Annotated in this window: 92 protein-coding genes and 3 tRNA genes (1 of these 95 running past the window's edge); 58 read left to right on the top strand and 37 right to left on the bottom strand. The window is 60.5% G+C overall.

Going from position 1 to position 115,343, the window contains the following annotated elements; translation table 11 throughout:
- Nucleotides 1–30, bottom strand: the 5' end (the start) of a protein-coding gene (locus LGH70_RS03790; RefSeq protein WP_226182861.1) for a 3-oxoacyl-ACP synthase III family protein. It extends 1,041 nt beyond the left edge of the window; the window shows 30 of its 1,071 coding nt (coding positions 1–30); its start codon is at nucleotides 28–30; the stop codon falls past the left edge of the window.
- Between the two features lie 328 nt (nucleotides 31–358).
- Entirely contained in the window at nucleotides 359–3,736 is a 3,378-nt protein-coding gene (locus LGH70_RS03785; RefSeq protein ID WP_226182859.1) for a PAS domain-containing protein, read from the bottom strand.
- A gap of 178 nt (nucleotides 3,737–3,914) precedes the next feature.
- Here LGH70_RS03785 and LGH70_RS03780 point away from each other — a divergent pair, with 178 nt between their 5' ends.
- Together LGH70_RS03780 and LGH70_RS03775 are read left to right on the top strand one after the other, a co-directional pair.
- Nucleotides 3,915–4,535, top strand: a complete 621-nt coding sequence (locus tag LGH70_RS03780) for a DNA-3-methyladenine glycosylase I (RefSeq protein ID WP_226182857.1) — start codon at nucleotides 3,915–3,917, stop codon at nucleotides 4,533–4,535.
- A 68-nt stretch (nucleotides 4,536–4,603) separates the two neighbouring features.
- The gene (locus tag LGH70_RS03775) at nucleotides 4,604–6,043 is read left to right on the top strand and encodes a DNA/RNA non-specific endonuclease (protein WP_226182855.1); all 1,440 of its coding nucleotides are present in this window, start codon (nucleotides 4,604–4,606) and stop codon (nucleotides 6,041–6,043) included.
- A 550-nt stretch (nucleotides 6,044–6,593) separates the two neighbouring features.
- Here LGH70_RS03775 and LGH70_RS03770 read toward each other — a convergent pair.
- Both LGH70_RS03770 and LGH70_RS03765 read right to left on the bottom strand, forming a co-directional pair.
- Complete coding sequence (locus tag LGH70_RS03770) at nucleotides 6,594–7,595, bottom strand: glycoside hydrolase family 43 protein (protein WP_226182853.1); 1,002 nt, start codon at nucleotides 7,593–7,595, stop codon at nucleotides 6,594–6,596.
- A gap of 262 nt (nucleotides 7,596–7,857) precedes the next feature.
- On the bottom strand, nucleotides 7,858–8,703 hold the full coding sequence (locus LGH70_RS03765) for a phytanoyl-CoA dioxygenase family protein (protein ID WP_226182851.1): 846 nt from the start codon (nucleotides 8,701–8,703) through the stop codon (nucleotides 7,858–7,860).
- A 251-nt stretch (nucleotides 8,704–8,954) separates the two neighbouring features.
- On the opposite strand from LGH70_RS03765, the gene LGH70_RS03760 reads away from it, so the two are divergent.
- Nucleotides 8,955–9,494, top strand: a complete 540-nt coding sequence (locus LGH70_RS03760; protein ID WP_226182849.1) for a nuclear transport factor 2 family protein — start codon at nucleotides 8,955–8,957, stop codon at nucleotides 9,492–9,494.
- 17 nt (nucleotides 9,495–9,511) lie between these two features.
- Here LGH70_RS03760 and LGH70_RS03755 read toward each other — a convergent pair whose 3' ends face one another.
- Nucleotides 9,512–10,705, bottom strand: coding sequence for a lactonase family protein (locus LGH70_RS03755; RefSeq protein WP_226182844.1), 1,194 nt, complete (start codon nucleotides 10,703–10,705; stop codon nucleotides 9,512–9,514).
- Between the two features lie 326 nt (nucleotides 10,706–11,031).
- On the opposite strand from LGH70_RS03755, the gene LGH70_RS03750 reads away from it, so the two are divergent.
- From LGH70_RS03750 to LGH70_RS03730, 5 genes are all read left to right on the top strand, one after another.
- Nucleotides 11,032–11,385, top strand: coding sequence for a DUF5713 family protein (locus tag LGH70_RS03750; protein ID WP_226182842.1), 354 nt, complete (start codon nucleotides 11,032–11,034; stop codon nucleotides 11,383–11,385).
- A gap of 111 nt (nucleotides 11,386–11,496) precedes the next feature.
- A complete protein-coding gene (locus tag LGH70_RS03745) occupies nucleotides 11,497–11,943 on the top strand; it encodes a hypothetical protein (RefSeq protein WP_226182840.1) in 447 nt (148 codons plus the stop codon).
- Between the two features lie 710 nt (nucleotides 11,944–12,653).
- Complete coding sequence (locus LGH70_RS03740; RefSeq protein ID WP_226182838.1) at nucleotides 12,654–14,951, top strand: GH92 family glycosyl hydrolase; 2,298 nt, start codon at nucleotides 12,654–12,656, stop codon at nucleotides 14,949–14,951.
- 489 nt (nucleotides 14,952–15,440) lie between these two features.
- Nucleotides 15,441–15,911: a hypothetical protein gene (locus LGH70_RS03735; protein ID WP_226182836.1), complete on the top strand. Its 471-nt coding sequence runs from the start codon at nucleotides 15,441–15,443 to the stop codon at nucleotides 15,909–15,911.
- Between the two features lie 33 nt (nucleotides 15,912–15,944).
- On the top strand, nucleotides 15,945–16,568 hold the full coding sequence (locus LGH70_RS03730) for a class I SAM-dependent methyltransferase (RefSeq protein ID WP_226182834.1): 624 nt from the start codon (nucleotides 15,945–15,947) through the stop codon (nucleotides 16,566–16,568).
- Between the two features lie 132 nt (nucleotides 16,569–16,700).
- On the opposite strand, the gene LGH70_RS03725 is transcribed toward LGH70_RS03730, so the two are convergent.
- Nucleotides 16,701–16,937 (bottom strand): hypothetical protein, encoded by a 237-nt coding sequence (locus LGH70_RS03725; protein WP_226182832.1) that lies wholly within the window; start codon nucleotides 16,935–16,937, stop codon nucleotides 16,701–16,703.
- 183 nt (nucleotides 16,938–17,120) lie between these two features.
- Here LGH70_RS03725 and LGH70_RS03720 point away from each other — a divergent pair, with 183 nt between their 5' ends.
- Genes LGH70_RS03720 through LGH70_RS03705 form a run of 4 tightly spaced genes read left to right on the top strand, consistent with a single transcriptional unit; the run spans nucleotide 17,121 to nucleotide 19,792 of the window.
- The gene (locus LGH70_RS03720) at nucleotides 17,121–18,395 is read left to right on the top strand and encodes a glycoside hydrolase family 2 TIM barrel-domain containing protein (RefSeq protein WP_226182830.1); all 1,275 of its coding nucleotides are present in this window, start codon (nucleotides 17,121–17,123) and stop codon (nucleotides 18,393–18,395) included.
- A 19-nt stretch (nucleotides 18,396–18,414) separates the two neighbouring features.
- Complete coding sequence (locus LGH70_RS03715) at nucleotides 18,415–18,753, top strand: hypothetical protein (RefSeq protein ID WP_226182828.1); 339 nt, start codon at nucleotides 18,415–18,417, stop codon at nucleotides 18,751–18,753.
- A 6-nt stretch (nucleotides 18,754–18,759) separates the two neighbouring features.
- A complete protein-coding gene (locus LGH70_RS03710) occupies nucleotides 18,760–19,263 on the top strand; it encodes a GNAT family N-acetyltransferase (RefSeq protein WP_226182826.1) in 504 nt (167 codons plus the stop codon).
- Nucleotides 19,256–19,792 carry a GNAT family N-acetyltransferase gene (locus LGH70_RS03705; protein ID WP_226182824.1) on the top strand — a complete coding sequence of 179 codons (537 nt, stop codon included), beginning with the start codon at nucleotides 19,256–19,258 and terminating at the stop codon, nucleotides 19,790–19,792. Before LGH70_RS03710 ends, LGH70_RS03705 begins: the two co-directional genes overlap by 8 nt.
- A 277-nt stretch (nucleotides 19,793–20,069) precedes the next feature.
- Here the strand turns inward: LGH70_RS03705 and LGH70_RS23775 are convergent, their stop codons facing one another.
- The 4 genes from LGH70_RS23775 to rsmA all read right to left on the bottom strand — a co-directional run bounded on the left by LGH70_RS23775 (nucleotide 20,070) and on the right by rsmA (nucleotide 23,579).
- Entirely contained in the window at nucleotides 20,070–20,942 is an 873-nt protein-coding gene (locus tag LGH70_RS23775; RefSeq protein ID WP_348533734.1) for a nuclease A inhibitor family protein, read from the bottom strand.
- Nucleotides 20,943–21,097: 155 nt separating this feature from the next.
- Nucleotides 21,098–21,571 carry a transcription elongation factor GreA gene (greA, locus tag LGH70_RS03690; protein WP_226182822.1) on the bottom strand — a complete coding sequence of 158 codons (474 nt, stop codon included), beginning with the start codon at nucleotides 21,569–21,571 and terminating at the stop codon, nucleotides 21,098–21,100.
- A 102-nt stretch (nucleotides 21,572–21,673) separates the two neighbouring features.
- Nucleotides 21,674–22,687, bottom strand: coding sequence for an NAD(P)-dependent oxidoreductase (locus LGH70_RS03685; protein ID WP_226182820.1), 1,014 nt, complete (start codon nucleotides 22,685–22,687; stop codon nucleotides 21,674–21,676).
- Nucleotides 22,688–22,715: 28 nt separating this feature from the next.
- Nucleotides 22,716–23,579 (bottom strand): 16S rRNA (adenine(1518)-N(6)/adenine(1519)-N(6))-dimethyltransferase RsmA, encoded by an 864-nt coding sequence (rsmA, locus tag LGH70_RS03680; protein WP_226182818.1) that lies wholly within the window; start codon nucleotides 23,577–23,579, stop codon nucleotides 22,716–22,718.
- Nucleotides 23,580–23,735: 156 nt separating this feature from the next.
- Between rsmA and LGH70_RS03675 the strand changes: the two genes are divergently transcribed.
- The 14 genes from LGH70_RS03675 to LGH70_RS03610 all read left to right on the top strand — a co-directional run bounded on the left by LGH70_RS03675 (nucleotide 23,736) and on the right by LGH70_RS03610 (nucleotide 36,889).
- Nucleotides 23,736–25,190 (top strand): leucyl aminopeptidase family protein, encoded by a 1,455-nt coding sequence (locus tag LGH70_RS03675; protein ID WP_226182816.1) that lies wholly within the window; start codon nucleotides 23,736–23,738, stop codon nucleotides 25,188–25,190.
- Nucleotides 25,191–25,353: 163 nt separating this feature from the next.
- Nucleotides 25,354–26,415: a 4-hydroxythreonine-4-phosphate dehydrogenase PdxA gene (gene pdxA, locus LGH70_RS03670; RefSeq protein ID WP_226182814.1), complete on the top strand. Its 1,062-nt coding sequence runs from the start codon at nucleotides 25,354–25,356 to the stop codon at nucleotides 26,413–26,415.
- 126 nt (nucleotides 26,416–26,541) lie between these two features.
- Nucleotides 26,542–26,910, top strand: a complete 369-nt coding sequence (locus LGH70_RS03665) for a helix-turn-helix domain-containing protein (protein ID WP_226182812.1) — start codon at nucleotides 26,542–26,544, stop codon at nucleotides 26,908–26,910.
- Between the two features lie 75 nt (nucleotides 26,911–26,985).
- Complete coding sequence (locus LGH70_RS03660) at nucleotides 26,986–27,519, top strand: YceD family protein (RefSeq protein ID WP_226182810.1); 534 nt, start codon at nucleotides 26,986–26,988, stop codon at nucleotides 27,517–27,519.
- Between the two features lie 55 nt (nucleotides 27,520–27,574).
- Nucleotides 27,575–27,796, top strand: coding sequence for a 50S ribosomal protein L32 (rpmF, locus tag LGH70_RS03655; RefSeq protein ID WP_226182808.1), 222 nt, complete (start codon nucleotides 27,575–27,577; stop codon nucleotides 27,794–27,796).
- A gap of 63 nt (nucleotides 27,797–27,859) precedes the next feature.
- A complete protein-coding gene (plsX, locus tag LGH70_RS03650; protein ID WP_226182806.1) occupies nucleotides 27,860–28,801 on the top strand; it encodes a phosphate acyltransferase PlsX in 942 nt (313 codons plus the stop codon).
- A 56-nt stretch (nucleotides 28,802–28,857) separates the two neighbouring features.
- Complete coding sequence (locus tag LGH70_RS03645) at nucleotides 28,858–29,871, top strand: beta-ketoacyl-ACP synthase III (protein WP_226182804.1); 1,014 nt, start codon at nucleotides 28,858–28,860, stop codon at nucleotides 29,869–29,871.
- Nucleotides 29,872–30,059: 188 nt separating this feature from the next.
- Entirely contained in the window at nucleotides 30,060–30,623 is a 564-nt protein-coding gene (efp, locus tag LGH70_RS03640) for an elongation factor P (protein WP_226182802.1), read from the top strand.
- 28 nt (nucleotides 30,624–30,651) lie between these two features.
- The gene (gene accB / locus LGH70_RS03635) at nucleotides 30,652–31,131 is read left to right on the top strand and encodes an acetyl-CoA carboxylase biotin carboxyl carrier protein (protein WP_226182800.1); all 480 of its coding nucleotides are present in this window, start codon (nucleotides 30,652–30,654) and stop codon (nucleotides 31,129–31,131) included.
- A gap of 105 nt (nucleotides 31,132–31,236) precedes the next feature.
- Nucleotides 31,237–32,583, top strand: coding sequence for an acetyl-CoA carboxylase biotin carboxylase subunit (gene accC, locus LGH70_RS03630; protein ID WP_226182798.1), 1,347 nt, complete (start codon nucleotides 31,237–31,239; stop codon nucleotides 32,581–32,583).
- Nucleotides 32,584–32,747: 164 nt separating this feature from the next.
- A complete protein-coding gene (locus tag LGH70_RS03625; protein WP_226182796.1) occupies nucleotides 32,748–33,074 on the top strand; it encodes a hypothetical protein in 327 nt (108 codons plus the stop codon).
- 33 nt (nucleotides 33,075–33,107) lie between these two features.
- Nucleotides 33,108–34,052, top strand: coding sequence for an ADP-ribosylglycohydrolase family protein (locus LGH70_RS03620; protein WP_226182794.1), 945 nt, complete (start codon nucleotides 33,108–33,110; stop codon nucleotides 34,050–34,052).
- A gap of 316 nt (nucleotides 34,053–34,368) precedes the next feature.
- The gene (locus tag LGH70_RS03615) at nucleotides 34,369–36,174 is read left to right on the top strand and encodes an alpha-amylase (RefSeq protein ID WP_226182792.1); all 1,806 of its coding nucleotides are present in this window, start codon (nucleotides 34,369–34,371) and stop codon (nucleotides 36,172–36,174) included.
- 292 nt (nucleotides 36,175–36,466) lie between these two features.
- Nucleotides 36,467–36,889, top strand: a complete 423-nt coding sequence (locus LGH70_RS03610; protein WP_226182791.1) for a hypothetical protein — start codon at nucleotides 36,467–36,469, stop codon at nucleotides 36,887–36,889.
- Between the two features lie 701 nt (nucleotides 36,890–37,590).
- Here LGH70_RS03610 and LGH70_RS03605 read toward each other — a convergent pair.
- On the bottom strand, nucleotides 37,591–38,172 hold the full coding sequence (locus tag LGH70_RS03605) for a DUF3109 family protein (RefSeq protein WP_135392948.1): 582 nt from the start codon (nucleotides 38,170–38,172) through the stop codon (nucleotides 37,591–37,593).
- A gap of 146 nt (nucleotides 38,173–38,318) precedes the next feature.
- On the opposite strand from LGH70_RS03605, the gene LGH70_RS03600 reads away from it, so the two are divergent.
- The 4 genes from LGH70_RS03600 (at nucleotide 38,319) to LGH70_RS03585 (ending at nucleotide 43,846) form a co-directional block, all read left to right on the top strand.
- Complete coding sequence (locus tag LGH70_RS03600; RefSeq protein ID WP_226182789.1) at nucleotides 38,319–40,565, top strand: ATP-dependent helicase; 2,247 nt, start codon at nucleotides 38,319–38,321, stop codon at nucleotides 40,563–40,565.
- Nucleotides 40,566–40,701: 136 nt separating this feature from the next.
- The gene (locus LGH70_RS03595) at nucleotides 40,702–41,448 is read left to right on the top strand and encodes a DUF4290 domain-containing protein (RefSeq protein ID WP_226182787.1); all 747 of its coding nucleotides are present in this window, start codon (nucleotides 40,702–40,704) and stop codon (nucleotides 41,446–41,448) included.
- Nucleotides 41,449–41,575: 127 nt separating this feature from the next.
- Nucleotides 41,576–42,880 carry a UDP-N-acetylglucosamine 1-carboxyvinyltransferase gene (gene murA / locus LGH70_RS03590; RefSeq protein WP_226182785.1) on the top strand — a complete coding sequence of 435 codons (1,305 nt, stop codon included), beginning with the start codon at nucleotides 41,576–41,578 and terminating at the stop codon, nucleotides 42,878–42,880.
- A 150-nt stretch (nucleotides 42,881–43,030) separates the two neighbouring features.
- A complete protein-coding gene (locus LGH70_RS03585; RefSeq protein ID WP_226182783.1) occupies nucleotides 43,031–43,846 on the top strand; it encodes a DUF4349 domain-containing protein in 816 nt (271 codons plus the stop codon).
- Nucleotides 43,847–43,916: 70 nt separating this feature from the next.
- Here the strand turns inward: LGH70_RS03585 and LGH70_RS03580 are convergent, their stop codons facing one another.
- The 8 genes from LGH70_RS03580 to LGH70_RS03545 form a co-directional block, all read right to left on the bottom strand.
- Nucleotides 43,917–44,252, bottom strand: coding sequence for a phage holin family protein (locus LGH70_RS03580; RefSeq protein WP_226182781.1), 336 nt, complete (start codon nucleotides 44,250–44,252; stop codon nucleotides 43,917–43,919).
- A gap of 94 nt (nucleotides 44,253–44,346) precedes the next feature.
- A complete protein-coding gene (locus LGH70_RS03575; protein ID WP_348533733.1) occupies nucleotides 44,347–45,417 on the bottom strand; it encodes an agmatinase family protein in 1,071 nt (356 codons plus the stop codon).
- A 157-nt stretch (nucleotides 45,418–45,574) separates the two neighbouring features.
- Nucleotides 45,575–46,201 (bottom strand): chemotaxis protein CheC, encoded by a 627-nt coding sequence (locus tag LGH70_RS03570; RefSeq protein WP_226182777.1) that lies wholly within the window; start codon nucleotides 46,199–46,201, stop codon nucleotides 45,575–45,577.
- A 69-nt stretch (nucleotides 46,202–46,270) separates the two neighbouring features.
- Nucleotides 46,271–47,905, bottom strand: coding sequence for a chemotaxis protein CheA (locus LGH70_RS03565; protein WP_226182775.1), 1,635 nt, complete (start codon nucleotides 47,903–47,905; stop codon nucleotides 46,271–46,273).
- Nucleotides 47,902–48,975 (bottom strand): chemotaxis protein CheB, encoded by a 1,074-nt coding sequence (locus tag LGH70_RS23770; RefSeq protein WP_226182773.1) that lies wholly within the window; start codon nucleotides 48,973–48,975, stop codon nucleotides 47,902–47,904. The genes LGH70_RS03565 and LGH70_RS23770 overlap by 4 nt, the downstream gene beginning before the upstream one ends.
- 78 nt (nucleotides 48,976–49,053) lie before the next feature.
- On the bottom strand, nucleotides 49,054–49,443 hold the full coding sequence (locus LGH70_RS03555) for a response regulator (protein WP_226182771.1): 390 nt from the start codon (nucleotides 49,441–49,443) through the stop codon (nucleotides 49,054–49,056).
- 86 nt (nucleotides 49,444–49,529) lie between these two features.
- Complete coding sequence (locus LGH70_RS03550) at nucleotides 49,530–50,036, bottom strand: chemotaxis protein CheW (protein WP_226182769.1); 507 nt, start codon at nucleotides 50,034–50,036, stop codon at nucleotides 49,530–49,532.
- Nucleotides 50,037–50,105: 69 nt separating this feature from the next.
- Nucleotides 50,106–54,500, bottom strand: a complete 4,395-nt coding sequence (locus LGH70_RS03545; RefSeq protein ID WP_226182767.1) for a HAMP domain-containing protein — start codon at nucleotides 54,498–54,500, stop codon at nucleotides 50,106–50,108.
- Between the two features lie 355 nt (nucleotides 54,501–54,855).
- Between LGH70_RS03545 and topA the strand changes: the two genes are divergently transcribed.
- The 6 genes from topA to LGH70_RS03515 all read left to right on the top strand — a co-directional run bounded on the left by topA (nucleotide 54,856) and on the right by LGH70_RS03515 (nucleotide 64,541).
- A complete protein-coding gene (topA, locus tag LGH70_RS03540) occupies nucleotides 54,856–57,327 on the top strand; it encodes a type I DNA topoisomerase (RefSeq protein ID WP_226182765.1) in 2,472 nt (823 codons plus the stop codon).
- Nucleotides 57,328–57,472: 145 nt separating this feature from the next.
- The gene (locus tag LGH70_RS03535) at nucleotides 57,473–58,288 is read left to right on the top strand and encodes a DUF4846 domain-containing protein (protein WP_226182763.1); all 816 of its coding nucleotides are present in this window, start codon (nucleotides 57,473–57,475) and stop codon (nucleotides 58,286–58,288) included.
- Between the two features lie 19 nt (nucleotides 58,289–58,307).
- Nucleotides 58,308–59,000, top strand: a complete 693-nt coding sequence (locus LGH70_RS03530; RefSeq protein ID WP_226182761.1) for an SIR2 family NAD-dependent protein deacylase — start codon at nucleotides 58,308–58,310, stop codon at nucleotides 58,998–59,000.
- Nucleotides 59,001–59,023: 23 nt separating this feature from the next.
- On the top strand, nucleotides 59,024–59,575 hold the full coding sequence (locus LGH70_RS03525; protein WP_226182759.1) for a metal-dependent hydrolase: 552 nt from the start codon (nucleotides 59,024–59,026) through the stop codon (nucleotides 59,573–59,575).
- 191 nt (nucleotides 59,576–59,766) lie between these two features.
- The gene (locus tag LGH70_RS03520) at nucleotides 59,767–63,381 is read left to right on the top strand and encodes an outer membrane protein assembly factor (RefSeq protein ID WP_226182758.1); all 3,615 of its coding nucleotides are present in this window, start codon (nucleotides 59,767–59,769) and stop codon (nucleotides 63,379–63,381) included.
- Between the two features lie 173 nt (nucleotides 63,382–63,554).
- Complete coding sequence (locus tag LGH70_RS03515) at nucleotides 63,555–64,541, top strand: Ppx/GppA phosphatase family protein (protein ID WP_226182757.1); 987 nt, start codon at nucleotides 63,555–63,557, stop codon at nucleotides 64,539–64,541.
- Between the two features lie 59 nt (nucleotides 64,542–64,600).
- Here the strand turns inward: LGH70_RS03515 and ppk1 are convergent, their stop codons facing one another.
- The 7 genes from ppk1 to LGH70_RS03480 form a co-directional block, all read right to left on the bottom strand.
- Entirely contained in the window at nucleotides 64,601–66,928 is a 2,328-nt protein-coding gene (ppk1, locus tag LGH70_RS03510; protein WP_226182756.1) for a polyphosphate kinase 1, read from the bottom strand.
- A 60-nt stretch (nucleotides 66,929–66,988) separates the two neighbouring features.
- Entirely contained in the window at nucleotides 66,989–67,366 is a 378-nt protein-coding gene (locus LGH70_RS03505; protein WP_226182754.1) for a RidA family protein, read from the bottom strand.
- Between the two features lie 128 nt (nucleotides 67,367–67,494).
- Nucleotides 67,495–69,471, bottom strand: a complete 1,977-nt coding sequence (gene gyrB, locus LGH70_RS03500; protein WP_226182752.1) for a DNA topoisomerase (ATP-hydrolyzing) subunit B — start codon at nucleotides 69,469–69,471, stop codon at nucleotides 67,495–67,497.
- 270 nt (nucleotides 69,472–69,741) lie between these two features.
- Nucleotides 69,742–70,992, bottom strand: coding sequence for a T9SS type A sorting domain-containing protein (locus tag LGH70_RS03495; protein WP_226182750.1), 1,251 nt, complete (start codon nucleotides 70,990–70,992; stop codon nucleotides 69,742–69,744).
- A gap of 720 nt (nucleotides 70,993–71,712) precedes the next feature.
- A tRNA-Arg gene (locus LGH70_RS03490) sits at nucleotides 71,713–71,786 on the bottom strand.
- Nucleotides 71,787–71,887: 101 nt separating this feature from the next.
- A tRNA-Pro gene (locus LGH70_RS03485) sits at nucleotides 71,888–71,961 on the bottom strand.
- A gap of 88 nt (nucleotides 71,962–72,049) precedes the next feature.
- Nucleotides 72,050–72,140 (bottom strand) — tRNA-Ser (locus LGH70_RS03480).
- A 193-nt stretch (nucleotides 72,141–72,333) separates the two neighbouring features.
- Between LGH70_RS03480 and LGH70_RS03475 the strand changes: the two genes are divergently transcribed.
- From LGH70_RS03475 to LGH70_RS03425, 11 genes are all read left to right on the top strand, one after another.
- Complete coding sequence (locus LGH70_RS03475; protein WP_226182748.1) at nucleotides 72,334–73,311, top strand: VWA domain-containing protein; 978 nt, start codon at nucleotides 72,334–72,336, stop codon at nucleotides 73,309–73,311.
- On the top strand, nucleotides 73,308–74,279 hold the full coding sequence (locus LGH70_RS03470; protein ID WP_226182746.1) for a tetratricopeptide repeat protein: 972 nt from the start codon (nucleotides 73,308–73,310) through the stop codon (nucleotides 74,277–74,279). Before LGH70_RS03475 ends, LGH70_RS03470 begins: the two co-directional genes overlap by 4 nt.
- Before the next feature lie 172 nt (nucleotides 74,280–74,451).
- Nucleotides 74,452–75,633 carry an acetyl-CoA C-acyltransferase gene (locus LGH70_RS03465; RefSeq protein ID WP_262905223.1) on the top strand — a complete coding sequence of 394 codons (1,182 nt, stop codon included), beginning with the start codon at nucleotides 74,452–74,454 and terminating at the stop codon, nucleotides 75,631–75,633.
- Nucleotides 75,634–75,828: 195 nt separating this feature from the next.
- Nucleotides 75,829–77,250: a toxin-antitoxin system YwqK family antitoxin gene (locus tag LGH70_RS03460; protein WP_226182744.1), complete on the top strand. Its 1,422-nt coding sequence runs from the start codon at nucleotides 75,829–75,831 to the stop codon at nucleotides 77,248–77,250.
- A gap of 581 nt (nucleotides 77,251–77,831) precedes the next feature.
- Nucleotides 77,832–78,221 carry a carboxypeptidase regulatory-like domain-containing protein gene (locus LGH70_RS03455; protein WP_226182742.1) on the top strand — a complete coding sequence of 130 codons (390 nt, stop codon included), beginning with the start codon at nucleotides 77,832–77,834 and terminating at the stop codon, nucleotides 78,219–78,221.
- 102 nt (nucleotides 78,222–78,323) lie between these two features.
- Entirely contained in the window at nucleotides 78,324–78,701 is a 378-nt protein-coding gene (locus tag LGH70_RS03450) for a hypothetical protein (protein ID WP_226182740.1), read from the top strand.
- Between the two features lie 508 nt (nucleotides 78,702–79,209).
- A complete protein-coding gene (locus LGH70_RS03445; RefSeq protein WP_226182738.1) occupies nucleotides 79,210–81,669 on the top strand; it encodes a TonB-dependent receptor in 2,460 nt (819 codons plus the stop codon).
- Nucleotides 81,670–81,776: 107 nt separating this feature from the next.
- Nucleotides 81,777–83,282, top strand: a complete 1,506-nt coding sequence (locus LGH70_RS03440) for a serine hydrolase domain-containing protein (protein ID WP_226182736.1) — start codon at nucleotides 81,777–81,779, stop codon at nucleotides 83,280–83,282.
- A 26-nt stretch (nucleotides 83,283–83,308) separates the two neighbouring features.
- Nucleotides 83,309–84,508, top strand: a complete 1,200-nt coding sequence (locus LGH70_RS03435; RefSeq protein WP_226182734.1) for a hypothetical protein — start codon at nucleotides 83,309–83,311, stop codon at nucleotides 84,506–84,508.
- 132 nt (nucleotides 84,509–84,640) lie between these two features.
- Nucleotides 84,641–85,309: a TIGR02117 family protein gene (locus LGH70_RS03430; protein ID WP_226182732.1), complete on the top strand. Its 669-nt coding sequence runs from the start codon at nucleotides 84,641–84,643 to the stop codon at nucleotides 85,307–85,309.
- Between the two features lie 120 nt (nucleotides 85,310–85,429).
- Entirely contained in the window at nucleotides 85,430–85,792 is a 363-nt protein-coding gene (locus tag LGH70_RS03425) for an STAS domain-containing protein (protein WP_226182730.1), read from the top strand.
- A gap of 58 nt (nucleotides 85,793–85,850) precedes the next feature.
- Here LGH70_RS03425 and LGH70_RS03420 read toward each other — a convergent pair whose 3' ends face one another.
- The 3 genes from LGH70_RS03420 to LGH70_RS03410 form a co-directional block, all read right to left on the bottom strand.
- Entirely contained in the window at nucleotides 85,851–86,231 is a 381-nt protein-coding gene (locus LGH70_RS03420) for a hypothetical protein (RefSeq protein ID WP_226182728.1), read from the bottom strand.
- Nucleotides 86,232–86,346: 115 nt separating this feature from the next.
- Complete coding sequence (locus LGH70_RS03415) at nucleotides 86,347–86,724, bottom strand: hypothetical protein (protein WP_226182726.1); 378 nt, start codon at nucleotides 86,722–86,724, stop codon at nucleotides 86,347–86,349.
- A gap of 161 nt (nucleotides 86,725–86,885) precedes the next feature.
- Nucleotides 86,886–87,707, bottom strand: a complete 822-nt coding sequence (locus tag LGH70_RS03410; RefSeq protein ID WP_226182725.1) for a helix-turn-helix domain-containing protein — start codon at nucleotides 87,705–87,707, stop codon at nucleotides 86,886–86,888.
- Nucleotides 87,708–87,897: 190 nt separating this feature from the next.
- Between LGH70_RS03410 and hisS the strand changes: the two genes are divergently transcribed.
- The 3 genes from hisS to LGH70_RS23765 all read left to right on the top strand — a co-directional run bounded on the left by hisS (nucleotide 87,898) and on the right by LGH70_RS23765 (nucleotide 93,427).
- The gene (hisS, locus tag LGH70_RS03405; protein ID WP_226182723.1) at nucleotides 87,898–89,316 is read left to right on the top strand and encodes a histidine--tRNA ligase; all 1,419 of its coding nucleotides are present in this window, start codon (nucleotides 87,898–87,900) and stop codon (nucleotides 89,314–89,316) included.
- Between the two features lie 390 nt (nucleotides 89,317–89,706).
- Complete coding sequence (hutH, locus tag LGH70_RS03400; protein WP_226182721.1) at nucleotides 89,707–91,206, top strand: histidine ammonia-lyase; 1,500 nt, start codon at nucleotides 89,707–89,709, stop codon at nucleotides 91,204–91,206.
- Nucleotides 91,207–91,456: 250 nt separating this feature from the next.
- Entirely contained in the window at nucleotides 91,457–93,427 is a 1,971-nt protein-coding gene (locus LGH70_RS23765; RefSeq protein WP_226182719.1) for a T9SS type B sorting domain-containing protein, read from the top strand.
- Nucleotides 93,428–93,698: 271 nt separating this feature from the next.
- On the opposite strand, the gene LGH70_RS03390 is transcribed toward LGH70_RS23765, so the two are convergent.
- On the bottom strand, nucleotides 93,699–94,292 hold the full coding sequence (locus LGH70_RS03390) for a hypothetical protein (protein ID WP_226182717.1): 594 nt from the start codon (nucleotides 94,290–94,292) through the stop codon (nucleotides 93,699–93,701).
- A gap of 354 nt (nucleotides 94,293–94,646) precedes the next feature.
- On the bottom strand, nucleotides 94,647–95,798 hold the full coding sequence (gene rhaT / locus LGH70_RS03385; protein ID WP_226182715.1) for an L-rhamnose/proton symporter RhaT: 1,152 nt from the start codon (nucleotides 95,796–95,798) through the stop codon (nucleotides 94,647–94,649).
- Between the two features lie 243 nt (nucleotides 95,799–96,041).
- On the opposite strand from rhaT, the gene LGH70_RS03380 reads away from it, so the two are divergent.
- The 8 genes from LGH70_RS03380 to LGH70_RS03345 all read left to right on the top strand — a co-directional run bounded on the left by LGH70_RS03380 (nucleotide 96,042) and on the right by LGH70_RS03345 (nucleotide 106,043).
- Nucleotides 96,042–98,150 carry a bifunctional aldolase/short-chain dehydrogenase gene (locus LGH70_RS03380; protein WP_226182713.1) on the top strand — a complete coding sequence of 703 codons (2,109 nt, stop codon included), beginning with the start codon at nucleotides 96,042–96,044 and terminating at the stop codon, nucleotides 98,148–98,150.
- Nucleotides 98,151–98,504: 354 nt separating this feature from the next.
- A complete protein-coding gene (locus LGH70_RS03375) occupies nucleotides 98,505–99,515 on the top strand; it encodes a GntR family transcriptional regulator (protein ID WP_226182711.1) in 1,011 nt (336 codons plus the stop codon).
- Between the two features lie 129 nt (nucleotides 99,516–99,644).
- Nucleotides 99,645–100,070, top strand: a complete 426-nt coding sequence (locus LGH70_RS03370) for an Imm7 family immunity protein (protein WP_226182709.1) — start codon at nucleotides 99,645–99,647, stop codon at nucleotides 100,068–100,070.
- Between the two features lie 169 nt (nucleotides 100,071–100,239).
- Nucleotides 100,240–101,520: a sugar isomerase gene (locus LGH70_RS03365; RefSeq protein WP_226182707.1), complete on the top strand. Its 1,281-nt coding sequence runs from the start codon at nucleotides 100,240–100,242 to the stop codon at nucleotides 101,518–101,520.
- Complete coding sequence (locus LGH70_RS03360; RefSeq protein WP_226182705.1) at nucleotides 101,517–102,857, top strand: FGGY-family carbohydrate kinase; 1,341 nt, start codon at nucleotides 101,517–101,519, stop codon at nucleotides 102,855–102,857. Before LGH70_RS03365 ends, LGH70_RS03360 begins: the two co-directional genes overlap by 4 nt.
- Nucleotides 102,858–103,020: 163 nt before the next feature.
- Nucleotides 103,021–103,764, top strand: a complete 744-nt coding sequence (locus tag LGH70_RS03355) for a (Fe-S)-binding protein (RefSeq protein ID WP_226182703.1) — start codon at nucleotides 103,021–103,023, stop codon at nucleotides 103,762–103,764.
- Between the two features lie 84 nt (nucleotides 103,765–103,848).
- Nucleotides 103,849–105,216, top strand: a complete 1,368-nt coding sequence (locus LGH70_RS03350; protein ID WP_226182701.1) for a lactate utilization protein B — start codon at nucleotides 103,849–103,851, stop codon at nucleotides 105,214–105,216.
- 260 nt (nucleotides 105,217–105,476) lie between these two features.
- Complete coding sequence (locus tag LGH70_RS03345) at nucleotides 105,477–106,043, top strand: LutC/YkgG family protein (RefSeq protein WP_226182699.1); 567 nt, start codon at nucleotides 105,477–105,479, stop codon at nucleotides 106,041–106,043.
- 2 nt (nucleotides 106,044–106,045) lie between these two features.
- Here LGH70_RS03345 and LGH70_RS03340 read toward each other — a convergent pair whose 3' ends face one another.
- From LGH70_RS03340 to LGH70_RS03315, 6 genes are all read right to left on the bottom strand, one after another.
- On the bottom strand, nucleotides 106,046–106,528 hold the full coding sequence (locus LGH70_RS03340; protein WP_226182697.1) for a hypothetical protein: 483 nt from the start codon (nucleotides 106,526–106,528) through the stop codon (nucleotides 106,046–106,048).
- 396 nt (nucleotides 106,529–106,924) lie between these two features.
- Nucleotides 106,925–108,466 carry a sialate O-acetylesterase gene (locus tag LGH70_RS03335; protein WP_226182695.1) on the bottom strand — a complete coding sequence of 514 codons (1,542 nt, stop codon included), beginning with the start codon at nucleotides 108,464–108,466 and terminating at the stop codon, nucleotides 106,925–106,927.
- Between the two features lie 389 nt (nucleotides 108,467–108,855).
- A complete protein-coding gene (locus LGH70_RS03330; RefSeq protein WP_226182693.1) occupies nucleotides 108,856–109,329 on the bottom strand; it encodes a carboxypeptidase-like regulatory domain-containing protein in 474 nt (157 codons plus the stop codon).
- Between the two features lie 270 nt (nucleotides 109,330–109,599).
- Nucleotides 109,600–110,814 carry an acetate/propionate family kinase gene (locus tag LGH70_RS03325; protein WP_226182691.1) on the bottom strand — a complete coding sequence of 405 codons (1,215 nt, stop codon included), beginning with the start codon at nucleotides 110,812–110,814 and terminating at the stop codon, nucleotides 109,600–109,602.
- A 274-nt stretch (nucleotides 110,815–111,088) separates the two neighbouring features.
- Nucleotides 111,089–113,182, bottom strand: coding sequence for a phosphate acetyltransferase (gene pta / locus LGH70_RS03320; RefSeq protein ID WP_226182688.1), 2,094 nt, complete (start codon nucleotides 113,180–113,182; stop codon nucleotides 111,089–111,091).
- Nucleotides 113,183–113,259: 77 nt separating this feature from the next.
- Nucleotides 113,260–114,951: an OmpA family protein gene (locus tag LGH70_RS03315; protein ID WP_226182686.1), complete on the bottom strand. Its 1,692-nt coding sequence runs from the start codon at nucleotides 114,949–114,951 to the stop codon at nucleotides 113,260–113,262.
- Nucleotides 114,952–115,343: the final 392 nt, after the last annotated feature.

Genomic DNA, 115,343 nt, shown 5'->3' with positions numbered 1-115,343 from the left:
ACCGGTTGCCGTGATGATGGACTGGATCATATGGAAAGCAGATAGCACAGGCTGCTATCAGAATGGTCAGACTCTGGTAAAAAGGGCAAGGTAGCTCCCAACCGGCATACTCGACGGTATTAATTTCCCCGGCCTGCCCCGGCTACCGGGCCCGCACCCGGCTAAAGTAGCGGCAGACTGACTCCAATCCGGCTTTTTGCGGCCAGGAAGAAAAGCTACTTCGGGACTTCACCTGCTCTTGCGGGAAACAGAGTTTCAGTCCCCGGCCGGGTTTTCCAACCGGCCGGGGGCGTACGCACGAAGCTGGCTACGGGCAATTGCGCAAGGAAGCCAGCCGCTGTGGGCGGCGCGGTCCGGCTCAGTGAGGGAAATACGCGGAAAAGGTGGTGCCCTCCCCTACCTGACTGCGCACGGTGATTCTGCCGCCCGCGTTTTCCATGATGCGTTTTACCATGTAGAGCCCGATGCCGGAGCCCTCGACGTGGGTGTGCAGGCGCTGAAACATGGCAAACAGCTGGTCTTTCCGCTCCAGGTCGAGGCCCAGGCCGTTGTCGTGCACGTGCAGCACCACAAAGGCGCCGTCTACCTCGGTGCGTACCCGCACGAGCGGCGGGCGCTCCGGGTGGTGGTACTTCAGGGCGTTGCTGAGCAGGTTATACACCACCGAGCGCAGGTTTTTCTCCGAAAACAGCAGCGGCGGGCACTGGCGCACGTCCACGTCGAGGGTGCCGCTGGTTTGGCGCAGCAGCGGGGCCAGGTCCAGGCGCACGTTGTCGATAACGGCGGCCAGCTGCACCTGGGCCACGGGCTGGTCGTGCTCCTTCTGCAACCGGGATACGGTGGTGAGGTGCTCAATGGTGCGCTTGAAGCGGTCCACGGAGTTGTGCATCAGGTCCAGGATGTGGGCCACTTCGCCGGCCATGGCGCCCGGGGGCAGCTCGTGGCGCAGCATGTCGAGCAGGCCTTCAATGTTGGTGATGGGCGCCTTCAGGTCGTGGCTGGCCGTGTAGATGAAGTTGTCCAGGTCCACGTTGGTACGCGTGAGCTGCTCGTTGGTCTGGTGCAGCTCACCGGCCAGCTCCAGGGCCTGCTGGGCGCTGGCCTCAGCCCGCTGCCGGGCCTCCACCTGCTCGGTCACATCCGACACCAGGGTGTAGAATCCCACCACCGCGCCCTGGCGCACATCGGGCACGTAGCTGGTCCGGATGTGCTTGGTAAAACCTTCACGGTAGGGCATGCGGGCCTCAAAGTCGAGCCGCTCACCGGCCAAGGCGCGCTCCATATAGGGCCAGGCGTTGGCAAAAGCCTGCTCACCGACCACCTCGCGCACCGGCCGGCCCAGCAGCTCCTCGGGGTTTTGATTGAACCAGGCCTTGTAGGCATGGTTGGCAAAGCGGTATTTCAGCTCGTGGTCGAGGTAGCCGATGAGCACGGGCAGGGAGTCGGTGAGCAGGCGTAGCTGCTGGGCACTGGCCTCGCTGGCTTGGCGGGCCCGCACCTGCTCGGTTACTTCGAAGGCAAAGACCAGCACGCCATCAATGCGGCCCTGTTCGTCGCGGCGGGCCTGCTGGATGTAGTTGAAGTAGCGGTCCTCCAGTACCCCATCAGGGCGGGTCAGGGGCACGAGCATTGCCGACTCTTCGTGCGTGACGCCAGTTTCGTAGATCTGCCGGAAGATGCTCATCACTGAGTGCTGGGCCAGTTCGGGCACAGCTTCCAGAAACGTCTTGCCCAGCAAGGGCCGGTCTGGCAGCAGCCGCTGATACTGCGGATTCACCAGCTCGAAGACCAGCTCGGGGCCGGCCAGGATACAGATGGCGGCGGGAGCTTCCATAAACAGGCGCTGCAGCCGCTCCCGCTCGGCCTCGCGCTGCCGCCGGGCCAGCACTTGCCCGGTTACATCGTAGGCAAACACGGAAATACCGGCTATCTGCCCGTTTTCGCGGAAGGCCTGGTAGGTAAAATTGAAGTAACTGGCCTGTGCCGACGGGTTCTCGCCGGAAGTCCAGGTCAGCGGAACTTCCGCCCCGACGTAGGTTTCACCGGTTGCGTATACATGGTCCAGCAGGCTAATAAAGCCCTGCTCCTGGGCCTCGGGCAGCGCTTCGGCCAGGTCCCGGCCCACCATGGTCCGCCCCGAAAATAAGCGCTGGTAAGCCGGATTCACATACTCGACGCGGTGCTGCGGGGCGCGCAGCAGCTGAATCAGGGCCGGCGTTTGCTCGAATATCTGATAGAAGGTTTCGCGCTGCTGCGCCTGCTGCTGGGAGGCCAGCAGCACCTTACTCTGCAGCATCTCCGCCTCCTGCCGGGCCAGCACCTTATCCGTTACATCAACGATGAAGGCCAGAATGCCCTGGGTCTGGTTCCGCTCGTCGAACAACGGCTGGTACACAAAATCCACGTAGTGCAGCTCGGGCTGGCCCGTGGCCGCGGGCAGTAGCCGGATGGGCTTATCCGTACCTGAAAAGGCCCGGCCGGTGGCGTATACCTGGTCGAGCAGGCCGATGATACCCTGCTCCCCGAATTCGGGCAGGGCCTGGGCCACGGAGAGCCCCAGGTGAGCGCGCCCCCCGGTCAGCGCCAGGTAGGCGTCGTTGAAAAAGGTGTAGCGGTGGTCAGGGCCGTCGAGGGTGGCAATAAAGGCCGGGACCTGCCCCAGAATCTGCTGGAGCCGCCCCTGCTCCAGCTGCAGCCGGGTGCGCTGCTGCTCGGTTTCGCTCAGGGCCACGTGCAGCTGCTTGGTGCGGTCGCGCACCCGGGCTTCCAGCTCCTGGTTTAACTGCTGAAGCAGAAACTGAGTGTGGGTCAGCTCGGCATTGTTGGCCAGAAACTCCTCATTGGAAGCCTGAATTTCCTCGTTGGTAGTGGCCAGCTCCTCGTTTAGCTCCTGCACGTGCAGGCGGGCCAGCACGTGCTGGGTGACGTCGGTAGCTACTACCAGCACCCCCGTCGTAGCTCCGGCCGCATTGTGCTGGGGCTGGTACACGAAGTTGAAGTAAATCGTTTCGAGCTGCCCGTGGCGCTGCAGCTGCACGGGCAGCTCGGTGCCCGTGTAGGGCTGGCCCGAGTGCAGCACGCCGTTCAGCAGCGCGTCGATGCCCTGGCCCTGCAGCTCGGGCAAGGCCAGCAGCAAGGGCCGCCCCAGGAGCTGCGACTGGGTGCGCGCCCAGATTTCGCACACCGCCGGGTTGGCCAGCGTAATGCGGTATTCGGGGCCTTCGAGCAGGGCAATGGCCACCGGCGCCTGCTGCAGCACGTCCTGCAGCTGCTGGCGCTGGGCTTCGGCGGCGGCGCGGGCCGTGTGCAGCTCGGCCTGGGCCCGGCGCAGCTCCTCTTCGACGGCCGTGCGGGGCTGGTCGCCGGTGTCGGTGAAGCTGACCAGCAGCTGGTCGCCGCTGCGCCGGGCGGCGAGGCGGAAGTAGTTATCGAGGCCGTCGTGCTGGTAGTTGACGTTGTAGTGGCCAGCCTCACCCGTAAGAAAGGTGTCGCGGTAGAAAGCGAAAATACCCGTTTCCCGCGCGTTGGGATACAGCGTCAGGAAGGTGGCGGCCGGGCGCTCGGGCAGTTGCAGCATCCGCTGGGCGGCCGGGTTCAGGTGCTCGTAAGCCAAGTCGACGATGGTGGCCGCGTCGTCGGGGGCCCCATACACGGGCCGAAACAGGATGATGCCCGTCAGGGACAGGTCCAGAACACTCTGAAGCAGGCGGTCGGCGGGGTCGGCGGTGAAATTCATGCGGGGCGGGCAGCAGCGGAAACGTAGGAACCGTAACTACGGGCAGCTGAACGGCACGCAACTATCGGCAAACAGGATGGAGTAGAAACGCGGAAAGCCCGTAGGGGTTATAGCTACGCAAAGCTACAAGCTCCGCGCCAGCCCCAGCCGTTCGCCCTCATTTTCCGCAGCAACACGTATGAGCCTGTTCACTTACGCCACCCTGGGTTCGTCGGGCCGCTGCCCCTGGGCCGACCAAAACGAGTTGCTCAGCTCATTTCACGACCATGAGTGGGGCGAGCTGGTGGCCGAAGCCGGCATCCTGTTCGAGTACCTGGTGCTGCACACTTTCCAGCTGGGGTTCGACTTTCCGGTGGTGCTGAAGCGGCGCGAAGGGTTTCGGGAGCTGCTGGCCAACTTCGAGCCCGAGCGTATTGTCCGCTTCGGGGAAGAGGAAATAGCCGAGCTGCTGCTCAACCCGCGGATTCTGCGCAACCGCCGTAAGCTGGAAGCTACCGTGCAGAACGCCCGGGCTTGGCTGCGCCTGCGCCAGGAAGTAGGCGGCGAGGCCGGGCTGCTCCCGTTTTTCTACCAGTACGTGGGCGGCCGGCCCGTCGACAACCGCCGCAGCGCGGCCAACCCCGTGCCCGTATCGACGCCCCAGAGCGAGGCCATGAGCAAGGACCTGAAGCAGCGCGGCTTCGTGATGACCGGCCCGATGACGTGCTACAACCTTCTGCAAACGGCGGGGCTGGTCAACGACCACCTGCTGGGCTGCCCCCGGCACGCGGAGTGCGTGGACCTGGCCGCCCAGGTTTGAGAGGATGGGCGCACAGGCGGTGGCCAGCGGCGTAAAAACTGACTGCCGATATCTGCTACCTTCGCGCCATGCCACGCCTCCTGTTTTTCCTGCCCATCGTCCTGCTGGCCTGCTCCCAGCAGCAGCCCGAAACCGCCCGTACTCCCCTGCCCGAAGGTCCGCCGGCCATTCCGGTGCAGTCGGGCCCGCCGACGCAGGCGGCGGGCCGCTTGCTCGAAACCTTCGAGGCGGGCAGCAAAGGAGCATACTCTACGGCCGATGAAACCCTGGAAACCGGCCCCTGGCACTTCGAGGATGCCCTGATTGGCGCGGCCGACCAGGACCATAAAAACGGCCAGCACGCGGCCCGCCTGCGCAACTTGGGCCGCCTGCGCATGAACTTCGACGCCCCGGCTCCGGTGCGCAGCATCCGCATCAGCGCCGCAGCCTACGGCGACGACCCGGCCAGCACCTGGGAGCTGTGGGGCAGCGTCGACGGGGGCCGCACGTTTCGCCGCATCGGTCAGCCGGTGCGCACCCAGGGCCCGCGCCTGGCCGTGAATACCTTCAGCGGGGGCACCACGGGGCGGCTGCGGCTGGAAATCCGCAAAATCGGGGGCAGCGGCCGGCTCAACATCGACGACATTCAGCTGGAAACCACGGCAGCAGGCAGCGCGGTAGCCGGCAGCCCTGCCGGTGCTGCTACGGGCGCTCCGGCCGGCACCTCCCTGCCCCCGGCCACCACGGGCCAGGCCACGGCCGTCGTCACGAGCCGCGACGACAACATGGCCCTGGGCAACCCCAGCGGCGCCAGCAGCAGCGCCAGCAGCCTCAACAACTACCTCATCAGCAAGCCCCAGTTCAGCCTGGGCTACCACGCGGGCCGCGGCACGCCGATTTGGGTGAGCTGGCACCTGAACCGCGCCTGGATAGGTGAGGCGCCCCGCCAGGACGACTTCCGCCCCGACCCGGCCCTGCCCCGCGGCGCCTACGCCGTGACGCCCCGCAGCTACTCCGGCTCGGGCTTCGATAAAGGCCACAACTGCCCTTCGGCCGACCGCACCAGTGACCTGGACGACAACTCGGCCACCTTCCTGATGACCAACATGATTCCGCAGGCGCCCAACAACAACCAGCGCACCTGGAGCAGCCTCGAAGAATGGGGCCGCACGCAGGTAGGCCGGGGCCAGGAAATCTACGTCATAATGGGCAGCTACGGCAAGGGCGGCACTGGGGCCAAGGGCTTCATGACGACGCTGGACGGCGGCCGAGTAACCGTGCCGGCCCGCGTCTGGAAGGTGTTGGTGCTGCTGCCCGAAGGCTCCGACGACCTGCGGCGCATCCCGACCCAGGCCCGTGTGCTGGCCGTGGATACGCCCAACGACAACGCCGTAAGCGCCGACTGGAGCCAGTACCGCGTCTCGGTCGACGCCATCGAAAACGCTACGGGTCTGGATTTGCTCAGCCAGCTGCCCGTGGAGGTGCAGGCCCGCCTCGAAGCCCAGGTAGACAAGGGCCCGACGCGGTAGAAGCGGATGCAGAAGCACATAGCCAGCTATTTTGCACTGGTTTTTCTTCTCGTAGGCTGCTCAAGCCCGTCGACGGTTTATTGCTCTGATATCTTAGAAAAGATAAAAAAGTGAGGGCACAACTTGAGAGTAGAAAACATATATAAAAATGGCAGATCTACTTTCTTTCAAGGAACTTCACTCAATAAAGGCAGTAGCGTACTAGACAACATCTTACACACAGACGGCTCTTATTTTGCTGAGGTAAGAAACAGATGTGCCATAGGTGACACGTTGTATAAAAAGCGGGGCAGCTTGTCAACAATCATAAAAAAGAAAGACAGCAATATTGAGTTGGTGTACCAATGCAATGATACTACCTACTTCGCTCCACCAATTATTCTAACATTTAGTAAAACAGCTAATTAACCCCGGCGCGGCAAGCCGGATGCTGAAGTACTACAGTTGCCTGGCTGTCATCCCCATGTGCTATACCCCCGAGCAACTGCTAAGGATGCTGCGGGAGTATCGGGAGGTAGGCATTAAGAAGCCTTACCCCAATACCAACTGGCTACAGCGGCTCCCCGAAATCCGGGGAGCCGTCGGGTTTCCAGCCGAAGGGCTTGTAGCGAATCTGGCGGGCCCAGCCGGCCTGGCTGCGGCGCGCGGCGTGGTAGATGATGTAGTCCTGGCCGTGGAGCTGCACAAAGGAGGCGTGGCCGGGGCCGAAAATGGTGGCCGTTTTGGCGAAAACCGGCGCGGGCTCCTTGCGCCACGAAGCGGGGTGCAGCGGGTCACCACCCAGGTAGGTGAGCTGGCCCAGGCAATAGTCGTCGGTCCAGCTGCCGCTGGCGGAGTAGATGATGAAGGTGCGCCCGGCGTGCTGTAGCACCTGCGGGCCTTCGTTCACGTGCGGGTAGCCCTGCATTTCCCACGCGTATTCGGGCCGGGAAATGCACACCCGGTCCGAGCTGATGGTCCAGGGGTTGCTCATGCGGGCCAAGTAGATGTTCTGGCTGACGTTGGTGAAACCCTCCCACCCCGACCAGACAAAGTACAGCTCCCCGTTCTCGGTACGCAGCACCGTCCCGTCGATGGCCCACCGGTCGGTAGGCACGGCGAGCTGGCCTTTGAACTCGTAGGCGCCCTGCGCATCAGCGGACGTGGCCTGCAGCGTATACAGCCGCTCGGCACCGTTTTGGGCGTTATACAAAGCGAAGTAAATACACCACTGCCCCTCAATCAGCTGCAATTCCGGCGCCCAGATTTCCAGGTATCCCGGCGGTGCGGCAGACGCATTGGGCCACACCGGCACCAGCTCGGCCGCGGCCATTTCTTCGAGCCGGGAAAAGCGCGCCACCAGGATTTGCCGCTTCTGCCTGTCAACAGTGCAGTAGTAGAGCTGGCCTTCGTGGGCAATAACCCAGGGGTCTTCGCCAGCGCCGACCAACACGTGGGTCTGGTCGGCGCTGGGCGGCAGGGCCCGGGCCGCGGCCGTCAGCTCGTTGATGCGGGCCACGGTCATGGGCATTAGCTGCGCCTGCTGATCGGGATGGTCGTCGGGTATGGGCATGGCAACTATGGAGCAGGATTAGAAACTAGTTCCCCTCCTTTTTCAAGGAGGGGTCAGGGGTGGTTGCCAGGGCTAGAAAGTTAAGGCTAGTTATCCTCCCTCCTTTTCATCTCGCGCAGCAAGCGGCGTGCGGGTTAAGGTGTTAGGCGAACCAGATTCTGTTCAACGATTGAACCACCCCGCCCTGCGGGCACCCACGCCGCTTGCTGCGCGGAATTTGAAAAAAGGAGGGAAAATTGGTTTACTCACTTTTCCTTACGCATCAGGCCTCGCCCATCATCAGGCCCTCAATGGTATGGGCCTGCACGATGGGCTCCAGGGTATCGACCACGCGGCAGGTCAGGTGCTGCTTCAGGCGCTCGGGCAGGGCGGCGTAGTAGGCGCGGGTAAACTGCAGGTCGTGGCGCTCGGCGTTGGTGGCCGTGGGGGCATCCACGCCCAGTACCAGGGCAGGCCGCGACTTATCGGAGTGGTTGGCCGTACCGCGGTGGATGGTCAGGGCCGAGCGGGCCGAGATGTCGCCCATCTGGGGCAGCTTGCGCTGGGCCCGAGCGGCGTAGCGCGCACTGTTGCTTTTGGGCGGAAACATGCCGTGCTCGAAGCTCTCGGGCAAGTCCCACTGGGTGCCGGGCGCAATTTCAAACGGACCCATATCTTCCGTCACGTCCACCGTGGTCAGGTTGAAAGCCAGGGAGTTGAGCCGCCGGCCGATAATCGTGTCGTCGGGGGCGGGAAAGTCGCGGTGCCAGGGCTGATTCATGGCGCCGGGGTTGGGCACGTCGAAGCCGATTTCCACGATTTTGTAGTCGGGGCCCAGCACGGCCTCGCACACGGTCGTGACCCAGGGGTGCGTGGCCAACTCCACGAAGCCGCGGATGTTCTCGGGGTGAATCTCGACGTAGTGCCGCTTCGGGCCCCGCCCCAGCGCGCCGCCGGGCCGCTGCAAGGCGTCGTGGTAGAGCCAGGCAATGTCTTCGCCCAGCTGCCGGGCCCATTCGCGGCTGAAAGCGCCTTTGAGGCCAATAATGCCGTCGCCGTAGAGGCCGCCCATAATCTGCGCCAGGTCGTAGGGGGCCGTCACCGGGTTGTTTACTTCCACTGTTTCCATCCTGCTCTGAGGTTAGTATTCGTAGATCTGCATCCGGAGCACCGGCAGCGCAAGCGCAAGTATGACGCGTGGGAGCGGGCCGGGCCGTAGTTGCCTAACGCATCCGGGCCGGGTTTGGTGGCAATAGTGCCGCTCCCAGCCGTAGAATCGGCTTTACGGCGCAGCTTGGTGACCTTGCTAGGCAACGGGCTTTCTTCTTACATTCATTCCCATTCTGGCTACTTCCCACTACCCTGTTCCCGGCTTACGTAATGCTTACCGCCTTGCTCACCTCCGTTGCTTCTTCCCGGCCGCCCTGGCCAAGTCATCAGCTGGCCCTGCTTGGCGTTGGGCTCCTCGTGGGGGCCTGCTCCGGTACCCGGCCGGCTTCTTTACCGACTGCCACCCGCCCCGCGCCCGTCGATAAAGCCCTCTATGCTACCATTGCCCGGCAAGACAGCCTCCTGTTTGTGGCCTTCAACCGCCACGACCTGGCCCAGCTCCAAACCTTCTTCGCCGAAGACCTGGAGTTCTACCACGACAAGGGCGGGCTGGCAAACTACGAGCAAAACCTGGCGGGCTTCCGGCGGCTGTTCGAGCAAAACAAAACCACCGGCCTCAACCGCCAGCTTGTGCCCGGCACCCTGGAAGTCTACCCCGTCAAGGGCTACGGGGCGGTGGAAACCTACGAGCACCGCTTCTGCCACCAGGAAAACGGCCAGGCTGACTGCGGCACCTTCAAAAACATGATGATCTGGCGCCTCCAAGATGGCCAGTGGAAGGTAACCCGGGTCGTCAGCTACGGCCACTGAGCCCCAACCCACCCTGCTTAGCGCCGCGTAAAATCCGGCAGCAGGCGCAGGCATACCGGCGCCGGCACCTGGGCCGAATGGCCCGTGGGCGTCAGTTGCCCGGTTTTGGCCGCGACGTGAAAGGAGAAAATCGTGTTGGAATTCTGGTTGGCCACCAGCAGCAGGCGGCCGTCGGGCGAGAGGGTGAAGTTGCGCGGCGTCTGGCCTTGGGTACTGACGTGTTGCACCAGCGTGAGTTTTCCGCTATCCGCCGCCACAGCCAATACCACAATACTGTCGTGCCCGCGGTTGGAGGCATATACAAAGCGGCCGTCGGGCGAAACGTGAATGTCGGCGCAGGCATTGGCTCCGGTGAAGCCTGCCGGCAGCGTGGGCACGGTGTGCAGGTCAGCAAATGTGCCCTGGGTTGCATCATAGCTCAGGGCCGTAACGGTGGCGTTCAGCTCGTTGACCAGATACGCCCAGCGGCCATTCGGGTGAAAACCCAGGTGGCGTGGGCCCGCGCCCGGCTGCCCGGCAAAGGCCGTTTTGCCCGGCAGCTGCGGCAGGCCCGAATCCGGGTTCAGGGCATAGCGCAGAATCTGGTCGTTGCCCAAATCTACGGCCAGCACGTAGCGGCCGGCCGGGTCGGGCAGGATGCAGTGGGCGTGGGCGCGGTCCTGGTTTTTGTGGGGCCCCGCGCCTTGGTGCTGGTCGACCATCGTGGCCGGGGCCAGCTGCCCACCGGCCAGCACCGGCAGGGCACTGACGGTACCGCCGAAGTAGTTGGCCACCAACAGGCCGCGCCCGTTGGGCGTCAGACTCACGTAGCAGGGCCCCGCGCCGTCTGACGGCTGCTCATTGAGCAAGGTCAGCCCGCCGCTGGGCTGGTCGAGGGCAAAGGCGCGCACCGAGCCCGTGCCGCGCCCCTGAAACTCCAGTGTGGCATTGACGGCGTAGAGGAAGCGGTGGTCCGTGGAAACGGTCAGGAAACCGGGCTTCGTGCCGCCCCGAAAGCCGGCCACACGGGTAAGCGCGCCGGTGCCGGGGTGCAGGCGGTAGAGAAAAATATTGTCCTGCTCGGCCGGGCCGTAAGTGCCGATGTAGAGCAGGTATTCCCGGCCGGCGCGGCTGGGGCGGCCCGCCACGCAGGCGGCCAGCAAAGGGCCGGCAGCCGCCAGGGCAGCGCGCTGGACGAAGGTGCGGCGGGTGTAAGTGGGTTTCAGCTTCATGCGGAGCACCGGGCCGGTTGGCACCGTCGAGAGTAGAAAAAGTGACCGGCTCAAGGTAAGCAAGCCGCGCCAGATGCCTACTTTGCCTTTCGTAACCACTTAGCAAAGCCTCAAACTAATGCCATTATTTGGTAAACATATAGAGCGTTTTTTAATAATCTATTGACCCATTTAAGTAAACACTTATAGCTAATATGGTTTTTTGTTTACCCCACGGGTAAACACTCGCTCAACGTATAGTACACCATACACCAAGCCGGGTAAACAACATACGCATTTATTATATCAATGACTACCAATTTACCTTTAAGTGCAACAACAAAAGCATGGCAAAGCAGCAAATCCAGCTTCAGAACGAAGCCATCCGAAACTATTCCTTTCTGGCGGAAATGTACCAGGACTCTTATTTTCCCAACAACTTAGTCGACAAAGGCAAGGTCATTCTGGTTAAGCTATGCGATGATATCGAGCAACAACAGCCCCAGGACCTGGAAGCGTTGTATGCCCTGACTCACGCCGCCACCGACGAATTCAACGACTTGCAGGAGGATTTCTGGGAGGCCGACAGTGAGATTGGAACCGCCGCCCGGGAGTGTATCGGCACCGATTTCGACTTTGTGGCCAAGGCGTATGGGTTTGAGGCCGATATAGAGGAACTGATAGCCACGCGGGAGTGGTGAGGCAGCCGGCATACTAGCAATTATTCATCTCTCACCAGATTCAACGCTCCGCTTGAGGCTGCTACCCCTGCTACTTCTAATAATTATATTTCTTACACTTAAACCCGTTGTATGGGTCCCAATGTAGCAGACCTAATTTCACTTTTTGATGAGGTCTTTTTAACGCTCGGCCAAAAACCCCTGCTGCATAATCCGGATTTTACGTTGGACTGGGAGCTAAATGAATTCAGGCGGTTCTGCTCCGTTCCTAAGCGTAACAGAGTAAAGCTGGCTTTTGAGCTTAGCCCGGATGGCGTCAGTTTCTGGATTGACAGAACCAGCGAAATGCCGGATGTGGGCTACGACTTTATCAGCAACAACAGAGAGCAATTCAAGGAATTGCTCCTGATGATCTTTGGCAGTAGCATTAGCGTTAACTATAAAGGCAATAGAACAACCTTGTATTTCATTCCTGCTGACAACATTTTACTAGCTACCTATACTTTCCATTATGGCCTTTTGCCTAGCTGGTTCAGGCCCAAAACGATGCGGCTCTACGACCCTTACTTCGAGGAATAAAACTTCCTAAAACGGTTTAGCTAAGCTAAAGCTAACCATTCCGCCTTCCTTTCCTACCTTCCCGGCTTCAACTCCGAAGCTGATGAAACTACCGTTCCTGCTAGCCCCACTCCTTTTCGCGTCCTTTCATAGCCTAGTCCAGCAGAAACATCAACTTCTACAAAGGGGCTCATCGAGAATAGAGTGCTTTGCTGGCCTGGACACACTCAAAGCATTAGGGGGCAAAGGGTGCTACAATACATTCTATAAAAGAATAGGAAAGACCTATGTGCTTGCTATAAAAATTGATTCTTTTCCACACGTGGGCAGGTGCCTAACCGTAAATTCAGCAGCAACTTCGCGACGCTTCTCTGCCACACTCTCTATATACAGTCGCGGCAATGCTCATCTCCACAATATTTGCTCCGATGTTAGGATTGTCAATGCTCCTGTTGCCAGCAGAAAGTTAACCAGCACGACAGGTCAGATAATAATTGGCAATCATGAGACAGTGGGTTACTATGGCATGGAATCTAACAGAGTACCCATTTCAAGAGTATCTATTTTAATCAAATCGTTGATCTTCTACGATCCAAAAACGCATAAGCAGATCTTGCTTAAAGATGAGTTATTCTGGCGGGTAATAAACGATCTGAATGAACAAGGATAGCCTATCTAGTTTATCCTCTTCTCTACCCTGCCCATTTTAATGCTCGCTCGAATCAAAGCTGATGAAACTCCCGCTCCTTTCCTTTCTTCTTCTCCCCTCCTTTGCAACCCTGGCCCAAAAAGCCCCGCCCGCCGAAAACCTGGTGCAGTACGCCCGGCCCATTATCGGGACGCAGAAGATGGGCCACACCTATCCCGGGGCCACGGTACCCTTCGGCATGGTGCAGCTCTCCCCCGATACCGACACGCTGCTCTACGCCAAGGACGGCAAGTACAACCCGGACATGTACCGCTACTGCGCCGGCTACCAGTACGACGACCCCACCATCGTGGGCTTCAGCCACACCCACTTCAGCGGCACCGGCCACTCCGACCTCGGCGACTTCCTGGTGATGCCCACCACAGGCCCCTTGCAGCTTAACCCCGGCACCGCCCAGCAGCCTGAAAGCGGCTACCGCTCCCGCTTCTCGCACAAGAACGAAACCGCCGAGCCGGCCTATTACAAGGTCAAGCTCGATGACCACAACATCGGGGTGGAGCTGACGGCTACGACGCGGGTGGGCATGCACCAGTACACGTTTCCGAAGTCCGACCAGGCCCACGTTATCCTGGATCTGATGGCGGGCATCTACAACTACGAGGACAAGAACACCTGGACCTACGTGCGCGTCGTCAACGACTCGCTCATTACCGGCTACCGACAAACCAACGGCTGGGCCCGCACCCGCACGCTGTATTTCGCTATGGCCTTTTCCAAGCCGTTTAAGCAGTATGGCTACCGCAACTACGCCAAGAAGCAGGTGTACCGGGGCTTCTGGGGCAAGTTCGACCAGAGCAAGAACTTCCCCGAAATGGCCGGCGAACAACTCCGGGCCTACTTCGACTTCAACACCCAGGAGGGCGAGAAAATCAAGGTGAAGATGGCCCTCTCGCCCGTCAGTCAGGAGGGCGCGGTGGCCAATATGCGGGCTGAGCTGCCGGGCTGGAACTTCGAGCAGACCCGCGCCCAGAGTCAGGCCTTGTGGCAGCAGGAGCTGAGCAAAGTCACGATTCAGAGCCCAAAGAAGGACGACAAAATCAACTTCTACACGGCCCTCTATCACACCTTTTTGGGTCCCACCGTGTACCAGGACGCCGACGGGCAGTACCGCGGCATCGACCAGAACAACCACCGCGCCGAGGGCTTTACCAACTATACCACCTTCTCGCTCTGGGACACCTACCGCGCCCTGCACCCGCTCTTCAACCTGGTGCAGCCCCGGCGCAACGCCGACATGGTGCAGAGCATGCTGGCCCACTACAGCCAAAGCCCCGAGCACATGCTGCCCGTCTGGAGCCACCAAGCCAATGAAAACTGGTGCATGATTGGCTACCACTCGGTGTCGGTCATTGCCGATGCCGTGCTCAAGGGCAACGCCACCTTCGACGCCAACAGGGCCCTGGACGCCTGCGTGGCCACCGCCCGCTATAAGCCCTACGACGGCCTGGGCTACTACATGCAGCTGGGATTCGTGCCCGAGGACAAGAACTCGTCGTCGGTGAGCAAGACCCTGGAATACGCCTACGACGACTGGTGCATCGCCCAAATGGCCCAAAAGCTGGGCCGGCAGGACATCTATGAGGAGTTCAGTAAACGGGCCTTGAGCTATAAGAACGTGTACGACGCCCGCGTAGGCTTCATGCGCCCCAAGCTGGCCGACGGCACCTTCCGGAAGGAGTTCGACGTGCTCAGCACCCACAACCAGGGCTACATCGAGGGCAACGCCTGGAACTACAGCCTCTACGTGCCCCAGGACCCCAAGGCGCTGATTCAGCTCATGGGCGGCTCGAAGCGCTTCACCGAGCACCTCGACTCGCTCTTTACCATGCACCTGCCCGATAAGTTCTTCGCCGAAACCGAGGACATCACCCGCGAGGGTATCATCGGCAACTACGTGCACGGCAACGAGCCCGCCCACCACGCGGCCTACCTCTACAACTGGACCGACCAGCCCTGGAAAACCCAGCAGCGGGTGCGCATGATTCTGCCCAAGATGTACCGCCCCACCCCCGACGGCCTCGGCGGCAACGACGACTGCGGGCAGATGTCGGCCTGGTACGTCTTCTCGGCCCTGGGCTTCTACCCTGTGGCCCCCGGCTCGGCGGAGTACGCCCTGGGCAGCCCCGCCATCCACGGCGCCACGATGACGCTCGAAAACGGCAAGACCTTCACCATTCGGGTCAAGAACCAGAGCGACAAAAACGTGTACGTGAAGGAAGCGCGCCTAAATGGGCAGAAGCTGACCCGGCCGTTTTTGAATCACCAGGATATTGTGAATGGCGGGGAGCTGGTATTTATGATGGCGGGCAAACCGCAATAGATACGTTTAAACCTGTAGGTAAGGAGAATCGAGAGATGAGGAAATTCCTTTTAGTGGTTGCTGTAGCCGTATCTGGCATTTGGGTCTTTAATACTCTCAATTATAAATATGCGACTAAGCTAAAAGATCCATTCTATATCACTGGTTTCTCAGGAAAGGGGTTTGCAAGGTTTCAAGGCGCAAATGTCACGCTTGTTGAATACGAATATGATGGTAGCTCATTACTGCGAGTGAATAGTGATTTGAACACTATTGACATTGAGTCATTCTACCGAATCAGCAATGACCATGTGGTTGATGTTGAGTACAGTGACAGGCACTATTCGTATACTATTCACGATGGGGAGGAAAAGTATATAATCAGGCATCAGCCGCAATAGTTGCTAATTCCTCACTGGCGTGGGTTAAGCATTTCGCGCCAGTGAAGAAGCTTCCTAACTTGCTTATCCTCGTTATACCTTACCTATGCGGATGCTTAAGCTTTGCTATTTGCTATTTCTTATACCCTTGCTGGACAGCTGCTCGGCCCAGGATTCGCTACGGAAGCAGCCCGTCGCTATTCGGGAGGAGTATTGGCCCCTGGACACTACCATAACCCGCCACGATACCGTTTTTCGCGCCCCGGACTTGTACCGGGTCACGATTACGACGCGCAGCCTGAACGACAGCGCGGCTACGTATAAGGCCACCGACGACACGGGGCCGCTGCTGATTCACGCCCACCAAGTGGTTTCGCAGGTTACAATTTATAAGGATGGTCAGCCCCTAACCCAGGCCGCCTTTACCAACGCCCTTTTCCGGGGCCGGGACCCGGAGCTGGTACTGGCCAGCACCGCGTTTACGACCCGGCAAAACGGGGAATTCCTGTTCAGCGTTGAAGCCTGCGTGCCTGACTCCGATATCTGCGAAAAAGCCCAGGTAGCCGTTAATTCTGCCGGCCGGATTAAGGTCCGGCATTAGGAGCCACTCTTTTAAAAAAACATCGATAATACGATGCCCAACCACCCCAAAAAACCCGAATTCTGGGAAGCCGCCTTTGCCGACAAGCAGGAAATGTGGGGCTTCGCGCCCGCCCATTCCGCCGTGCTGGCCCGGGACTTGTTTGTGCAGCACGCGGTGCAGCGGGTACTGATTCCGGGTATTGGCTACGGGCGCAACGCGCAGCTTTTCCGGGAGGCGGGAATGGCGGTGACCGGCATTGAAATATCCCCGACCGCCATTGCAATGGCCCACAAACATTATGGCCCTGGGATGACCATCCATCAGGGCCCGGTGACGGATATGCCCTTTGACACCGAACTCTACGACGGGATATTTTGCTACGGCCTGCTCTACTTACTGGCGGCCCCCGAACGGGCGAAGCTCATTCAGGACTGCTATAACCAGTTGACAGCCAATGGCCACATGGTGTTCACCGTCATTTCAAAAGCCGCCGCTACGTATGGCACCGGCACGCTGATTAGCCCGGACCGGTATGAGCTATTCGGCGGGGTGAACATCTTCTTTTATGACCGCGCCTCACTTCAAGCCGAGTTTGGCAACGCGGGCTTGGTTGACGTTGCGGAAGTCCAGGAGAACTACCCGTTCTTTCTGGTTACGTGTAAAAAAACCGCCTGACGCCGCACTACTGACGCGAAGTACACCGCGCTAAACCTTGTCCCGGCGCGCACCCCGGCTCACGACAAAGCCCCACTCCCGAGCCCGTAATGGCTAGAGGTGGGGCTTTGTCGTGAGTCGTAAGCCGGTAGCTTACAGATTCGGATTGAAGCTGGGCGCCGAGGTGCCCTTATTCTTGTTGCGATTGTAGAGGTAGGCCGCGCCGGCAGCCAGCAGCGCGCCGGTAACCAGCTTGCGGCCGGAACCGCCGGAGCGGGCCACATTACCATAATTGCCAGTAGTGGGGTTTACGGCATTTCTACCGCCAAACAGGCCCGATAACAGGCCACCTAGAGTACCGCTCGAGCGGTCAGAACCAAAGATGCTCATGATTGACAAGGGAATATGGTGGAGGTTCTGTTACGCAGCGCGGGCCGGCGTGGTTGCTCCGGCTGATGGGCGCTGGCAGTCATCGGAGCCGGTTCAAGTCCACCGGTTTGCTTTCGTTCCTGGCCGGAAGGTGCTAAACTCGCCTTAGCTTTAGGCCCTTACTTCTAACCGGCACTTTATTCTATGAAACTCTACCTCCTGCTCTCTTTCATTGCCTTATCCACCGCGGCCCAGGCCCAAACCACTGCGGTGAAAGTCGAGGTAAAGCAAACTGATGGCCGCTACGAGCTACGGCGCGGTGGCCAGCCCTACTTCATCCGGGGCGCGGGCGGCGGGCAGTTTCCCGAGCGGGTGAAGGCCTACGGCGGCAACTCCATCCGGACCTGGAGCACCGAAAATGCCGATAAAGTGCTGGCCGAAGCGCAGAAGAATGGCCTCACGGTGATGCTGGGGCTCGACGTGGCCCGGGAGCGGCACGGCTTCGACTACAACAACGCCGAGGCCGTGGCCGTCCAGCTGCAGAAGGTGAAGGCCGAGGTGCTCAAGTACAAGGACCATCCGGCGGTGCTGTTCTGGGGCATTGGCAACGAGCTGAACCTGGAATACACGAACCCCAAGGTCTGGGACGCCGTGCAGCAGATTGCCCAGATGATTCACGAAGTGGACCCCTACCACCCCACCAGCACTGTGCTGGCCGGCCTCAATCAGAAGGAAGCCGACTACATCAAGGCCAGGTGCCCGGCCGTGGATATTCTGAGCATCAACACCTACGCCGGCCTGGCCGAAATTCCGCAGCAGGTGCGCCAAACCGGCTGGCGGGGGCCCTACGTGGTAGCCGAGTGGGGCCCCACCGGCCACTGGGAAAGCCCCGTGACGCCTTGGAAAGCCTCGGTGGAGGAAACCAGCAGCCAGAAAGCAGCCGTGTATCAGAGCCGCTACGAGGCCTCGGTAGCCAAAGACAAAACCCAGTGCCTGGGCACCTACGTGTTCTTGTGGGGCCAGAAGCAGGAACGCACGCCCACTTGGTACGGCATCTTCACTGAGGACGGCAAAGAGTCGGAAGTCGTGGACGTGATGCAGTACCTCTGGAGCGGTAAGTGGCCCCGGAACCGGGCCCCGCACCTGGCCTCGTTTACGCTGAATGGCAAAAAAGCCACCGACAACGTGCAGCTGCAACCCGATCAGAGCGTGCCGGTGGCCGCCGCCGTATCGGACCCCGACCAAGACCCGCTCACTTACCGCTACGAGCTGCTGCCGGAAAGCACCGACCTGAAAACCGGCGGCGACCGGGAAAGCCGCCCCGCTCCTATTCCCGGCCTGGTACCAGCCGGCGCCAAGGGCCAGACGACGCTAAAAGCCCCAACGAAGGCAGGCGCGTACCGGCTGTTTGTGTATGCCTATGACGGCAAGGACAACGTGGCCACGGCCAATATTCCGTTTTACGTGCAGGGGAAGTAAGGCTTCAAAAACACATTATATGCAGGAATACACTTCAGTCGAGGATCAGGTCTTGTACGGGCTTGACAAAATTAACAAGGATAGAAAAGTCGAAATCAGCTTGCATGATTTGGTTTTCGTGGTCAAGACAATCGAAGAACTCAATAGATTCTTCCACCAGCCTATGCACTACCCTTCCCTGGACGATGTAGTCAAGTATATGGGCAATGTGAATACTGGAGCTTACTCATTAATTTACAGAATGCAATACAAGATGCTTTGGGACTATCTGCCGGAAGACATAAAGAATCAAATGGGGTGGGAAACTGAGGAGCTAGTGAACCCAAACCCACCTTATTATTTCCAGTCTAAAGATTAACGCCCTATGCCCTTCACCCTCCGCGCCTGGCAGCCCGACGACCTGCCCAGCCTGCTTCGCTACGCCAACAACCCGGAAATTGCCCGGTTCATGACCGACCAGTTTCCCTACCCGTTCACGGAGGAAAAAGGCCGGGGCTTCCTCAGCATGGCCACCAGCCACTCGCCCCAGCGCATTTTCGCCATCGACGTGGACGGGCAGGCCGCGGGCGGCATCGGCCTTCACCCCCAGACCGACGTGCAGTGCAAAAACGCGGAGCTAGGCTACTGGCTGGCCCAGCCGTTCTGGGGCCGGGGCATCGTTACGGAGGCCATCCGGCAAACGGTGGACTACGGCTTCCGCACCTTCGACATTACCCGCATATTCGCCCGGCCCTACGGCACCAATATCGGTTCCCAGCGGGCCCTGGAAAAGGCCGGCTTCGTGCTGGAAGGCCGCTTCGAGCAGACGTTGTTCAAAAACGGCGAGTTTCTGGATGAGCTAATCTACGCCGTGCGCCGCCGTGGATAGCCTCGAAACCTCCCGCCTGCTGCTGCGCCCCGTATTGCCCGAAGACGCGCCCGGCATCCTGGCCCTCGACTCTGACCCGGAAGTGCTGCGCTACGTGCCCGGCCTCCTGATGAGCACCCTGGCCGAGGCCGCCGCGACTGTCGACTACATCCGCCGCCAGTACGAGCAGAACGGCATCGGCCGCTGGGCCGTGGTGCGCCGCGACACTCAGGAGTTTATCGGCTGGTGCGGCCTCAAGCTCATGAATGACCACGTGGTAAACGGCCGCACCAACTACTACGACATCGGCTACCGGCTGCTGCGGGCCCACTGGGGCCAGGGCTATGCTACGGAAGCCGCCCGGGCCAGCTTCCGCTACGCGTTTGAGCAAATGCAGCTGCCCGAGCTGCACGCCACGGCCATGCGCGCCAACCGGGCTTCCTGCCGGATTCTGGAGCAGCTGGGTTTGGAAAAGCAAGCTGAATTTGAGCAGGATGGCGCCCTGTGGCACTGGTATACCAAGCTCGCCGAAACCACTAACCCAGGCTGAGCCGCACGAGGCGCCCAATCATTTCGGCTGTCATCATTCATCCGACGTCCAGGCAGTGAAGGACTCTGCTCGCCTATTCTACCACGGCTCGTAACAGCGTAAACAGCCGTTGGTCACACGAGTACAGGTAAGGGCTTCTTGCATTGGTTTACCTGCTCAGCTCTAGCATTCTCTTGCCCTGAAATGCAAAATGCCTGACTTGTCCAAGTCAGGCATTTTCTAAAAGCAACATAGCTGGGGGCGCAAAGCGTAGGGGTATGCTCCTGCAGGCTCCGGTTTAGGTTTCGGTTAGTACGGTTTTGAAGCCGGCTAGCTTGCCGTCCCCGGTTTTGCCCAGCGCGTAGGCCTGCACCTTGGGGCCGGTGCCCACGCGGTACACCTTGGTTTCCTGCAGCTCCTGCTTCAGGAACATCTGCAGGGCTTTGTAGCGGTTGGCCAGCTCCGGGTTGTCCAGCAAGCCGTCGTCGGCAGTGTGGTTGCGCAGAAACAGCATCAGATCCACCGTCTCGACTTTCGTGCCGGCGGGCTGCCCCGTGAGCTGGAGTACATCCGCATCGGTCAGGGTGCCGGCGGGAGCCTCGTAGCTCACCACCGCCAGCGGCGCATCCGACTCACTGACGTAGTGCAGCCCCTTGGTCAGCTCCTGCAGCTGCTGCGAGGTGGCATCGGGGGCGGCACTGACTTCAGCGGTTTCACGCTCGGCTTTGGTTTCCAGGGGCTTGGTGGCACGGCTGCCGGCTGCCGCCGCCGTTGCGGCGGGCACTTTAGCCCCAATGGCGGCGGCCAGCTCGTTCATGCGCCGCTCCTCCACCTTTATTTTGGGGTTAGCGAAGTTCATATCCGCCACCTTGGTCATCGGAATCAGGTGGATGTGGGCGTGGGGCACTTCCAGCCCGATAACGGCCACCCCGACGCGCTTGCAGGGCACGGCTTCCTTAACGCCCTTGGCCACGCGCTGGGCAAACTGGTGCAGGGCCGCCAGCTCCTCGGGCGCCATGTCGAAGATATAGTCGACCTCGCGCTTGGGAATCACCAGGGTGTGGCCTTCCACCAGGGGCGTGATGTCGAGAAAAGCCAGGTGGTGCTCGTCCTCGGCAACCTTATAGGCGGGCAGTTCGCCCGAGATAATGCGGGAAAAGATGGAAGGCATGTGTGATGTAGTGAAAGGGTGAGTTGGTGAGCAGGCATTTTGGGCTAACGGAACCGCTGGGCCAAAGTACGAGCAAAATGCAAAAGGGCGAAGCCGTCGGCTTCGCCCTTTTCAGGAAATGAGTTCTCACGAACTCACCGTTTCACTAAATCACTCTAGCGGCTTACTTCCAGAATCTGGAACTGCAGCTTGCCGGCGGGCACGGTAATTTCGGCCGTGTCGCCAGCCGACTTGCCCAGCAGGCCTTTGCCGATGGGCGACTTCACCGAGATTTTACCGGCGGCCAGGTTGGCTTCTTCCTCGGCCACGAGCACGTAGTCGAGCACCATGTTGTTCTTCAGGTTCTTGAGCTTCACCTTGCTCAGAATCAGCACCTTGGTCACGTCCATGTTGGTATCGTCGATAACGCGGGCGTTGCCAACAATTTCTTCCAGCTTGGAGATTTTCAGCTCGAGCAGGCCCTGGGCTTCTTTGGCCGCGTCGTACTCGGCATTTTCGCTCAGGTCACCTTTGTCGCGGGCTTCGCGCAGGTCCTCAGCTGCTTTGGCCCGGCCGCGGATTTTGAGGTCCTGCAACTCGTCTTTGAGCTTTTGCAGTCCTTCGGGAGTATAGTAATTAACGGAAGCCATGGCGGTGGGATGGTTTGCTAAAAAACAAGGAGAACGGTCAGCGACGCCGACCGTTCTCCGAAACAGGTTTAAGACAAATATACGAACCCGGCGCAATTTCTTCTAGTTCCGGCCCGGCGCGGTGCGCAGAAACTCTCCGATTTTGTGGGCCAGCACCTCATTTATACGGCGGTACGATTGAAAGCTCCAGCCGCCGATGTGGGGCGAAAACACCACGTTGGGCGAAGCTTTCAGAAAATGCAGGGTGGCTTGCTGGGCTTCGGTGAGCGTGGCCAGCTTCTCGTTTTCGAGCACGTCGAGGGCTGCGCCGCGCACCTGCCCGCTTTGCAGGCCCCGCACCAGGGCGGCATGGTCGAGCACTTCGCCGCGGGCCGTGTTCAGCAGCCAGATGGGGTGGCGAAAACCACCCAGCAGCGCGTCGTTTACGAAGTGGCGGTTGGCCGCCACGTAGGGAATATGCACGCTCAGCACGTCGGCCCGCTCCTGCAGCTCCCGCAGGCTCACCAGAATAGCGTTATGGTCGCCCTCGTGGCGGGGGTTGCTGTCGTGGGCCAGCACCGTGCAGCCAAAGCTGCTCAGGCGCCGGGCAAACGCCGCGCCCATGTGGCCGTAGCCCAGAATCCCGATGACCTTCCCCCCTATTTCCTCGCCCCGGTTGGCTTCGCGCTGCCAGATGCCCTGCCGCACCTCGTGGTCGGCGCGCACGATGTTGCGAAACAGGGCCAGCAGCAGCCCCAGCGTGTATTCCCCCACCGCGTCGCGGTTGCCCTCGGGCGCGTTGAGCAACGTTACGCCCGCCGCCGCCAGGGCCGCCTCGTCGATGTTATCTACGCCGGCCCCGGCCCGGCCCACGTAGCGCAGCTGCGGGCCGTGGGCCAGCAGCTCGGCCGTGATGCGCAGCTTGCTGCGTACCAGCAGGCCATCGTAGGGCTGGGCGGCCAGGGCGGCGGGTATTTCGGCCGCTTTCAGATCGGGGCGGTAGTGCAGCGTAATGCCCAGCGGCACGAGCAGCTCGGGCAGCGAGGGGTGCATTTCGTCGACGCAGAGGCAGAGCGACTGGGGTCGGGCCGTGTGCAGTGCGGGGGTAGATTCGGGAGGCAGGGCAGGTTCACTCATCCTTGAAGGGGGGTGGCGAAACGGGTTCTTACTCTTGTTCTTCTTCGGCTTCTTCCGAAACCTCCTGGGCGCGGCGGGACTTGGCATTGTTGACCGACGGCGGCACCACCACGCGGTGCTGCTCGACGTGCTTGGTCAGCTCCACGAAATCACTGACGCTGAGCTGCTCGGCCCGCTTCTCGAAAATGGGGTCCGTAGTGGCTTCGGGCACCATGCCGAAGGGCTTTAGGGCGTTGCGCAGGGTTTTGCGCCGCGTCTGGAAGGCCTGCTTCACGACCTGGAAAAACAGCTTCTCGTCGCAGCCCAGGTGCTCGGTGGCGTTGCGGGTGAGGCGCACCACGGCCGACTGTACCTTGGGCGGCGGAATAAAGACGTGGGGCGGCACAGTGAAGAGCATTTCCACGGTGTAGAAGGCCTGGAGCAGCACGCTCAGAATGCCGTAGGTTTTGGAGCCGGGCGGCTCGGCCAGCCGGTCGGCCACTTCCTTCTGAATCATGCCGACCACCTCGCGCACCTGCTGGCGGTGGGCCAGGACCTGGAAGAAAATCTGGCTGCTGATGTTGTAGGGAAAGTTGCCAATAATGCTCAGCGGCTGCTCCGGAAAGAGCTTGTTCAGATCCTGCTTCAGAAAGTCGGCGGAAATAATGCGGCCTTCCAGACTGGGAAAGTTGCGCCCCAGGTAGTCCACCGATTCCCGGTCAATTTCGACGACGGTGGTGCGGTACTCGGGGTGCTTGAGCAGGTCGCCGGTCAGCACGCCCATGCCGGGCCCGATTTCCAGCACTTCCGCCACCCCGTCGGGCAGGCGCAACGACTCCACGATGCGCCGCGCAATGTTGGGGTCGGCCAGAAAGTGCTGACCTAAGTGTTTTTTGGGGCTAACGTGATCCATACGGCAAAAAAGGCGGTAGAAGTGCGAAAAGTGAGCTGGTCCGCAGGCGCACAGGAAAGAATCGTCGGGGTAGCCCGGTTCTTGGCTCCTGTACTTGCGTTTACCAAAGGCTGCCTACCTTGCGCGCCCTAACTCGCTCCAAAGATACGCCCGTCTATGTCGATTCAACTAGCCACCGCCGCCGAGCTGCCCCAGCAGGCCACCGCTGTATTCCTGCTGCCCGCCGGCACCCAGGAGCTCCCCCAGTCGCTGCAGGACCTGCACCAGTCTGCCCGCCAGTATGTTGCCGACCAGCTCGCCCAGGACAGCAAGCTGATTATGGTCAACCATTTTTCGCACCAGCACTACTTTATTGTAGCCGCGGCCAAAGTCACTACCCACCTCGTGGCCGAAGCCGTGCGCAAAAGCGGCCATCAGCTGCACGCCCAGCTCAAGGCCGATAAGGTAGCCGAGCTCTACGTGCAGGATTTGTCTGGCCACGCCGACTCGACCCTGGCCCTGGCCCTGGTGGAAGGCCTGGCCCTGACGGCCTACCAGTTTGAAGGCTACAAAACCGACGAGAAATCAAAGGAAGCCGCCAAGCTGACGCGCATCAGCGTGGTGGGCGGCGTTACCGACGAGGAGCTGCAGGAGCTGGACGGCGTGCTGCAAGGCGTATTCCTGGCCCGCGACCTGGTGAATGCCCCGCTGAACAAGCTCAACGCCGTGCAGTTTGCCGAGCGCATGGCCGCCGCCGGGGAGGAAGTCGGGTATCATACCGAAATCCTGGATCTGGTGCGCATCGAAGCCCTGCGCATGGGCGGCCTACTGGCCGTAAACCAGGGCAGCCCCGAGCCGCCCACGTTTACGATTATGGAGTGGAAGCCCGAAGGCGCCACCAACGAGAAGCCCTACGTACTGGTCGGCAAGGGCGTCGTATTTGATACGGGCGGCCTGAGTTTGAAGCCTACCCCGGCCTCCATGGACATGATGAAGTGCGATATGGCGGGCGGTGCGGCCGTAACGGGTGTGCTATACGCGCTGGCCAAAAACCAGGTGCCGCTGCACGTTATCGGCCTGGTGCCGGCCACCGACAACCGCCCCGGCGGCCTGGCCTTTGCCCCCGGCGACGTGCTGACCATGTACAGCGGCCTGACCGTGGAAGTGCTCAACACCGACGCCGAAGGCCGCCTGATCCTGGCCGATGCCCTGGCCTTTGCCAAGAAGTACGACCCCGCCTTCGTGGTGGATATTGCTACGCTCACCGGCTCGGCGGCCCGCGCCATCGGCAAGGAAGGCATCGTGGCCATGGGCACAGCCAGCGAAGAGCAGATGGCCGAGCTGAAAAAATCCGGCCACCGGGTGCACGAGCGAGTCGTGGAGTTTCCGATGTGGGAGGAATACACCGAGCACATCAAGTCCGACATTGCCGACATCAACAACCTGGGCAAGGCCGAAGCCGGGGCTATTTCGGCCGGCAAGTTTCTGGAGCGCTTCGCCGTGGGCTACCCCTGGGTGCACCTCGATATTGCCGGTCCGGCCTACCTGATGGCCCCGGACTCCTACCGCGGCAAGGGCGGCACCGGCACCACCGTGCGCCTGCTCTACGACTTCCTGAAAAACCAGCAGTAGTTTTCCCTGCTCGGCTGTCATCTTTCATCTGGTGTACGCCCAGCGAAGGACCTTACCACGCTAGAACAAGTCGTTCAACAGCTATAAAGTCTTCGCTTGGCGGATGTCAGATGAGGGATGACAATCTTTTCTCCTCCCAAGCTTCTCCCCAGCCCTCCTTAGTATGAGTACTCTTCCCCGCCTCGGTATTTCAGTGGGCGACCTGGCCGGTATTGGACCGGAAATCATTTATAAAACGCTGCTCGACAGCCGCCTGCTCAAATACTGCACACCGGTGGTTTATGGCACTGCCACGGTGCTCTTCGACGACTTTCCGGCCGATAAGCAGCAGAGCGCGCCCCTCACCTTCCGGCAGGTGCGCTCCGCCGCCGACATTGACCCCGGCAAGCCCAACGCCGTGACCTGCTGGGACGACGACTTTACCCTCACGCCCGGTCAGCCCACCGAAGCCTCGGGCCGGGCCGCCCGCGAATCGTTGCTGGCCGCGGCCCGCGACCTGAAAGCCGGCCTGCTCGACGGCCTCGTGACGGCACCCATCAGCAAGGAAAACACCCAGTCCGACGACTTCCGCTACCCCGGCCACACCGAGTTTCTAACCAGCTTTTTCGACGCGCCCGAAAGCCTGATGCTGCTGGCCAGCGAAGATCTGCGCGTGGCTACGGCCACCGGTCACATTGCCCTGAAAGACGTGCCGGCCCGCCTGACCAAGGAGCTGCTCAACACCAAGCTGCGCATTCTGCTCAAGTCGCTGAAAGGGGATTTTGGCATCGACAAGCCCCGGGTAGCAGTGCTGGGCCTGAACCCCCACGCCGGCGAAAACGGCCTGCTGGGCACTGAAGAAGCTACTCTTGTAACCCCCGTCATTCAGCAGCTGCTCAGCGAAGGGCACCTCGTATATGGCCCCTTCCCCGCCGACGGCTACTTCGGCACCGGTCAGTTCCGCAAGTTCGACGCCACCCTGGCCCTCTACCACGACCAGGGCCTGATTCCCTTCAAGACCCTGGCCTTCGAGCGGGGCGTCAATTTCACGGCGGGCCTTTCGGTCATCCGCACCTCCCCTGACCATGGCACCGCCTACGGGCTGGCCGGGCAGTTCAAGGCCGATGAGACTTCCTTCCGCGAGGCCGTCTACATGGCTTGCGACCTGATCCGGCAGCGCCGCAAGTATGTCGATCTGAAGCCTCTGGTGCCGGGCCCGGCGCCGCGCGGAGGGCGTATGGAATAGGGTTTCGCTTTGGAGCAGTTTCTTTCCAAAATCGAAATTTAGTTTGCCAGATCAAAACTCTATTGTAGCTTTGCATCTCCTTAGCCACCAACCGTGGCCTATTCCAGCTACTCTTTACTTCTTCGCATGCTTCTCCACACCCCTGCTGACTACCGCACGGCCCTGCGCCGACTCGATGCGCTGGCAGCCGCTGGAGTTGAAGGCAACCCGACGCTGGAGGCGGAGTTTCGGGAATTGATTGTGGCCCTGGATGCCTACGAAGGCCAGTTGGGGCTGCTACCGATTCCGAATCTGCCCACTTCGCTGGCCGAGATGATAGAGTTGAAACGACAGCAGATGCGGCTCAAGCAAAAGGAGCTGGCCGAGCTGCTGGAAGTACCGGCCGGGCGCCTCTCGCAGATTCTCAGTGGCAAGCGCCGCGTCACACTCGACCTGGCCAAGCGCCTGTATGAGCGGTTGAACATCCCCTCCGATTTCATCCTCAAGAACGCCTGAGTTAGCGCCACTTCTCGTTCCTGTTTCCCAGAACGAGGAAATATTTCTACTTTTGCCCCCTGCAATAAATTCCCTGTGAAAAAGGACTCGCAATACGATTTGAACATTGCCAAGCTGGCTCTCAAAACGCACCACTTTGCGTTTGAGCTGGACAAGGCATTTTTTGAGCAGTTTGAGCAGACCCTCATCCAGGATGGTCAGCTCCACGCCGACGTCGAGCTGACCAAGACGGAACTGCTCCTGACCCTGGATTTTCACATCAAGGGCACCGTGCGCCTGATTTGCGACCGGAGCCTGGACGAGTTCGACCAACCCATCGACGTGCGCCACTCCCTGCGCGTACGCTTCGGCGACCAGGCCCTGGAGTTGGACGACGACGTGCTGCAAATCACGCCCGAAACCCAGGTGCTGCCCATTGCCCAGCACTTATTCGATTACATCGGCCTAGCCATTCCCATGAAGAAGCTGCACCCGCGCTTCCAGAATGAGCCCGATGAGAATCCGGATGCCGACACCAAGCTTATCTTCTCGACCCGCCAGCCCGGCGACATCGAGGATGACGATGAAGGCACCGACCCCCGTTGGGATGCCCTGCGCAACCTCAACTAACCGCTCAGCGGCCCCAGCATTTACATTTACACTTACCCTTTTTTCTTTTTGACTCATGGCTCATCCTAAGCGCCGAACCTCCAAAACCCGCCGCGACAAACGTCGCACCCACGACAAGCTGACCCCCAAAGCAGTAACGATCTGCTCGAACACGGGTGAGCTGCACCTGCGCCACAAGGCCTACGTAGTGGACGGCGACCTGTACCTGCACGGCAAAGTAGCTATCAAAGATTACGCTCCCGTAGCTGCCGCGGCTCCCGCTTCCGACGAAGAATAAGCGCCGCCTAGCCAGCTGCCGCTGGCCCGCCTTCCCGACTCCCTACCCCTTGACACCTCGTACATGAAGATAGCCCTGGACGCAATGGGAGGCGATTTCGCCCCCCAGGCTGCCGTGGACGGCGCCGTGCTGGCTGCCCAAAAGCTTGCCGGCGCGGCTCAGATTGTGCTCATTGGCCAGGAAGATGCCGTGCGCCCCTTGCTTGAAAAGCATGGGGCCGCGGCCGACGGCCTCATTCTCGTTGCTGCCTCGCAGATTATCGAGATGGGTGAGCACCCTGCCAAAGCATACCAGCAAAAGCAGGATTCCAGTATAGCCGTGGGCTACCGCATGTTGCACAACGGCGAAGTAGAAGCGTTCTGCTCCGCTGGCAACACCGGGGCCATGCTCGTCGGCGCCATGTTCAGCGTGAAACCCGTCGCGGGCGTGATGCGCCCGGCAATTGCCAACTTCACGCCCAAGCTGGCCGGTGGTTTCGGTATTCTGCTGGACGTAGGCGCCAATGCCGAGTGCAAGCCCGAGATGCTGGAGCAGTTCGGCGAGCTGGGCTCCCTGTATGCACAGTATGTGCTGGGTATCGAAAAGCCCAAAGTGGGGCTCATGAACCTGGGGGAAGAAGAAGGTAAAGGCACTGCTATTACCCAGGCCGCCCACCAGTTGCTGAAAGTAAACCCGCATATTCACTTCATTGGGAATATCGAAGGGCGCGACCTGTTCAATGACAAAGCCGACGTGATTGTCTGCGACGGCTACACGGGCAACGTGGTGCTGAAAATGGCCGAGTCGGTGTACGAAATTCTGGCTGAAAAGCAGATGCACGACCCCTTCTTCGACAAGTTCAACTACGAAGCCATTGGCGGCAGCCCTATTCTGGGCATCAACGACAACGCCATTATCGGGCACGGCGTGAGCACCCCGGAAGCCATTTGTAATATGCTCCTGCAGGGGTATCAAATGGCCAAATCCGGCATTGCCGACCAGATAAAAGACACTTTCAAGTCCTAGCGACTAAGTCCGGCTCCGGCCGGACTTTTTTTGCCTTCTTCCCCTGTTCTCCCCGAATGAAAATTACGGCTGCCATAACCGGAGTGGGTGCTTACGTGCCCGACTACGTGTTGACCAATCAGGAACTCGAAAAGCTGGTGGATACCACCGACGAGTGGATTACGACGCGCACTGGCATCAAGGAACGACGGATTCTGAAGGGCGAAAACCAGGGCACTTCCGTTATGGCCATCAAGGCCGTGGAGCAGCTGCTGGCCAAAACCGGCACCCGCGCCGAAGACATTGACCTGCTGATCTGTGCTACTACCACGCCGGATCTGGTGTTTCCGGCCACGGCCAACATCGTTTCGGCCGCCGTGGGTACCACCAAGGCCTTCAGCTACGACGTGCAGGCCGCCTGCTCGGGCTTTCTGTTTTCGCTGGCCACGGGCGCCCAGTTTATTCAGAGCGGCATCTACAAAAAAGTAGTAGTGGTAGGAGCCGACAAGATGTCGAGCATTATCGACTACACGGACCGCGCCAACTGCATTATCTTCGGCGACGGCGCCGGGGCCGTGCTGCTGGAACCCAACACCGAAGGCTACGGCCTGCTCGATCAGGTGCTGCGCTCCGATGGCCGGGGCGAGCAGCACCTGCACCAGAAAGCCGGCGGTTCACGCCGCCCGCCAACGGCCGAAACCGTAGCCAACCGGGAACATTACGTGTACCAGGAAGGCGCTACGGTATTTAAGTTTGCCGTGACCAACATGGCCGATGTAGCCGCGCAGGTCATGGAGCGCAATCAGCTCAGCAAGGAAGACGTAGCTTGGCTCGTGCCCCACCAGGCCAACAAGCGCATCATCGACGCTACGGCCAACCGCATGGGCGTGGGCCCCGAGAAGGTGATGCTCAACATTCACCGCTACGGCAACACGACCAACGGCACGATTCCGCTGTGTTTGGCCGACTACGAGCAGCAGCTGCACAAGGGCGACAACCTGGTGCTGGCCGCGTTTGGCGGAGGCTTTACCTGGGGCTCTATCTACCTGAAATGGGCCTACGACCCGAAACCTGACCCGCAAGACGCGTAAATAAGCGGGCTGGACGCGGAAAACTCCTATACTTGCACTCCCAACGTGCCGCCCCGCCACTCTCCGGGACGGCACGTTGCGTTTCCTCCCAGCACCTGACTCACTGAAACTTAAGCGGTAAGATAGTTTTCCGGGTTTCCAGCGAAGCACATCTTACCTGTAGAATATTCTTTTCAAAATTCCCAAGCATGGCCACTACCGCAGATTTTCGCAACGGTCTGGTACTCGAGTACAACAATGACCTGTACGTCATTACCGAATTCCAGCACGTAAAACCAGGCAAAGGTCCCGCCTTTGTGCGCACTAAACTGCGCAACATCAAAACCGGCAAGGTGCTGGACAACACATTCAACGCCGGCGTGAAGGTGACGACTGCCCGCGTGGAGCAGCGCCCCCACCAGTTCCTCTACAAGGACGAGTACGGCTACACGTTCATGGACAACTCCACGTTCGAGCAGGTGTCGTTGCCCGAGGCGATGGTACCCTTCGCCGATTTGATGAAGGAAGGCCAGGAGTGCACCATCCTGTTCCACGCCGAAACCGAGCAGCCCCTCACGGCCGAGCTGCCGACTACCGTGGAGCTGATCGTGACCTACACCGAGCCCGGCCTGCGCGGCGATACGGCCACCAACACGCTGAAGCCTGCCACAGTAGAAACCGGTGCCCGCATTCAGGTGCCGCTGTTCATTGATACCGATACCAAAATCCGCGTCAAGACAAGCGACTACTCCTATGTCGAAAGAGTCAAATAAGCAGCCGAAACACCCCACCGAAGCCGCCATGAAAGCCAAAGAACTCCAGGACCTGATTGATTTTATCGCCAAATCAGGGTTGAACAAAGTCAACATCGAAACCGAGGAATTTAAAATCTCGGTGCAGCGCGAGCCCAACACGAAAGTGGTAAGCAGCCACGTGGCTCCCGCCGCCGCCCCGCAGGCAGCACCGCAGGCAGTGGCGGCCCCCGCCGCCGCCACTCCGGCCGCTGCTCCGGCTCCCGCGCCCGCCGCCGCCAGCAGCAACCACCAGCCGCTGAAAGCGCCGATGATTGGCACGTTCTACCGCAGCAGCAGCCCGGAGTCGCCGGCTTTCGTGAACGTAGGCGACGTGGTAGAGAAAGGCCAGGTTATTTGCATCATTGAGGCCATGAAGCTTTTCAATGAGATTGAAGCCGAAGCCTCGGGCCGCATCGTGAAGGCCCTGGTGGAAAACGCTACTCCCGTGGAGTACGACCAGCCGCTGTTCCTGATCGAGCCGATGTAATTTGAGAACCGAGAAGTGAGAGCTCAGAACTTAGACCAGAAGAGGTGCCCTGCGCTGCTTCCACGCTAAGTTCTAGGCTCTCACTTCTCACTTCTACCCAGACCTGTGTTTAAGAAAATACTGATTGCCAACCGGGGCGAAATTGCACTGCGCATCATCCGTACCTGCAAGGAAATGGGCATCAAAACGGTGGCCGTTTACTCGACTGCCGACAAGGAAAGCCTGCACGTACGCTTTGCCGACGAGGCCGTGTGCATCGGGCCGCCCAGCAGCGCCCAGTCGTACCTGAACATTCCCACCCTGATTGCCGCCGCCGAAATCACCAACGCCGACGCCATTCACCCTGGCTACGGCTTTTTGTCGGAAAACGCGGAGTTCTCGCGCATCTGCCAGGAAAACAACATCAAGTTCATCGGGGCCTCGCCCGAGATGATCAACCGCATGGGCGACAAGGCCTCTGCCAAAGCCACCATGATCAAGGCCGGCGTGCCCTGCATTCCCGGCTCGGTCGGCCTGCTCGACTCCCTGCAGGACGCCCTGAAGATTGCCCACAAGATTAAGTACCCGGTTATCCTCAAGGCCACGGCCGGCGGGGGCGGCCGCGGTATGCGCGTGGCCCACAACGACGAGGAGCTGGAAAAAGGCTGGAACGATGCCCGCACGGAGGCCAAAGCCGCCTTCGGCAACGACGGTATCTACCTGGAGAAATTCGTGGTAGAGCCCCGCCACATCGAAATCCAGATTTGCGGCGACCAGTACGGCCACGTGTGCCACCTCTCGGAGCGCGACTGCTCGATTCAGCGCCGCCACCAGAAGCTGGTTGAGGAAGCTCCCTCGCCCTTCATGACCGACAAGCTGCGCGAAGCCATGGGCAAAGCAGCTATTGCCGGGGCCGCGGCCATCAACTACGAGGGCGTAGGCACGATTGAGTTCCTGGTGGATGCCAACCGGGACTTCTACTTCATGGAGATGAACACCCGCATTCAGGTGGAGCACCCCGTGACGGAGGAAATCATCAACTACGACCTGATTAAGGAGCAGATCAAGGTGGCAGCCGGCGTACCGATTTCGGGCAACAGCTACTACCCCAAGATGCACGCCATGGAGTGCCGCATCAATGCCGAGGACCCCAAGAACGGCTTCCGCCCCTCCCCCGGCAAAATTACCGTGCTGCACATTCCCGGCGGCCACGGCGTGCGCGTCGACACCCACGTGTATGCGGGCTACACCATCCCGTCGAACTATGACTCGATGATTGCCAAGCTCATCACCGTGGCCCAGACCCGGGAGGAGTGCATCGTGAAAATGAAGCGCGCCCTGTCGGAGTTTGTGGTGGAAGGCGTGAAAACGACCATTCCTTTCCACCTTGCCCTGATGGACAACGCCGATTTCAAAGCCGGCAACTTCAACACCAGCTTCCTGGAAACGTCGTTCGACTTCGCGACGGTATAAGGATCTTCATTCGAACTAAAAAACGCTCATTCTGTCCAGAATGAGCGTTTTTTTATTGTCATTATGCTTCGTTTGTCCGTTATGTCACCCCGTATACTGCCTTCCCTAACCCGTTCTGTGCGTTGGCTATTGGTGGTAGCCGCCGTCCTGATAGCCGGCACGGTTTGGATGTATATCCGGGAAGGTTCCTACTGGTCGGCAGGCGCCCAGTTTTTGATGCTGGCCTTGCTGCCTTTTGCAGGCAGCTAAACCGTTTGCCTGTGCGGGTGCAGTTCGATGATTCCTTCTTGTATGTTTCCTGGTCAGGCAGCGAGGAGAAAGTGCTGTTAGCAGCTATCAGCTCTCTGTGCTTCACCTCCAGCACTATCAACGGCTTCCAGATTTTTCGCCTGCAGTATCAGCAGGACGCGCAAAGCCGGACGCTTTACATCTTAGGCGGCCAGGCCTTACAGATACTGGATGCGTCCTGGCAAGGCAGCCGGCCGCAGTAAACGCCCCTACTTCCTTAGCATACTAGCACGACCATGCCGCTACCTTCACCCCTGTTACACCTACACGACCAGTTTGCCGGCTGCATCATCGGTGGGGCCATTGGCGACGCTTACGGCAGCAGCCATGAACTCGGGGCGCCCGGCTGGCCCCAGGCTGCTACCTATTACCCTTTCGGCAAACCAGCCGCCCCCCGGCCCACCTGGGCGCTTACCGACGACACCCAGCTCACCCTGGCAACCTGCGAAGCCATAGCCGAAGCAAAAACCATAAGCCCCGAAGCTATTGCCCGGCAGTTTCTGGCCTATTTCCGAAGCCGAAAGCTTACGGGTCTGGGGGCCAGCACGCTCTACGCGTTGCAGCAGCTGGCTGCTGGCTGCCCCTGGAGTCAGGCGGGGCGCATGGGCGAGTATGGAGCCGGCAACGGCGCGGCCATGCGGATTGCGCCGCTGGCTTTCGTGCCCGGGTCAGTGCCAAGAGAAACGATAGAAGCCGTTTGCCGCATCACCCACCAGCACCCCGAGGCCTATGCCGGAGCCCTGGCCGTGTACCTGAGCCTGCGGGCGGCGCTGGACGGCACCTGGACCGGCCACGAAAACCTGCTGCCGCTGATTATCGAGCAACTGCCCGACACCAGGGTCCGGGACCGGCTGCAGGAGCTTGATCAGGCCCCGGCCAGCCAGACCCTTGCCGAGCTGGCCGCCAGGTTTGGCTGCGGGGGCTACGTGGTCGATTCGGTGCCGCTGGCCCTGGCAGCGGCTAATCAAGTGCGGCAGCTGGGTTTTGCGGCCATGCTGGCGGCCCTGGTACAAGCCGGCGGCGACACGGATACCAACTGTTCCCTGGCCGGACAAATCAGCGGGGGCCTGCTGGGCGTGAATGGTATTCCGCTCCCGCTGTACCGGAAATTGCGGCAGCTGCCCGAGTATTCCTGGCTTCAGACGACCGTGGCGGAATTCAGCAAATCCGTTCTGTCCTGACCCGACTTCGGGCCGCGCCCTACCGGCCCTTAGAACCCTGTTTTACCAGACATAAGTCGCTGGCCCCAACTTTTTTTGACCCTTTTTCGGGCTTGTTAGAGTTATACTAAACCCATTTAGCAAACCGAATTACTTGCGTAGTTTATTACGATTACCACCTCAAATACAGACACTTAACTAACTACCTCACTTATTATTACGAATTAAGCATCAAAAACGGCATTATATTATCAATACCGAAATTATATAGCACGTTTTATAGAATATTGCTTTATACTTGCCTTATAGTTCTGCCCTCAACCAAAACACCCACAGTATGAACAAACTTTCCGCAGCGGCCCTCACGGGGCTGCTTGCCGCAGGCATGCTCCTGCCCTCCTGTACCAAAGACGCCGTGCAGCCCGGCACCGCCCAGGCGCCCGTAGCGGCAGCCACTACCACTAATGCCGTAGCCGTCAACGGGGTGATGATGCAAGCCTTTTATTGGGACGTGCCCCAGAGCAACCCGGCCGGCACGTGGTGGCAAAACCTGGGCAGCAAGGCCGCGGAGCTCAAAGCCGCCGGTATCACAGCCCTGTGGATTCCGCCAGCCTACAAAGGCGGCAGCGCTACCGATGTCGGCTACGGCGTGTACGACCGCTACGACTTGGGCGAGTTCAACCAGAAAGGCACCGTAGCCACCCGCTATGGCACTATCAGCCAGCTGCAGGGCGCTATTACTTCCCTGCACAACCAGGGCATTCAGGTGTACGAAGATATGGTGATGAACCACCTCACCTTCGCCGACAACCAGGAGCTGGCCAACAACCAGTACAACGTCTACACCAGCTTCACTTACCCCGGCCGCAACAACACCTACAGTTCCTATAAGTGGCACTGGTACAACTTCTCGGCCACCCAGCAAGCCCCCAACAACGGCTGGTACCAGTGGGCTGCCTACGACTTCCAGCCCTACGCCAACAACGACGCCTACGACAACCTGCTCGGCTCGGAAATCCGCTACAACGACATCAACAACGCCAACGAAACCATCACCTGGGGCAACTGGATTACCAACAAGCTGGGCCTCGACGGTTACCGCCTCGACGCCACCAAGCACATCCAGACGGCCTACGTGAACCGCTGGCTCGACAACGTGAAGGGCACCCGCTTTGCCGTATCGGAGGCCTGGTTCCGCAACCTGGCCGATTTGAACAACTACGCCGCCGCCACCGGGGGCCGCACCAGCCTGTTCGACGTGCCCCTGCACTACACCTTCCAGGATATGAGCAACGGCAACGGTAGCTGGGACATGCGCGGCCTGCAGTTTGCGGGCTTCACTGAGGCCAACGGCGCCCTGTCGGTTTCCTTCGTCGATAACCACGACACCGACCACCCCGGCGCGCTCTATTCGCCGGTTACCAACCTCAAAATGCTGGCCTACGCCTACATCCTGACCCGGGAAAAAGGTTACCCCTGCGTGTTCTACAAAGATTACTACAACTATGGCCTCGGCGCCCAGATCAAGAAGCTTATCGACATCCGCCGGGCCAACGCCTACGGAGCGGCCAACGAGTACACGTCCATCAACGATGCCGACGTGTATGCCTACTCCCGGGCCGGCGACGCGACGCATGCCGGTCTGCTGGTAATGCTGAATGACGGCGGCACTGGTCGCTCCAAAACCATTACCACGCCTTTCAAGAGCGCCACGCTGACCGACAAAACCGGCAACAGCACCGCCACGGTGACGACTAATGCCAGCGGCGTGGGCACCTTCCCGGTGAATGCGCGCAGCTACTCGGTATGGGTACCCGGCACCGGTTCGGTCACGCCCCCACCCACCACGGGCACCACGGCCGTATCGTTCAACGTGACCTACAGCGGCACCGTCTCGGGCCAGGATGTGTACGTGCTGGGCAGCACCGCCCAGCTCGGCGGCTGGAACACGGCCAACGCCATCAAGCTCAGCGGCGCTACTTACCCCGTGTGGAAAGGCACCATCAACCTGACTAGCGGCACGAGCGTGCAGTACAAGTACATCCGCAAGGACGCGGCCGGCAACGTGCTCTACGAAGGCGGCACCAACCGCAGCTTCACGCCCAGCGGCACCAGCCAGACCCGCACCGAAACCTGGCAGTAAGGGTTGAGTGAGTGAGGTGAATGAGCAAGGCCCGGCTACTGCTAGTCGGGCCTTTTTCGTCGTTACAACTGGCCCATTGGGCACAGTAGGCGGCTTATGCACACTACGTGCGCTGGGCGTATGCCCCTTGCCGACCCGCTAGGTGGCTGACGAAACCCTCCCCGCAGAAATTCCCGAAACTCATTTCGCGTCCGGATGCGTGCGCCGCCTCGATTCGGGGTACAAGGAAAGCAGGGGCGTCTTACCTACATTCGTTTAACAAGTTGCCCCCATTCAGTCCCACTTATCCTCTATGTCCTTTGCCCCTGTGCTCTTCGCGGCCCTTTGCTTACTGGGTAGCCTGCTCCCCAGTGCCCGGGCGCAAGTGTCCTCCAAGCCCGCATCTCCTGACTGCGACACCGTGCGCTTTACTGATTCTCTCACAAGCGAGTCCTTGAGCCGCTCGGATTTTGTGCTGACGAAAACCCGGACCGGGATGGACCTGGTTATCTTAAACAGGGAGCGTTTGGCAGCCATTCAAAAGTTGCGCCGGCCCATCCTGCAGTTTTGTTACCGCGGCCGCCTGATAGCCGCCAAAGGCATTCCGCTAGTTAGCTCCGAGGTTCCAGCACAAGCCGAGGCATTTTATTCCCTGGCAAAAGACCACACGGTTATCTTTCGGAACACCCGCCTGCATATTAATCTGGTAGACAAAATGGTCCGGAAGAAGTACTAATGGATAGGTGCCGTAACGACCAGAGAAGGTGAATAAGCCCCGACTGCTGCTAGTCGGGTTTTTCTTTGTTAGGTTTATAGCTGGTGAATACTATCTCTGTTGCCTCTATGCGCTTATTGCTGTTTTGCTTGCTTCACCTAGCCACGAGTTCGGTCGGTCTTGCACAGCAGCCTTTTGAAATCCGCAGCGTCAAACAGCCCCTCCGAGCCATAGCCGCTCAGATAGGCTCAGCCTCTACTGTCGATGGGCAATACGTGGGCCGAATACCAAGAAGAGCAGAGCAATATGAGCGGTATGAGAAAATAGCAGCCACGGCAACCGAAGCAGAGTTGGTGAGTCTGACAGATCATCCCAGCCCGGCAGTCCGCTGTTATTCGTACTTAGCGCTGCTTGGCCGCAATTCGCAAAGCTTGCTCACCGTATTACGGAAAAATGAAGCCGACACGGCAGTTGTAGAAGTTCGTAATGGCTGTATCAGTGGCAGTTCCAATGTGATAGAATACATGAGTCTTCACTTCCGCCAACAGCAAAAACGGCGACCTATACCCCTAACCCCTGCTGACACGCTACTACTGGACCGACTAAGAGAAGCGCGATTTGCCAGATATACGCGCGAAGGCCGCTAATTAATTGCTGGCCGGCTTCATAAGATTCACCCACAAAAAAAGGCCGACTTCGCAGTCGGCCTTTTCCTTTCCCACCTAGGCATTCACCGGCGGGCTGTTGGTTTCGATTTCCGTGACCAGCTCCTCGTACCATTCTTCCCCGTACTTGCGCACCAGGGGCTCCTTCAGAAACTGATAGATGCGCACCCCGAGGGTAGCGCCGAAGCTGCAGGCCGGGTTGCAGATGTTCCACCGGTCGTAGTTCAGGGCCTCGAAGTCCTCGTACTTGGTGATGCGAATCGGGTAGAGGTGGCAGCTGATGGGCTTCTTGAACGTCGTCACACCCGCCAGATAGGCCTGCTCAATACCGCACTTCAGGATGCCGCGCTCATCATACAGGGCATAGGCGCACTCCCGGTCGTTGATGGTGGTGGTGCTGTAGTCGCCTTCCCAGTCCTTGATGTAGAGACCCTGCTGCTCGATGGCCTGCTGGCCGGCTTCGGTGAGGAAGGGCTTGATGTTGTGATACTCGTCCTGCAGAATCTGCAGCTCGTGGGCCTCTAGCGGAGCGCCCAGGTCACCTTCCACGCAGCAGGCGCCCTTGCAGGCTTCCAGGTTGCAGACAAAGAAATTGTCGCGCACGTCGTCGGAGATGACTGTATTCTGAATGATAATCATGGAATTGCAAAGAAGCGAACTGCAAAGATACACCCGGCGTTGAGAAGCAGTTCAAACCCCAGCTGAAACTCTGGTTAGAAGGCTGTAACTCCGCAGGCAAAGCCCTACCTTTGCCCCTTAGCCGAGGCGCTGATATTACCCTACGAATGGCATTAGATTACAACAAACTCCTGAACCCTTCCCAGGCCGCCGCGGTGCTTCAAATCGACGGCCCCTGCATGATTATTGCCGGCGCCGGCTCGGGCAAAACCCGGGTGCTGACCTACCGCATTGCCAACCTGCTGGAGCAGGGCGTCGACCCGTTCAACATCCTGGCCCTGACCTTTACCAACAAGGCCGCCAAGGAAATGCGCGCCCGGATTGAAAAGGTCGTAGGGCCCGAGGCCAAGAACGTCTGGATGGGCACCTTCCACTCGGTGTTTGCCAAAATCCTGCGCTCCGAGGCCGATAAAATCGGCTTCCCCCGCCACTTCACCATCTACGACACCCAGGACTCCAAGACGCTGCTGGGCCAGATCGTGAAGGAAATGGACCTCGACGACAAGCTCTACAAGCCCAACATGGTGCTGGGGCGGATTTCGGCGGCCAAGAACAAGCTGATTTCGGTGCAGCAGTACCTCAACGACCCGGTGATTCGCCAGGACGACGACGCGGCCCTGCGCCCCAAAATCGGCGCCATCTACCAGCAGTACCACGCCCGCTGTTTCAAGGCCGGCGCCATGGACTTCGATGATCTGCTCTTCAACACGAACGTGCTCTTCAAGGACCACCCCGACGTGCTGAACAAGTACCAGAACATCTTCAAGTACGTGATGGTCGACGAGTATCAGGACACGAACTATTCGCAGTACCTGATAACCCGCAAGCTGGCCGCCAAAGAGCGCAATATCTGCGTCGTGGGCGACGATGCCCAGAGTATCTACGCCTTCCGCGGGGCCGACATTACCAACATTCTCAACTTCGAGAAGGACTACCCTGAATTGCAGGTGTTTAAGCTGGAGCAGAACTACCGCTCCACGAAGAACATCGTGAAGGCCGCCAACTCGGTCATCAAGAACAACAAGGCCCAGCTGCGCAAGGACGTTTTCTCGGAAAATGAGGAAGGCACCCTGATTGAGGTCATCAAAGCCGCCTCCGACAACGAGGAAGGTAAGCTGGTGGCCAACAGCATCTACGAGGACAAGATGAATCAGCATCTGTCGTATGATGACTTCGCCATTCTGTACCGCACCAACGCCCAGAGCCGGGCCATGGAAGAAGCCCTGCGCAAGCTCAACATCAAGTACAAGATTGTCGGCGGCCTGAGCTTCTACCAGCGCAAGGAAATCAAGGACCTGGTGGCCTACCTGCGCCTGACGGTAAACCACAACGACGAGCAGGCCCTGCGCCGCGTCATCAACTACCCCAAGCGCGGCATCGGCGACACGACCATCAGCAAGCTGATCAACACGGCCGAGGAGTCGAACCACACGCTCTGGGAGGTGGTAGCCAACGCCAACTCCTTCCTGACGGCCCGCATTGCCAACCCGATTGAGAGCTTCGCCGAGCAGATCAAGAGCTACGCGGTGCTGGCCGGCAAGGAAGATGCTTTCGAGGCCGCCAAGTTCATTGCCAAGAACTCGGGCATGATTGAGGAGCTCTACGCCGATAAAAGCATCGAGGGCCTGTCGCGCTACGAGAACATTCAGGAACTCCTGAACGGGGTGAAGGCCTACACCGAGGACCCCGAGCGGGAGGACAAGTCGCTTGCTTCCTTCCTGCAGGACATTGCCCTCGTGACGGACGCCGACACCAAGGACGCCAAGGACGAAGGCGAGGCCGTGACGATGATGACCATTCACTCGGCCAAAGGCCTGGAGTTCCGCAACGTCTACATCGTGGGCATGGAGGAAAACCTGTTTCCGAGCCAGATGATGATTACCTCCCGGGCTGATCTGGAGGAAGAGCGGCGTCTGTTCTACGTGGCCATTACCCGGGCCGAGAAGAAGCTCACGCTCAGCTACGCTACCTCCCGCTACCAGTGGGGCAACCTGCGCAGCTGCGAGAAAAGCCGCTTCCTCGACGAAATTGACCCCCAATTTGTCGACTTCAAGTTTTCCTCGGCCGGCCCCGGCGAGTCGCCGTTTGGCCACGTCGTGGAGCGCCGTTCGAACCTAATTCCGCCCGCTCCGCGTAAGACGGTGGCCAAGGGCTACACCCCACCGGCCGATTTTCAGCCCTCGGACACGAGCAACCTGCAAACCGGGCAGCGCGTGGAGCACCCCAAGTTCGGCTTCGGCAAAGTAACCAAGCTCGAAGTGCAGCAGGGCTCTACCAAGGCCATCATCGACTTCGAAGAAGTGGGTGAGAAGACGTTATTGCTGAGTTTTGCGAAATTGCGGGTGCACAGCTAGGCGGAAGGTCGTAACTTGACCAGCTTAGCCGCCGCCCGCAGATTCGCTACCCGTTGTGAATCAGCTACCTAAACCGGCCGGCGCCACTTCTATTTGACTTAACCAGCTGCTTTTCAGGGCAGCTACGCCTTTTCCAATGGCCTTACCGTCACCTTTTAAACACGAGCTGCTGCTGCGCGAATACGGGCAGAGCACCTACGAGCTGATTCAGCAGCTGCGCACCATCGAAGACCGGGAAGAGCGCACCAAGCGGGCCCAGCAGATCGTGCAGCTCATTTTCCGTCTCAACCCCGCCCTGCGCGAGCAGCCCGACGCCCAGCCGAAAGTGTGGAACCACATCTTCGAAATGACCGACGGCGAGCTGGACGTGGATAGCCCCTACCCGCTGCACGCCCTCGACATTCTGGCCAAGCAGCCCCAGCGCGTGGCTTACCCCAGCAAGTCGCCCAAGCTTAAAGCCTACGGCCGCAGCGTCGAAATCATGATTGAGCAGGCCCTGGCCCTGGAAGACGCGGCCGAGCGCGAGCAGGCTACCATTGCCATTGGCCGCACTATGAAGTTCCTCTACCGTTCCTACAGCAAGGAAAACGCCAAGGACGTGACCATCCTCAAGCACCTCAAGGAGCTGTCGGGCGGCAAGCTGGAGCTGGACCCGGCCCAGGTGGATGCTAACAACCTGTTTGAGTTTGCCACGCCCCCGACTGCTGGTGGCCGGCCCGCGCCCTTCATCGTGCCCCAGCCCCGCGCCGAGCGTTCGGAACGCGGCGAGCGGGGGGACCGAGGCGACCGGGAAGGTCGGCGCGGCGGCAACAACAACCGGCGCGACAAGCAGCGCCGCGGCGGCAAGAAAGGCCGTCAGGAACCGCAGCAGCCACCTCAGTAAGCTCATTTTCCGTTAGCTGATGGCTGTTTGGGCTGTCAGCTAGTAGCAGGGGCGGCTGGTTCTCCTGCTTTTCTTTTTTCTATCATCTGCCAACAGCTAACGGCGCTTAGCTACTAGCTACCATTCCATGGCTTCATTTGAAGTAATCGGCGGCAAACCGCTGAAGGGTGAAATCGTGCCGCAGGGCGCAAAAAACGAAGCCCTCCAAATTCTGTGCGCGGTGCTGCTCACCTCCGAGCCCGTCACCATCAGCAACATTCCCGACATCCGCGACGTGAACAAGCTCATCGAGCTGCTGCGCGACATGGGCGTTAAAGTCGGGAAGCTTTCCACCGACACCTATCGTTTTCAGGCCGACGCGGTAAATCTGGACTACCTGGATTCCGAGCAGTTTGTGGCCCAGGGACGGGCGCTGCGCGGCTCCGTGATGATTCTGGGCCCTATGCTGACCCGCTTCGGCAAGTGCCAGCTGCCCAAGCCCGGCGGCGACAAAATCGGCCGCCGGCCGATGGATACGCACTTTTTGGGCTTGGAAAAGCTCGGCGGCAAGCTAACCCTAGAAGGCACCGACTTCTACCGCATCAAGGCCGAGAATGGCCTGCGCGGTACTTACATGCTGCTGGACGAGGCTTCGGTAACGGGCACGGCCAATATCGTTATGGCGGCGGTTTTGGCCGAAGGCGTTACCACCATCTACAACGCGGCCTGCGAGCCATACTTGCAGCAGCTCTGCAAGATGCTGGTGCGCATGGGCGCCAAAATTAACGGTATCGGCTCCAACCTGCTGACCATTGAAGGCGTGGAAAGTCTGGGTGGCACCGAGCACCGCATGCTGCCCGACATGATTGAAATCGGCTCCTTCATCGGCTTGGCGGCCATGACGGGTTCCGAAATCACCATTAAGGACTGCCAGGTGGCCGAGCTGGGTTTGATTCCGGATACGTTCCGCAAGCTGGGTATCCAGCTTGAAATCCGGGGCGACGATATCTACATTCCCGCTCAGGACCACTACGAAATTGCTACCTACCTTGATGGTAGCATTCTGACGGTATCGGACCACACCTGGCCGGGCCTGACTCCGGATTTGCTCAGCATCGTGCTCGTGGTAGCTATTCAGGCCAAGGGCACCGTGCTGATTCACCAGAAGATGTTCGAGTCGCGTCTGTTCTTCGTGGATAAGTTAATCGACATGGGCGCCCAGATTACGCTGTGCGACCCGCACCGCGCCATTGTTATCGGCCTCGACAAGCGCAATGCCCTGCGCGGCATCAGCATGACCTCGCCCGACATCCGCGCCGGCGTGGCCCTGCTGATTTCGGCTCTCTCGGCTGAGGGCCGCAGCGTGATTGACAACGTGGAGCAGATTGACCGCGGCTACCAGTTTATTGACAAGCGCCTGAACGCTCTGGGTGCCCAGATCCGACGGCTGTAGTCTTTCCGCAACGTTTTACCCCTGCAACGAGCCCGACCTGAACAGGTCGGGCTCGTTGCTTTTCCGGTGGTGGTGGGTTACCTGCCGCCCGGCCCCGCATAAAGAGCAAAGCTGCGCAGCTTTCTTCCCCAACCTTTATTTCGACTTCTGATGAAACATCTGTTGTATCCAGTCCTGCTCGGACTGGCCCTGGCAGGGTGCAGCCAGGCCGAGCAGGAAGAAAGCGTCATCTACCCCCAAGCTGCGGCCGACTCTTCCTCTCCCCTTTCTTCCGCAGTTGCTCCGGGGCGGCCCGCTGAAACAGCCCGCAGCATCATCTACCACGGCGAGCTGAGTTTAGCGGTAGACAACTTCGAGCAGGTTTCCGGCCAGGTCGACCGGTTGCTCACCGAGCACGGGGCCTTCGTCAGCACGGCGCACGAAACCCGGGCCGACGGCCAGCACCGGCAGGAAATCACCATCAAGGTGCCGCCCACGCAGTTCATGCCGCTGCTACAGACCCTGGGCAAGTTGGGCCGCATCGAAAACAAGGACATTTCCTCGAGCGACGTAACGGCCGACCTGCTCCACGTCAGCAATGAGCTCAAAACGAAGCGGGAAGCGGAAAGCCGGTACGCGCAGTTACTGAAACAAGCCAAAACGCCGGCGGAAATTCAACGGCTGGAAGCGCAGGTAAGTCAGGTTCGGGCGGAAATTACGGCCTCGGAAGCCCAAGCCAAAACCTGGACCGGCCAGAGCACCTGGGCCACCCTCACGCTGCGCTACTTCCAGCATATTCCGGCCGAAGAAGCTGCCCCGCCCATGCCAGACGCCGCACCCCGTTTCCTGGCCGCCTTCAACCGGGGCTGGTCCTTGGTGGTAAGCGTGGCCGTGCTGCTTACCAACATCTGGCCCCTGCTGGTTCTGGGCATCGGTGGCAGCTGGCTGTGGCGCCGCTGGCAGCTGCGGCAGCAAACTCCGGCTTAACACAGCTGGCTACCAATAAAAAAGGCCTCCTGCTCGTGCGGGAGGCCTTTTTTATTGGTAGCCAAACGCGTTAGTCGATGACCATATCGACCACCGAGGTAACCAAAGACAGGGCGATGCTGAAAATCAGCGCGGAGAGGAAACCATCCAGTTTGAAGCCGGGCAGAATCCAGTCGGCCAGCAGCACGATGACGGCGTTGATAACCAGCAGAAACAAGCCCAGCGTCAGGACGGTAATCGGAAAGCCCAGGATTTTCAGAATGGGCTTGAGCACCGCGTTGAGAATGCCGAGCACCAAGACCAGCAGAATTGCGTCGCCGAAGCCCGCCAGATGCGCGCCGGGCAGAAAATTACCCAGGACGTAGGTGATAATGGCGCTCAGCAGCAGTTTGATCAGAAAACCCATACGGACGGTTGTGTGGTTGGAAAAATGGAGAGGAAAGCAGCTCGGTTAAAAGCTCACAACCTTACGAAAAATTGCGCACTCCGTTGGCTCCAGCCTATTTCTCCGAAATGTGTGCCTGAATCCGGCCCTGGGAAACGCCCATCCAGTGTGCCATCTGAAACAGGAGCCGGGCACCTACAATGGCGTTCCACTCGGTGTCGCCGGGTGCCACCTCGTTTAGGTCGCAGCCAATGATGGTGCGGCCCGATTCCACGATGGTGCGAATCAGGTACAGCGCTTCTTCAAACTCCAGGCCGCCGGGCACGGGCGTGCCGGTGCCGGGGCACAGCTTAGGGTCCAATCCGTCGATGTCGAAGCTCAGGTATACTTTGGGCGGCAGCTGGGCAATGATTTTACCGCATACTTTCTTCCACGACTTCTTGGCAAACTTCTCATTCGACAGAAAGCGGTTGTGAAACATAACTACGCGTCCGCCCGAATGCTCGACCAGCTCGGCTTCCTGCTGGCACAAGTCCCGGATGCCGACCTGCACCAGCTTTTTCACCTGGGGCAGCTTCAGGGCGTTGTACATAATGGAAGCGTGCGAGTACTCGAAGCCCTCGTAGGCGGGCCGCAGGTCGCAATGGGCATCAATCTGCAGAATGCCGAATTCCTCGTGCCGCTCGGCCAGCGCGTGCATGTAACCCAGCGGAGTGCTATGGTCGCCACCGAGCACTACCACGCCTTTGCCGGCATCCAGGTAGGAACCGGTTTTTGCTTTGAGCCATTCTACCAGCGCCTTGCCGCGGGCCGTAACCTGTTGGGGCACCGTCGCGAAGTTTCCGGCTTTACCGGCGGGCTGCCCCGCTTCGAGCCAGCCAATGTAGTCGGCGGCCTGGGTGCGCAGCTGGCGGCTTTCCTCCGCAATTTTCTCGTCTTCCTCTTCCATAGCCAGCCCCATGCGCCAGGCTTCGGGAATATCGGGTTCGTAGAGGTCGACCTGCAGGGAAGCTTCCCGGATGGCCTCCGGGCCCAGGGCCGTGCCGCCACGGTACGACACAGTTACTTCCCACGGCACGGGCACGACAACGACCTGCGCTTCTTCCACGGTGAAAGGCAATCCGTATAAGCCGCCGGCCGTGTCGCCCAGGGCGTTGGGGTCGAAGGCAGCAAGTTTTTTTTCCAAGCTGGAGGAGGGTGTAGTAGCCATGTGTGTAGACTGGGGAATGAAATGAAGCTGCCCGGGCAGCACTGAAACAGAACTGTCCTACCGGCTGCTGGAAAAGCCTGGTGTGAAGCAGACTTTGCGCGCCGGTAGGACAGCCAAATGAAATTCGAAAGAGCTAGGCGTTGCTTTCCTGGCCACCCAGGAAGTCATACGTGCGGATAATATCCAGGATTTTCTCGAAGGTGTTGCGGTCAAAGAACAGCATCAGGGGCAGCTCCACCGAGTTTTCCTTGTCCGAGAACTGCGTGATAACCGAGAAAATCAGCGGCTGCACCTTGGGCTGGCTTTCCAGCAGCGTATGGAGCGAGCCGGCAATATTGCCTTTGGGCGCCTTGGGCGGGGCACCGTAAATCTTGGCCTTGAGAATGTTGGCCAGCTGCGTGACCAGTGCCCCGGTGATGATGTTGCTGATTTCCAGCAGCAGTGACTCCTGCATCTCATCGATCTGAATCGAATCGGGCACCGACATGCGCAGGCACACCCGCGAGAGGCGCTGCACGTGCTGGCCGGAGAAGAACATCAGCGTGGTGCCGTTGAACTCGCCGCGAATATCGGATTGGATGATGGCGTGCGTGCCTTCAAACTCGTGCACCTTATCCAGGATGTTACTTCCCGGCATGATGTCCAGATTCGGAACCTCCAGCAATACCTTTTCCTGCGCGATTACGGCAAAGGAGTCAGCCGCGCGGGCCAATCCTATGTTCAGAATCTCGCGGATAATATCCCGCTCTAGTTCCGTCATGTGCAAATCCATAGGTGTCAGTCAATTGAAGGGCAGCCTGTTTCCAGAAAGCCCGAATTTCGCATTTGATTACGGTCGCTTGGCTAAGAAAAGCCGCGTCAGCGCCGGCACGTCAATCACCAAACAGACCTGACCGCTGCCCAGTAGCGTAACGCCCCCGAACAAGTCAATCATATCCAATGGTTTACTCATGGGCTTAATCACGATATCCTGCTGGCGCAGGAAGCGGTCCACGATTAAGCCCAGCTTACGGTTGTTGTAGTTAACAATAATAATATCCTGTCGGCCTTGCAGCTCGGCTTTTACTGCGGGCAGCAAGGCGCCGTCGCTGTTGTGCAAAAGCTGCCGCAAATCTACTACGGGGACGTTTTCCCCCAGTAAACGCGCCATCAGGATACCACCGACGACGTGCAGCTCTTTGGGCTGCAACGACACTACGGAGTCGGTGTGCATGAGGGGAATGGCGTAGCTACGCTCTTCCAGTTCGAAGAGCAAGGCGCCCTTCACGGCAATAGATGTCGGCAGAACCAGCGTAAACGTGGTTCCCTGGCCCAACGTTGAATCGACCCGCAACTGCCCGCCCAATGAATCAATGGCCAGCTTCACTACGTCGAGCCCTACGCCCCGGCCGGAAATATCGGTTACCTCCTTGGCCATGGAAAAGCCGGGCTCAAACAGGAAAGCCCGTACGGCATTGGCATCGAGCGAGCGGGAAGCCTCGGCCGAAACCAGGCCCCGCTCTACGGCCTTGCGCCGCACCTGCTCCACATCAATGCCCTTGCCGTCGTCGATTACCTGAATTAGCACATCGTCGCGCTCGGTCTGGGCCGAGAGCGTGAGGCTGCCCTGCTCCGGCTTGCCGGCGCGGACGCGCTCCTCGGGCGTTTCCAGGCCGTGGCCAATGGCATTGCGCACCAGGTGCAGCAGTGCATCGGTGATGATCTGCAGAATGTTGCGGTCAATCTGAATATCCTGACCAATGATGGTCAGCTCAACTTCCTTTTTCTCGGCAACGGCCACGTCGCGCACTACCCGCGGAAACTTGTTGAACAGCGAGCCGACGTTCACCAGACGCGCGTCCATGACGCTGTACTGCAAATCGTCGGCAATGCGGAACAGGTGGGAAGCGGCCGCCTGCAGCGCCGGGCTCCCGATTTCCTGGCTCAGCGTCAGAATCCGGTCCCGGTCGATAATCAGCTCCCCGACCAGATTGAGCAGGTGGTCGAGCTTCTTGATCTGAATGTAGACCAGATCCGACAGCTCTAGCTTGCGCGTCGCATCTTCGTCGACATTCTTTTCGTCCGGTTCCAGAATGGGCTCCTCACCTTCCACCAGCAGGTCCAGGTTGTGCAGCAGCTGATCGGCGTTGGCAACGTCCTCATCCTGGTCTACCGCCCGGATCATACCGCCCAGCGTATCGACACCGGTAAACAGCACCGGTACCAATGAGCCGGAAAAAGTGCGCTCCTTGCTCCGGATCAGGCCGAAGATGGTTTCCATGCGATGCGCCACCTCCCCGATGTCGTTGAAACCCATGGCCCGCGCATTGGCCTTGAGGTTGTGCATCAGCCGGAAAAGCTCGTGCAGGGCCTTTTCGTCGTTGGGGTCTTTTTCCAGCTCGCTGATGTGGCGGCTCATCGCATCGTAATACTCGAGCGCCTCGGCCATGAAAATCTCCCGGTATTCTTCCTCCCTTGATTTCATCGAGTAACCAGCTGCGTTGACGATGAGAAAGAGGAAACCCGGTTGATGCGCAACTGGGTGGCTAAGCGGCCAATGTAGCCGGCTATGTCACTGAGAGGAGAAATGATATTGGCCGCCCCGTGCTGAATAACCGACTTGGGCATGCTGAATACGGCCGAAGAAGCTTCGTCCTGAGCTATAACGAAGCCCCCGTGCTGCCGGATGCTCTGAGCCCCTAGCGTACCGTCGCGGCCCAGCCCCGTGAGTACAATGCCGAGCGAGTTGCGGCCCACGGTGCGCGCCACCGACTTCATGAGCAAGTCCACGGAAGGCTCATCCGGAACCGGACTTACCTCATCCGTAAATTCGGTGTGCCAGGTAAGCCACGGCCCCCGGCTCTGGGCACGCACCACCGTGTTGTGCCCACCGGGGGCCACGATAATTTTGCCGGCTTCCAGCGTCGTTCCTGGCTCACCCGTCACAACTGGCAGCACCGTGGCGCGGCGCAGCCGGGCTACAAAGGACTCGGTAAAATGTGCGGGCAAGTGGATGGCCACCAACACGGCGCTGGTAAGCGTTGCTGGCAAGGCTCTCACCAACGCCTCGACGGCCTGAGCCCCGCCTGTGGAGCCCCCAATCACCGCTACGCCGCTAGGTGGTAAGGTAATGACCGGGCGTTTGACCACTGCTGCCAACGGTTGCTGGTAAACAGCCCGGACTTTGGTCAGTAGATTCAGTCGGTACCGGGCAAATTCCGGGTGGTCCTTGCCCAGCACGGGAGGCAGATAATCGTAGATACCCCACTGGGCGTCTTCCTTTGGGAGGGCATTGGGACTCGTAGTCGGCCCATACAGCAGCACTGGCACGGGATACTGCCGACTGAGCCGCTCTACTCCCGCCAGCTGGCTGTCACTGGCAATGACCAACCCGGGCCGCAAGCGCCGCGCCAGTGCCACCAGCTCCGTTGCGCTGGCAGCTGTACCGACCACCCGCAAATCGGGCTCGGCATGCAGCAGCCTCGTCAGCTCCAGCCGCACGAAGGGGGGCAGGGAACCGAGCAGCAAGGTGAAAGGGGCGGAAACTTTGTGCACTGAGTGGATTGAAACGTGCGAAAACGCGACGCTTGAGTTTACTACGGAGGAATTAAAAGTTAAAAGGAGCCGGCCGGGTTAAGCTTCCGAAGAATCAGAGTCCTGATTCTGCAAGGCGCCGCCCACGATTTCCAGTACTTTTTCCTCGGAGAAAGGCTTCACGATGTAAGCCGTAGCCCCACTCTCCAGTGCTTCATTCACAATTACTTCCTGACCAACCGCGCTGCACATAACCACTTTTACGTCGGGCTGTTCCTGACGAATGCCTTTGAGCACGTCCAGACCGGTGTTGTCGGGCAGAATTACGTCGAGGGTAATCAGGTCGGGGCGGGTAGCGCTAGCCATTTCCAGGGCCTGCTGGCCATTGGCGGCTTCACCCACGACTTCATAGCCTGCGTCGGTAAGCATATTCTTGAGCATCGTACGCATGTAGAACGAGTCGTCTACGATGAGAATGCGGTTTTTCATACAGGGTAGATCAGAGAGTCAGAATGAGGAAAATTGGGGTGTTGGAAAGTCAAGCCTGTGTACGGGGTGCTGCCGACGAAGATTTTTTATTTCGGCTGCAGCTGCATGATTTCCGTGGGGGACAGCAGTTTGGGCATATCAAGCACGATGATGATGCGCCCTTCTACTTTGGCAATTCCCTCAATGTATTTGTCCTGGATATTCATATCCTGGATGAATTCCGGGGCTTTTTCGATGATGGACAGCGGAATAGACAAGGGTTGCGGCACTTCCCGCACCACGATACCGATGGTATACTCCTTGGCTTCAATGGCCAGGGTGTAGCTCATCGTGGGCATGGACTGATTGGCCGGGCGCAGCTTAAAACGCTCCTCCAAATCGATGATGGCAATGATGTCGCCGCGCAGATTAGCAATGCCCTTCACGAACGACGGGGTTTTGGGCATGCGGGCAATTTCCGGGGTAACGGTTACCTCCTTCACTTGCTCAATGCGAATACCATACTCTTCGTCGCCCAGCCGGAACACGATAAGCTGGATGAGCTTATCCTGCTTAACGGCTTTTTTCTCGCTGGTCGGTTCTGCTTCAGGCATGCTGGAAACATTATTAAAAAGAACCGGCCCAGTGCTTGAAACCGGTTCTTCTCAAAATGATGAGGGGATTTATTTAGACTTGGCCTTAGAACGCGGTTTAGCTGGCGCCTTACCGTTCTCGTTCTCTGGTTGGGCAACTGGCTTGCCATTCCGAACCCGACGATTCGGTTTAGCTGGCGCAGCATTCTTTACCTCTGCATTCGCAGTGGGCCCCTGCGTTTCTACGGCCGCTTTGCGGGCCGCCTTGCGGGCCGGCGCACTGGCAGCACCCCGGCGGGGTTCGGGAGCCGCCGGAGCGGCAACGGTCCGACGCTGGTTTCTCTCGCGGGTAACGGCCACTGGCTGGGCCGCGGTACGCGGTACGCCCATGCGGCGCAGGCCACGCTGCGGCTCGGGCTCGGGCTCGGGCAGCAGGTCTTCCATCAGCTGGAAGGCCGACAGACCTACCTGCAGGTCGTCCGCAATGTCGGTCAGGTTCTGGCTCGAAGTCGTCAGTTCCTGCATCGACGAGGACAGCTGCTTGGCGGTGCTGGCTACTTGCTGGGTGCCCGAAGCTGTTTGCTCGGCAATGGCTACCACTTCCTCCACGTACTTTACTACGTCGCCAATCGAGGTTTTCTGCACCTCGGTTGCCGTTAGAATGTCGCGGGAGGTGCGGAGCGTTTCACCGCTGGAGGTGGCAATGTTCTTAAAGGCGCTGGATGCTTCGAACGTAGCATTCTTGCCTTTTAGTACCCGGCCTTCCATGGTCGAAATAGCGGTGGCGGCCGAGGTCGTATCTTTCTTTACGTCCTCTACCAGCGTCGCAATTTCCGAAGCCGATTTGCGGGAGCCTTCGGCCAGCTTGCGGATTTCCTCAGCTACTACGGCGAAACCACGGCCGGCTTCCCCGGCGCGGGCAGCTTCGATAGCGGCGTTCAGAGCCAGCAGGTTGGTCTGGGAGGCAATGTCGGTGATAACGCCCAGCGACTTGCTGATTTCCTGCGAGCGGGTGCTCAGTACTTCGATGGTCTTGCTGGTCTGGGCGGCAGCATTGGAGATTTCCTCCATGTTCTTTACCACTTCCGCCACCGTTTTCAGACCGAGCTGGGAAGTTTGCTCACCCAGAATAGCCGATTTGTTCACGATGTCGGCTTTGCCGGCCGTTTCCTTCGTGGCCTGCATGATTTCCTCAATCAGCTTAAAGGCCTGGTCGGTTTTCAAAGCCTGGTTCTGCGCGCCTTCGGCCATCTGCTGCATAGCCAAAGCTACGTCGACCGTTACCCGGCTCATCTCCTGGCCTTTGGCGGCCATTTCCTCCGACGACTCCCCTACAATCTGCGACGAGTCGTTGATTTCGCCGAGCAGTTCGTTCAGGTTTTCCACGGCGATGTTCAGCGCGTTCGACATGGCGAGAATATCCCCAGCGGTCTGAATCTCTACTTTCTGCGTCAGGTCACCTTCCGAAATGGCCCGTACCACGCGCGACACTTCGAGTACCGGCGAGGCAATGGATTCGATCAGGTCGTTGAGTGTATCCACGATTTCCTTCCAGCTGCCCGACACGCCGCCTACGGTGGCACGCTCAGTCAGCTTGCCTTCCACCCCGGCCACTTTGGCCACACGGCTTACTTCCAGGGCGAGGCGGTTCAGGTCATCCACCATGCGGTTGATGGTGTCGGCCAGCTCGGCTACTTCGCCTTTGGCCTCCAGCTTCAGCTTCTGGGTCAGGTCACCCTGCGATACGCCGGTTACTACCTTCACAATGCCGCGTACCTGAGTGGTCAGGTTGGCCGCCATCGTGTTTACGTTGTCGGTCAGGTCTTTCCAGATACCCGATACGTTGGGCACATTGGCTTGGCCGCCGAGGCGACCTTCGGTACCTACTTCCTGGGCCACGCGGGTTACTTCGCCGGCGAAGATATTCAGCGAGTCCACCATCCGGTTGATGTTGTCCTTCAGGTCGAGCAGCTCGCCCTTAACGTCTACCGAAACTTTCTGGCTTAGGTCGCCGCGGGCTACGGCGGTAGTTACGTTGGCAATGTCGCGCACCTGCGAGGTGAGCGAGGCGGCCATCGTGTTTACGTTGTCGGTGAGGTCCTTCCAGGTACCGCGCACGTTGGGCACCACAGCCTGGCCGCCGAGGCGGCCTTCCGTACCTACTTCGCGGGCCACCCGGGTTACTTCGTCACCGAACGTGTTCAGCGAGTCCACCATCTGGTTCAGGTTTTCCTTCAGCTGCAACAGCTCACCGCGCACGTTTACCGTCACCTTCTGGCTCAGGTCGCCACGGGCTACGGCCGTTGCTACGTTGGCAATGTCTCGCACCTGAGAAGTCAGGTTCGAGGCCATCGTGTTTACGTTGTCGGTCAGATCTTTCCAGGTACCCGATACGCTCGGCACGTTGGCCTGGCCGCCCAGAATACCTTCGGTACCTACTTCACGCGCTACGCGGGTTACTTCGCCGGCGAAGATGTTGAGCGAGTCCACCATCTGATTCAGGATGTTTTTCAGGTCGAGAATCTCGCCTTTCACATCTACTGTCATCTTCTGGGTCAGGTCACCTTTTGCTACGGCGGTAGCTACGTTGGCAATGTCCCGCACCTGCGAGGTCAGGTTGGCGGCCATCGTGTTTACGTTGTCGGTTAGCTCTTTCCAGGTACCACCGACGCGGGGCACGTTGGCCTGGCCGCCAAGCTTTCCTTCCGTACCTACTTCGCGGGCTACGCGGGTTACTTCGTCACCGAAGATGTTCAGGGAGTCCACCATCTGGTTCAAGATGTTCTTGAGCTCCAGGATTTCGCCCTTCACGTTTACCGTCATCTTCTGCGACAAGTCGCCGCGGGCAACGGCGGTAGCGACGTTGGCAATGTCCCGTACCTGCGAGGTCAGGTTCGAGGCCATGTAGTTTACGTTGTCGGTGAGTTCTTTCCACACACCGGCCACGTTCGGCACGCTGGCCTGGCCGCCGAGCTTTCCTTCGGTACCTACTTCCTGCGCCACGCGGGTTACCTCGCCGGCAAACAGGTTGAGCGAGTCCACCATCTGGTTCAGGTTCTGCTTCAGCTGCAGCAGCTCGCCTTTTACATCAACGGTGATTTTCTGGCTTAGGTCGCCGCGGGCAACGGCGGTAGCGACGTTGGCAATGTCCCGCACCTGAAGCGTCAGGTTGGAGGCCATGTAGTTTACGTTGTCGGTTAGTTCTTTCCACACGCCGGCCACGCTGGGTACCGAGGCCTGGCCGCCAAGGCGACCTTCGGTGCCTACTTCCTGCGCCACGCGGGTTACTTCGCCGGCAAACAGGTTCAGCGAGTCCACCATCTGGTTCAGGTTCTGCTTTAGCAGGAGCAGCTCGCCTTTTACGTCAACGGTGATTTTCTGCGACAAGTCGCCTTTTGCTACAGCCGTTGCTACGTTGGCAATGTCCCGTACCTGCGAGGTCAGGTTCGAGGCCATGTAGTTTACGTTGTCGGTGAGTTCTTTCCACACACCGGCCACGTTCGGTACCGAGGCCTGGCCGCCGAGCTTGCCTTCGGTACCTACTTCCTGGGCCACGCGGGTTACCTCGCCGGCAAACAGGTTGAGCGAGTCCACCATCTGGTTCAGGTTCTGCTTCAACTGCAGCAGCTCGCCCTTAACGTCTACCGTTACCTTCTGGCTCAGGTCACCTTTTGCTACGGCGGTTGCTACGTTGGCAATGTCCCGCACCTGAGAGGTCAGGTTGGCGGCCATCGTGTTTACGTTGTCGGTCAGCTGCTTCCACACGCCGCCTACGTTCGGCACGCTGGCCTGGCCGCCGAGCTTGCCTTCGGTACCTACTTCCTGGGCCACGCGGGTTACCTCGCCGGCAAACAGGTTCAGGTTGTCAATCGTTTTGTTGATGGTTTCGGCCATCACCTTGAAGTCACCCGACACCGGAATCTGGAAGGTTTCGTCCAGGTTACCCTTCGATATGTTCTTCAGTACTTTGCCTACCTCCAATACCGGCACGGCGATGCTGTCTACCAGGCCGTTGATATTGTTGATCATGTCGCGCCAGAAGCCCGACGCGTTTTCGGCCGAGGCGCGGGCTTTCAGGTTACCTTCTACCCCGGCAACCTTGGAAATGCGCGACACCTCCCCACCTACCCCACCGATCATCTCTACCATCGAGTTGTAGGCCTCCGCAATTTCGGCGAAGATGTCGTCGTTCTGCTTGGTCAGGCGCACCGACACGTCGCCCTTCTTAAAGGCGTCGAGCGCGTAGAGCACCCGGTTGAGCTGGTCGTTGACGTAATCGGCCTCCTGGCTGTCTTCCGAGCCGCGGCCACTCCCCCGCTTACGGGTAATGTCGGAGCTGGTGCGGGCACCGGCGGGCCGCAGCATGGGGCTACGGTCGTAGGGGGCGGAAGGAGTGGGAGAAGTGGTACTCGAAGACGGGGAACCCTGTTCGGGGGTATTGTTTTCCGGCGTAGTCGTATTCTTGGTAGTCTTACCTGAAGCCATACAAGGGGTAGGGTTGCGAAGCCTGGTGTAGAGAGGCGAAGCTGTAAACCGGGAACAGCCACGCAGGAGTTCCTAGACTTACAAAGGTAGCAAATACAGCGTCTCGAACCACATTCGTTCCCGTTTGTTGTCAGGATTCTACAAACTCCCATCTGGTGAACTAGTTGCCGGCTGCGGGGCGTTAAAAAACCCCGCTTCGGCAGTAGCCGCCCGGGCCGCTTCCGGCATAATTGCTATTGGCTGCGGTGGCACACCGGATTATTCCAGCATCTTTGCGGCAAAATTCAACTTTTCCTTTGCCTCGGCCGTTTCCTAAGCCGAGCCCGTTTCTATCCCGCCCTCTCCCAAGCCTGATATGGTCAAAAATCTAGTCATCGTAGAGTCACCTGCCAAAGCCAAAACCATTGAAGGGTACTTGGGCAAGGACTTTATCGTCAAATCCAGCTTCGGCCACGTCCGCGACTTACCCAAGGATAATAATGCCATTGATATTACCAATGGCTTCAAACCGACCTATGTCGTGTCGCCGGACAAGCGGGAAATCATTGCCCAGTTGAAGAAGCTGGCCAAGGAGGCCGAAACGGTCTGGTTGGCGAGTGACGATGACCGCGAAGGCGAGGCCATCAGCTGGCACCTGGCCGAAACCCTGAACCTGAGCGAGGCCAAAACCCGGCGCATCGTGTTCCGGGAGATTACCAAGAATGCCATTCTCAATGCCATCGACAACCCGCGGGAAATCGACCTGAACCTGGTGAATGCCCAGCAGGCCCGGCGCGTGCTCGACCGGCTGGTGGGCTTCGAGCTGAGCCCGGTGCTGTGGAAGAAGGTGAAGACCGGCTTGTCGGCAGGCCGGGTGCAGTCGGTGGCCGTGCGTTTCGTGGTGGAGCGGGAGCGGGAAATCAATCAGCACAAATCCTCGTCGGCCTACCGCGTGACGGCGCGCTTCGATGCGGGCCGCGGCACGGTGCTGGAGGCCGAGCTGCCTACGCGCTTCAAAACCCAGGCCGAGGCCCAGGAATTTCTGGCCCGCTGCGTCGGGGCGGCCTACAAGATTGAGAACCTGGAAAAGAAGCCGGGCAAGCGCAGCCCCGCACCGCCGTTTACCACCTCTACCCTGCAGCAGGAAGCCTCGCGCAAGCTGGGCTTCTCGGTGGCCCAGACCATGAGCGTGGCCCAGAAGCTGTACGAAGCGGGTAAGATCAGCTACATGCGGACCGACTCGGTGAACCTGTCGCAGGACGCGCTGGCGGCGGCTAAGGCCGAAATCAGCACTTCCTACGGCCCGGAATACGCCCACACGCGCCACTTCAAAACCAAGTCGGCCTCGGCTCAGGAAGCGCACGAAGCCATCCGCCCCACCGATTTTGCCCTGGTGAAAGCCGGCTCCGACTCGGCCGAGCAGCGCCTCTACGATTTGATCCGCAAGCGGGCTATGGCCTCGCAGATGGCCGACGCCACGATTGAGCGCACGGTAGCTACCATTGGCATCAGCACCCAGCCCGGCACGCCACTGATGGCAACAGGCGAAGTCATTACGTTTGAGGGCTTTCTAAAAGCCTACAGCGAGTCGAAGGACGAAGAAACCCTGGACGAAGAAGCCAGCACCGAATCATCGTTTTCGCGGGGCCTGCCCCCGCTGAACGTTGGGCAGGAGCTGCCGCTGCAGCTGCTGCGGGCCACGGAGCGGTACTCTTCGCCCCCGGCCCGCTACACGGAAGCTTCGCTGGTAAAAAAGCTGGAGGAAATGGGCATCGGCCGGCCGTCGACGTACGCGCCCACCATCAGCACGATTCAGAAGCGCGGCTACGTGGAAAAAGACACCCGCGAAGGCAAGGAGCGCAAGTTTCACGTGCTGACGCTGGAAGGCAGCGAGGTGAAAGTGGAAGCCAAAACCGAAACCTTCGGGGCCGACAAAGCCAAGCTCTTCCCCACCGATACCGCCATGGTCGTCAACGATTTCCTGGTGGAGCATTTCCCCATCATCATCGACTATCAGTTCACGGCCAAGGTCGAGGGTGAGTTTGACCTGATTGCTAACGGGCAGGAACAGTGGGGCAAGATGCTGGCCGACTTCTACGGCACGTTCCACGAAACCATTGAGCGGGGCCAGGACATTGAGCGCAGCACGCTGGGCTCGACCCGCGAAATTGGTCTGCACCCCGAAACCGGGCAGAAGCTGACCGCCCGTCTGGGCCGCTACGGCCCCTACGTGCAGATTGAGCCCAAGGAAGGCGCGCCGGAAGGCGAGAAAGCCGTGTACGCCAGCCTGCGCAAAGGCCAGTTCATTGAGAACATCACGCTGGAGGAAGCGCTGGATTTGTTCAAGCTGCCGCGCATTGTGGGCCAGTTTGAGGAGAAGGACATGACGGCCGCCCTGGGTCGTTTCGGTCCCTACATCCGCCACGACAGCAAGTTTTACTCCCTAACCAAGGAGCAGGACCCGCACACCATTACGGCCCAGGAAGCAGTTGATTTGATTGAGGCCAAGCGCAAAACCGACGCCGAGCGCCTGATTAAGGACTTTCCCGGCCGCGAGGACGTGCAGGTGCTCAACGGCCGCTTCGGGCCCTACATCGTGGTGGGCAAGAAAAACGTGAAGATTCCCAAAGGCGAAGAGCCAGCCGAGCTGACGCTGGAGCGCTGCCTGGAGTTGGCCGAAGCAACTCCGGACAAGCCGGCCAAGGGCGGGCGATTCGCCAAAAAAGCCGCTCCGGCCGCCGAAGACACGGCCGATAAACCCGCCAAGAAAAAGCCCGCGGCCAAGAAAGCTTCGGGAGCGGCAGCTAAAAAGCCCGCCGCCAAGAAGCCAACGGCCAAGGCTAAGTAATTCTGGCCTGATTGAATCTAAAAAAGCCTCTGCCCTGGTGCGGAGGCTTTTTTTATGGCCATAAAATTCCTGGTCTGCTCCGCCGTTGTAGAAGCCTACCTTTTATCATCGGACTGTGAACCGCACCGGCTTTTGGCTTCTGCTTTTGCTGCCTTCCACGATTTGGGCCCAAACAGGCGCGCCCCACTCGGCTGACTACCGCTGGCTGCCAGCCGGGCAGTACGACGCCCGGCAAACCCTGAGTAGCCGCTTTGCGCCTCCCACCGGGGCCGCGCGGCAGCCGGTAGCGGCCGGCTCGTTTGGGTCCTGGCTGCGGCACCTACCTTTGCAGCCGGCCGGGGCGGCGGTGCATCTGTACAACGGCCAGCTCAAGACGCCGCAAACGGTGCACGCGGCCGTGCTGCGCATTGATGTGGGCAAGCGCGACCTACAGCAGTGTGCCGATGCGGTTATCCGGCTGCGCGGGGAATATCTGTTCAGCCAGCAGCCCGACAAAATTCACTTCCACCTGACCAGCGGGCATGACATCTGGTTTGCGGACTGGTACGCGGGCAAAGGCTTCCGGGTGAACGGGGAGGCAGTAGAACCCGCCACTAAGGCTGTGGAGGCCCCCACCCACGTGGTATTTCGGCACTACCTCGACCAGATTTTTACCTATGCCGGCACCCGCTCGGTAGAGCGCGAAATGCAGCCGGTGGCAATGAACACCCTACAGCCCGGCGACGTATTCGTGCAGGGCGGCTCCCCGGGCCACGCCGTGCTGGTACTGGACGTTAGCGTAAATCCCAAAACCGGCCGCCGGTATTTTTTGCTGGCCCAGAGCTACATGCCGGCCCAGGAAATCCATGTTTTGCGTAATCTGCAGAACCCAAAGCTGAGTCCGTGGTATGAGCTCAATGACCAGGCTCCGCTACAAACGCCGGAGTGGGATTTTACCATCCACCAGCTCCGCCGCTTTTAAGGGCTGACACAGAAGAAATATGAAGCAGAAAATTGTGGTACTGACCGGCGCCGGCATCAGCGCCGAGAGTGGCCTGGCAACCTTTCGCGGCTCCGACGGCCTCTGGGAGGGCCACCGGGTCGAAGACGTGGCCTCGCCCGAAGGCTGGGCCCGCAACCCGGAGCTGGTGCTGGAGTTTTACAACCAGCGCCGCGCCGCCGCCCGGGCCGCCCAGCCCAACGCTGGCCACCTGGCCCTGGTGGCATTGGAGCAGGCCTACGAAGTGGTTATCATCACCCAGAACGTGGATGACTTGCACGAGCGGGCTGGCTCCAGCCACGTGCTGCACTTGCACGGCAAGCTATTCGAGTCGCGCAGCACCCGCTACGAACACCTGGTGTACCCGATGAGCGGGGACCGGATTGACCTAGGCGACCAGTGCGAAAAAGGCCATCAGCTGCGGCCCAACATCGTCTGGTTTGGCGAGGCTGTGCCCCTGATGGAGCGGGCCATGGAAGAAACCGCCACCGCCGACGTATTTATGGTAGTGGGCACGTCGCTGCAGGTATATCCGGCGGCCAACCTGGTGCACTACACGCCCACGGGCTGCCCTACCTACATTGTCGACCCCAACCAACCAGCCGTGGCAGCCCGCGCCAACGTGCACTTCGTGCGCGAACCGGCTACGACCGGCGTGCCGCGGGTGGTGGCCGAGCTGCTGGCCAAGGCCTAACCGTTACACTATACCACACTATTATGGCTTCTGCATTCGGGCACGCCCTTCTGGGCGCTACCCTGGGAAAACTACTGCTTCCCGCCCACCCCAGCCGGCCCTGGTGGCTGCTGGCCGCCGCCTGTGCCGTAGTGCCCGACGCGGATGTTGTGGGTTTTAAGTTTGGGGTGGCCTACGCCAGCTTGTGGGGACACCGGGGCCTGAGTCACTCCATTCTGGCGGCGGCGGTACTAGCCACGGGCTTGTTGTTGCTTGCGTATCTGGTTCGGCGCCGCTGGCCCCTGGCGGCGGGGCGCGTCTGGCTGCTGCTCTTCCTGGCTACCATTTCGCACGGCGTACTGGATGCCATGACGACCGGCGGGTTGGGCGTGGCATTCTGGAGTCCGTTTGAGCAGGAGCGGTATTTCTTTGGCTTCCGGCCCATTCAGGTGTCGCCCATTGGGGTAAGCCGGTTTGCGGGAGCCGCCGCCTGGCGGGTGTTGCGCAGTGAGGCCATCTGGATAGGCATTCCCTGCGTACTGCTGTGGCTGGGGCAGCGGTTTTTGACTTCCTCCCCGCGGCCAATGGCAAGCTGACGCACCCTGCCGAGCTTTCTTGCGTACAGGAGAAAACCACACTTCTATACGCTTCGCTCCTACTCATGCGAAAATCTTACCGTCTGCTTCTCGCAGCGCTGTTTACTGCCTTATCCGCTCCGTTAGTAGTTGCCCAAAATCAGCCGGCTGCGCACTCTGTTTTTCTGCTTGGTAATACCGCCGGTGAGGCTGTGTCGGAAACCCACCTGCGGGCGTTGCGCCAGCAGCTGGAGCAGCAGACCGGCCCTTTTACGGTGGTTCACCTGGGAGATATTGCCGGGAATAAGGGCCTGAAAAAGGAGCCCGAAGCCCAGACTACGGCCCGCCTCGACCAGCTTATTGGCCTGGTGCAGGGCCTGCCCAACGGCCGCATCTACTTCGTACCCGGCGACAAAGACTGGGACAATTCCGGTCCCGACGGCCTGAAAAAGGTAAAGCGCCTGGAAGCCTACATCGAGCAGAAATTGCCGGGCCAGAATGCCTTTTTGCCCACCGGCGGCTGCCCCGGGCCTGAAATTGTTGACGTAGCGCCCAACGTGCGGCTTGTGGCCATCAACTCGCCCTGGTGGACGCACCCCTACGACCGGCCCGAAGCGCCCGATACGGAGTGCAAGACGATGACCAAGGAGGAGTTTCGTGAGCAGCTGCAAGACGTGCTGGACGAGACCAAGGGCAAAAACGTGCTGGTCGTGGGTCACCACCCGGTGGTGAGCAACGGCGTGTACGGCGGCCGGATTCCGCTGGGTCGCCACCTGTTTCCCTTTGATAATGGCGTGCCCCTGCCCCTGTTCGGCTCGGTGTACGCGGCCTACCGCCAGAACGTGGGCACCCCGCGCGACATTGCCAACCCGGCCTACGCCGACCTGCGCAAAAACCTGCTTAGCACGTTCAAGGAAAACCCCGGCGTCGTCTACGCCGCCGCCCACGATTTCAGCCTGCAGCTCACGCGCTTCGAAGACAATTACCACGTGGTGTCGGGCAGCTTCACGGAGGATGAGCACGTCGGTTCCAATTCCCGCGCCCTGTACAACGAATCGAAGGAAGGATTTTCCAAGCTCGAATACTACGCCGACGGCACGGTCAAATCTGCCTTCTACACGTTTGCCCAAGACGGTGCCACGGCCCGAGAGTCGTTCAACGCTACGCTGTTTCAATCGGCCTGCACCGAGCCGCGCCTGCCCAATGTGCCGGTCAACGCCTTTATTCCCGAGTGCCCCACAGCTTCGAAAAGCACGGCCAGTGCCAAGCCCGACGCGCCGTTCCAGCCCACGGTGACGCTGGCCCCCGGCCCCCAGTACCAGGCCGGCCCAGGCAAGCGCATCCTGCTGGGCCCCCTCTACCGCACCTCCTGGACCCAGCCCGTGGAAGTCAAAACCCTGGACCTGGCCGCGGAAAAAGGCGGGCTGCGCATCTTCGGCAAAGGCGGCGGCCGCCAGACCACTTCCGTCAAGCTGATTGCGGCCGACTCCTCGGAGTACGTGTTCCGGTCCGTAGATAAAGACGTGACCCGCATTCTGCCCCCCGAGCTGCGCAACTCCATTGCCGCCGATGTGCTGCGCGACATTACTCCCACGGCCCACCCCTACTCAGCCCTGGTAACCGGCTCTTTGCTCGACCAGACCGATATTCTGCACGCCCGCCCCCGCCTGTTCGTGCTGCCCGACAACAGCCAGCTGGGCCCCTACCGGGAGCAGTATGCCGGCTTGCTCGGCACGCTCGAAGACCGCCCGGTGGACCCCAAGCCTAACCTGCCCGGCTTTGGCGGGGCCGATGAGGTGCGCCGCTCGTTCAGCTTTTTCCGCCAGCTCTACAAAGACCACGACAACCAGGTAGATGCCATGGCGCTGGGTAAGGCCCGGGCCTTCGACATGCTGGTAGCTGACTTTGGCAAGCACGAAGACAACTGGAAGTGGGCCGGCTATAAGCAGGGCAAGAAAACCATCTTCCGCCCCATTCCGCGCGACCGGGACCAAAGCTTCACGCTCTGGAACGGCCTGCTGACCTACATTGCCAACCGGGAGTGGGCCGTGCCTAGCATTGAAGATTTCCAGCCGGAATTCCACGATATGGAAAGCCTGAACTGGCCCGCCCGCCACCTCGACCGTTTCCTGCTGCAGTCCATGACGCGGGAGCAGTGGCAGCAGGTAGCCAAGTACATGCAGGAAAAGATTACGCCCGCGGCCATCGACCAGGCCACGGCCCAGCTGCCCAAGGAAGTGCAACCGCTCTCGGGCAACGACCTGAACCGCAAGCTCAAAGCCCGCATTCAGGAGCTGCCCAAAGCCCTGGACGAATACTACCTGATGCTGGCCAAGCGCGTGGATGTAGTAGGCTCTAATAAGGCCGAGGTGTTCCAGGTAACGCGCCTCGACGACGGCAAGGTGCGGGTGCAGATGTTCGACAAGGCCAAGGATTCGGATGATAGCAACGGCGAGGCCCTGTTCGACCGCACCTTCGACCCCAGGGAAACCGAGGAAGTAGCCCTCTACGGCCTCGACGGCAAGGATGTCTTCACCATCACGGGCTCGGCCCGCAAGAGCGTACTGGTCCGCGTGATTGGCGGCGACGGCAAAGACCGAATTACGGATGAGTCGCAGGTGAGCGGCTTGCGCACCAAAACCAAGGTCTACGACGTGGCCGACACGGAAATGAAGCTGAGCAAGGAAAGTGACAACCGTACGTCCAACAGCCTGACCGTGAACCGCTACGACCGGGAGGCCTTCGAGTATGATGGCTACAACCCGCGCGCCACGCTGATTTACAACCAGAGCGACGGGTTTGGCGCGGGAGCCGGCTTCGACATCGTCCGTCAGGGTTTCCGCAAGCCGGATTACAAGAACCTGTACGGTTTTGATATTCAGGGCTCTACCAATGGCAATTTCCAGGTAGGCGTGAACATGCGGCACCGGCACGCCATTAAGTCCTGGGACATTGGCGCCCGGGCTGAGTATGGCAACTACTTCCAGTTCTACAACTTCTTCGGCCTGGGCAACGACACCCGAAAGGATGAGACGCGCTACGACAACAACTTCTATAAGGCCCGCTACAAAGGCTACATTGCCAGCGTCTTTACCGAGCGTACTTTCCTGAACCGCAGCGTGTTTCGCTTTGGCCCGACGTACGAGCAGTACCAGTCCAATTTCACCGACAACAGCCTGCTCGGCCAGCGCAACACCGAGCAGCCCCTGCCCGCCGACCGGCGCCCCAACACGGCCTTCCAGCGCCTGCTGGGCCTCAACGCTGTGCTCGACCTGGACCTGCGCGACCGGCAGACCTTTGCCCGCCGTGGCTTCCGCTTCCGGGCCCAGCACGACAGCTACCACCAGCTGAACCGCACCGAAAGCAACTTCGGCCTGACCCAGCTCTTTGGCGAATATTACGCCACAGCCCGTCTGGGCATTCCGGTAACGTTCGTGGTAAAAGGCGGCGGAGCCAAGAACTACGGCAACGACGACGAAATTCCCTTCTACAAGTTTACGACCCTGGGGCAGCGTGAAAACCTGCGTGGCTACTACCGCAACCGCTTCAGCGGCGACGCCAGTGCCTACCTCAACACCGAAGTGCGCCTGGCGCTGGGCCGGGTAACGAACAACTTCCTCCCCTTTTCGTACGGCATTTTCGGCTTCTACGACCAAGGCCGCGTGTACTTCAAGGGCTCCTCGCCCGGCGGCTGGCGCGCGGGCTACGGCGGCGGCTTCTATATTGCCCCCGTTACCGACCAGCTGGCTTTATCTGTCTCCGTGCAAACGTCCGAGGAGCAAAGCGCGCTGATTCAGTTCGGCGTCGGCTTCCGGATCGACCAATAGTTAAGTTGTCCAGTAATGCAAAAAGCCCGGCCTTTCTGAGACCGGGCTTTTTTTATGGCCTTTTTGCGGTAATTTCCTGCCTTCCCGGGCCTGTTTGCCGTAGTATTCGGCTAGCCTACCTTTTGGCAAACCCGTATCTTTGGCCCCTTCTTTCCACTTATACTTTTCGCCGCATGAATTATCCGCTTCTGAAACTGGCTGCTATTGATATTGGGTCGAATGCTGTGCGGTGTCAGATTTCAGCGGTGTTGCACTACGGCGACCGGTACCGCCTCAAGCGCGTAGAGTACGTGCGCTACCCCCTGCGGCTGGGCGAAGACGTGTTTGCCTCCGGCCGCATTTCCCCGGCCCGGGAGGAGAAGTTCGTCAAGTTCTTGCACGCCCTCAAGCTCCTGATGGAAGTGCACGACGTGGCCCATTACCTGGTGTGCGCCACCTCGGCCATGCGCACCGCCGCCAATGCCCCCGAAATCGTAGCCCGGGTGCAGAAGGAGCTGAACATGCCGATTCAGGTAATTGACGGGCAGGCCGAAGCCTTCTACATCAACCGCGTAATCGAACACCTGCTCGAAGACAACAAGCACTACCTGCACATCGACGTGGGTGGCGGCAGCACCGAGTTCAACATCTACCACGACCGGCGCAAAGTGGCGTCGCAGTCGTTTGAGGTGGGCTCTATCCGGCGCATGCAGCAGGAAGAGTCGGGCCTGAGCAGCGACGCGCTGAACGGCACCTGGCAGCGCATGGAAGACTGGGTCAAGGAAAACGGCCGCAAATACCACGTTACCCGCGCCATCGGCACGGGCGGCAACATCAACAAGCTCTACAGCCTGGCCCAGCCCTCACTCGACAAGCCCGTGACGCGCCGCCGCATCGGCACCGTATTGAACAACCTCACGCGCATGACCATGGACGAGCGGGTCAACGTGGCCATGCTCAATCCCGACCGCGCCGACGTCATCGTGCCCGCGGGCCATATCTACCTTTCCGCCATGGAGTGGGCCAACATCAACCAGATGATAGTGCCCGATATCGGCTTGAAAGACGGCATGCTCCAAACTCTGTTCGAGCAGCATTTCGACGAAATCAATCCGCTTAGCAACGGCGCCGACCATCAGCTTCTGGCTACCGTGCCGGGCCGAACCAACGGCCTGGAATAACGGACAAGGCCCGCAACACTTCGTGCTGCGGGCCTTATTCATACTACTGGCTGCTGGTTTCAGGAATTAGCAAAGTCGGCTCGCTCGTCGGGCTCCCCTTCTACCAGGGCTTGCACCGCCGAAACCTCCTGGGCCGTTTGCTCGGTCAGTTCCTCCAGCTCGTCTTCCGGAGCCTCAGCACAGGCTTCGGCCAGCTCGCGGGCTTCCTCTTCCGCCGCGTCAGCGGCTTCCTGCTGGTTGCGGCGGGCCAACTGAAACAGCAGGTGCAGCAGGCCCTCGGGCGTAGCGGCGGCTAGTCGTTCTTCGTCGCGGCGGTAAAAGTCGCGGTGCACGTTCACGATGGGCTCATCGGCAGCCGGCCGGTTGCGCACGTAGGCGCCGTCCTCGCGCATGAGGTAGGAGTTCTGATTATCCAGCAGGTTGAGCATCAGAATGCTGATGGCCTCGCGCTTGAGTTGGGGGTTCATAATCAGGAACAGGGCCTCGATGCGCCGGTCGAACGAGCGGACCATGATGTCGGCCGAGCCGGCATACACTTTCGGGTTGCCGGCCTGGTGGAAATAGAACAGGCGCGAGTGTTCGAGCAGGTCGCCCACGATGCTACGCACCTCGATGTTTTCGCTCAGCCCGGCCCGCCCAGGGCGCAGGCAGCAGATGCCGCGCACCACAAACCGAATCGGCACACCGGCTTTGGAGGCCTTATAGAATTCGTCGATGAGCTCTTTGTCTTCCAGAGAGTTCATCTTCATCACAATCCCGCTGGGCAGCCCCTTCTTGGCGTTGCGCACTTCCTCCCGAATCAGGTGAATAATCTGCTGGCGCATGTCCTTGGGCGCCGTAATCAGGTATTCGTAGTCGTCGGGCTGGGAATGGCCGGTAATTACGTTGAAGAATTCCGACACGTCGTGGCCATACACGTCGTTGGTGGTGAGCAGGCTCACATCGGTGTAAATCTTGCTGGTTTGCTCGTTGTAGTTGCCCGAGCCGATGTGCACGTAGCGCGTCACCTTCTCCCCTTCCTTGCGGATGATCATGAGCATCTTGGTGTGCGTCTTGTACTTGCTCACCCCGTAAATCACGAAGCAGCCGGCCTTTTCCAGGCGGGAGCCTTCCCGGATGTTGCGCTCCTCATCGAAGCGCGCCTTCACCTCAAACAGCACCGACACGTGCTTACCATTCTCGGCGGCCTTGAGCAGCGCAGCCGTCACGCGCGAGTCATCGGCCAGGCGGTAAATGGTTTGCTTAATACCCAGCACGTGCGGGTCTTCGGCGGCCTGCTCCAGCAGACGCACCACCGGCTCGATGCTGTTGTAGGGATGATGCAGCAGCACGTCGTGGTGCTTGAGGAACTCGAACAGATTCTCTTCGGCGCCTTCCGGCAGGCTCAGCGGTACTACTGGCGAGGGTGTCCGCGTCGACTTGCCCCGGAAATTCGGGTGCTTCAGAATCTGGAGCACGCCCTTCATGTCAATGAGGGAATTGATGACAAAGACGTTGCCGTTGTCGATTTTCCAGCGCTCCTTCAGCACGGCCATCATCACCGGTGAGGCGTCACTTTCGACCTCCAAACGCACCACGCGGCCCTTTTTGCGGGTTTTGAGGCCCACCTGAATTTCCTTGATGAAGTCCACGTCGATGTCGTCCGACTCTTCCAGCGTGAAGTCGCCGTTGCGGGTGATGCGGAACAGGTCGGCCGACACGATTTCCACGTTGCGGAACAGCTTGGGCAGGTTGGCCCGCACGATTTCCTCGATGGGCACGAAGATGACCTTATCCTTGCGGGTAAGCTCAAAGAAGCGCGACAGGTTCTGCGGAATCTGCACGAAAGTCAGCCGCTCGTGGCCGTTGTCCATCACGCTGTCGGGCCCGGTGCGCGTTACCACGCCGAAGATGAGCATCTGGTTCATCATCAGCGGGAAGCCGTGGTAGGAATCGTACACCATCGGCGTGAGCAGCGGGAAGATGGTGTTCTTGAAGTAGCCGTCGGCCTTCTTCAGCTCCAGCTCCGTCAGCTCATCCATCCGCAGAATATTGAAGCCATTCTTCTCAAACTGCGGCTTCAGCTCATTCTGATACGTCAGCGACTGGTCGTTGATGAAGCGGTGGGCAAAATCGAGCAGCTTGCGCCGGAACGGCAGCTCGCGCAGCCCCGAATAGTCGACCCGCTCTTTGCCGTAGTCGAGGTAATTATACAGCGACCCCACGCGAATCATGAAGAATTCGTCGAGGTTGGACGAGGTAATGGCCAGAAACCGCAGCCGGTCGAATAGGGTACGGTTCGTATCCTTGGCCATGTCCAGCACCCGGTAATTAAACCGCAGCCAGCTCAGGTCCCGGCTGATGTATTTGCTTTTGCGAATGAGGTCGGCTGATTTGAATAATTTCATGGCTAGGCAGTAATTCGGGCTAAGATACGCAGCTCGGCTGCGCGAAGGCATACTTTTGGGTTAGGAAATGATGGCCGTGACTTCGATTTCTACCAGCAGAAGCGGATCAATCAGGGCCCGAACCTCAACCATGGTAGCGGCGGGCCGAATCTGGGCGAAAAACTCGCCGTGCGCCCGCCCGATTTCCTCCCATTGGCTGATGTCGGTCGTGAAAATCCGGGTCCGCACCACATCCGTCAGCACAGCGCCGGCTTCGGTCAGGGCAGCAGCAATTTTCTCCAGAGCGCGCCTGGTTTGCTCATAGGCGGTGGTGCCCGTCACCGAGTCGCCATCCTGGGCCGTGGTGCCGGCTACTTCCACCACGTTACCCAGGCGCACTGCCCTGGAATAACCCACGATACTTTCCCAGGGCGCCCCGGAGGCAATGTTCTGCCGCATGTGCTATTCTTTTAACTCAGAACGTCGTGTCTCCCGTTGGTCGACATGACAAGAAACTCACTTTGCGAGTTGTTAGGTATGCGCAATAAAAAAGCCCGCAGGAAGCGGGCTTTTTCACTACTTACTACCTACACGTCCAATTTGGCGTATTTGGCGTTTTTCTCGATGAAGTCGCGGCGGGGCGCTACTTCGTCGCCCATCAGCATGGCGAACAGGTGGTCGGCTTCGGCCGCCGATTCCACGTCCACGCGCTTCAGGGAGCGGGTGTCGGGCTGCATAGTGGTAGTCCAAAGCTGCTCGGCGTTCATCTCGCCCAGGCCTTTGTAGCGCTGCACGTTCACCGTTTCGGGCTTGCCGCGGCCCATTTCTTCCTGGGCATCCATCCGCTCCTGCTCAGTCCAGCAGTAGCGCTCTTCCTTGCCGCGCTTCACCAAGTACAGCGGCGGCAGGGCAATGTAGATGTAGCCTTTATCGACCAGCTCGCGCATGTAGCGGAAGAAGAAGGTCAGAATCAGGGTCCGGATGTGAGAGCCGTCGATGTCGGCGTCGGTCATGATGATGACCTTGTGGTAGCGGAGCTTGTCCAGGTTCAACGACCGGGTGCTGCTGCCGTCATCTTCGTCGGTCTTCTTTTCGAAGCTCACGCCGAGGGCCGTAATCATGTTCCGGATTTCCTCGTTCTCGTAGATGCGGTGCTCCTGGGCCTTCTCCACGTTCAGGATCTTACCGCGCAACGGTAGAATAGCCTGGAACGCCCGGTTGCGGCCCTGCTTGGCCGTACCGCCGGCCGAGTCACCTTCTACCAGGTACAGTTCGCAGATAGCGGGGTCCGATTCCGAGCAGTCGGCCAGCTTGCCGGGCAACGAGTTGGACCCCAGTACGGTTTTGCGCTGCACCATCTCGCGGGCCTTACGGGCCGCAATCCGGGCCCGGGCGGCCAGAATCACCTTTTCGATGATGATACGGGCTTCCTTGGGGTTTTCCTCCAGGTACTGGTTCAGAATTTCTCCTACCACCGTATTCACCGCGCCGCTCACGTCGGAGTTGCCCAGCTTGGTTTTGGTCTGACCTTCGAACTGGGGTTCCTGCACCTTCACCGAAATAACGGCAGTGAGGCCTTCGCGGAAGTCGTCGCCCTGAATCTCCACCTTGGCCTTTTCCAGCATGCCCGACTTGTCGGCGTAGGCCTTCAGCGTACGCGTCAGGGCCGAGCGGAAGCCAGCTACGTGCGTGCCGCCCTCGATGGTATTGATGTTGTTGACGTAGCTGAAAATGTGCTCCTGGTACGAATCGTTGTACTGCAGGGCCACTTCCACCGGCGTACCACCCTTCTCGCTTACCACGTGAATCGGGTTGGGCATCAGCACCTGCCGGCCGCTGTCGAGGTACTGCACGAACTCGCTCAGGCCGCCTTCGGAGAAGAATACTTCGCCGATGAAGCTACCGTCGTCGTTTTTCTCCCGCCGGTCGGTCAGCGTGATGCGGATACCCTTGTTCAGGTAAGCCAGCTCACGCAGGCGGTTGGCAACGGTTTCGTACTTATAAACCGACTCAGTGAAAATCGTGTTGTCGGGCAGGAATTCCACCTGGGTGCCGTGCTCTTCGGTATCCCCGATTTGCTTGACCGGATACTGGGGCACGCCAATTTTGTACTCCTGCTGGTAGATGTGACCATTGCGGCGCACAGTCACCTTCAGGTCCTGGCTCAACGCGTTTACGCAGCTGACGCCCACGCCGTGCAAGCCACCGGAAACCTTATAGGAATCCTTGTCAAATTTACCGCCGGCGTGCAGCACCGTCAGCACGACTTCCAGGGCCGAGCGGCCTTCCTTCTGGTGGAAGTCCACGGGAATGCCCCGGCCGTTGTCGCGGACGGTAACAGAGTTATTTTCGTTGATGGTTACTTCAATCTGGTCGCAGTGACCGGCCAGGGCTTCATCGATGGAGTTATCGACTACTTCCCACACCAAGTGGTGCAGTCCTTTAATGCCCGTATCGCCGATGTACATGGAGGGGCGCTTGCGCACGGCCTCAAGGCCTTCGAGTACCTGGATACTATCCGCGGAGTACTGATCGTCGGCTCTTTTCTCTTTCGTTTCGCTCATGTATGACGCTATTATTTCAGCTTTCTACTAACATACAAAGATACCGATTTTATCCGGTTTTTGCCAGTTTTTATGTGCTTTAGCCGGGTTCAGACGGGGCTCCGAAGCCTTCGTTTTTACGCCCTGAACGACGAACTCTACGACCCTGCTGCCTGGCAGTCAGCCGACCAGAACCGAGTTGACTTCAACTGTCTAGTCACAGGATTTCGACTGGCACAAAAAAAGCCCTTCCCACCGAAGTGAGAAGGGCTTTTTTGGGGTTAGGTAACCTTACTGGATAACCAGCTTCTGCTGAGCCACACCGTTTTCGGTGCGCAGCTCCAGCGTGTAAAGGCCCGACTTTTCTTTGCTCAGGTCGATAGAAGTACCCTGCGAAGCAATAGCCGTAGCATTCAGCGTCTGGTTCAGCACCTGACGGCCCAAAGCGTCGAATACGCGGACGGTCGTACCGGCCTTGATGCTCGATTTCAACTGCAGTTGGAATACGCCGTTCGTGCTTGGGTTAGGATACACTGACAGGGCTTCCTGCAACTCAGCATTGCGGGAAGTACCCAGGATAGTAGCTGTAGCTTTGTAAACACCACCAGCGCCGTTAGCATCGGTGAAACCACCGGCGTAAGCAGCCGTACGGCTCGCAAAGTCAACGCTTGTATATTGACGGTTACGGTCAATGTCAATCCAGGTAGCACCATTGTCGCGGCTGTAAGAAGAGCCAAACTGCGACAGGGTAGTAGCGCTGGCAACGTTCGGACCAACGCTGACAATCAGGTTCGTACCGGGTACGTTGGCAATATCGTTGCTGCCGAAGTTGCCGGTGTAAGTCCGGGTCTGCCAGGTATTGCCACCATCGGTAGTATAAATGACATTCCGGCCGCTGTAAGCAATACCATTGTTGGCATCAGTCATAGCTATTTTGGTAACCGAGCCTACCAGGCTGGTAACGGGCGAGGCAGTCCAAGTCAAGCCACGGTCCGTCGACTTGAGAATACGAGCGGGCAAGCCGGCATTATTGGCATCGAGGTACGTGGTTCCAGCCCAAATGGTATTACCAATGGCCGTGTAAGAGCCTACAAGGCCATATTCCGCTGCGCCCAGAGGAGTGGGCAGGTTGGCAGAAGGCACACGCGTCCAAGTAGTACCGCCGTTGCTGGTCGTGTAAATTTCGAAATAGCCGTTAACTGGGTCACCGAGGGTAACACCGTTGTTGGCATCAAAGAAATACACCCAGTTGGCAAAGCCACCGGCAGCACCCGGAAACTGGGCTGCCGTCGTAGACTTGGTCCAGGTGTTGCCACCGTCCGTGGTTTTTACCACTTCGCCACCAGTACCAAACTGGGCCACGAAAGCGGTAGTGGCATTGATGCCGTGAATGTTAGCGGCCTGAAAGCCGCTAGCACCGTTTACCGAGCCAAACTGCCAGGAAGTACCACCGTTAGCGGTCCGGCCAAAGGTATTCACGGTAGCGCCCGTGGCTCCCTCCTGTAGCAGATGCCAAGCTACCTGGTCGCTTACGGCGTGCATGAAGGTGGAGTAATAGGAAGGCGGCGTCTCTGGATTAGTAGTATTCTGCAGAGTCCAGCCCTGTCCCTGAGCTGAAAGGCCGAGTCCGCACAAGAATGCCAGGGTGAGTAAGTTTTTTTTCATTGGAAAGGAAAGAAATTGGTTGAAGCTTAGTAAAGAGAAAAAGGTTTGGGGTCTGGAGTGCCCCTTATCAATCGAAGAACATTGGGTCTTCGACGCCCAAGATAGAGTTTTCTGAAAAAAAAGTCCACTAGTGAGCTGTTTTTCCATAAAACCACCTTCTTACCAGCGACTATACGCAGGTTCTCCAAAGAAGATATGTTGAGCTACCAGAAGATTTATTTGGATGGCAACCTGCTAATAACAAGCCGCTTGTATCCAACATCCAATTCTCCTGCTAGCGTCCAACTCCCTGGGAATAGCCCCGGATTTTCCTCTGCCGATTTTATGATCTACTCAGCCCAGTGGGCAGTTACTGTAAGCAACCGGCACGAGCAGCACAGTTTATCCCCCTTTTCAGCGGTGCTGGTATCGGCCAACGCAGCACGGCTGACATCCGTGAACAACGACCGGCCTTAAGGTGTACGGTTAGTAAGTATCCTGAATGCTATTGTCAGGGGCTTACCAGCAGCAGGAACTGAATTTTGCGTTATCACGCGCTGTTTCGAGAAAATGCAAATGAGCCACTCAGCATTGCGGCTAAGTGACTCATTATTAGGGCACCCCGTAAGAGATTCGAACTCCTGACCTACTGCTTAGAAGGCAGCCGCTCTATCCAACTGAGCTAACGAGGCAATTGACGGGCCCAAAGGTACGGCAGAACTTTGGCCTTACAAAAAAGGCCTCCTGAAGTGCTCAGGAGGCCTTTTTAATACGGGTTATGGGATAACCAATGTCGGGGTGGCAGGATTCGAACCTGCGGCCTCCTGCTCCCAAAGCAGGCGCGATACCGGGCTACGCTACACCCCGAAACTCTCGGTGGTGCTCTCCGGTGAGAGAACAACCCGATGAAGGGAAACTTACAGAATTCTGGTGGTCCAAGGCTCTGATAAACCCGTGGCGGAGAGAGGGGGATTCGAACCCCCGGTAGCCTTTAGAGCTACGGCAGTTTAGCAAACTACTGGTTTCAGCCACTCACCCATCTCTCCTAGACAAGTCCCTTTTTGCTGTAAGGGTGTGCAAATATACAAGGAGAATGCAGAAACAAACCCTCCCGACAAAAAAAATCTTCATTTGCAGGCACCGCGCCCCATTTCTGAGAAACCTATCTTTACGCTCCAAGCCAGCCGACCGAATACGTTTCTGCATGAATCCTAACCAGTTGAGTTTTGATCTAACCCTATGAAGTGGGCTTATCCATTTGCCTGGGCCGAACTGCTTGGGGCCGTACTTTTTTTTGTTTTGTACGTGGGCTACATCCTGCGCACCCGGCGCCTGGCAGCGCCTCTGGGACAAAAAGGCTGGCGCATTGGGTGGAAGCTGGCGTTGCGGGTACTCTATTTCCCCTTGTTGCTGGTCGCCTTGCTGGGCCCGGCTTATGGCGTAACCCAGCAGCCGGTGCGCACGGCCGGCAAAGACGTGTGGCTGCTGGTTGATCTGTCGCGCTCCATGGATGCGCCGGACGTAGCGCCTTCCCGCCTCGAAAAAGTAAAGGCCGAGCTGAGCACCCTCATCAACCGTTTTCAGGCCGACCGGCTGGGCTTGATTGTGTTTGCTGCCGATGCCTTCGTGCAATGCCCGCTCACGTACGACCAAAGCGCGCTGCAACTATTCCTGAATACGCTGCAAACAAACCTGGTGCCCGCGGCCGGCACTGATCTGACCCCGGCCTTGGAGCTGGCGCTGGCCCGCATCGGGGCTACCCCCCAGCCGGCTGGGAGCCCACCCCGGGTTACGGCCCTGGTGGTGGTAAGCGACGGGGAAGACTACGGCGAAAACCTGGAGCCGACCATGCGCGTGCTGGCCCGCTCGGGCGTACGCTTATATAGTATGGGCGTCGGCACGCTGGAAGGCTCGCGCGTACCCAAGAGCTCGGGGGGTGGCTACCTGCGCGACGCCCGCGGCCAGGAAGTAGTGAGCCGGCTAAACCCGACGGGCCTGCGCCGCTTGGCCGTGCAAACCAACGGGCAGTATTTCGAACTGACTGACCGCCGGAACGAGTTTCCGCTGCTGGTTAACGCCCTCAACCGCATTGAAGGCCAGGCCGAGCAGGTTCGCACCGTGGCCGTGGCCGACAACCGCTACCGCTACCCCCTGGCCGTGGCATTGGTGCTACTAGCCCTGGATATACTGCTTACCATTAAAGTAATTCGGCCGTGAGAATTCTTTTACTGCTGTTACTGGTACTGGCCGACTGGACCAGCCTGACGCGCATCCGGGACCGGAACCAGGCCGTAGAGCAAGCCCAGCAGGCCTTTGGCCGCGGGGAGTTTGCCCGGTCGGCCCAGTTCTACCAGCGGGCCGTGGATGAGTTGGGCGGGGCCAAAGACGAATCGTTGCTGCTGAATATGGGACATGCCTATGCCCGTGCCGGACGGGCTCAGCAGGCCCGCGCCGCTTATGGCCGCCTCGTTGGCAGCCGGCAGGCCCCAATGCGCAGTATTGCCCGGCAGCAGCTGGCGGTGCTGGCGGCGCAAAAGGGCGAATATGCCCAGGCGGTGGGGCTGTTGCGCCAGGCCCTGCTGGCCGACCCCACCAATGCGCAGGCCCGCTACAACTACGAGGTGCTGCGCGACTACCTGGCCCGGGCCCCTAATGAGCCGCGCATTCCACCCGCTTCGCAGCCCAAAGGTGCCGATGATAAAAAGGGCGAGGAAAAAAGCCGGGCCAACCAGCCGGGGCAGGATCAGCCGGGCCAGCTCGACGACCCAACCCAGGCACCGGACCCGCGCAACAGTCCCGCGCCCCGCCCCGCCCCGCGTGGGCAGCGCGACCCAAGCCAGACGGGTACGGGGCTGGGCAACCAAACGGCCGATAATTTCCAGGCCGGCACCGGGCAGCAGCAGCGCGTGGCGCAGGGCCGGGAGCCGGGCACTACCCGCGGCCTGGATATGGCCGCTGAAGACACCCAGCGGAACCAGGCCGCCAGCCGGCAGGCCGGCACCGAGCAGGCCTCACGCAACGACACCCAGCTCCAGACCCAGCGGGAGCGGCTGCAACAGATGAATCTGAGTGCGGGCCAGGCCCGGCAGCTGCTGGACGCGCTGCGCACGGCTGAAGAGCAGTACCTGCAGCAGATGCCCCACCGGGCCACTAGAAAACCCGACCCCAAAAAGCCGACCTGGTAGCCCGGCAGCGCGGCAAACAACGCATCATCAGGCAGGTTGTGCACCGGGCCGCTCTTGAAACGAGTATACCGGGACGCTTATCTGGTAGCCCTGCGCGCGGACACTGGCTGCAAGCGGCGCAATTCGTACTTTTGCCCTCTCATTCACTCCAAAACTCCCACCCTTCCCTCTTATGCAGATCAAAGAAGTATATATCATTTCGGCCGTGCGCACGCCCATTGGCAGCTTCGGCGGCAGCCTGGCCTCGTTGTCGGCCACTGAGCTGGGCGCTATTGCCCTGAAAGGCGCGCTGGAAAAAGCTGGCGTCGACGGTAAGGAAGTTGACCAGGTTATCATGGGCAACGTTATTTCGGCCAACCTGGGCCAGGCGCCCGCCCGGCAGGCGGCCAAGAAAGCGGGCTTGCCCGACACGGTAGAGTGCACTACCGTTAATAAAGTATGTGCTTCGGGCACCAAGGCCATCATGTTTGCCGCGCAGGCCATCATGCTGGGCCAGTCGGAGGTGATTCTGGCCGGGGGCATGGAGAGCATGTCGAACGTGCCCTATTACCTGGACAAAGCCCGTTTCGGCGCCAAGTACGGCCATAGCCAGATGATAGATGGCCTGATGAAAGACGGCCTGTGGGACCCTTACAACGACTACGCCATGGGCAACGCGGCCGAGCATACGGCCAAGGAAATGGGCTTCACCCGTGAGCAGCAGGATGAATTTGCCATTGAGTCGTACACCCGCAGCGCCAAAGCAGCCAAGGAAGGCAAGAAGAAAGACGAAATCGTGCCCGTCACTATCGAAAGCCGCGGCAAAACCACGGTTATCGAAGACGACGAGGAATACCTGAAAGTGGACTTCACCAAAGTGGCCGGTCTGCGCCCCGCCTTCACCAAGGACGGTACCGTAACGGCCGCCAACGCCTCGACGCTGAACGACGGCGCCGCGGCTATCCTGCTCATGAGCAAGGAGAAGGCCGAGGCCCTGGGCGTGACGCCCATCGGCAAAATCCGGGGCTTCGCCGATGCCGAGCAGGCGCCCGAGTGGTTCACCACCTCCCCTTCCCTGGCCATTCCCAAGGCCCTGAAAAATGCCGGCGTGGACGCCAGCGAAGTGGATTTCTACGAAATCAACGAGGCTTTCTCGGTGGTTTCGTTGGCCAACAACAAGCTGCTGAACCTGGAAGGCACCAAGGTAAACGTATACGGCGGCGCCGTATCCCTGGGTCACCCGCTGGGAGCTTCGGGGGCGCGCATCGTGACCACGCTGCTGAACGTGCTGAAAAATGAAGGCGGTAGAATCGGCGTAACCGGTATCTGCAACGGTGGCGGCGGCGCGTCGAGCCTGGTAATCGAGCGGATGTAGTCTGGCGCGGTTCGGCCGGAAATTGAAATCGGCTGAACCCATGCTATGTATCTTTGTAGAAAGCCGCTCTGAATAGGGCGGCTTTTTATTTGCTATTTCGCCGGGGCAAACTAAAGCGGAGTGGCTTGGCGTTTGCAGGCAGGGAGCGGGTACTGGTGTGGCCGCTCTGCTTTTCTTTTCTCCTTTTTGATGATCGTGACTTCCTTGTTTTCTCCCCGATTGTGGCTGCTGGCAGCGCTCGGGCTGGTTTCGACCCAGGCCGCGCAGGCCCAGAAGCTGCGGCGCCTGGTTTCTTACTTCGACTCGACCAACACCCAGAAGCGCGAGGTATACAGCGCCCTGGTAGCCGGCGACACGGTGCTGGAAGGCCCATACAAGCGTTTTTACCGCTCGGGCAAGCTGGAGGCTCAGACGCGCTACGCCGGCGGCAAGCGCGACAGCGCCTACGTCGAGTTTCACCCCAGCGGCAAGCGCCGCCTGGAGGTAACTTACAGCCAGGGCACGCGCCAGGGCCCGTTCAAGACGTATTATGAGTCGGGCAAGGTGGCCCAGGAAGGCTCCTACGACAACGACCAGCCCACCGGCACGCTGCGCTACTACCACCCCAGCGGCGAGGTGAAGCTGGAAACCACGCTCAATAATGGTCAACCAAGCGGCGCAGTGCGGGAGCTGTATGCCGATGGCAAGCCCAAGGCCGAAATCACCTACGAGAACGGGCAGGCCAACGGACCAGTGAAAACCTACTACCCGAACGGGCAGCTACAGAGCGAGGCCACTTTCAGCCGCGGCCTGCTGGCGGGCCCCTACAAAACCTACTACGACAACGGACAGGTAGAAACCGAAGTGCTGGCCGACCGCACCGGCCGGGGCTCCTACCGCAGCTACTACCGCTCGGGCAAGCTGCGCACCGAAGGCACCTACGTGGCCTCTAACCTGAGCGGCCGCGCTGTGAAAAACCCGCTCGGCGACGACCTGACCAAGCAGGCCCGCCAGATGACGGGCGGCACGGCCAACCTGGAGGGCCCGGCCAAAGCCTACTACGAGAGTGGGGCCATCAAAAGCAAGATGACCTACCGCAACGGCGTGCTCAACGGCCCGCAGCAGGATTTCTACGAGTCGGGCAAGCCGGAGCAAACCATCGAGTACTCCAACCAGGCCCGGGACCGGAAGATTACGCTGTACTACGAGGACGGCATGGCCAAGGGCGAGCAGCTGTACAAGAACGGCCAGCCCAGCGGTACCTGGCGCACATTCTTCCCCGGTGGCAAGCAGGTGCAGACCCAGGAAACGTACGTGAACGGCAAGCTGGGCGGTGAAAAGCTCACCTACTACGACAACGGCGCGGTGCAGAGCAAGCTGCTATATGAAAATGGGCGCCCCGTGGGCATTGGCCGGGAGTTTTACAGCTCAGGCAAGCTCAAGTCGGAAACGACCTACCTAAAGGGCGTGAAAGCGGGCAGCTTTAAGCAGCTGCGCGAGGATGGCACCACCGAAATCAGTGGAGCCTTCCGCAACAACCGTGAAACCGGCGTCTGGACCTACTTCGGCCCCGATGGCAAGACGGTGACCAAAAAAGTAACGTTCCGGAACGGCCAGGAGGTGAAGGCGGGCAAATAACCGCCTGATCTGGCGGCGCCACTAGCGCCCCACCCATTTTGAAGTCCCACCGCTGTGCCTGGCGCATAGTAGTGGGGCTTCTTTTTTTAATTACCCAAACATCTATATAACAGATAGTTAATTACCGAATACCATATATTCAATAAAAATAATTTAGACCATAGGCAGCCCTTTGCTTCTCGCCCACATCTTATGGATGTGATGCAGGCAATAGTACATGGTGGGACGGGCAAACTCCAATTAAGGCTTTGTTTTCCCTTGTAAGTGCAAGGATTTTCACTCAAATGAAAATAAATTTTAAAACTACCTTGCATCACATAGTACCATATGTTACCTTTGTCATGTTCTTCCGCTCTGCCTAACGGGAAAAGGCCCACAAGCCGGACCCCAACTTACCACCAGGCAGCGTAGCCCCACTCTACCGGGGCCCTGACCCACAGCACGTTGCATAGGCAGCGTCCCGCTGGGCTTGAGCATCTCATCTTTCTGCATTTGCCGGCTACTCCTCCGGAACAGATCCGCGGCTGCCTGGACGCGCCCTGGCTGGCCTTTGCCCCAACTTTCCCTTTTCACTTCCTGCCATGAACTCCTCCGTCTTCTTCCGTTCCTTTGCTGCCCTCTCATTTGCCGCCCTACTGATTTCGGGCGTAGAAAGCTCCGAGCCCACTGCCCAGCACGGCACCCTGACCGGCGTTTTGCGGGACGCTGACACCCACGAGCCGATACCCGGCACCAACGTCGTACTGGTTAGTAGTCGTGGTAACACCTTGATTCGCAGCGCCCAAACCCGCGCCGATGGTACCTTCTGCCTGAAAGACGTGCCCTTTGGCAGCTACACGCTCCGCACCACGGTACTGGGCTACCAGCCCAACCAGCCCGAGCTGACTTTCCGGCCTCAGAAAGCCAACGTGGCTTTGGGTACTATGAGTCTGCAGCCCCTGAATTCGCACATGCTGGCCTACAATAACTAGGCTTTACCAAGCTTTCCCGCCTGATTTTCCTTCTCATTTGCTTGTAGCCCCGGCGTTTGCCGGAGTGCTTTCTCTACAACTTCACTCTTCACTTTCTGCGCTATGAAAACTTCCCTGATTTCCCGTCTGAGCCTGCTGGCAGTTGCTTTTGGTTTCTCAATCACCGTGGCTAATGCCCAAACGTCCGTCTACACTGAGGATGGCAAGCAGCCCAACAGCGGCTACTGGTCCATTGAAACCGACCAGGCCCGCCGCGACTACAGCGTAGTCCGCTTCTACAACGCCCAGCACGAGAAAATCTACGAGGAGCGCCTGGATGAGCTGTGCCTGGACCCCAGCCGCGGTACCACCGCCTGCCGCCGCACGGCCCGCATGTTGAGCAATGCCCTGGTGCAGGTGCAGCGGACCCACAACAACTCCATGGTGTCGAACGGGCTGACCTTTCAGCGCCGCACCCAGCGGATCTACGCCGCTCGCTAGGCCGCAGCGCCTCCCGACTTGGGTACTGTTTGAGCTGGCGGCGGAGCCTTATACTTCGGGCTCCGCTGCCGCCTGAACATCCCTTCTCCTCGCCTGCTTACCCTTTTTCGGAGCAACCGGCCCCGAAACGTAATACCGACCCATTACCTACTTAGTTGTTTTTGAGGCGCTTACCATGAGCACCAGCCAAAAACAATTATTTTTTTATCAAGGTACCTTGCGTCACATAGTACCTTCTACTATATTTGTCTTAGAAATCACCGTACCTCTCTTCGCACCGGCTACCCTACCACGGCAGCAGGTCTCGCATCAGACCACCTCCGCTTTGCAGCGCTGTACCAGTCTCCAGAAGAATAGCTTCTGGCTGGCTTCCGAGGTGGCCCCGATACTTCGGCGAAGAAACCTTCTGCTCTTTATTTGAATGCCTGCGCAAAGGCACCCCAGCGGATCCGCGGCTGCTGGACTGGCCTGCCCTTGCCTCGTTTTTCCACTTCCTACTTCTCTCGCCATGACCTTCTCGTCTACTTTTTACCGGGCCCTGCGGTGCCTGGGGTTGCTTCTTACGCTCTTACCGCTGGGCCTGCACGCCCAAAACGCTAGCCCGACCGCCGGTTCCGTATCGGGTGTTCTGCTCGACAAAACCACCAGCCAGCCCCTACCATTTGCCAACGTGGTAGTGCTGCGGGCCCAGGACTCGGCCTTTGTGCAAGGCGCCCAGACAGGCGAAAACGGCGCTTTCACCGTGGAAAAGGTAGCTCTGGGCTCTTACCTGGTGCGGGCCACGGTGCTGGGCTACAAGCCGCTACGCCAGACTGTAGCCCTGACGGCCGCGACGCCGAACGCCCAATTGGGCTCCCTGAAGCTGGTTTCGACGGCCACGCAGCTGGCCGGCGTGACGGTGCAGGGTGAGCGGGCCGCCGTGGTCGATAACCTGGATAAGAAGGTGATAAACGTGGAGAAGGACCTGACGAGCGTAGGTGGTACGGCCGTGAACGTGCTTCAGAACGTGCCTTCCGTGTCGGTGGACCAGAACGGGACGGTGAGCATGCGCGGCAGCAGCAACATTACGGTGCTGATTGACGGCAAGCCCTCGGGGGCGTCCAATGGCGGCACCGGCACCCGCCTGGAGCAGATTCCGGCCAGCGCCATTGAAAAGGTGGAAGTCGTAACCAACCCTTCGGCCCGCTACGACGCGGCCGGCTCGGGTGGCGTCATCAACATCATCCTCAAAAAGCAGCGCAAAGACGGCTGGAACGGTCAGGCATTGGCTAACCTGGGCACGGGCGAGAAATACAACACCTCCCTGAGCCTGAACCGCCGCCGCGGCAACGTGAACCTGTTTGGCAGCTACAACGCCCGCGACGACCGGTACCAGAGCCGTAATACCATCGACCAGACGGCCGTGGTGGAAAACAAGACCATCATCATCGACCAGGACGGCCGGGGTCAGCGCCACAACGCCTCGCACGACGGCCGCCTGGGCCTCGACTACACCATCAGCCCCGAGCAAACCCTAACCCTGACGGCTGAGCCCCGCATCAACACGGGCCTGAACCGCAACACCCAGCAATCAGTCCTGAACGGCCAGGCCCAGCAGAACAACCAGCGCGTGACCGAAGACGTGAAGACCTTGGATGTATCGTCGGACTACCGGCGCACCTGGGCCGCGCACAAGGGCCGGGAAATGACGGCCAACCTGGGCTACACCAACCTGTGGGCCAACGTGATAATCGGGCAGCAGCTGACGACCGCCGCCGGGGCTCAGCCCGAGTGGAAGCAGGACCTGGGCGTGCGCCTGCACGCCGTGTACGGCCAGCTCGACTACACCCACCCGCTCGACTCGACCAGCCGCGTGGATGTGGGCTACAAAGGCCAGTGGCAGACCAACGACGGTACCGACGACTTTCTGCTGCAGAACATGGAGCGCCCCACCGAGTACGGCCGCCTGGACAACCGCTCGGTAGCCTACAACTTCCAGGAAGACATGCACGCCGGCTACGCCACCTACCAGCTGCAGCGTGGCCCCTGGAGCTACCAGGGCGGCGTGCGGGCCGAGTACACCCGCACCCAGGGCAACGTGAAAGGCGGCCAGGGTGCCTTCAACCTGAACTACCTTAACCTGTTTCCCTCGGCCACGGTGGTGCGCACCCTGCCCGGCGACCAGCGCCTGCAGCTCAGCTACGCCCGCCGCCTGAACCGCCCCAACTTTATGCAGCTGCTGGCTTTTCCGCTTTACCAGGACCAGCGCAACTACCGCCTCGGCGACCCCAGCCTGCGCCCCGAGTACATCAACGCCTTTGAGCTGGGCCACCAGGTATCGATGGGCGGTGCCAGCCTGAGCAGCACGCTGTTTTACCGCCAGACCACCAACGCCATTCAGCGCATCCGGCAGGTCGACAACGAAGCCACGGCCCTGAACCCGGAAGTGGGCGTCATTACCAAGGAATACTACCAGAACTTCGGCCAGAACGAAAGCTACGGCGCCGAACTCAGCCTGAACCAGCCTCTGGCTAAATGGTGGCGCCTGACGGCCAGCGGCTCGTTGTTCCGCAACAAGGTCACGGCCCTGGCCAACACCGAAGCCAGCCGCAGCAACCTGAGCGGCACGGCCCGCCTGATGAACAGCTTTACGCCCACCGCCAAGCTCGACGTGCAGCTAACCGGCACCTACCGCGCCGCCGTCATCACGACCCAGGGCCGGCTGCTGCCCCAGGGCGGCGTGGATGTGGCCCTGCGCCACAAGCTGTTCCAGGACCGCGCCGCCCTCACGCTGCGGGTGAGCGACATCTTCAACACCCAGCGCCAGCGCATCGAAGCCTTCGGCGACAATGGCTTCCGGGCCACCTACGTGAACAAGTATGAGTCGCGGGTGGGCTACGTGGGCTTCAGCTGGTACTTCGGCTCGAACAAGCCCCCGAAAAAGATTGAAGCCGCGCCCCAGGGCGGTGGCGGTGGGTTCGGCGGCTAAGCTTCCGACCTCAGCAAAGCGGTTCCCTAGTAGTTGACTGGGAACCGCTTTTTTCAACCTCCTGGCGCAGCACTGCCTTTCTCCGTTCCTGCCAACTCACCACCGTTATGAAAAAATCTACTGTACTGGCCGGCCTCTGCGCGGCGTTCTGCCTGACTATGGGCACGGGCACGGCTCACGCCACCAACTCCCGGCCGGCCGCCACTACCATCAGCACCCCCGACAGCGTGGACCGGTTTCTGGCCGCCAAAATGCAGCAGCTGCGCATTCCCGGCCTGCAGCTGGCCGTTATTCACCACGGCAAGATTGTGAAGCTCCAGAGCTACGGGCTGGCCAACGTGCAGGACTCGGTGCCGGTCACGAGCCGGACGGTTTTCCCGCTCAACTCCATCACCAAGGCCTTTACCGGCGTGGCCGTACTGCAGCTGGTGGAAGCCGGCAAGCTGAAGCTGACCGACCCTATCGGGCAGTACCTGCCGGGCCTGCCGGCCGCCTGGCACCCCGTTACCATCCGGCAGCTGCTGGCCCACAGCTCGGGCATTCCCAACATCCTGCCCGACGATGAGCAGGTAAGTGAAAACGAGCAGCAAAAGGCCTGGGCGGCTATTCAGGCGCAGCCTATGGACTTTAAGCCCGGGGAGAAGTTCAGCTACAACCAAACCAACTACCTGCTGCTCGGCAAGCTTATCGACCAGCTCAGCGGCCAGCCGTTTACCCAGGTCATCGAGCAAAAGCAGCTGTGGGCCGTGGGCATGCCGCACAGCAAATTTGGCGACGCCCACAGCGTAACGGCCCACGCGGCCCGCGGCTACAGCTTCCTGCACGCCGTGGATGGGGAGCTGCGCCGGGGCAAGGAGCTGCGCAACGTATTTGAGGTATTCGCGCCCCTGCTCTACACCGCGGCCGGCCTCAACTCCACCGCCGCCGACATGGCCCAGTGGGTACTGGCCCTGCAACAGGGCAAGCTGCTGCGGCCCGCCAGCCTGAGCACGCTCTGGACGCCGGTGCTGCTCAATAACGGCCAGACCGCCGGCTTCAGTCGGCAGCTCAATGGCTACGCCGCGGGCTGGCCAACGGTGGGCCGGGCCGAGCACCGCGCCGTGGCGGCCGTGGGTGGGGGCCGCTCAGCCGTCTTCGTGTACCCTGAGGACGACTTGGCCGTGGTGGTGCTCACCAACTTGCTTGGCGCCAACCCCGACCGGTTTGTGGATGAAATTGCCAGCTTTTATGTGCGCGACATGCGCTTAGCGGCTGGTTTTGGTCTGCCCCCCCAGCTGCGCACTTTGCACAACGAGCTGCGCCAGCGCGGCTTTGAAAACGCCCTGCCCCTGGTGCGGCAGCAGCAAAAGCAGAATGCCGCCTATAAGTTGCCCGAAGATGCCGTGAATGCCTGGGGCTACTCACTACTGCGCCAGCAGCAGGCCCAGCAGGCCCTGGAGATTTTCAAGCTGAACGTGAGCCTCTACCCCACCAGCGCCAACGCCTACGACAGTCTGGCCGAAACCTACCAGGAAATGGGCAACAAAGTACTGGCCGTAAAAAACTACCGCCAGGTTCTCAAGCTGGACCCCAGCAGCCGCAACGCCGCCGAGCAGCTGAAAAAGCTTCAGTAAACACTTACCCGTAGCTTTTCTACCCTATGCGTCGCCTATTATCCGCTGCCTTCCTGTTGGCCCTCCTGTTGACCGCACCCCTGGCACGGGCCCAGACCCAGCCGCCCCAGACCTACGACCAGTTGCTGGAAGGCGCCGCCCGCCAGCTGGGTCAAAAAAACTACTGCGCGGCTACCGCTGCCTTCGCCCAGGCCTTTGCCGACAGCACCCGCGTGGGCCCCTTCGACCTGTATGCCGGGGCCGGCGCCGCCGCCAACTGTCCCGGCCAGCAGCCCCAGGCCCTGCGCTGGCTGCGGCAGCTGACCCGGCAGCCGAACCTGCCTATTACGACCCGCGACGTCGACCAGATGGCCCAGGAGGCCAGCCTGAGCAGCCTGCACGGCTTTGCGGAGTGGCCACGCTTCCTAGCTAGTCTGCGTCAAACCGCCGCCCGACGCGCCGCCGAAGCGCACCAGGCCGCCGCCGAGTGGCAGCAGGCGGCACTGGGGCAGGCGCTGTCGGCTCCGGCCAAAACCGGCACTTTTGCGACGGCCCGGCCCGGCTTTGCCCTCTACTATGCCCCCGTCGATACGGTGCGGGTGCCCTATCTGGTGTACGTACCCGCAACTTACCAGCCAAGCCGCCCCACGGCTCTGCTGGTGTATCTGCACGGCGGCATTAGCAGCACTCCACAGTTTCGGGCCGCCGACCCTGGCGTGACGCAGGAGCCAATTTTTGCCGCCGCGGCCGAGCAGAATGCATTAGTGCTCTACCCTTTCGGCCGCCAGTCGTTTGGCTGGTTGGAGCAGCGGGCCGCTTTGGAAAACGTGCGTCGCATGGTGGAGCAGGTGCGGCAGCGCTACCACATCGACGGCCGCCGCGTGTACCTGGGTGGCATGTCGAACGGGGGCACGGCGGCCTTCTGGTACGCCTGCCAGTCGCCGGCCGGCTTTGCGGGGTTCTATGCGCTGTCGGCCCGGCCAATCAGCCAGCTCGGCCCCCTAAATTTCAAGCAACTGGGCCACGGCGCCCCGCTCTATTCGCTGCACGCCCAGGACGACGACATGGTGAGTTACCAGGATGTGCGGGCCGTGTATGAGCGGCAGCAAGGGCAGGCCCGGCAGTGGCACTTCCTCTCCCGGCCCACCGGTGGCCACAGCTTTCTGTACGGCCCCGACGGCCCCGCCGCCCTGCGGGCTTTGCTGACCGAGTTGCTGCAGCAGCCCGCCCTGGCGCCCACCAAGTAGAAGCACGGCAAACCGCAAGGGCAGCCCGGGAAAGTTGGAGAAAGCCGCCACAACGGAAGTTTTCCCCTACTTTCCCGGGCTGCCCCTTTTTGTGGCCCTACCCGGCCCGATTTCCCCCGTTAAACGAAGCGCATGTACGCGGCCCTGGCTTTTCTTCTGCTATTTTTTTCCGGCACCCGGTTGCCCCTGAACCGCCAGTTCCGGCCAGCACCGGGCGGGGTCCCGGTATTTGTGGTGTCCAACGGATTTCATACCGACATCGTGGTGCCCCTGCGTGAGCCCCGCACCGGCACCGACTGGCTCCGGCAGCTACACCAGCCCCAGCTCACGTCGCGCTTTGCCCACTACCAGTACGTGGCTTTCGGCTGGGGCAGTGAGCGGTTTTACCTCGCCTCCTACGGGGGCCGCATGCCGGGCATGGGCACCGTGCTTCGCGCCGTCGGGCCGGGCCGCACCCTTATGCACGTCGACTTCTACCAGCAGGCCCCGCAGCCGGGCCGGCGGGTGGTAGCCCTGCAGCTTTCGGCTGCTCAGTACCAGCGCCTAACCACCCTGCTGCAGGAATCTTTCGCCCCCGACAGCACCGGCGCTACTCAACTGCGCAACGCGGCCGGCTATACTCCCGACGACTTTTTCTTCCGGGCCCGGGGCCGCTACCACGCCCTGCGCACCTGCAACGACTGGACCGTGCGGACCCTGCGCCGCACCGGAGTGCGGGTGCCCCTGAAGTCGCCGCTGGCGGGGCCGGTGCTGCGGCAGCTGCGCCGCAGCCACCCGGCCGCTGAGCCTGCGGCTCCGTAACCCGCACTTTCTTCCCATTAGTCATAATTTCCTTGCTAAACGCCAAATCGGGGGCTTCGGGCACTCGTATGCGGATATGTCCGGCGACAGTCTTCGTTCGGACCCCACGCTACTGCTGCTATGCTTGATGTTCATCGGGAGGAATTGCCCAAAAGCTACTTATTGGTACTAGCACCCTCACGCAACGAAACCGACGAAACCAAGTTGACGCGGGCCCTGCACCGGGCCACCCGCAGCCCCAAGCAGGCCATCTGGGTGGATTGCAGCCTGCTCGACAACCTCTCGCCCGAGGCCATCGACCTGCTGCTGGCCTACGCCTACCACCTGCACTGCCAGGACCGCCGCCTGGTGCTGTGCCACGTGCCCGATACCGTGCGCCACCATTTCCTGGACCTGGATGCCGAGTCGCAGCCGCTGGTGGTCCCTTCGCTGCTGGATGCCGAAAGCCTGGGCAACAGCACCGCCCTGGGCCTGGCCTCCTAGCCCGGCAGCCACCAGCCGCATGGCAGGGCCAGTCCCGCAGGGTTTGGCCCCGGTATTTCTACCGAACCGCGTATGAGGTCCGGGGCACTTTGCGGTACAGGCCCAGGCCATTGGCGACCATCGAGTTAGCCCGATTCCGCTGCACGCTGGTAATAGAGGCACTCAGCATGCGGGCCGTGCGTCGGCAGGCCGCGGTACCCCGGCTGGGGTCCAGGCACAGCGCGTTCAGGCGCTCCTCGTAAATCATTTCGTGCTGGGGCGTGTAGAAGCGTACGATGCTGTAGTCGCGGCGGGCCGCGTTGGTTTCGATGCTCCAGTATCCGATGCCAGGCTGCTTGGCATCTTCAGTGTACACCTGAATTTGGGCGCTGGCGGTGGTTACGGATAATCCCAGCAGAAAAGTCAGCAGGCTGAGGCGGAAAACGGGGAAGTATTTCATGGCTCGAAAAGAAAAAATACTGGGGCAAGCCTCTAAATAGGCGTGAACAGGTGTGGGTAAACGAGGGAAGGAGCTGCGCCCAGAACAGTAGTAGTAACTGGCGCGGCTCCCAAGGTCAGCGGACGGCGTACACGCGCTGCACGCGGCGGTTCTGGCCAAACTGCTGGGCCAGCAGCGTGGGGTTTTGCTGGGGGGCGGCTGGGTTCAGCAGCACTTGCCGCAGGGCGCTGTTGAGCTGGTTGGCCGTGCGGCGGCACAGGCCCGAGCCGCTGCTCAAATCGAGGCACAGATTGTCGATGCGCTCCTCGTACACGAGCTGGTCCTGGTCGTTGTAGAAGCGGATGATGGTATAGTCGCGGGTAGTCAGGTTGGTTTCGACGTTCCAGTAGCCCTGGGACGGCACCGACCGGGGCGGCCGGGGGCCCGCAAAGGCCAGGGACGCTGGCAGCAGCAGGGCGGCCAGCAGGAAGCGGAAAATCAGGTTCGTTTTCATAGCGCAGTACAGAGGTTGGGGTAGAAAAAAGGCAAGGCGTAGCCAGGGAGCCTCTAGAGGCCCGGTTGCCGGCAGGAACCGGCCAATGCAGGAAGCGTGGGAGTGTAGGGGAAAGATACAGCGGCCTGGGGCCAAAGTATTGGACGAATACGACAGAGCCGCTACCGGGCCCAGAAAAACTGCGCGTACTCGTCGTAGTGGTGGAAATAGGCGGCCGGCGACTCGCCCGTAAACCGGTGAAACTCCCGGATGAAGTGGGCCTGGTCGTAATAGCCGCAGCGGTAGGCCACGTCCACCCAGTTGGCCTCCGGTTCCTCCTTCAGAATTTTGAACACGTGGCTGAAGCGGGCCAGCCGGGCGTAGAACTTGGGCGAGGTGCCCACTTTGGCCAGAAACTGCCGCTCCAGCTGCCGGTTGCTCAGGTTGGCCTCCGTGGCCAGAGCGTCGATACTGACCTGCCCGTGGTTATCAATAATTTGGGAGGCCACGAAGTCGACGGCGTTGAAGGCGGGCTGCACCTGGCGCAGGCGGGCCAGCAACAGCTCTTCGGCTGCCTGGTGGCGCTGGACGTGGGTTTCGGCCTCAGTCACGCGCTGGGTCAGCTCCTGGCTGAAGCTGCGGGCGGCGCAGGCCAGCGCCATCGTCTCGTTGGTGATTTCGGCCATGGGCACCCCAAACAAGTTGTAGAACCCGGTGGGCCGAAACCGCACCCCGAACACCCCGATCCGGCCGGTATGCCGGGTGTAGAGCCGCGGCGTGGTCACGCGGCCCAGCACCAGCCCGGCCTGAATGCTGCGCACCTCTTGCCCGTCGAAGGTGATGGTCTGGTACGGGTCGCCGAAGACGATGATGAGCGACTGAATGGTGGAGGGCAGCACCGCGTTGATCTGCGGGGCCTCGGGCGTAGCCGTACCTTCCCACACCCAGTAGTACTCCACAAAGTCGGTCAGCTGGGGGCAGGCTACTAGTTTTTGGATGCTCATGAGACGAAGCTAAAAAAGGCTGGCGCACCCACCGCTGCGCGCCACCCGCATTCCTAACTTTAAAGATACCACCGCTTGCCGCCCGGTCATTGGAAAAATACGACATCGGGCATCACATAAAATGGGGAGGCTGCCCGGCCGGGTTTGCGTAGCTTTGCCCCCGATTTCCGACTATCCGCATCCCCTTCTGATGAGCATCCAAAAGCCCAGCATCCCGCAAGGCACCCGCGACTTTGGCCCCGCCGTGGTGGCGCGCCGCAACTATATCTTCGGCATCATCCGCCGCACGTTCGAGAAATTCGGCTACGCCCCGCTCGAAACCCCGACCCTGGAAAACCTCTCGGTGCTGACCGGCAAGTACGGCGACGAGGGCGACCAGCTCTTGTTTAAAGTCCTGAACTCGGGCAACTTCCTCAAAAAGCAGAAGGGCGACAAAATCACGGAGCAGGTGACGGCCGAAGACCTGGAAGCCGGAGCCAAAGCCGTGCTGCCCAAGATTGCCGAAAAGGGCTTGCGCTACGACCTGACGGTGCCCTTCGCCCGCTACGTGGTCATGAACCGGGGCACGCTGACTTTCCCCTTCAAGCGCTACCAGATTCAGCCCGTATGGCGCGCCGACCGCCCCCAGCGCGGCCGCTACCGCGAGTTTTACCAGTGCGACGCCGACGTGGTAGGCACCGACTCGCTGCTCTGCGAGGCCGAAATCGTGCTGATGATGTGCGAGGTGCTGAACACGCTCGGCCTGACGGATTTCACCATCAAAACCAACCACCGCGGGGTGCTGCGCAATATCTATCAGGGGCTGGGCAGCGAGGCGCGGGAAACCGACCTGTTCGTGGCCATCGACAAGCTCGATAAGATCGGGCAAGACGGCGTGACTAAAGAGCTGCTGGAGCGCGGCTTCTCGGAGCAGGCCGCCGCGCAGCTGTTTGAGCTGCTGGCTGTGGAGGGCTCGTTTACCGAGAAGCTGGACAAGCTGCGCGCGGCCTTCGGCGCGGCCAGCGTACCGACGGATGCGGCCGACTCTTACAAGGGTTTGCAGGAGCTGGGCCAGGTCGTGGATTTCCTCACCGCCTTCGGCTTCGAGCAGTTCGACCACCTCGAATTCGACCCGACGCTGGCGCGGGGCCTCTCCTACTACACGGGCTGCATCTTCGAAATCAAGATCAACAACGTGAACATGGGCAGCGTGAGTGGTGGGGGCCGCTACGACAACCTAACCGGCGCTTTCGGGCTGCCGGGTGTGTCGGGCGTGGGCTTCAGCTTCGGCGTCGACCGGCTTTACGACTGCCTCGACGAGCTGAACCTGTTCCCGGAAAGCGCGGCCACTACCACGCGCTGCCTGGTCACGAACTTCGACGCGGAAACCATGCCCCTGCTGCTGCCCTTGCTGCGCGAGCTGCGGGCCGCCGGCGTGCCGAGCGAAATGTATCCGGAGAGCGGCAAGCTGGGCCGGCAGTTCAAGTACGCCGACGCCAAAGGCATTCCCTACGTGCTGGTTCAGGGCCCCGATGAGCGCGCCGCCGGCCAGTTTAAGCTCAAGGAGATGAAGACCGGCGAGGAAAAGACGCTGACGCTGGAGCAGGTGCTGGCGGCGCTGGCGGCATAGCCCGGCCGCTGCGCCAAACCTTTCCCAGGCCCCGCCAGGTTTTCCGGAGTGCCCATCACAGCCGTGGTGGGCACTCCGCACTTTTTACGGCCCCCTGTCACAGTCGTGACAAGCACCCTCTGCTTTTCCCGAAGGCCCGTCACAGTCGTGACAGGAAGGGTGCCGTTTTGGGAGCACCCACCACAGTTGTGACAGGTGCCCGGCGCTTTTACCGAGTGCCTGTCACGGCTGTAGGGCGCACCCGGCGGTTTTTCCGAGGGTCTTCGGCGCAGTTAGCGCAGCGGAGCGACTGGGCTGGGGGCCGAAGTAGAGCCCGCCACAGCCGTGACGGCGGTTCCAAAAGATTTCAGGAACTTGCGGGTCACCCCTTTTCCCTTTTTCACCACCCGCATGTCCGCCGACGTTTTTTACCTCGACCCTGGTACTCACCTCGACTTACCCACTCTGCGCCAGCTGCTGGCCACCCGCCAAACCGTGAAGCTGAGCCCCACCGCCACCCAGCGCATCGAGGCCTGCTACACTTATCTGCACAACCGCCTGGCGCAGTCCGATGCGCCGGTATATGGCATCAATACCGGCTTTGGGGCCCTCTGCAACACCGGCATTGCGCCCGAGGAGCGCCAGCAGCTGCAGGTAAACCTGATGATGTCGCACGCCTGCGGCACGGGCGAAGAGGTGCCGGCCGAGCTGGTCCGCCTCATGCTGCTGCTCAAGGCCCAGAGCCTGAGCTACGGCCACAGCGGCGTGCAGCTGGCTACCGTGCAGCGCCTGCTCGACTTCTACAACCGCGGTATTCTGCCGGTGGTGTACCAGCAGGGTTCCCTGGGGGCCAGCGGTGATTTGGCGCCGCTGGCTCACCTGTGTCTGCCCCTGGTGGGCCTGGGCGAGGTGAACTACGAAGGCTACCGCCTGCAGGCCGCCGATGCCATGCATTTGTTTAGCTGGCAGCCCATTGCCCTGGAAGCCAAGGAGGGCCTGGCCCTGCTGAACGGCACCCAGTTTATGCTGGCCTACGGCGTGCATAGCCTGCTGCGGGCCGAGCGCCTGGCCCAGGCCGCCGACGTCATCGGGGCCTTGTCGTTGGAAGCCTTCGACGGCCGCCCCGAGCCCTTCGACGCGCGCCTGCACAGGATCCGGCCCCACGCCGGGCAGCTGCGGGTAGCCGAGCGAATCCGGGAGTTTCTGGCCGGCAGCGAGCTGCAGCAGCAGGTGAAAACGGCCGTGCAGGACCCCTACTCCTTCCGCTGCCAGCCCCAAGTGCACGGCGCCTCCCGCGACGCGCTAACTTACGCGGCGCAGGTGTTCGAAACCGAGTGCAACGCCGTAACCGACAACCCCAACATCTTCCCCGACGACGACCTGATTCTCTCGGGCGGCAACTTCCACGGGCAGCCCCTGGCCCTGGCCCTCGACTTTATGGCCATTGCCGTGGCCGAGCTGGGCAGCATTTCGGAACGCCGCACTTACCAGCTCATTGGCGGGCAGCGCGGGTTGCCGCCCTTCCTGGTGGCCGAGCCGGGCTTGAATTCGGGCTTCATGATTCCGCAGTACACCGCCGCCGGCATCGTGAGCCAGAACAAGCAGCTCTGCACCCCGGCTTCGGTCGACAGCATCGTGAGCAGCAACGGGCAGGAAGACCACGTGAGCATGGGCGCCAACGCCGCCACCAAAGTGCGCCGGGTAGTCAACAATGTGGAGCAGATTCTGGGCATCGAGCTGATGAACGCCTGCCAGGCCCTGGCTTTCCGCCGCCCAGCCCGCACCTCGCCGGTGCTGGAGCAGGTGGTGGAAGCCTTCCGCGAGAAAGTGAAGTTCGTGAGCCGGGACCGGGTGCTCTACCCCGACCTGCACGCCGCCGCCGCCTTCGTGCAGGGCTACGACTGGCCGTAGATAAACAGAACGTAATTCCAAACGACAGAAGGAATCTCACGGGCAATAGTAATTGTCCTGCTGAGCTTGGCGAAGCATCCCTACCGCAATGCTATTCCATTAGCAAAGCAACGAAGCGGTAGAGATGCTTCGCCAAGCTCAGCAGACGTTCTTGTACTGCTCAGCCAGCCGAAAACGTGCTATTCTTAGCTGAGTCCCTATTTTTAGCGCACTGAAAACGCAAATGCGGATGTCGTACGTTATGAAGCCTGTGAACCTCCTCCGCTTCTTTGCTTTCCTGCTGGTCCTGCTGCTGGCGGGCGTGGTCCCGGCCCGCGCCCAGTGCCTGGATGCTCTGCCCGCTAACTGCGGCCAGCCCTTCGAGGCCTTCGACGTGCAAACCGGCTTGCCGGTGCAGAGCTTCTGCGTGGGGCGGGCCGTGCGCATCACCATCACCTGCCCCGGCCGCGCCACCGTGGACCGCAACGCGCTGTACTACCAGTTTGTGCCCGGCGCCCTGACTACGGCTCCCTGCACGGGCTACACCAGCCGCACCAACACCTTCACGCCCACGCAGGCAGGGAAGATTACCGTGGCTGAAAATGCCCAGGCCGGAGCCGGGGCCGGCACCATTTTCCTGCGCGTGTTTGACGTGCAGGCCACGAACAAGCCCACGTTTCAGGTGGAGGCCTGCACGCCCGGCTTCGTGCGCGTCACCATCACCGACCAGGCCTACGACAGCTATACCGTGCGCATCAACGACGGCGTGGCCCAGCCGGTAGCCAAAGGTGCCGGCCCGCGCGTGTATGCCGTGCCCACTACCACGGGCAAAGTGGTGGTGAAGGGACTCTACGCGGGCGGGGGCCTGTGCGTGGGCGCCGACAGCACCACGTTCACTACCCTGGTCGCCGTGCCTTCGCCCCTTATCCGCCGCCTGGCGCTGACGGGCACCGAGGCGCAGGTTCAATTCGACCCACTGCCGGCCGGCTACCAGTACGTGCTGCAGCAGGCCGACGCCGGCAGCCCCAGCGGCTACCGGGACGTGCCCCAGGCGGTTTTCAGCGGTACCACGGCCACGCTCAGCGGCGTGACGGCCGCGGCCTGCTACCGCCTGCGCATTCAGGATGTGTGTGCCACGGCCACGCTGCCGGTTTCCCTGGCCGTGTGCGCCGTTTTTCTGACGGCCAGCTCCACCAACGGGCAGAACACGCTGGCTTTCACCGGCAGCGCGGGCAGCCTGGTCGTCCGGCGCGACGGGCAGACGTTGGCGACCCTGCCTGCGGGCAGCACCACCTATACTGATGCCGCCGTGACCTGCGGCGTGCGCTACTGCTACCAGGTGGAAGCCACCAGCGGCAGCGGGGCGGCCAGCACCCTGGTTGTTTCCAACCCGGCCTGCACGACCACCACGCCCAGCCCAGTGCTGCCCGTACCGCAAGTCGTGGCGACGTTCACGCCCACCAACCAAGTGGTGCTGACGGCCACGGTGCCCGGCTTAGCCGCGGGCGGGCGGGTGCGGTATCTGCGCCTGAACAGCCAGGGCAACCCCGTCGAAATAGCCCTTACGACCCGCCGCACCCAGCGCGACTCCCTGCTGACGTTCAGCCCCGGCAACGCGCCTTGTTACCAGGCCCAGTTCGTGGATGACTGCGGCAACAGCTCGGCCCTGAGTGCGCCCTTCTGCCCCATGGTGCTCGGGGCCAAAGCGGCCGACCTGAATGGCAACACCGCCCAGCTCGACTGGAGTGAGCTGCGCGGCCCAGACCCGGCCGGCAGCGTGCAGTATACCGTGCAGCTGCTCGACGCGGCTGGCACGGTGGTGGCCCAGCCAGCCGTCAACGCCCCCGGCCTCACCTTCCTGGACCAGACGCCGCCCGTCAGCCGGCAGGTGCTGCGCTACCGCATTGCCGCCACCAGCCCCAGCCTGAGCCAGCCCAGCTACTCCAACGTGTCCACCGTGGCCCGGGAGCTGCGGGCGGTGCTGCCCACGGCCTTCACCCCCAACGGCGACGGGCTGAACGACGTGCTGGAAGTCAAAGGCCGGTTTCTGTCGACGTACACGCTGACGGTGGTGGACCGCAACGGGCAGCAGGTGTTCCGCGGCACCGACCAAACCCAGGTCTGGAACGGGCGGGTGGGCAACGAGCAGCCGGTGCCGGGAGCCTACGTCTGGCGCTTCGAAACCGTGGACGAAACCGGCAAGCGCGTCGTGCAGCACGGCACCATCACCATTCTGCGCTAAGGGCACAAAGGCGAATCGTTGCGGTTCTACCCGTTCGAAAGCTGCCAACACTGGTGGGCTGTAGCCTACAGAAGTAAAGCAAAAGGCCCTTGCCGCGCGGCAAGGGCCTTTTGCTTTGATGATGCGACTCCTTCTCTGCTCTCTTACGAGTATCAGCGGCTGAGGGCGCACGTGGTCGTGGAGCAGCGGGCGGCAGGCGTAGAACTCCTTATTTTCCAGCGTAGGCCTGGGCGGCCTGGGTACTTTTGGCACACAGGGTTGCGGCCCGGACTTACTGCTGCGCCTTTACTTTCATATCGGTGAACTCCCCGAAGATGAGGATGTCGCACTTCTGGCCGATGGACACGGACAAGGGGTCATTCTCGCCGGGGGCCTTGATTTCGAAGCTACCGCTCACGAGCTGGCGCTTGGCATCGTAGGCCGTAATGGTAACGTGACCGGCCAGCTCGAGAGAAAAGTCGCTGAAGCGGAAAATCCGGACGCCCGAATTATCCTTCCGCCAGTAGGAATATGACGCAAAAACCGGGTCGGTGGGGCGCGGGCGGCAGCGCAGGGCGTAAGCTCCTACCCAGCCGCTTTTCAGCTGGACCCGCTCAATCTCAAAGTGGGGCGCATCGGGCCGGGCATCGAAATCGAAGGCCAGAACCTGCGAAAAAAGCCGGGCTTCGCCTTTGATATCCCTGGACGGATGCACGAGGCCGTCGCTGGTATTGGTGGCCGGATAATAGAAAGAATGGCCCATCGTGTACGTGGGCGTGGGGTCGGCCGGGGCCGGTTCTTCTTTGGCCTTGTCGGAGCAGGCCGTCAGCCCGCCGACCGGGGCCAACAGCACGGCGAATAATAGGGAACGAGTAAAAAGCTTCATAAGAAAAGATAAGATGAAAGCGGCCACCGCCACGGCCATTTAAAGGACTATACCAAAGGTAACCTTCTTACCCTGTGCCGGTAGTATCCAAGCCCGACTTTGCCAACAATCAGCAGCTACACTTCAGACAATCAGCATGAAGCGCACCGGCACCAGCCCGGAAAAGTATCTTGGGTAGCTGGTCCGCACACTTCGGGGCAGTGACCAGCTGCCCAACAGTATGGCCGGCGTCCCAGTAGCGGTGGCGCAGGCTCAGTTGCTCGGCCAACGCGCATTTTCCGGATGGCACCGGACACAAAAAAGAGCCTCACATACCGCGAGGCTCTTTTTGTGTCCGGTGCCACTGCTCAGCTCTTAGTTCTGCCTCGCGCCCTGTGCCACGGGGCTGCTGGCCTCCGCAGCCGTGGCAGCCACCGAAACCGCCGACGTTTCCGGGGCCTGCGCCTGGACCTCCACGGGGGCCGGTGCTTCCGAGCCCAGATAGTTGCCGTAGCCCACAATAACGGTGCTCAGCACCACGGCCAGAATGCCCAGGGACACGGTGCGCATCGTCAGGCGGTTGGCGCCCCGCCACTCGTGCAGGTACAGGCCCCAGAACGAGCTGAAGGCAATGATAAAGGCCATGTGCAGCGTCCAGCCCGAGAAGCGGTAGTCGCCCATCTGCGAGTCGCCCATGCCGTAGAAGAAAAACTGCAGGTACCACGTGAAGCCCGCCATAGCGCAGAACACGACGTTGCGCAGGGCCGGATACGTCGGATTCAGGTAGTCGGTGTAGGTCTTGTTCTTGAAGTTCAGATAGATGCACCACACGGCGTTGGTGGTCAGGCCGCCGAGCAGCACCACCACCAGAATAGCATTGTTGACGTAGAGCGGGTCGGTGCCGTTTTGCTGGGCCAGCTCGGCAATGGGCTGCCCGGCCGTGAGGCCAAACGACATGCAGGCACTCATTACGCCCGAAAAAATGGCCACCCCGATGCCTTTGCGCAGGTCAAACTCGGCCACGCCTTCCTTTTTCTGGTCGGCCGTCAGGTGCTTTTCCTTCATAATGCCGGCCAGCCCACAGATCAGAATACCCATTACGCACACCACCAGGCCCATCATAATCACCTGCCCGGAAGCCGACTGAATCAGGGCCGGGAAGGTGCCCAGCCAGAGCGGCGGCACCACCGTGCCAAACACGGCGCACAGCCCCAGCGTGACGGCCATGCCCAGCGAGAGGCCCAGGTAGCGCATGGCCAAGCCGAAGGTGAGCCCACCGAAGCCCCAGAGCACGCCCCACAGGTAGGTCCAGGCCAGGGTGGAGTTGTCGGCCTGGGCCAGCACGCCCAACAGGTTTTTCACCGTGAGGGAGCCCATGAGGAGCGGGGCAAACACCCAGCTCACGATGCCGCCCACCAGCCAGTAGCTTTCCCAGGACCAGCCTTTCACTTTCTTGTAGGGCAGGTAAAAGCTGCCGGAGGCGAAACCGCCCAATGCGTGTAGGATTACTCCCCAGATGACTGCCATAGTGGTAAATGTGGTGGGTTCAGGCAAAGCTGCTCTTCTGCCGGCACCCAACTATCCTGTGCTCTCCTGCCAAAAATAAAGGAACGGCTCACTCCTATTCATCCCAACTGTAAGCGGCGGCAAGTAACAATTATTTTATCCCGGAGCAGGAGAGTGCAGGATGTTGGCGCCCCGGCAGCCCGCGTAATTTGTTGACAAGCAAACCTTATCTGTATTTCAGCCCCACACAACCGAAGCGCCATCATGGAAAAAACGCTGACCTTTCAACACGTTAGTTACCTCTGGGACGAAGCCAAGGCGCTGGAGCTGGGCGGCGACGAAGTAGCCCTGTTTCTATACCGCTCCAACCTGCTCGGCGCCGACCTGCGCCTGACCAACTACGCCGGGGGCAACACCAGCTGCAAAATCACCGCCGCCGACCCGGTGAGCGGCCAACCGGCCGAGGTAATGTGGGTGAAAGGCTCCGGCGGCGACATTGGCACGCTCACCAAAGCCGGCTGCGCCAATCTCTACGTAGCAAAGCTCCACCAGCTCAAGCAGCGCTACCGCGGCCTGCAGCACGAAGACGAAATGGTAGCCTTGTTCGAGTACTGCCTCTTCGACCCCAAGTGCGCCACGCCTTCCATTGATACCCCGCTGCACGGCCTGCTGCCCTTCCGGCACATCGACCACCTTCACCCCGACGCCCTGATTGCCATTGCCGCCAGCAAGGACGGCGAGCAGATCATGAAGGAAATCTGGGGCGACTCCATAGCCTGGCTACCCTGGCAGAAACCCGGCTTCGATTTGGGTTTGCAGCTGGAAAAAGTGGTGAGCGAAAACCCCGGCCTGCGCGGCGTGATTCTGGGCGGCCACGGCCTGTTCACCTGGGGCGACACCAGCTACGAATCCTATATCAACACGCTGGAAGTCATTGAAATGGCCGCCGCGTATCTGGAGGCCAACTACGGCAAACACAAGCCCGTGTTTGGCGGCGTGAAGCTCGAAAACGGCCCCAATGCCGAAACGCGGAAGCAGCAGGCTGCCGAGGTGATGCCCATTCTGCGGGGGCTGGCGTCGGGCCAGCGCCGCATGGTGGGCCACTACACCGACGACGAGCGGGTGCTGGAATTCGTAAATTCGCACGATCTGGCCCGCCTGGCCCAGAAAGGCACCTCCTGCCCCGACCACTTTCTGCGCACCAAAATCCGCCCGCTGGTGCTCGATGAAGCCGTGATGCGCCAGCCACTCGCGGCTGTGCAGGAGTATTTACAGGAACAGTTTGCCGCCTACCGCCAGGACTACGCCGCTTACTACGAGCGCAGCAAGCACGGCAACTCTCCCGCCATGCGCGACCCCAACCCGGTGGTGATTCTGTGGCCTGGCGTGGGCATGTTCTCCTTCGCCAAAGACAAGCAGACCGCCCGCGTGGCCGCCGAGTTCTACACCAACGCCATCAACGTGATGAAGGGCGCCGAGGCGGTGAGCGAGTACACCGGTTTGGCCGAGCAGGAAGCCTTCAACATCGAGTACTGGCTGCTGGAAGAAGCCAAGCTGCAGCGCATGCCCAAACCCAAAAGCCTGTCGGGCCAGGTGGCCTACGTGACGGGCGGTACCGGCGGCATCGGCCTGGCCATCTGCGAAGTACTACTGCAAAACGGGGCCGTGGTAGTGGCCACCGACCGGGACCGGCTGGACGAAACCCAGACCACGCTGCGCAAGCGCTACGGCCAGGACAACGCCCTGACTGCCCCCATCGATGTGACCAATGACCAGGCCATTGCCGACTCGTTCCGGGCCACTGTGCTGCAGTTCGGCGGCGTGGATATCGTGGTAAACTGCGCGGGCCTGAGCATCAGCAAGCCCCTAAGTGAAACCACCCAGGCCGACTGGGACATCCTCAATGACGTGCTGGTGAAGGGCCAGTTTCTGGTAACCCAGCAGGCCGTGGAGATTCTGCGCAAGCAAGGTCTGGGCGGCGACGTGGTGAACATTGCCAGCAAAAACGGTCTGGTGGCCGGGCCCAACAACGTGGCCTACGGCACGGCCAAAGCCGCCCAGTTGCACATGTCGCGCCTGTTGGCCGCCGAGCTGGGCGCCGACAAAATCCGCGTCAATACTGTGAACCCCGACGCGGTGCTGCGAGGCTCCAAAATCTGGGAAAGCGGCTGGGCCGAAGGCCGCGCCAAGGCCTACGGCGTGAGCGTGGAAGAGCTGCCGGCCCACTACGCCAAGCGCACCTTGCTGGGCGAGGAAGTCCTGGCTGAGGACATTGCCAAAGCCGTGCTGGTGTTTGTGGACGGCTCCCTGAGCAAGAGCACCGGCAACGTGCTTAACGTGGATGGTGGCGTAGCCATGGCCTTCGTGCGCTAAGCCCGGCCGCTAGCCCAAAACACCCCTGGCAAGACCTGGCAGGCCGATTTTCGGATTGGTTTGCCAGGTTTTTTGCTGACCGGAAAATTTCGGCAATTCGCTAACTTTAGACTAGTCAACTTTCTGACTTTCAATTCGCTGTTCGTTAGTAAATCGATTGTTTAATGTTCTATACCCCGTTTGCCGGCGGAGCAGCGCCGGTTCGGGCTTTGCCAATCCGCGCTTTATCCGTTATCATGACCTTTTCTTTCCCACCCCCGCCCGCCTGCCGTCATGCTAGTCAACTCAGATTACCGGAACCGGAATACGGCCTCGGGCGCGCAGGACCGCCAGCGTGACTCTGCCTCCCCCGGAATGTATACTCTCCAACTGAAGCCCCAGGACAAGACCCCAAAGTACAAGCAGATTGTGCAGTCGGTCATCATGGACATTGAGCGCGGCATCCTGCGCAACGGCGACCAGCTCCCTTCTATTTCCGAGCTCAGTGTGGAGCATTACCTGGCCCGCGACACGGTGGAAAAGGCCTACCGCGAGCTGCGCGAGCGGGGCTTTATTACTTCGGTGCAGGGCAAGGGGTACTACGTGCAGACCAAAGACACGGGCAAGCTCAAAATCCTGCTGGTGTTCAACAAGCTGAGCTCCTACAAGAAAATCATCTACTACGCCTTTCTGGAAGCCCTCGGCGACCAGGCCACCGTCGATTTGCAGATTCACCACTACAACGTGAATCTGTTCCAGGAAATCATCGATAAGAGCCTGGGCAAGTACAACTACTACGTGGTGATGCCCCACTTCACGTTGGACACGCCTAAGGCCACCTACCAGGCCATTCTGAACACGATTCCGAGCCAGGAGTTGGTGCTGCTGGACCGCGACGTGCCCGAGCTGCAGCACGACTGCCTGCGCGTATTCCAGGACTTCGACAAGGACATTTTCAACGCCCTGGAAAACGCCCAGGACCTGCTGGCCAAATACTCGCGCCTCGTCCTTATTCTGCCCAGTGACGCCAACCACCCCGAGGAATTGCCCTGGGGCTTCCGCTCCTTCTGCCTGATTCATAACAAGGCCTTCGCCGTGGTCGAAAATGCCATGAGCGAGGTGCTCGAAACCGGCACGGCCTACGTCGTCATCCGGGAAACCGACTTGGTGGAATTGGTCAAGAAAATCCGCCAGACCAGCTACCTGCTGGGCCGGGAAGTGGGCATCATCTCCTTCAACGAAACCCCGCTCAAGGAACTGCTCAACATGACCGTCATCACCACCGACTTTGAGGCCATGGGCAAAACCGCCGCCACCAAGCTGCTGGAAAAGCACCGCGGCAAAGTCCGGAACCCATTTTATACGATTCGCCGCGGGTCGTTGTAGCGGTGTAGTCTGTCATCCTGAACGCAGTGAAGGACCTTCCTCCTCTACCCCACTGAGGCCAATACTATGTGCAAAGCCCTTTACTTCTCAAGCGGTAAAGGGCTTTGCACCTCTAAAGCAAGTTAAAACATGGTCGAAATACACGGCTGGATTACTTTACGCTACAGCGACTATCATGGCGAAGAAGCTCCTCAACGGGAATTCGTAGCCAGGTTTAAGCAGTACTTAGAGCAGACCGGCATCTGGCCTGGCTTTGCCCACCTGTGCCAGCTCACGGTTTACAATGGTATGGAGTGTTTTACCATTACAGCCCAGCACAATCATCCCGGCCAGCCTTTTTATCCCCTGGAAATTTTCACCTGGGTAGCCCAGGAGTCGACGGGCAGCTACGGACTCTTGCACTTCCATGACCACGAGGACCCGGCTTTGCACAACGAGTTTCAGGTGTATGTGCTGAAGCGCGGAAAGCTCATCAAGGCCGCCGATACGTTTTTATCCCCCTATTTTGAGGAAGTTGAGCGGGAGTATGATGAGCTAGACCCTCCGCGGGATTAAAGCAGCACTAGTTGGGGCTCGACCAAAATAAAACCACCCGATACAGGAGAGTTCAGAACAGTTTGAGCAACCTCGGACCGCTAATTTGCCCCTGTTAAAGCCCGGGCCCTATGCCTGGCTCCCGATACGCCGCCAGCTGTATTCCCTGGACCTCCAACCCCGCTTGCCCATGCTTACCGCCCAACGCCTCCACGACCTGAACCAGCCTCTGCTGGCCGAGCATCAGCTGCAGTTTTCCTACCTGGCCGATTTGCTGAGTCGGCGCCACCAGGACGCGCAGGAAGTGGTGCGGGAGCTAATCAAGTTTCAGGTGGCCATTCCGAGCTGGGCCCTGGGTACCGGCGGCACCCGCTTCGGGCGTTACCCCCTGGGTGGGGAGCCGCGCAACCTGGAGGAAAAGCTCGGCGACGTGGGCCTGCTGCATAAGCTCAACGGCTCGTCTAACTCGATTTCCCTGCACATTCCCTGGGACATTCCGCAGGACATTGCCGGCCTGGAACAGCTCCAGAAAGAGTACGGCCTGGTCATCGACTCGGTGAATTCCAACACCTTCCAGGACCAGCCGGGCCAGGCGTTTTCCTACAAGTTCGGTTCCCTCAGCCATACCGAGCAGGCCGTGCGCCAGCAGGCCGTGCAGCACAACATCGACTGCATCAGCTACGGCCGGCAGCTGGGCGCCCGCACCCTGACCGTATGGCTGGCCGACGGCTCCAACTTCCCCGGCCAGCAGCACCTGCGCCGCGCCTATCTGCGCACCCAGGAGTCGTTGGCGGGCATCTACGAGGCCATGCCTTCCGATTGGCAGATGCTCATCGAGTACAAGCCCTACGAGCCCCACTTCTACTCCATGGTCATTCCCGACTGGGGCACCTCCTACTCCTTGTGTCAGTCGCTGGGTAAAAACGCCAACGTGCTGGTCGATTTGGGCCACCACCTGCCTAACACCAACATCGAGCAGATTGTGGGCCGCTTGCAGCAGTTTGGGCGCCTGGGAGGCTTCCACTTCAACGGCTCGATGTACGGCGACGACGACCTGACCACCGGCAGCATCAAGCCCTTCCAGCTCTTTTTGATCTTCAACGAGCTGGTCGATGCCGCCCGAGACGCCGCCGTTACCAACCCGCTGGTGGCCTACATGATTGACGCCAGCCACAACACCAAGGACCCGCTGGAAGACCTGCTCCAGTCCGTCGAAAACATCCTCGGGGCCTATGCCAAAGCCCTGCTCGTGGACCGCGAAGCCCTGTACGAAGCCCAGGAAAGCAACGACGCCGCCCGGGCCGAGGAAATTCTGCGTGACGCGTTTCTGCTCGACGTGCGCCCCTTAGTAGCCGAGGCCTACCGCCAGAGCGGCGGGGCTCTGAAACCCGTGCAGGCCTACCGGGCCGCCGGGGTGCGCGAGCAGCTCATCCAGCAGCGGGGCAAACGCAGCGTATCGACCGGACTATGAAAAAGGGCATGAAGAAGTCGATTTACGCCGTGTTCGACATCGGCAAGACCAATAAGAAACTCATCCTTTTCGACGAGCAGCAGCAGATCATCGACGAGCAGCTCCACGTCTGCACCGACGTGCTCGACGACGACGGCTTCGACTGCGACCATCTGCCCCGCCTCACCGAGTGGGTGCTCCGCCACTGGCAGGACCTGCGCCAAAGCCCGCACTATACCGTCAAGGGCGTCAACTTCACCGCCTACGGAGCCAGCTTCGTGCATTTGGGCGCCGACGGCCAGCCTGTGGCCCCGCTTTACAACTACCTCAAGCCCATTCCCGACGAAATCCAGCAGCAGTTCTACGCCGAGCTAGGCCAGTCGCCCGATGAATTCGCCGCCGATACCTGCTCGCCCCAGCTCGGTATGCTCAATTCCGGTTTGCAGCTTTATTGGCTCAAATACGCCAAACCCGAGCTCTACGCCCGGATTCATACCTCGCTGCATTTGCCCAACTACCTCTCCTATCTGCTCACGGGCGAGAAGTTCAGCGACTATACCTCCGTGGGCTGCCACACGGCCCTCTGGGACTACCAGCGCCGCCAGTACCACGACTGGGTCCGGCGCGAGGGCATCGACGAAAAGCTCGCTCCCCTGACCAAAGACTCCATTGCCAGCGTCGTGGACGGGATTATGGTGGGCGTGGGCCTGCACGACAGCACGTCGGCCGTGATGCCCTACCTGGCCGAAAACGACGAGCCCTTCGTACTCATTTCGACCGGCACCTGGTCGGTTACCATCAACCCGTTCAACAGCCAGCCGCTCACCCCCGAGCTGCTCCGTCGCGACTGCCTGAGCTTCCTGACGCCCCGGGGCGAGGCCACCCGCGCCTCCCGCGTTTTCCTGGGCCGGGAGCACGACTACCAGGTGGAGCGCATCGCCGCTTTCTTCCACGTCAAGCCCGATTTCTACCGCTCTATCGTGCTGGCCCGTCCCTACGACGAAACCTCGACCCTGTTCACGCCCGCCTGCATGGCCGGTACCGGCCCCTTCCCCGACCAGCCCGCCGCCGACTGGGACCTGTCCGGTTTCCGCTCCGCCTCCGATGCCTACCAGCACCTGATGCACGGCCTGATCAACATCCTGCTCGAATCCATTCACCTGGTCTGGCAGGGCGAGAAAACCATCTTCGTCGACGGCGGCTTTGCCCGCAACCCGCTCTTCATGCAAACCCTGAGCTGGAACTTCCCCAAAGCCGAAATCCGCACCCTGGAAGTTCCCCAAGCCACCGCGCTGGGCGCTTTAGTGCATTTAGAGCAAGGCGAAGCTTGGAAGAAAACCCAGTTGCTGTTCACCTAAGAACGATGTAGAGACGCATACTTGCGTCTCGTCGTTGAACGGCTAAGGGATGCGCCGTTGCAACGAGTATCGTTCAACGACGAGACGCAAGTATGCGTCTCTACATCCCCTCCACGATTTGCCGAAGGCAAAACACCTGCGCCCAACAATCAACCATCACCAAATGCGCGTCGCCCTCTTCATTCCCTGCTACGTCGACCAGTTCTACCCGCAGGTGGGCATTGCATCCTTACAGCTCCTGCAAAAACTCGGCGTCACGGCCCACTTTCCGGCCCAGCAAACCTGCTGCGGCCAGCCCCTAGCCAACAGCGGCTGCGAGCGGGACGCGCTGCCCATCTACCGCCACTTCGTCGCCACCTTCCAGTGCTACGACTACATCGTGGCCCCCTCCGGCAGCTGCGTCTATCACGTGCGCAAGCACTTCGACAAGCTGGAGCAAACCCCCGAGGTGCAGAAAGTGCGCGCCGCCACCTACGACCTCATCGACTTTATCACCCAGGTCCTCGGCGTCACGGAGCTGCCCGGCGCGTTTCCCCACAAAGTGGGCCTGCACCTGAGCTGCCACGGCCAGCGTGGCCTGCACCAGGCCAACGAGTCGGAACTAACACCGGTGCGCGACGGGCAGCTGCGCCGCCTCCTCAGCTCGTTGGACGGCATTGAACTCACCGAGCTGGACCGCAACGACGAATGCTGCGGCTTCGGCGGCACCTTCTGCGTGTCGGAAGAAGCCATTTCGGCCCGCATGGGCCAGGACCGCGTCCAGGACCACCTGCGCAACGGCACCACCGTCCTCACCGGCGGCGACATGTCGTGCCTGATGCACCTGCAAGGCATCGTCCGCCGCCGCCAGCTGCCCATGCAGGTCCTGCACGCAGTGGAGATTCTTAATGGGGAGATGGTGAAATAGGGAGTTGTCATTGCGAGGCCGAAGCACCCGAAGGACACGAGCATTAGTACATCAGCACATTCCCCACATTCGCATATTAACCGCATGACCCACGCCCTTCGCGCCTCCACCTTCGTAGCCGATGCCGAGCGCACCAGCTGGCACGACGAAACTCTGTGGTTTGTGCGCCAGAAGCGCGACAAGGCCGTGTACGCCGTGCCCGAGTTTCAGGAGCTGCGCGAACTAGCTTCCCAAATCAAGGAACACACCCTGAGCCGGCTGGATGAGTACCTCATGCAGTTTGAGGCCAAGGCCCAGCGCAACGGCGTGCAGGTACACTGGGCCGCCAATGCCCAGGAGCACAACGATATTGTCCTCGATATTATCCGCCGGCACGGGGCTACGCGCGTGGTCAAGAGCAAATCCATGCTCACCGAGGAGTGCCACCTGAATCCGCACCTTACGGGGCACGGCATTGAGGTTATTGATACCGACTTGGGGGAGCGAATCATTCAGCTGCGCGAGGAAGCACCCAGCCACTTGGTGCTGCCCGCCATTCATTTGAAAAAGGAGGACGTCAGTGACACCTTCCATTTGCACCTGGGCACCGAAAAAGGCAACCACGACCCGCAGCAGCTCACCGAAGCCGCCCGCCAGCATTTGCGGGCCAAGTTTCTGGCCGCCGAAGTGGCTATTTCGGGCGTCAACTTCGCCGTGGCCGAAACCGGCGGCGTGGTTATCTGCACCAACGAAGGCAACGCGGACCTGGGCGTGAACCTGGCCCGGGTCCACATTGCCTGCATGGGCCTCGAAAAGCTGGTACCCCGCCTCACCGACCTGGGCGTGTTTACCCGCTTGCTGGCCCGCAGCGCCACCGGCCAGCCCGTGACGACCTACACCTCGCACTACACTAAACCGGCGGCGGGCAAGGAGCTACACCTCGTCATAGTCGACAACGGCCGCACCCAGCAGCTGGGCCGCCCCGACTTCCGGGCCTCGCTCAAGTGCATTCGGTGCGGGGCCTGCATGAACACTTGCCCGGTGTACCGGCGCAGCGGCGGCCACAGCTACGACTTCACCGTGCCCGGCCCCATCGGCGCTATTCTGTCGCCCAACATCGACCTGAAAAAGCACAGCTCTCTGCCCTTTGCCAGCACGCTTTGCGGCTCCTGCACGGATGTGTGCCCAGTTAAAATCGACATTCACACCCAGCTCTACAAGTGGCGGCAGGTGCTGGCCGAGGCCGGCGAAATTCCGGCCGCCAAGAAGTGGAGCCTGCAGTTTATGGGTCGCCTGCTGGCCAGCCCCACCGCCTTCGGAATCGGGGGCCGCGTGGCCCGCACCGGCCTGCGCCTGCTGCCCTACCGGCTTACCCACTCAAAGACCTTCAACGCCTGGGCCGTGGCCCGGGAGCTGCCCGAGCCGCCAAAGCAAAGCTTCCGCGAATGGTACCGGGAAACGGGGAAGGTCTAATGTGCTACTGTGGGAAATGTGGTCGAATGTGAGAAATGTGTCATTGCGAGGAGGCATGACGAAGCACTCCGTCCGCTGCGCAGGCAGTCACGCTCTTTTACCAGAAAGCTTCTTGTCGTTGCTAAGTGGGAAATGGGTTTTTACCTAAGAAAACCTCGCACATTTCAGAGGACCGAGTAGCTATCCTGCGGGTGCGACGCTTTGCTCGCAATGACACATTTTTCACATTTCACACATTGACACATCAGCACATTAACAAAGTGACTTCTTCCCGCGAAAACATACTAGCCGCCGCCCAAGCCAACAAGCCAGCCGAAACGCCGTTGCCCACGGTGCCTGACTTTGGCGGCGACGCCTCGGTGGAGCGTTTTACGCAGGTGTTGGCCGGTATTGGGGGCCGGGCGGTGTGGGTGCAGCGTCCGCAACCGCTGGAGCCCGTGCTGGCGCAGCTGTTTCCCGAGGCCCGCCGCATTGCCTCTCCCCTGCTTGCGGGAGCTGTTGATATAAATGCGCAAACGCCCACCGCCTTGCTGGCCGAAATAGACCTGGCCGTGTTGGAAGGCGAAATCGGGGTGGCCGAAAACGGGGCTATCTGGCTGCCCGAGGCCAACATGCTGCACCGCGCCCTGCCCACCGTTACCCAGCACCTGGTGCTGGTGCTCGACCACCGCTGCATTGTGGCCACCATGCACCAGGCCTATGCCCGGCTGCCCGGCACCGGCGGCTACGGGGCTTTCGTGGCCGGCCCGTCCAAAACGGCCGACATTGAGCAGTCCCTGGTTATCGGGGCCCACGGGGCGCGCAGCCTGGTGGTGTTGCTGTACTAGCGCTACTCTTTGGTGCCGGCTAGAGCGCCTGTGGGGTGCAGCTGCTGGTAGAGCATGTCGGCCGCCGCTTCCAGCAGGGGCAAATCGGTGGTGCGCTCCTGGCAGCGCTGCAAATCGTAGTGACACAGGGTGCCGAAAGGCTGGCCCTGGGCGTCGCGGATAAGCACGCCGCAATACGACGCCACCGGGGTTTCAATGCCGCGGGCCTGGGTATCGGTGGCGGCATCCAGGATTTCGACCGGGGCCTGTCCGCGGCCGACCAGGGAGCAGTAGGTAGCGGCCATGGGCGTATCTTCCCCCTGCTGCACACTCGGCTGATTCCGGTCGAACAACGCCTCATTGCGTAGCATACCGCCATCGAAGCGAAACAGGCCGGTGTAGCGGTGTGGTGTGCGGCTATTCAGATATTCGAGGGCCGCGGGTACGCCCCGCCGGTGGAGCACGTCCTTAAATGCGCTGATTTCGGGTAGCAGAATATTCTTCATAGAGGTGGATTTCACGGCTGCCCAAGGCCAGGTATTTTGCGGCAGGCCAAGCAGACAGCGCCAGTAGGCGGCATGCCCGATTGATTAAACTCCTGCCGCTTCCTGCCGCAGGCGGCTTCTGCCGGATTTGGTGCGTTGGTGCGGGCCTTTGCGGGGACTATACACCGCTACAACACCCAAACGTACGCTTTAAGTTACGGCGGTAGCAAATTTAGGCCATTGTTTGCCTGTGCTGGTCTTACCAAGGACGCCGATAAATGTCTTTCACCACCCCACTTCCTTATAACCGTTAGCAGATAAAAATACGCCGCACGCTACTGGATAGTAGCGTGCGGCGTATTTTTCCCGGAAGGGCCAATGCGGCAATGCGCACTCGTCTTGGTATAGTTGCGCTTTTTACAGCAGGCCCTGGGTTTTGAGCTTCCAGGCATCGGTGCGGAACGGGGAGGCGGGCAAACCGGCGCCGTTGTAGAAATTCGGGAAGGGAACTGCCCGCCAGGCAAAGCGCACGGCCAGGGGCTGCTTCACCTCATCATGCCAGACGACCACCGTATTGCCGTCGATGCGGGCCTGGGCGGGCCGGAATACGCTGTCGGGGCCGGCCACGGTAAACTCGCGCAGCAGGCCGTTTTGCTTTACCAAGCCGCCCTCGGTGTGCTCGAAGCTCAGGCGCACTTTATTACCGTCCTCCACCTTCATGCTTTGGTAGATGGGCCCCGAATACACAGTTTTCTTTGCGCCGTAGTCTTTGGCCAACGCCCACAAGGCCAGCCGCTGCCCCACCACCTGCTTGTTGCGCGGATGGATGTCGAGCGAGTCGCCCGCGTCCGTAATTACGGCCATGCCGGTACGGGGCACGGTTTGCATGGTCAGCAGCTGGGCCTCCCGGATTTCGGCGTTCTGGCTGCGGTGCGGGGCAATCTGCACGAAGTAAAACGGCATTTCGGGCTGCATCCAGGCCTGCCGCCAGCTCGAAATCAGGGCCGGAAACAGGCGACGGTACTGGTAGGCCCGCCCGGCGTTGTTTTCGCCCTGATACCAGATAACGCCCTTGAGCGTGTAGGGAATCAGGGGGGCAATCATGCCATTGTAGAGCTTGTAGGGCGACTGGTAGCTGGTGGCGTCCATGGGGGCCACGGGGGCCACGCGGGTGGTGCGGGGGTTGGCGGCGCGCTCCTTCTGGTACTCGGCCAGCTGCTTTTTGTAGGCGGCCTCATTCTGGGAGAAAGTACTCAGGGCCTGTTCGTAACGGTGCAGGATGGGCCGCAAATCCGGGTCCTGCTGCAACACCTCTTTCCGCGTCCAGGACTCGGCCGGCGTGCCGCCCCAGGTGGAGCTGATCAGGCCAATGGGCAGCTTGGTTTTCTCGTGAATCTGCTGGGCAAAGAAGTACGCTACGGCCGAGAATTCCCCCACCGTCTGGGGCGTGCACACGGCCCAGCTGCCCTTGGTGTCGTGCTGGGGCGTATCGGCCACCGTGTTCCTGACCGTAAACAGGCGGATGGCCGGGTAATTTGCCTTGGGCACCACCTCCGCTTCATTGTCGACGCCCGTGTGCCAGCTGCCGTTCGGCTTTTTGCTCACCGCAAAAGCCATGTTCGACTGCCCCGAGCACAGCCAGACTTCGCCGAGCAGCACATTGTTTATCGTGAGCTGGTTTTTGCCCTGCACCGTCAGGGTATACGGGCCGCCGGCCTTGCCCGTGGGCACGTGCACCATCCAGCCGCCCTGGGCGTCGGCGGTGGTTTTCAAAGGGGTTTTCTGCCAGCTCACGGTCACCGTCACGGCCTCCCCGGCCTCGGCCCAGCCCCAGAGGGCCACGTTGCTTTTCTGCTGGAGCACCATGTTGTCGGCTATCAAGGCGGGCAGCGTCACGTCGGCGCGGGCAGTGTGGGTCAGGCAGGCCAGGGCAAGAGTGGCAACAAGCGGGCGGAGCATAGACATAAATGAGCAGGGAGAAAGGTGGTTACAGCAGGGAGCAGGCAAAAACCAGGCAGCCGCACCCGCAATGGCAAATAATTCTCACCCCAATATCGGCACGAAATCCACTTCGCCGCGCTTCGCAGCCTGCACTTTTGTATTCGGGCGGCTCGCGCGGTCCTGCTGCCCGCTGTCGTCCGTTGGCGGGGGCGGCCGGGTCCCGGAGCCGGGCAAACCGAACTCGCGCGGGGCCGTGGCCCGGTCGTACACCGGCCATCGGCTACAGCCTTGGGCTGATTCTTCGGGAGTAAAAAGACGTCTGACTACCTAAGCGCATAGACTGCCCAGACACGAAAAAGCCCCCGAACCACTGCTGGCCGGAAGCTTTCTTTAGGTTTGACTATGGGTTAGGGGCGGCGCGCCGTCAGGCGTAGCGCTACGTTCACGCCGTTTTGCTCCCGAGGCTGGCTCAACATCACCACCTGCTCCTGGTAACCGGCGCAACCGATGGTCAGGCTGACGGGCGCGTTGTTGGGCAGGGCCAGGATAAAGTCGCCCTGGCGGTTGGTAACCGTGGTTTGGCGGCGGGTATTGGTCAGCCACACGGTGGCCCCGGGCAGCGGCATACCATCGGCCCCGGTAACCCAGCCCGAGAGCGTAACGGGGCTGTGGTCGTGCAGAATATCGGTGGTGGGCGCTATCAGCAGCGGGGCCAGCTTGGCGACCTTGCCCGTTTTGGGCGTGGCCGGGCGCTTTTTAGGGTGCTGAGCGGCCGGTTTGCCAGCAGTAGCCGGGCCAGTGGCAGCGGCAAAGCCGGTACCTGACGCAAGGGTAAGAGCGGCCACGAGGGCGAATGACAGAGCGGGACGGAAAGAAAGCATAGGAGTGGTGCGGGGCGTGAAAGGATGGAATGCACTCGCCCGAGCCAGCGGCTGGCCCGGGGAGTGCAACAAACCTATTCCGTACGGCCGAGCTACTCCCGGTTTTTTACCCAACGACTCTATGCACGATGCCAACGGCGGCAAACACTGGACGAACGAGTCTGGCACTTAGCCGGCATCAGCTTGTGCTCTGGGTATGGACCATGCTACCTTTTCCAAAGTAAAGCCTACGCCCTGAGCGCCTTGAACCAGCCGTGACAGCCACGCGCTTCAGCTGGCCGCAATCAGCTCGGCGCACTGCCGGGCAATTTCCAGCTCTTCGTTGGTTGGAATAATCAGGATGCGGGCCCGGGAGTCGGGCAGGCTCACGTCGCGCAGACCGGGCAGGCGCTGCTGGTTTTTGGCCTCGTCGAGCTGCAGTCCCAGGAAATCCATTTGCTGGCACACGCGGCTGCGCACCAGGGCATCGTTTTCGCCCACGCCTGCCGTAAACACAATGGCATCCAGGCCGTTGAGCACGGCAGCATAGGCCCCGATGTACTGGCGGATGCGGTAGGCGTACAGCGCGTAGCCTAGCTCGGCCCGCTCGTCGCCGGCGGCCAGGGCCTGCCCGATGTCGCGCATGTCGCTGAAGCCGGTAAGGCCCAGCATGCCGCTTTCCTTGTTCAGCAGCGCACTGACCTGCTCGGCCGAATAGCCCAGCGGCCCCAGCAGATGCAGCAGCACCGAAGGGTCCAGGTCGCCGGAGCGGGTGCCCATCACCAGGCCCGCCAGCGGCCCAAAGCCCATGGTCGTATCCAGGGCGCGGCCCCCGTGCACGGCGGCCATGCTGCACCCGTTGCCCAGGTGAATCGTGATGAGGCGGGCATCCGGCCGGCCCAGATAGGCCCCGGCCTGGGCCGCCACGTACTGGTGACTGGTACCGTGAAACCCGTATTTGCGGATGCGCTGCTCGGTGTACAGCTCCGTGGGCAGGGCGTAGCGGTAGGCATATTCGGGCAGGGTCTGGTGAAAAGCCGTGTCGAATACCGCCACCTGCCGGGCCTGTGGAAACAGCTGCTCGGCCACGTCGATGCCGAGCGAGTTGGCCGGGTTGTGCAGGGGGGCCAGGGCAAACAGGCTCTTTATTTCGGCTTTCACCTCCGGCGTGATGCGCGTAGTAGCCGCAAACTTCTCCCCGCCGTGTACTACCCGGTGGCCCACCACCGCAATTTCTCCGGGACTCTGAATCACCCTTTCCGCGCCTTCGGTCAGCAGCCGCACCACTTCCCGCAGCCCCGCCTCGTGGTTGGGCAGCGTCCGGCTCAGGCGCAGCTCGGTGGCGGGAGCCTCGGGGTTATTCAGGTCGAATACCTTGTGGGTGATGCTGCCCTGCTCCTGCCCGATGCGCTCCACCAGGCCGCTGCTCACCGGCCGCTCACTTGGCCAGCGGAAAAGTTGGTATTTGATGGAACTGCTACCGGAGTTGACGACAAAAATATTCATGCAGGAAAAGTAGGTCAGGAAAGAAAACAAACCGCCGTACAGCGGCGTGGCCGAAGCATTTCGCAGGCGGCAGTGGTCGGAAAATTAGAACACCATAAAAAGAACGTCATGCTGAGCTTGTCGAAGCATCTCTACCACTTCGTTGTGATGCCAACCAGTTAGCATTGCGGAGTGATGCTTCGACAAGCTCAGCATGACAGATGGTGTCGCAACATCAGCATGCACGAAGCCTCGCCATGACGGACAACAGTTGAGCACGAAACCGGCAGCAAATCTACCCCTGCTGACTTTGAATGGCGGTGATGACGACCGTATTGAACACGTCGTCCACAGTGCAGCCGCGGCTCAGGTCGTTTACCGGCTTGTTCAGGCCTTGCAGCACCGGGCCGATGGCCAGGGCCCCGGTTTCGCGCTGGACGGCTTTGTAGGTGTTGTTGCCCGTGTTCAGGTCCGGGAAAATCAGTACGCTGGCCTGGCCAGCCACTTCCGAGTCGGGCAGCTTTTGGCGGCCCACCAGCGGGTCCACGGCCGCGTCGTACTGAATGGGGCCTTCCACTTTCAGATCGGGCCGCTTCTGGCGCACCAACTCGGTGGCCTGCCGCACTTTTTCCACGTCGGCCCCCGCCCCGGAGGTGCCCGAGGAGTACGACAGCATGGCCACGCGGGGCTCGATACCAAAGGCGCGGCTGCTTTCGGCCGAAGAAATGGCAATTTCGGCCAGCTGCTCGGCCGTTGGGTTGGGGTTCACGGCGCAGTCGCCGAACACGGCCACCCGGTCGGGCAGGCACATGAAGAACACCGACGACACCACCGACACGCCGGGCCGGGTTTTGATGAACTGCAGGGCCGGCCGAATCGTGTGCTGGGTGGTGTGCACCGCCCCCGATACCATGCCGTCGGCGTGCCCTTTATACACCATCATCGAGCCGAAATAGGACACGTCGCGCAGCAGGTCGCGGGCCATGTCCTCGTTCACGCCCTTGTCCTTGCGCAGCTCATAAAACGTCTGCACGTAGTCGGCATAGTACTCCGAGTTCACCGGGTCGATGATGCGCACGTGGTCGGCGGAAAACCTCAGCCCCAGGCGCTTGACGGAGGCCAGCACTTCTGTAGGGTCGCCCAGAATGGTCAGGTCCACGATATCCTGGTGCAGCAGCAAAGCGGCGGCCCGCAGAATCCGGTCGTCGTTGCCTTCGGGCAGCACGATGTGGCGCCGTTGGCGCTTGGCCCACTGCATGAGCCGGTACTGGAACATGTGGGGCGTAATGCCCTCCGACTGGAATGTGGTGAGCTGCTGGGCCAGGGCCGGCACGTCGACGTAGCGTTCAAAAGTGCGGATAGCCAGCTGTACTTTCTTGGGATTGTCGGGCGAGATGCGCGACTTGACGGCCGCCAGCCGGGCGCTGGTTTCGAAGGTACCCATTGGTACGGCCAGGATGGGAATAACGGTTTGCAATCCGCGTAGCAAACGCAGAATAGGCTCTTCGGGCTCCCAGCCGGCGGTCAGGACCACGCCGGCCACCTTGGGGTAGCTGGCCGACAAGTTGGCCTGCACGGCGCAGATGACGATGTCGCCCCGGTCGCCGGGCGTGACGATGACCACGTTTTCCTTGAGGTAGTTCAGAAAGTTGGGCACGTTCATGGCCCCGGTCACGAAGTTGTCGACCTGGTTGCCCAGCAGCTCCTCACCGAAGAGCAGCCGCCCGCCCAGCGCCTCGTGAATCTCCTGCATGGTGGGGTTGAGCAGGGCTTTGTCCTCGGGAATGACGGACAGGATAACCTCGGCCGGCAGCTGGGCGCGGAGCAATTCCTGCACGTCGGCCACCTGCTCGGGCCGCACCTTGTTGGCCACCACGGTAAGCACCTGCACCTCCCGGGCCTCGAAGCCGCGCAGGGCCGTAAGCGTGTTGCTGATAATCTGGGCCGTGGTTTTGCCCTCGCCCGATACTACCAGCAGCACCGGCTCGCCCAGATTTTTGGCAATGGTCACGTTCAAATCAAATTCAAAAGCGGTGCCCTGGCCCACAAAATCAGTGCCCTCGACCACGATAAAATCGTGCTGCTCCTCCAGCTGCTTGTAGCGCCGGATGATGGTGTCAATCATCTCACCCTGCCGCTCGGTTTCAATCAGCCGCAATACCTCGGGCCCGGTGTAGGCAAACGTATCTTCGTAGGCGAGCGGCAGTTGAAAGTGGCGCAGCACGGTGTCGATGTGCGCGTCGTGCTTATCCTCGGGCCCCGGGGTAATGATGGGCTTGAAGTAGCCGACTTTCTGGGCTTTGCTGAGCAGCATATTCACGAGGCCCAGCGTTACGAGGGATTTACCGCTGTAGGGCTCGGCGGAGGCAATGAAGACGGTTTTGGTCATGGGTACGCTAACGTAGGGGAAGGCGCGGGTGTTGGCAGCTCCCACATTGGGCAACCTACCGCCGCAGCTGAACGGGGCTATTTGCCCGGGGTCCGCCGACTACCTGCTTTGCGCGGGGCAGCCGGCGTGGTCCGGGGAGCGGCTTTTTTGATGACCGTAGCTTTACGAGCCGGGCGCTTTTTCACCGCTGCTTTCTTCACCGGCAAGGCTTTTCCCGCCTTGGCTGGGGCCGCCAAGGTGGCGGCGGTAGGCTCGGGGCCGTATTTTACCTCGGCGGCGTTTTTCTCCTTGCTCACAAACAAGTCGAACTCCACGCGGCGGTTGCGCGCCCGGCCCGCTTCGGTGGTGTTGGGCGCAAGAGCATGGCGCGGGCCATAGCCGCGCATCTCAATCCGGTTTTCCGCGACGCCCTTGCCCAGCAGATAGGCCCGGGCCGCGGCGGCGCGCTCCCTGGACAAAGTCAGGTTGAAGGCCGCTGGCCCCTTGCTATCCGTGTGACCGGCAATGCTCAGCGAATAATCCGGGTACTCCGCCAGGATGGGCAGCAGCGCATCGAGCGTGGGATAGGACGAGGGCAGCAACGTGGCCCGGTTGAGCTCAAAGCGGATGGAACGAGTAGCCGCCTGCAGGCGCTGCCGGATTTCCTGTCTCAGCGCCGGGCAGCCTCCGTTGCTGGCGGGGCCAGCGCTGTTGGGGCAACGGTCGGCCGCGTTCAATACGCCGTCCCCATCCGTGTCGGGGTTGGGCGTATCGGCTGGTTTGGCGGGCTCCGCGGCATCGGGCACTGGGCAGCCGGTGAAGTCCACGCTCGTGCCGGGCGCCGTATCAGGGCACTTGTCTTCCTGGTCGGGTATGCCGTCGGCATCGGCGTCGGGGCAGCCGCTAAGCTCGCCCTTGCCGGCTACCTCGGGGCAGGTATCTTCCGCATCCACTATGCCGTCACCGTCTTTATCGGGGCAGCCGCGCGCCTCGGGCGAACCGGCCTCGGTGGCGCAGGCATCCAAGTAGTCCGGCACCTGGTCCTGGTCGCCATCAAGCGGGCAGCCCCGCTCGTCTACTTCCACCCCCGCCGGCGTATTCGGGCATTTATCGAGCTGGTCGGCCACGTCATCCTCGTCGGCATCAGGCGCCTGGCCCAGGTTGAAGGTCAGCCCGACGCTGTGCTGCAAAAACCGGTCGGCCCACTGGGGCGTGCTTGCTTCCTGGGTGCCGTCGAGGTTGGCATGCAGCGGCAAATGCTGGCCGGTTTGCACAAACAGGCTTACCGCCGGCCCCAGCCGCAAGCTAATGCCGGCCGCCCCGAACACATCCACGTAGCCTTTGTCCTGGTCGAGGCGGCGGCCTTCAAACTGCCCGGCTTTGTTGGTATACAGCCAGCCCGAGGCCGCCAGCAGGTAGGGCTGAATCCGGGCGTCTTCCTTAAGGGCCCACCCGTTGTTGAGGCGAAACTTCAGGCCCAGGTTAGCCCCGAACACCGTTGTGGTGAAATAAGTATCGGCACTGCGCCGCCCGGTTAGCTCCCCGTACAGGAGTTGCGTGGTCAGATCAAGCCCCCGGAACAAGTACTGATTGATGGTCAGACCCGGCGCCAGACGCGTATTATCCCATTTCCAGTAGTCGGACCCAAAGTCGCCCTGGTATTGCAGCCCGCTGGCTACCAGGCCCAAACCCGTGCGCCGTTCCGCCGTCTGGGCCGCGGCCGCGCGGCTGAGGGCCAGCAGCGCCACGAGCAGTATCAGCGGCTTATAGTTGCGTAGAATATGCTTCATCGGGGGCGAAGATAGGCCGACGAGCCCGAGCCCGCAGCGGCGGTACGAATTGTCCTGTCTGTGGCCGCAGACGGCTATAATGATACGCGTATTATACGGGAGCCGATGCATCCGGGGCACTAATTTCCTACCGAGCCCGGGGCCCCTGCACCCCCGCAGCCGCTAAGCGACGCTCCTGCTTATCTGATTTGCCCGGCGGCTATGGCTCTTGCCCACGGGCAGCGTGCGGGCCAGGTTTCCTTATCTCTCACTTTTACCCTGCCTTCATGGCCTCATTTTTACCGCGCTTCGCCGTAAGCGCCACGCTATTTCCAGGAATATATCAGCGCCCGGCGAGCTGCCGCCCAAGCCCCCGCCCGGCAGTGGAACAAGCGCTACGGCGGCAGTGGCGA

This window comes from Hymenobacter nitidus (genome assembly GCF_020447315.1).
GTDB lineage: Bacteria > Bacteroidota > Bacteroidia > Cytophagales > Hymenobacteraceae > Hymenobacter > Hymenobacter nitidus.
Note: the sequence above shows the minus strand (reverse complement) of the source record. Positions and strands in the feature narration are given on the sequence as shown.

Excerpts from the sequence above, each read along its gene's own strand:
- LGH70_RS03330 (WP_226182693.1), bottom strand. The coding sequence starts at position 109,329 with ATGCTTTCTTTCCGTCCCGCTCTGTCATTCGCCCTCGTGGCCGCTCTT.
- LGH70_RS03775 (WP_226182855.1), top strand. The coding sequence starts at position 4,604 with ATGCCACGCCTCCTGTTTTTCCTGCCCATCGTCCTGCTGGCCTGCTCC.
- LGH70_RS03760 (WP_226182849.1), top strand. The coding sequence starts at position 8,955 with ATGCTTACCGCCTTGCTCACCTCCGTTGCTTCTTCCCGGCCGCCCTGG.
- ppk1 (WP_226182756.1), bottom strand. The coding sequence starts at position 66,928 with ATGAAATTATTCAAATCAGCCGACCTCATTCGCAAAAGCAAATACATC.
- LGH70_RS03780 (WP_226182857.1), top strand. The coding sequence starts at position 3,915 with ATGAGCCTGTTCACTTACGCCACCCTGGGTTCGTCGGGCCGCTGCCCC.
- LGH70_RS03570 (WP_226182777.1), bottom strand. The coding sequence starts at position 46,201 with ATGACGGAACTAGAGCGGGATATTATCCGCGAGATTCTGAACATAGGA.
- LGH70_RS03585 (WP_226182783.1), top strand. The coding sequence starts at position 43,031 with ATGAAACATCTGTTGTATCCAGTCCTGCTCGGACTGGCCCTGGCAGGG.
- LGH70_RS03525 (WP_226182759.1), top strand. The coding sequence starts at position 59,024 with ATGGCTTCTGCATTCGGGCACGCCCTTCTGGGCGCTACCCTGGGAAAA.
- LGH70_RS03340 (WP_226182697.1), bottom strand. The coding sequence starts at position 106,528 with ATGAAGAATATTCTGCTACCCGAAATCAGCGCATTTAAGGACGTGCTC.
- LGH70_RS03445 (WP_226182738.1), top strand. The coding sequence starts at position 79,210 with ATGACCTTCTCGTCTACTTTTTACCGGGCCCTGCGGTGCCTGGGGTTG.
- LGH70_RS03565 (WP_226182775.1), bottom strand. The coding sequence starts at position 47,905 with ATGAAATCAAGGGAGGAAGAATACCGGGAGATTTTCATGGCCGAGGCG.
- LGH70_RS03610 (WP_226182791.1), top strand. The coding sequence starts at position 36,467 with ATGTCCTTTGCCCCTGTGCTCTTCGCGGCCCTTTGCTTACTGGGTAGC.
- LGH70_RS03315 (WP_226182686.1), bottom strand. The coding sequence starts at position 114,951 with ATGAAGCATATTCTACGCAACTATAAGCCGCTGATACTGCTCGTGGCG.
- LGH70_RS03665 (WP_226182812.1), top strand. The coding sequence starts at position 26,542 with ATGCTTCTCCACACCCCTGCTGACTACCGCACGGCCCTGCGCCGACTC.
- rhaT (WP_226182715.1), bottom strand. The coding sequence starts at position 95,798 with ATGGCAGTCATCTGGGGAGTAATCCTACACGCATTGGGCGGTTTCGCC.
- LGH70_RS03730 (WP_226182834.1), top strand. The coding sequence starts at position 15,945 with ATGCCCAACCACCCCAAAAAACCCGAATTCTGGGAAGCCGCCTTTGCC.
- LGH70_RS03420 (WP_226182728.1), bottom strand. The coding sequence starts at position 86,231 with ATGAAATACTTCCCCGTTTTCCGCCTCAGCCTGCTGACTTTTCTGCTG.
- LGH70_RS03750 (WP_226182842.1), top strand. The coding sequence starts at position 11,032 with ATGGCAAAGCAGCAAATCCAGCTTCAGAACGAAGCCATCCGAAACTAT.
- LGH70_RS03450 (WP_226182740.1), top strand. The coding sequence starts at position 78,324 with ATGAAAACTTCCCTGATTTCCCGTCTGAGCCTGCTGGCAGTTGCTTTT.
- LGH70_RS03325 (WP_226182691.1), bottom strand. The coding sequence starts at position 110,814 with ATGAATATTTTTGTCGTCAACTCCGGTAGCAGTTCCATCAAATACCAA.
- LGH70_RS23775 (WP_348533734.1), bottom strand. The coding sequence starts at position 20,942 with ATGCCTTCCATCTTTTCCCGCATTATCTCGGGCGAACTGCCCGCCTAT.
- hutH (WP_226182721.1), top strand. The coding sequence starts at position 89,707 with ATGTCCGCCGACGTTTTTTACCTCGACCCTGGTACTCACCTCGACTTA.
- LGH70_RS03465 (WP_262905223.1), top strand. The coding sequence starts at position 74,452 with ATGCAGATCAAAGAAGTATATATCATTTCGGCCGTGCGCACGCCCATT.
- LGH70_RS03710 (WP_226182826.1), top strand. The coding sequence starts at position 18,760 with ATGCCCTTCACCCTCCGCGCCTGGCAGCCCGACGACCTGCCCAGCCTG.
- LGH70_RS03770 (WP_226182853.1), bottom strand. The coding sequence starts at position 7,595 with ATGCCCATACCCGACGACCATCCCGATCAGCAGGCGCAGCTAATGCCC.
- plsX (WP_226182806.1), top strand. The coding sequence starts at position 27,860 with ATGAAGATAGCCCTGGACGCAATGGGAGGCGATTTCGCCCCCCAGGCT.
- greA (WP_226182822.1), bottom strand. The coding sequence starts at position 21,571 with ATGGCTTCCGTTAATTACTATACTCCCGAAGGACTGCAAAAGCTCAAA.
- efp (WP_226182802.1), top strand. The coding sequence starts at position 30,060 with ATGGCCACTACCGCAGATTTTCGCAACGGTCTGGTACTCGAGTACAAC.
- murA (WP_226182785.1), top strand. The coding sequence starts at position 41,576 with ATGGCTTCATTTGAAGTAATCGGCGGCAAACCGCTGAAGGGTGAAATC.
- LGH70_RS03335 (WP_226182695.1), bottom strand. The coding sequence starts at position 108,466 with ATGCTCCGCCCGCTTGTTGCCACTCTTGCCCTGGCCTGCCTGACCCAC.
- LGH70_RS03645 (WP_226182804.1), top strand. The coding sequence starts at position 28,858 with ATGAAAATTACGGCTGCCATAACCGGAGTGGGTGCTTACGTGCCCGAC.
- accB (WP_226182800.1), top strand. The coding sequence starts at position 30,652 with ATGAAAGCCAAAGAACTCCAGGACCTGATTGATTTTATCGCCAAATCA.
- LGH70_RS03675 (WP_226182816.1), top strand. The coding sequence starts at position 23,736 with ATGTCGATTCAACTAGCCACCGCCGCCGAGCTGCCCCAGCAGGCCACC.
- rpmF (WP_226182808.1), top strand. The coding sequence starts at position 27,575 with ATGGCTCATCCTAAGCGCCGAACCTCCAAAACCCGCCGCGACAAACGT.
- LGH70_RS03685 (WP_226182820.1), bottom strand. The coding sequence starts at position 22,687 with ATGAGTGAACCTGCCCTGCCTCCCGAATCTACCCCCGCACTGCACACG.
- LGH70_RS03415 (WP_226182726.1), bottom strand. The coding sequence starts at position 86,724 with ATGAAAACGAACCTGATTTTCCGCTTCCTGCTGGCCGCCCTGCTGCTG.
- LGH70_RS03545 (WP_226182767.1), bottom strand. The coding sequence starts at position 54,500 with ATGGCTTCAGGTAAGACTACCAAGAATACGACTACGCCGGAAAACAAT.
- LGH70_RS03740 (WP_226182838.1), top strand. The coding sequence starts at position 12,654 with ATGAAACTCCCGCTCCTTTCCTTTCTTCTTCTCCCCTCCTTTGCAACC.
- LGH70_RS03550 (WP_226182769.1), bottom strand. The coding sequence starts at position 50,036 with ATGCCTGAAGCAGAACCGACCAGCGAGAAAAAAGCCGTTAAGCAGGAT.
- LGH70_RS03430 (WP_226182732.1), top strand. The coding sequence starts at position 84,641 with ATGTACGCGGCCCTGGCTTTTCTTCTGCTATTTTTTTCCGGCACCCGG.
- LGH70_RS03755 (WP_226182844.1), bottom strand. The coding sequence starts at position 10,705 with ATGAAGCTGAAACCCACTTACACCCGCCGCACCTTCGTCCAGCGCGCT.
- topA (WP_226182765.1), top strand. The coding sequence starts at position 54,856 with ATGGTCAAAAATCTAGTCATCGTAGAGTCACCTGCCAAAGCCAAAACC.
- LGH70_RS03580 (WP_226182781.1), bottom strand. The coding sequence starts at position 44,252 with ATGGGTTTTCTGATCAAACTGCTGCTGAGCGCCATTATCACCTACGTC.
- LGH70_RS03715 (WP_226182828.1), top strand. The coding sequence starts at position 18,415 with ATGCAGGAATACACTTCAGTCGAGGATCAGGTCTTGTACGGGCTTGAC.
- LGH70_RS03495 (WP_226182750.1), bottom strand. The coding sequence starts at position 70,992 with ATGCACGCCGTAAGCGACCAGGTAGCTTGGCATCTGCTACAGGAGGGA.
- LGH70_RS03390 (WP_226182717.1), bottom strand. The coding sequence starts at position 94,292 with ATGAAGCTTTTTACTCGTTCCCTATTATTCGCCGTGCTGTTGGCCCCG.
- hisS (WP_226182723.1), top strand. The coding sequence starts at position 87,898 with ATGAGCATCCAAAAGCCCAGCATCCCGCAAGGCACCCGCGACTTTGGC.
- LGH70_RS03475 (WP_226182748.1), top strand. The coding sequence starts at position 72,334 with ATGAAGTGGGCTTATCCATTTGCCTGGGCCGAACTGCTTGGGGCCGTA.
- LGH70_RS03425 (WP_226182730.1), top strand. The coding sequence starts at position 85,430 with ATGCTTGATGTTCATCGGGAGGAATTGCCCAAAAGCTACTTATTGGTA.
- rsmA (WP_226182818.1), bottom strand. The coding sequence starts at position 23,579 with ATGGATCACGTTAGCCCCAAAAAACACTTAGGTCAGCACTTTCTGGCC.
- LGH70_RS03595 (WP_226182787.1), top strand. The coding sequence starts at position 40,702 with ATGGCCTTACCGTCACCTTTTAAACACGAGCTGCTGCTGCGCGAATAC.
- LGH70_RS03350 (WP_226182701.1), top strand. The coding sequence starts at position 103,849 with ATGACCCACGCCCTTCGCGCCTCCACCTTCGTAGCCGATGCCGAGCGC.
- LGH70_RS03745 (WP_226182840.1), top strand. The coding sequence starts at position 11,497 with ATGGGTCCCAATGTAGCAGACCTAATTTCACTTTTTGATGAGGTCTTT.
- LGH70_RS03455 (WP_226182742.1), top strand. The coding sequence starts at position 77,832 with ATGAACTCCTCCGTCTTCTTCCGTTCCTTTGCTGCCCTCTCATTTGCC.
- LGH70_RS03410 (WP_226182725.1), bottom strand. The coding sequence starts at position 87,707 with ATGAGCATCCAAAAACTAGTAGCCTGCCCCCAGCTGACCGACTTTGTG.
- LGH70_RS03530 (WP_226182761.1), top strand. The coding sequence starts at position 58,308 with ATGAAGCAGAAAATTGTGGTACTGACCGGCGCCGGCATCAGCGCCGAG.
- LGH70_RS03785 (WP_226182859.1), bottom strand. The coding sequence starts at position 3,736 with ATGAATTTCACCGCCGACCCCGCCGACCGCCTGCTTCAGAGTGTTCTG.
- LGH70_RS03765 (WP_226182851.1), bottom strand. The coding sequence starts at position 8,703 with ATGGAAACAGTGGAAGTAAACAACCCGGTGACGGCCCCCTACGACCTG.
- LGH70_RS03440 (WP_226182736.1), top strand. The coding sequence starts at position 81,777 with ATGAAAAAATCTACTGTACTGGCCGGCCTCTGCGCGGCGTTCTGCCTG.
- LGH70_RS03370 (WP_226182709.1), top strand. The coding sequence starts at position 99,645 with ATGGTCGAAATACACGGCTGGATTACTTTACGCTACAGCGACTATCAT.
- gyrB (WP_226182752.1), bottom strand. The coding sequence starts at position 69,471 with ATGAGCGAAACGAAAGAGAAAAGAGCCGACGATCAGTACTCCGCGGAT.
- LGH70_RS03605 (WP_135392948.1), bottom strand. The coding sequence starts at position 38,172 with ATGATTATCATTCAGAATACAGTCATCTCCGACGACGTGCGCGACAAT.
- pta (WP_226182688.1), bottom strand. The coding sequence starts at position 113,182 with ATGACCAAAACCGTCTTCATTGCCTCCGCCGAGCCCTACAGCGGTAAA.
- LGH70_RS03600 (WP_226182789.1), top strand. The coding sequence starts at position 38,319 with ATGGCATTAGATTACAACAAACTCCTGAACCCTTCCCAGGCCGCCGCG.
- LGH70_RS03555 (WP_226182771.1), bottom strand. The coding sequence starts at position 49,443 with ATGAAAAACCGCATTCTCATCGTAGACGACTCGTTCTACATGCGTACG.
- LGH70_RS03380 (WP_226182713.1), top strand. The coding sequence starts at position 96,042 with ATGGAAAAAACGCTGACCTTTCAACACGTTAGTTACCTCTGGGACGAA.
- LGH70_RS03355 (WP_226182703.1), top strand. The coding sequence starts at position 103,021 with ATGCGCGTCGCCCTCTTCATTCCCTGCTACGTCGACCAGTTCTACCCG.
- LGH70_RS03365 (WP_226182707.1), top strand. The coding sequence starts at position 100,240 with ATGCTTACCGCCCAACGCCTCCACGACCTGAACCAGCCTCTGCTGGCC.
- LGH70_RS03360 (WP_226182705.1), top strand. The coding sequence starts at position 101,517 with ATGAAAAAGGGCATGAAGAAGTCGATTTACGCCGTGTTCGACATCGGC.
- pdxA (WP_226182814.1), top strand. The coding sequence starts at position 25,354 with ATGAGTACTCTTCCCCGCCTCGGTATTTCAGTGGGCGACCTGGCCGGT.
- LGH70_RS03620 (WP_226182794.1), top strand. The coding sequence starts at position 33,108 with ATGCCGCTACCTTCACCCCTGTTACACCTACACGACCAGTTTGCCGGC.
- LGH70_RS03515 (WP_226182757.1), top strand. The coding sequence starts at position 63,555 with ATGAATTATCCGCTTCTGAAACTGGCTGCTATTGATATTGGGTCGAAT.
- LGH70_RS03725 (WP_226182832.1), bottom strand. The coding sequence starts at position 16,937 with ATGAGCATCTTTGGTTCTGACCGCTCGAGCGGTACTCTAGGTGGCCTG.
- LGH70_RS03505 (WP_226182754.1), bottom strand. The coding sequence starts at position 67,366 with ATGCGGCAGAACATTGCCTCCGGGGCGCCCTGGGAAAGTATCGTGGGT.
- LGH70_RS03720 (WP_226182830.1), top strand. The coding sequence starts at position 17,121 with ATGAAACTCTACCTCCTGCTCTCTTTCATTGCCTTATCCACCGCGGCC.
- LGH70_RS03615 (WP_226182792.1), top strand. The coding sequence starts at position 34,369 with ATGAACAAACTTTCCGCAGCGGCCCTCACGGGGCTGCTTGCCGCAGGC.
- LGH70_RS03435 (WP_226182734.1), top strand. The coding sequence starts at position 83,309 with ATGCGTCGCCTATTATCCGCTGCCTTCCTGTTGGCCCTCCTGTTGACC.
- LGH70_RS03375 (WP_226182711.1), top strand. The coding sequence starts at position 98,505 with ATGTATACTCTCCAACTGAAGCCCCAGGACAAGACCCCAAAGTACAAG.